The 113,193-nt window shown below is 71.9% G+C and carries 104 protein-coding genes and 4 pseudogenes (2 of these 108 only partly in view); 71 read left to right on the top strand and 37 right to left on the bottom strand.

The features are described from left to right. A pseudogene (locus RKD20_RS04430) lies at positions 1–113 on the top strand (methyltransferase domain-containing protein); its annotated part reaches 456 nt to the left of the window's first position; the annotation flags it as partial. A 132-nt stretch (positions 114–245) separates the two neighbouring features. Here RKD20_RS04430 and RKD20_RS04425 read toward each other — a convergent pair. Next, entirely contained in the window at positions 246–1,379 is a 1,134-nt protein-coding gene (locus tag RKD20_RS04425; RefSeq protein ID WP_424876494.1) for a hypothetical protein, read from the bottom strand. A gap of 264 nt (positions 1,380–1,643) precedes the next feature. Between RKD20_RS04425 and RKD20_RS04420 the strand changes: the two genes are divergently transcribed. The 6 genes from RKD20_RS04420 (at position 1,644) to RKD20_RS04395 (ending at position 7,263) form a co-directional block, all read left to right on the top strand. Next, positions 1,644–2,057, top strand: a complete 414-nt coding sequence (locus tag RKD20_RS04420) for a cytidine deaminase family protein (protein WP_424883143.1) — start codon at positions 1,644–1,646, stop codon at positions 2,055–2,057. 123 nt (positions 2,058–2,180) lie between these two features. After that, positions 2,181–3,179 (top strand): aldo/keto reductase family protein, encoded by a 999-nt coding sequence (locus RKD20_RS04415; protein ID WP_424876493.1) that lies wholly within the window; start codon positions 2,181–2,183, stop codon positions 3,177–3,179. 213 nt (positions 3,180–3,392) lie between these two features. Beyond that, positions 3,393–4,877, top strand: a complete 1,485-nt coding sequence (locus RKD20_RS04410) for a purine-cytosine permease family protein (protein WP_424876492.1) — start codon at positions 3,393–3,395, stop codon at positions 4,875–4,877. Continuing rightward, positions 4,874–5,422 (top strand): cysteine hydrolase family protein, encoded by a 549-nt coding sequence (locus RKD20_RS04405; protein ID WP_424876491.1) that lies wholly within the window; start codon positions 4,874–4,876, stop codon positions 5,420–5,422. Before RKD20_RS04410 ends, RKD20_RS04405 begins: the two co-directional genes overlap by 4 nt. A gap of 100 nt (positions 5,423–5,522) precedes the next feature. After that, positions 5,523–6,764, top strand: a complete 1,242-nt coding sequence (locus RKD20_RS04400) for an acyl-CoA dehydrogenase (protein ID WP_424876490.1) — start codon at positions 5,523–5,525, stop codon at positions 6,762–6,764. Between the two features lie 109 nt (positions 6,765–6,873). After that, the gene (locus RKD20_RS04395; protein WP_020118144.1) at positions 6,874–7,263 is read left to right on the top strand and encodes an SseB family protein; all 390 of its coding nucleotides are present in this window, start codon (positions 6,874–6,876) and stop codon (positions 7,261–7,263) included. A gap of 510 nt (positions 7,264–7,773) precedes the next feature. On the opposite strand, the gene RKD20_RS04390 is transcribed toward RKD20_RS04395, so the two are convergent. Together RKD20_RS04390 and RKD20_RS04385 are read right to left on the bottom strand one after the other, a co-directional pair. Further along, positions 7,774–8,163 carry a MarR family winged helix-turn-helix transcriptional regulator gene (locus RKD20_RS04390; protein ID WP_424876489.1) on the bottom strand — a complete coding sequence of 130 codons (390 nt, stop codon included), beginning with the start codon at positions 8,161–8,163 and terminating at the stop codon, positions 7,774–7,776. Positions 8,164–8,227: 64 nt separating this feature from the next. Then, positions 8,228–8,578 (bottom strand): VOC family protein, encoded by a 351-nt coding sequence (locus tag RKD20_RS04385; protein WP_280855727.1) that lies wholly within the window; start codon positions 8,576–8,578, stop codon positions 8,228–8,230. Positions 8,579–8,822: 244 nt separating this feature from the next. Between RKD20_RS04385 and RKD20_RS04380 the strand changes: the two genes are divergently transcribed. Beyond that, entirely contained in the window at positions 8,823–8,993 is a 171-nt protein-coding gene (locus tag RKD20_RS04380) for a hypothetical protein (protein WP_424876488.1), read from the top strand. 59 nt (positions 8,994–9,052) lie between these two features. Here the strand turns inward: RKD20_RS04380 and RKD20_RS04375 are convergent, their stop codons facing one another. Continuing rightward, positions 9,053–10,084, bottom strand: coding sequence for a LacI family DNA-binding transcriptional regulator (locus tag RKD20_RS04375; RefSeq protein WP_424876487.1), 1,032 nt, complete (start codon positions 10,082–10,084; stop codon positions 9,053–9,055). 199 nt (positions 10,085–10,283) lie between these two features. On the opposite strand from RKD20_RS04375, the gene RKD20_RS04370 reads away from it, so the two are divergent. After that, the gene (locus tag RKD20_RS04370; protein ID WP_424876486.1) at positions 10,284–12,305 is read left to right on the top strand and encodes a beta-galactosidase; all 2,022 of its coding nucleotides are present in this window, start codon (positions 10,284–10,286) and stop codon (positions 12,303–12,305) included. A 49-nt stretch (positions 12,306–12,354) separates the two neighbouring features. Here the strand turns inward: RKD20_RS04370 and RKD20_RS04365 are convergent, their stop codons facing one another. Continuing rightward, positions 12,355–12,477 (bottom strand): hypothetical protein, encoded by a 123-nt coding sequence (locus RKD20_RS04365; protein ID WP_424876485.1) that lies wholly within the window; start codon positions 12,475–12,477, stop codon positions 12,355–12,357. A gap of 77 nt (positions 12,478–12,554) precedes the next feature. Between RKD20_RS04365 and RKD20_RS04360 the strand changes: the two genes are divergently transcribed. The 13 genes from RKD20_RS04360 (at position 12,555) to RKD20_RS04300 (ending at position 25,106) form a co-directional block, all read left to right on the top strand. Beyond that, positions 12,555–12,842 (top strand): ArsR/SmtB family transcription factor, encoded by a 288-nt coding sequence (locus RKD20_RS04360; RefSeq protein ID WP_424876484.1) that lies wholly within the window; start codon positions 12,555–12,557, stop codon positions 12,840–12,842. A gap of 28 nt (positions 12,843–12,870) precedes the next feature. Beyond that, positions 12,871–13,833 carry an SMP-30/gluconolactonase/LRE family protein gene (locus RKD20_RS04355; protein ID WP_424876483.1) on the top strand — a complete coding sequence of 321 codons (963 nt, stop codon included), beginning with the start codon at positions 12,871–12,873 and terminating at the stop codon, positions 13,831–13,833. A gap of 167 nt (positions 13,834–14,000) precedes the next feature. After that, complete coding sequence (gene crcB / locus RKD20_RS04350; RefSeq protein ID WP_424876482.1) at positions 14,001–14,456, top strand: fluoride efflux transporter CrcB; 456 nt, start codon at positions 14,001–14,003, stop codon at positions 14,454–14,456. Between the two features lie 25 nt (positions 14,457–14,481). Continuing rightward, positions 14,482–14,862: a DUF190 domain-containing protein gene (locus RKD20_RS04345; RefSeq protein ID WP_424876481.1), complete on the top strand. Its 381-nt coding sequence runs from the start codon at positions 14,482–14,484 to the stop codon at positions 14,860–14,862. Then, positions 14,859–15,233: a fluoride efflux transporter CrcB gene (gene crcB / locus RKD20_RS04340; RefSeq protein ID WP_424876480.1), complete on the top strand. Its 375-nt coding sequence runs from the start codon at positions 14,859–14,861 to the stop codon at positions 15,231–15,233. The genes RKD20_RS04345 and crcB (RKD20_RS04340) overlap by 4 nt, the downstream gene beginning before the upstream one ends. 93 nt (positions 15,234–15,326) lie before the next feature. Then, positions 15,327–16,163 carry an undecaprenyl-diphosphate phosphatase gene (locus RKD20_RS04335; protein WP_424876479.1) on the top strand — a complete coding sequence of 279 codons (837 nt, stop codon included), beginning with the start codon at positions 15,327–15,329 and terminating at the stop codon, positions 16,161–16,163. Between the two features lie 268 nt (positions 16,164–16,431). Next, the gene (locus RKD20_RS04330) at positions 16,432–17,163 is read left to right on the top strand and encodes a FadR/GntR family transcriptional regulator (RefSeq protein ID WP_424876478.1); all 732 of its coding nucleotides are present in this window, start codon (positions 16,432–16,434) and stop codon (positions 17,161–17,163) included. After that, the gene (locus RKD20_RS04325) at positions 17,160–18,608 is read left to right on the top strand and encodes an amino acid permease (protein ID WP_020118131.1); all 1,449 of its coding nucleotides are present in this window, start codon (positions 17,160–17,162) and stop codon (positions 18,606–18,608) included. The genes RKD20_RS04330 and RKD20_RS04325 overlap by 4 nt, the downstream gene beginning before the upstream one ends. Positions 18,609–18,687: 79 nt before the next feature. Continuing rightward, entirely contained in the window at positions 18,688–19,704 is a 1,017-nt protein-coding gene (locus RKD20_RS04320; protein WP_424876477.1) for an asparaginase, read from the top strand. A 138-nt stretch (positions 19,705–19,842) separates the two neighbouring features. Next, the gene (gene aspA / locus RKD20_RS04315) at positions 19,843–21,255 is read left to right on the top strand and encodes an aspartate ammonia-lyase (protein WP_424876476.1); all 1,413 of its coding nucleotides are present in this window, start codon (positions 19,843–19,845) and stop codon (positions 21,253–21,255) included. Between the two features lie 55 nt (positions 21,256–21,310). Continuing rightward, complete coding sequence (locus RKD20_RS04310; RefSeq protein ID WP_424876475.1) at positions 21,311–22,240, top strand: glutaminase; 930 nt, start codon at positions 21,311–21,313, stop codon at positions 22,238–22,240. Positions 22,241–22,350: 110 nt separating this feature from the next. Then, positions 22,351–23,754, top strand: a complete 1,404-nt coding sequence (gene mptB, locus RKD20_RS04305; protein WP_424876474.1) for a polyprenol phosphomannose-dependent alpha 1,6 mannosyltransferase MptB — start codon at positions 22,351–22,353, stop codon at positions 23,752–23,754. Continuing rightward, a complete protein-coding gene (locus RKD20_RS04300; RefSeq protein ID WP_424876473.1) occupies positions 23,751–25,106 on the top strand; it encodes a glycosyltransferase 87 family protein in 1,356 nt (451 codons plus the stop codon). Before mptB ends, RKD20_RS04300 begins: the two co-directional genes overlap by 4 nt. A gap of 35 nt (positions 25,107–25,141) precedes the next feature. Here RKD20_RS04300 and RKD20_RS04295 read toward each other — a convergent pair. From RKD20_RS04295 to RKD20_RS04285, 3 genes and pseudogenes are all read right to left on the bottom strand, one after another. Then, a pseudogene (locus RKD20_RS04295) lies at positions 25,142–25,975 on the bottom strand (D-alanyl-D-alanine carboxypeptidase family protein); the annotation flags it as partial. A 136-nt stretch (positions 25,976–26,111) separates the two neighbouring features. Continuing rightward, a complete protein-coding gene (gene rho / locus RKD20_RS04290; protein WP_424876472.1) occupies positions 26,112–27,248 on the bottom strand; it encodes a transcription termination factor Rho in 1,137 nt (378 codons plus the stop codon). A gap of 225 nt (positions 27,249–27,473) precedes the next feature. Then, positions 27,474–28,301, bottom strand: coding sequence for a class I SAM-dependent methyltransferase (locus tag RKD20_RS04285; protein ID WP_424876471.1), 828 nt, complete (start codon positions 28,299–28,301; stop codon positions 27,474–27,476). A gap of 108 nt (positions 28,302–28,409) precedes the next feature. Here RKD20_RS04285 and RKD20_RS04280 point away from each other — a divergent pair, with 108 nt between their 5' ends. From RKD20_RS04280 to RKD20_RS04265, 4 genes are read left to right on the top strand one after another with little or no spacing between them, the layout of a single operon-like run. Beyond that, a complete protein-coding gene (locus RKD20_RS04280) occupies positions 28,410–29,087 on the top strand; it encodes a YciI family protein (RefSeq protein ID WP_424876470.1) in 678 nt (225 codons plus the stop codon). After that, entirely contained in the window at positions 29,084–29,425 is a 342-nt protein-coding gene (locus RKD20_RS04275; RefSeq protein ID WP_424876469.1) for a YciI family protein, read from the top strand. The genes RKD20_RS04280 and RKD20_RS04275 overlap by 4 nt, the downstream gene beginning before the upstream one ends. Continuing rightward, positions 29,422–30,651 carry an RNA polymerase sigma factor gene (locus tag RKD20_RS04270; protein WP_424876468.1) on the top strand — a complete coding sequence of 410 codons (1,230 nt, stop codon included), beginning with the start codon at positions 29,422–29,424 and terminating at the stop codon, positions 30,649–30,651. The genes RKD20_RS04275 and RKD20_RS04270 overlap by 4 nt, the downstream gene beginning before the upstream one ends. Positions 30,652–30,702: 51 nt before the next feature. After that, entirely contained in the window at positions 30,703–32,154 is a 1,452-nt protein-coding gene (locus RKD20_RS04265) for an MFS transporter (protein ID WP_424876467.1), read from the top strand. Between the two features lie 148 nt (positions 32,155–32,302). On the opposite strand, the gene RKD20_RS04260 is transcribed toward RKD20_RS04265, so the two are convergent. Next, on the bottom strand, positions 32,303–32,695 hold the full coding sequence (locus RKD20_RS04260; RefSeq protein WP_424876466.1) for a nuclear transport factor 2 family protein: 393 nt from the start codon (positions 32,693–32,695) through the stop codon (positions 32,303–32,305). A 68-nt stretch (positions 32,696–32,763) separates the two neighbouring features. Here RKD20_RS04260 and RKD20_RS04255 point away from each other — a divergent pair, with 68 nt between their 5' ends. The 3 genes from RKD20_RS04255 to RKD20_RS04245 all read left to right on the top strand — a co-directional run bounded on the left by RKD20_RS04255 (position 32,764) and on the right by RKD20_RS04245 (position 34,890). Then, positions 32,764–33,327, top strand: a complete 564-nt coding sequence (locus RKD20_RS04255) for a PadR family transcriptional regulator (RefSeq protein ID WP_424876465.1) — start codon at positions 32,764–32,766, stop codon at positions 33,325–33,327. 5 nt (positions 33,328–33,332) lie between these two features. After that, on the top strand, positions 33,333–34,061 hold the full coding sequence (locus RKD20_RS04250; protein ID WP_424876464.1) for a methyltransferase domain-containing protein: 729 nt from the start codon (positions 33,333–33,335) through the stop codon (positions 34,059–34,061). A gap of 61 nt (positions 34,062–34,122) precedes the next feature. Then, on the top strand, positions 34,123–34,890 hold the full coding sequence (locus RKD20_RS04245) for an acyl-CoA thioesterase (protein ID WP_424876463.1): 768 nt from the start codon (positions 34,123–34,125) through the stop codon (positions 34,888–34,890). A 22-nt stretch (positions 34,891–34,912) separates the two neighbouring features. Here RKD20_RS04245 and RKD20_RS04240 read toward each other — a convergent pair whose 3' ends face one another. The 5 genes from RKD20_RS04240 to RKD20_RS04220 all read right to left on the bottom strand — a co-directional run bounded on the left by RKD20_RS04240 (position 34,913) and on the right by RKD20_RS04220 (position 39,387). Beyond that, the gene (locus tag RKD20_RS04240; protein ID WP_424876462.1) at positions 34,913–36,079 is read right to left on the bottom strand and encodes a serine hydrolase domain-containing protein; all 1,167 of its coding nucleotides are present in this window, start codon (positions 36,077–36,079) and stop codon (positions 34,913–34,915) included. Positions 36,080–36,179: 100 nt separating this feature from the next. After that, a complete protein-coding gene (locus tag RKD20_RS04235) occupies positions 36,180–37,148 on the bottom strand; it encodes an acetylxylan esterase (protein WP_424876461.1) in 969 nt (322 codons plus the stop codon). Between the two features lie 155 nt (positions 37,149–37,303). Then, the gene (locus RKD20_RS04230; protein ID WP_424876460.1) at positions 37,304–37,885 is read right to left on the bottom strand and encodes an Rv1733c family protein; all 582 of its coding nucleotides are present in this window, start codon (positions 37,883–37,885) and stop codon (positions 37,304–37,306) included. Between the two features lie 133 nt (positions 37,886–38,018). Next, positions 38,019–38,789 (bottom strand): ferredoxin reductase, encoded by a 771-nt coding sequence (locus tag RKD20_RS04225; RefSeq protein WP_424876459.1) that lies wholly within the window; start codon positions 38,787–38,789, stop codon positions 38,019–38,021. Next, complete coding sequence (locus tag RKD20_RS04220; RefSeq protein ID WP_424876458.1) at positions 38,782–39,387, bottom strand: sulfite oxidase-like oxidoreductase; 606 nt, start codon at positions 39,385–39,387, stop codon at positions 38,782–38,784. The genes RKD20_RS04225 and RKD20_RS04220 overlap by 8 nt, the downstream gene beginning before the upstream one ends. 167 nt (positions 39,388–39,554) lie before the next feature. On the opposite strand from RKD20_RS04220, the gene RKD20_RS04215 reads away from it, so the two are divergent. Both RKD20_RS04215 and RKD20_RS04210 read left to right on the top strand, forming a co-directional pair. Then, positions 39,555–40,481, top strand: coding sequence for an NADP-dependent oxidoreductase (locus tag RKD20_RS04215; RefSeq protein WP_424876457.1), 927 nt, complete (start codon positions 39,555–39,557; stop codon positions 40,479–40,481). Then, positions 40,478–41,188 carry a GNAT family N-acetyltransferase gene (locus tag RKD20_RS04210; RefSeq protein ID WP_424876456.1) on the top strand — a complete coding sequence of 237 codons (711 nt, stop codon included), beginning with the start codon at positions 40,478–40,480 and terminating at the stop codon, positions 41,186–41,188. The genes RKD20_RS04215 and RKD20_RS04210 overlap by 4 nt, the downstream gene beginning before the upstream one ends. Here RKD20_RS04210 and RKD20_RS04205 read toward each other — a convergent pair. Then, positions 41,185–41,622: a MarR family winged helix-turn-helix transcriptional regulator gene (locus tag RKD20_RS04205; protein WP_424876455.1), complete on the bottom strand. Its 438-nt coding sequence runs from the start codon at positions 41,620–41,622 to the stop codon at positions 41,185–41,187. The genes RKD20_RS04210 and RKD20_RS04205 overlap by 4 nt on opposite strands. A 223-nt stretch (positions 41,623–41,845) precedes the next feature. Between RKD20_RS04205 and RKD20_RS04200 the strand changes: the two genes are divergently transcribed. Further along, positions 41,846–42,637, top strand: a complete 792-nt coding sequence (locus RKD20_RS04200) for a putative protein N(5)-glutamine methyltransferase (protein ID WP_424876454.1) — start codon at positions 41,846–41,848, stop codon at positions 42,635–42,637. On the opposite strand, the gene RKD20_RS04195 is transcribed toward RKD20_RS04200, so the two are convergent. Then, positions 42,634–43,560 (bottom strand): LysR family transcriptional regulator, encoded by a 927-nt coding sequence (locus RKD20_RS04195; protein ID WP_424876453.1) that lies wholly within the window; start codon positions 43,558–43,560, stop codon positions 42,634–42,636. The genes RKD20_RS04200 and RKD20_RS04195 overlap by 4 nt on opposite strands. Positions 43,561–43,692: 132 nt before the next feature. Between RKD20_RS04195 and RKD20_RS04190 the strand changes: the two genes are divergently transcribed. Then, positions 43,693–44,940: an MFS transporter gene (locus tag RKD20_RS04190; protein WP_424876452.1), complete on the top strand. Its 1,248-nt coding sequence runs from the start codon at positions 43,693–43,695 to the stop codon at positions 44,938–44,940. Positions 44,941–45,001: 61 nt separating this feature from the next. On the opposite strand, the gene RKD20_RS04185 is transcribed toward RKD20_RS04190, so the two are convergent. Then, complete coding sequence (locus tag RKD20_RS04185) at positions 45,002–47,083, bottom strand: SpoIIE family protein phosphatase (protein ID WP_424876451.1); 2,082 nt, start codon at positions 47,081–47,083, stop codon at positions 45,002–45,004. A 261-nt stretch (positions 47,084–47,344) separates the two neighbouring features. Here RKD20_RS04185 and RKD20_RS04180 point away from each other — a divergent pair, with 261 nt between their 5' ends. The 4 genes from RKD20_RS04180 to RKD20_RS04165 all read left to right on the top strand — a co-directional run bounded on the left by RKD20_RS04180 (position 47,345) and on the right by RKD20_RS04165 (position 50,401). Next, entirely contained in the window at positions 47,345–48,220 is an 876-nt protein-coding gene (locus RKD20_RS04180; RefSeq protein ID WP_424876450.1) for a hypothetical protein, read from the top strand. A gap of 177 nt (positions 48,221–48,397) precedes the next feature. Next, positions 48,398–49,636 carry a cation:proton antiporter gene (locus RKD20_RS04175; RefSeq protein ID WP_424876449.1) on the top strand — a complete coding sequence of 413 codons (1,239 nt, stop codon included), beginning with the start codon at positions 48,398–48,400 and terminating at the stop codon, positions 49,634–49,636. A gap of 21 nt (positions 49,637–49,657) precedes the next feature. After that, positions 49,658–49,927, top strand: coding sequence for a DUF3040 domain-containing protein (locus RKD20_RS04170; RefSeq protein ID WP_424876448.1), 270 nt, complete (start codon positions 49,658–49,660; stop codon positions 49,925–49,927). A gap of 105 nt (positions 49,928–50,032) precedes the next feature. Then, positions 50,033–50,401 (top strand): hypothetical protein, encoded by a 369-nt coding sequence (locus RKD20_RS04165; RefSeq protein WP_424876447.1) that lies wholly within the window; start codon positions 50,033–50,035, stop codon positions 50,399–50,401. 74 nt (positions 50,402–50,475) lie between these two features. Here the strand turns inward: RKD20_RS04165 and RKD20_RS04160 are convergent, their stop codons facing one another. Beyond that, a complete protein-coding gene (locus tag RKD20_RS04160) occupies positions 50,476–51,243 on the bottom strand; it encodes an SDR family oxidoreductase (protein ID WP_424876446.1) in 768 nt (255 codons plus the stop codon). Positions 51,244–51,371: 128 nt separating this feature from the next. Between RKD20_RS04160 and RKD20_RS04155 the strand changes: the two genes are divergently transcribed. The 3 genes from RKD20_RS04155 to RKD20_RS04145 all read left to right on the top strand — a co-directional run bounded on the left by RKD20_RS04155 (position 51,372) and on the right by RKD20_RS04145 (position 54,924). Further along, positions 51,372–52,238, top strand: a complete 867-nt coding sequence (locus tag RKD20_RS04155; RefSeq protein ID WP_424876445.1) for a helix-turn-helix transcriptional regulator — start codon at positions 51,372–51,374, stop codon at positions 52,236–52,238. A gap of 105 nt (positions 52,239–52,343) precedes the next feature. Beyond that, the gene (locus RKD20_RS04150) at positions 52,344–54,359 is read left to right on the top strand and encodes an FAD-dependent oxidoreductase (protein WP_424876444.1); all 2,016 of its coding nucleotides are present in this window, start codon (positions 52,344–52,346) and stop codon (positions 54,357–54,359) included. A 22-nt stretch (positions 54,360–54,381) separates the two neighbouring features. Then, positions 54,382–54,924, top strand: coding sequence for a PadR family transcriptional regulator (locus RKD20_RS04145; protein WP_424876443.1), 543 nt, complete (start codon positions 54,382–54,384; stop codon positions 54,922–54,924). Between the two features lie 43 nt (positions 54,925–54,967). Here RKD20_RS04145 and RKD20_RS04140 read toward each other — a convergent pair whose 3' ends face one another. Then, complete coding sequence (locus RKD20_RS04140) at positions 54,968–55,519, bottom strand: hypothetical protein (RefSeq protein WP_424876442.1); 552 nt, start codon at positions 55,517–55,519, stop codon at positions 54,968–54,970. Between the two features lie 165 nt (positions 55,520–55,684). Further along, the gene (locus RKD20_RS04135; RefSeq protein ID WP_424876441.1) at positions 55,685–56,665 is read right to left on the bottom strand and encodes a fibronectin type III domain-containing protein; all 981 of its coding nucleotides are present in this window, start codon (positions 56,663–56,665) and stop codon (positions 55,685–55,687) included. Positions 56,666–57,013: 348 nt separating this feature from the next. Here RKD20_RS04135 and RKD20_RS04130 point away from each other — a divergent pair, with 348 nt between their 5' ends. Continuing rightward, positions 57,014–57,712 carry a glycoside hydrolase family 75 protein gene (locus tag RKD20_RS04130; protein WP_424876440.1) on the top strand — a complete coding sequence of 233 codons (699 nt, stop codon included), beginning with the start codon at positions 57,014–57,016 and terminating at the stop codon, positions 57,710–57,712. Positions 57,713–57,764: 52 nt separating this feature from the next. On the opposite strand, the gene RKD20_RS04125 is transcribed toward RKD20_RS04130, so the two are convergent. The 4 genes from RKD20_RS04125 to RKD20_RS04110 all read right to left on the bottom strand — a co-directional run bounded on the left by RKD20_RS04125 (position 57,765) and on the right by RKD20_RS04110 (position 60,350). Beyond that, on the bottom strand, positions 57,765–58,175 hold the full coding sequence (locus tag RKD20_RS04125; RefSeq protein ID WP_020118083.1) for a PTS-dependent dihydroxyacetone kinase phosphotransferase subunit DhaM: 411 nt from the start codon (positions 58,173–58,175) through the stop codon (positions 57,765–57,767). After that, entirely contained in the window at positions 58,168–58,767 is a 600-nt protein-coding gene (dhaL, locus tag RKD20_RS04120) for a dihydroxyacetone kinase subunit DhaL (protein ID WP_424876439.1), read from the bottom strand. Before dhaL ends, RKD20_RS04125 begins: the two co-directional genes overlap by 8 nt. A 37-nt stretch (positions 58,768–58,804) precedes the next feature. After that, entirely contained in the window at positions 58,805–59,797 is a 993-nt protein-coding gene (gene dhaK / locus RKD20_RS04115; RefSeq protein WP_020118081.1) for a dihydroxyacetone kinase subunit DhaK, read from the bottom strand. A gap of 202 nt (positions 59,798–59,999) precedes the next feature. Further along, the gene (locus RKD20_RS04110) at positions 60,000–60,350 is read right to left on the bottom strand and encodes a VOC family protein (RefSeq protein ID WP_424876438.1); all 351 of its coding nucleotides are present in this window, start codon (positions 60,348–60,350) and stop codon (positions 60,000–60,002) included. A 278-nt stretch (positions 60,351–60,628) separates the two neighbouring features. Here RKD20_RS04110 and RKD20_RS04105 point away from each other — a divergent pair. After that, positions 60,629–60,685 (top strand): annotated as a pseudogene (locus RKD20_RS04105) (hypothetical protein); the annotation flags it as partial. Positions 60,686–60,798: 113 nt separating this feature from the next. Beyond that, positions 60,799–61,257, top strand: coding sequence for an acetate uptake transporter (locus RKD20_RS04100; protein ID WP_424883142.1), 459 nt, complete (start codon positions 60,799–60,801; stop codon positions 61,255–61,257). A gap of 122 nt (positions 61,258–61,379) precedes the next feature. Here the strand turns inward: RKD20_RS04100 and RKD20_RS04095 are convergent, their stop codons facing one another. Together RKD20_RS04095 and RKD20_RS04090 are read right to left on the bottom strand one after the other, a co-directional pair. Continuing rightward, positions 61,380–62,771, bottom strand: coding sequence for a Tat pathway signal sequence domain protein (locus RKD20_RS04095; protein ID WP_424876437.1), 1,392 nt, complete (start codon positions 62,769–62,771; stop codon positions 61,380–61,382). 217 nt (positions 62,772–62,988) lie between these two features. Further along, on the bottom strand, positions 62,989–63,984 hold the full coding sequence (locus RKD20_RS04090; RefSeq protein WP_424876436.1) for an Lrp/AsnC family transcriptional regulator: 996 nt from the start codon (positions 63,982–63,984) through the stop codon (positions 62,989–62,991). A 150-nt stretch (positions 63,985–64,134) separates the two neighbouring features. On the opposite strand from RKD20_RS04090, the gene RKD20_RS04085 reads away from it, so the two are divergent. Both RKD20_RS04085 and RKD20_RS04080 read left to right on the top strand, forming a co-directional pair. After that, positions 64,135–65,778: an MFS transporter gene (locus RKD20_RS04085; RefSeq protein ID WP_424876435.1), complete on the top strand. Its 1,644-nt coding sequence runs from the start codon at positions 64,135–64,137 to the stop codon at positions 65,776–65,778. Positions 65,779–65,877: 99 nt separating this feature from the next. Further along, entirely contained in the window at positions 65,878–67,617 is a 1,740-nt protein-coding gene (locus RKD20_RS04080) for a glycoside hydrolase family 15 protein (protein WP_424876434.1), read from the top strand. A gap of 91 nt (positions 67,618–67,708) precedes the next feature. Here RKD20_RS04080 and RKD20_RS04075 read toward each other — a convergent pair whose 3' ends face one another. Then, positions 67,709–68,086 (bottom strand): DUF6479 family protein, encoded by a 378-nt coding sequence (locus RKD20_RS04075; protein WP_424876433.1) that lies wholly within the window; start codon positions 68,084–68,086, stop codon positions 67,709–67,711. A gap of 120 nt (positions 68,087–68,206) precedes the next feature. Here RKD20_RS04075 and RKD20_RS04070 point away from each other — a divergent pair, with 120 nt between their 5' ends. Continuing rightward, the gene (locus RKD20_RS04070) at positions 68,207–68,581 is read left to right on the top strand and encodes a ferredoxin (protein WP_424876432.1); all 375 of its coding nucleotides are present in this window, start codon (positions 68,207–68,209) and stop codon (positions 68,579–68,581) included. Positions 68,582–68,732: 151 nt separating this feature from the next. Further along, entirely contained in the window at positions 68,733–69,911 is a 1,179-nt protein-coding gene (locus RKD20_RS04065; protein WP_424876431.1) for an acyl-CoA dehydrogenase family protein, read from the top strand. Between the two features lie 388 nt (positions 69,912–70,299). On the opposite strand, the gene RKD20_RS04060 is transcribed toward RKD20_RS04065, so the two are convergent. Beyond that, positions 70,300–71,724: an aspartate ammonia-lyase gene (locus RKD20_RS04060; RefSeq protein ID WP_424876430.1), complete on the bottom strand. Its 1,425-nt coding sequence runs from the start codon at positions 71,722–71,724 to the stop codon at positions 70,300–70,302. Positions 71,725–71,860: 136 nt separating this feature from the next. Between RKD20_RS04060 and RKD20_RS04055 the strand changes: the two genes are divergently transcribed. The 6 genes from RKD20_RS04055 (at position 71,861) to RKD20_RS04030 (ending at position 79,894) form a co-directional block, all read left to right on the top strand. Then, positions 71,861–73,201 carry a dicarboxylate/amino acid:cation symporter gene (locus RKD20_RS04055; protein WP_424876429.1) on the top strand — a complete coding sequence of 447 codons (1,341 nt, stop codon included), beginning with the start codon at positions 71,861–71,863 and terminating at the stop codon, positions 73,199–73,201. After that, positions 73,198–73,944 (top strand): aspartate/glutamate racemase family protein, encoded by a 747-nt coding sequence (locus RKD20_RS04050; RefSeq protein WP_424876428.1) that lies wholly within the window; start codon positions 73,198–73,200, stop codon positions 73,942–73,944. The genes RKD20_RS04055 and RKD20_RS04050 overlap by 4 nt, the downstream gene beginning before the upstream one ends. Positions 73,945–73,973: 29 nt before the next feature. After that, positions 73,974–74,660 (top strand): GntR family transcriptional regulator, encoded by a 687-nt coding sequence (locus tag RKD20_RS04045; RefSeq protein WP_424876427.1) that lies wholly within the window; start codon positions 73,974–73,976, stop codon positions 74,658–74,660. A 411-nt stretch (positions 74,661–75,071) separates the two neighbouring features. Then, complete coding sequence (locus RKD20_RS04040) at positions 75,072–75,938, top strand: oxygenase MpaB family protein (RefSeq protein ID WP_424876426.1); 867 nt, start codon at positions 75,072–75,074, stop codon at positions 75,936–75,938. Between the two features lie 61 nt (positions 75,939–75,999). Beyond that, complete coding sequence (locus RKD20_RS04035; RefSeq protein WP_424876425.1) at positions 76,000–78,249, top strand: tetratricopeptide repeat protein; 2,250 nt, start codon at positions 76,000–76,002, stop codon at positions 78,247–78,249. Positions 78,250–78,322: 73 nt separating this feature from the next. Then, positions 78,323–79,894 (top strand): phytoene desaturase family protein, encoded by a 1,572-nt coding sequence (locus tag RKD20_RS04030; protein ID WP_424876424.1) that lies wholly within the window; start codon positions 78,323–78,325, stop codon positions 79,892–79,894. Between the two features lie 21 nt (positions 79,895–79,915). Here the strand turns inward: RKD20_RS04030 and RKD20_RS04025 are convergent, their stop codons facing one another. Next, entirely contained in the window at positions 79,916–80,728 is an 813-nt protein-coding gene (locus tag RKD20_RS04025; protein ID WP_424883141.1) for an SDR family NAD(P)-dependent oxidoreductase, read from the bottom strand. A gap of 54 nt (positions 80,729–80,782) precedes the next feature. On the opposite strand from RKD20_RS04025, the gene RKD20_RS04020 reads away from it, so the two are divergent. The 3 genes from RKD20_RS04020 (at position 80,783) to RKD20_RS04010 (ending at position 84,410) form a co-directional block, all read left to right on the top strand. Beyond that, positions 80,783–81,634: a helix-turn-helix transcriptional regulator gene (locus RKD20_RS04020; protein WP_424876423.1), complete on the top strand. Its 852-nt coding sequence runs from the start codon at positions 80,783–80,785 to the stop codon at positions 81,632–81,634. 116 nt (positions 81,635–81,750) lie between these two features. After that, the gene (locus RKD20_RS04015) at positions 81,751–82,860 is read left to right on the top strand and encodes a nitronate monooxygenase (protein WP_424876422.1); all 1,110 of its coding nucleotides are present in this window, start codon (positions 81,751–81,753) and stop codon (positions 82,858–82,860) included. Next, positions 82,857–84,410 (top strand): acyl-CoA synthetase, encoded by a 1,554-nt coding sequence (locus RKD20_RS04010; protein ID WP_424876421.1) that lies wholly within the window; start codon positions 82,857–82,859, stop codon positions 84,408–84,410. The genes RKD20_RS04015 and RKD20_RS04010 overlap by 4 nt, the downstream gene beginning before the upstream one ends. 3 nt (positions 84,411–84,413) lie before the next feature. Here RKD20_RS04010 and RKD20_RS04005 read toward each other — a convergent pair whose 3' ends face one another. Then, the gene (locus RKD20_RS04005; RefSeq protein WP_424876420.1) at positions 84,414–86,810 is read right to left on the bottom strand and encodes a penicillin acylase family protein; all 2,397 of its coding nucleotides are present in this window, start codon (positions 86,808–86,810) and stop codon (positions 84,414–84,416) included. 63 nt (positions 86,811–86,873) lie between these two features. On the opposite strand from RKD20_RS04005, the gene RKD20_RS04000 reads away from it, so the two are divergent. Next, positions 86,874–88,370, top strand: a complete 1,497-nt coding sequence (locus RKD20_RS04000; RefSeq protein ID WP_424876419.1) for an acyl-CoA synthetase — start codon at positions 86,874–86,876, stop codon at positions 88,368–88,370. A 4-nt stretch (positions 88,371–88,374) separates the two neighbouring features. Here the strand turns inward: RKD20_RS04000 and paaK are convergent, their stop codons facing one another. Beyond that, positions 88,375–89,670, bottom strand: coding sequence for a phenylacetate--CoA ligase PaaK (gene paaK / locus RKD20_RS03995; RefSeq protein WP_424876418.1), 1,296 nt, complete (start codon positions 89,668–89,670; stop codon positions 88,375–88,377). A 209-nt stretch (positions 89,671–89,879) separates the two neighbouring features. Here paaK and RKD20_RS03990 point away from each other — a divergent pair, with 209 nt between their 5' ends. Next, positions 89,880–90,599: an alpha/beta fold hydrolase gene (locus RKD20_RS03990; RefSeq protein WP_424876417.1), complete on the top strand. Its 720-nt coding sequence runs from the start codon at positions 89,880–89,882 to the stop codon at positions 90,597–90,599. Here the strand turns inward: RKD20_RS03990 and RKD20_RS03985 are convergent. Beyond that, on the bottom strand, positions 90,577–92,379 hold the full coding sequence (locus RKD20_RS03985; protein WP_424876416.1) for a sulfatase: 1,803 nt from the start codon (positions 92,377–92,379) through the stop codon (positions 90,577–90,579). The two genes, RKD20_RS03990 and RKD20_RS03985, sit on opposite strands and share 23 nt — an antisense overlap. Before the next feature lie 145 nt (positions 92,380–92,524). Next, on the bottom strand, positions 92,525–94,168 hold the full coding sequence (locus RKD20_RS03980; protein WP_424876415.1) for an acyl-CoA synthetase: 1,644 nt from the start codon (positions 94,166–94,168) through the stop codon (positions 92,525–92,527). A gap of 177 nt (positions 94,169–94,345) precedes the next feature. Between RKD20_RS03980 and RKD20_RS03975 the strand changes: the two genes are divergently transcribed. From RKD20_RS03975 to RKD20_RS03930, 10 genes are all read left to right on the top strand, one after another. After that, entirely contained in the window at positions 94,346–95,146 is an 801-nt protein-coding gene (locus RKD20_RS03975; protein WP_424876414.1) for a crotonase/enoyl-CoA hydratase family protein, read from the top strand. 130 nt (positions 95,147–95,276) lie between these two features. Next, positions 95,277–96,218, top strand: a complete 942-nt coding sequence (locus tag RKD20_RS03970; protein ID WP_424876413.1) for a Zn-ribbon domain-containing OB-fold protein — start codon at positions 95,277–95,279, stop codon at positions 96,216–96,218. Continuing rightward, positions 96,215–97,258: a thiolase domain-containing protein gene (locus RKD20_RS03965; protein ID WP_424876412.1), complete on the top strand. Its 1,044-nt coding sequence runs from the start codon at positions 96,215–96,217 to the stop codon at positions 97,256–97,258. The genes RKD20_RS03970 and RKD20_RS03965 overlap by 4 nt, the downstream gene beginning before the upstream one ends. Beyond that, entirely contained in the window at positions 97,255–98,421 is a 1,167-nt protein-coding gene (locus tag RKD20_RS03960) for a thiolase domain-containing protein (protein WP_424876411.1), read from the top strand. Before RKD20_RS03965 ends, RKD20_RS03960 begins: the two co-directional genes overlap by 4 nt. Positions 98,422–98,516: 95 nt before the next feature. Next, entirely contained in the window at positions 98,517–98,759 is a 243-nt protein-coding gene (locus RKD20_RS03955; RefSeq protein ID WP_028807758.1) for a DUF397 domain-containing protein, read from the top strand. Between the two features lie 154 nt (positions 98,760–98,913). After that, positions 98,914–99,834: a universal stress protein gene (locus tag RKD20_RS03950; protein ID WP_424876410.1), complete on the top strand. Its 921-nt coding sequence runs from the start codon at positions 98,914–98,916 to the stop codon at positions 99,832–99,834. A 44-nt stretch (positions 99,835–99,878) separates the two neighbouring features. Beyond that, positions 99,879–100,358, top strand: a complete 480-nt coding sequence (locus tag RKD20_RS03945) for a hypothetical protein (protein ID WP_424876409.1) — start codon at positions 99,879–99,881, stop codon at positions 100,356–100,358. A 161-nt stretch (positions 100,359–100,519) separates the two neighbouring features. Beyond that, positions 100,520–103,402: a helix-turn-helix transcriptional regulator gene (locus RKD20_RS03940; protein WP_424876408.1), complete on the top strand. Its 2,883-nt coding sequence runs from the start codon at positions 100,520–100,522 to the stop codon at positions 103,400–103,402. Between the two features lie 77 nt (positions 103,403–103,479). Next, positions 103,480–103,977 (top strand): hypothetical protein, encoded by a 498-nt coding sequence (locus RKD20_RS03935; protein WP_424876407.1) that lies wholly within the window; start codon positions 103,480–103,482, stop codon positions 103,975–103,977. Positions 103,978–104,014: 37 nt separating this feature from the next. After that, a complete protein-coding gene (locus RKD20_RS03930) occupies positions 104,015–104,662 on the top strand; it encodes a WD40 repeat domain-containing protein (RefSeq protein ID WP_424876406.1) in 648 nt (215 codons plus the stop codon). On the opposite strand, the gene RKD20_RS03925 is transcribed toward RKD20_RS03930, so the two are convergent. Together RKD20_RS03925 and RKD20_RS03920 are read right to left on the bottom strand one after the other, a co-directional pair. Next, positions 104,638–106,614 carry an N-acetylmuramoyl-L-alanine amidase gene (locus RKD20_RS03925; RefSeq protein WP_424876405.1) on the bottom strand — a complete coding sequence of 659 codons (1,977 nt, stop codon included), beginning with the start codon at positions 106,612–106,614 and terminating at the stop codon, positions 104,638–104,640. The genes RKD20_RS03930 and RKD20_RS03925 overlap by 25 nt on opposite strands. Positions 106,615–106,882: 268 nt before the next feature. Further along, positions 106,883–108,019, bottom strand: a complete 1,137-nt coding sequence (locus tag RKD20_RS03920) for an aminoglycoside phosphotransferase family protein (RefSeq protein WP_424876404.1) — start codon at positions 108,017–108,019, stop codon at positions 106,883–106,885. A 243-nt stretch (positions 108,020–108,262) separates the two neighbouring features. Here RKD20_RS03920 and RKD20_RS03915 point away from each other — a divergent pair, with 243 nt between their 5' ends. Next, on the top strand, positions 108,263–109,756 hold the full coding sequence (locus RKD20_RS03915; RefSeq protein ID WP_424876403.1) for a hypothetical protein: 1,494 nt from the start codon (positions 108,263–108,265) through the stop codon (positions 109,754–109,756). A gap of 5 nt (positions 109,757–109,761) precedes the next feature. On the opposite strand, the gene RKD20_RS03910 is transcribed toward RKD20_RS03915, so the two are convergent. Continuing rightward, on the bottom strand, positions 109,762–111,192 hold the full coding sequence (locus tag RKD20_RS03910; RefSeq protein WP_424876402.1) for a PP2C family protein-serine/threonine phosphatase: 1,431 nt from the start codon (positions 111,190–111,192) through the stop codon (positions 109,762–109,764). A gap of 376 nt (positions 111,193–111,568) precedes the next feature. Here RKD20_RS03910 and RKD20_RS03905 point away from each other — a divergent pair. Then, positions 111,569–111,983, top strand: a pseudogene (locus RKD20_RS03905) (SsgA family sporulation/cell division regulator). Positions 111,984–112,017: 34 nt separating this feature from the next. Here the strand turns inward: RKD20_RS03905 and RKD20_RS03900 are convergent. Continuing rightward, positions 112,018–113,115 carry a chemotaxis protein gene (locus RKD20_RS03900; RefSeq protein WP_424876401.1) on the bottom strand — a complete coding sequence of 366 codons (1,098 nt, stop codon included), beginning with the start codon at positions 113,113–113,115 and terminating at the stop codon, positions 112,018–112,020. A gap of 45 nt (positions 113,116–113,160) precedes the next feature. On the opposite strand from RKD20_RS03900, the gene RKD20_RS03895 reads away from it, so the two are divergent. After that, a protein-coding gene (locus tag RKD20_RS03895) for a MarR family winged helix-turn-helix transcriptional regulator (RefSeq protein ID WP_424876400.1) crosses the window boundary here: on the top strand, positions 113,161–113,193 show its start. 315 nt of this gene lie beyond the right edge of the window; 33 of the gene's 348 nt are visible here — the first part of the coding sequence; it begins with the start codon at positions 113,161–113,163; the stop codon falls past the right edge of the window.

The following is a 113,193-nucleotide window of genomic DNA, read 5'->3' as shown; positions in this document are numbered from 1 at the left end:
GCGTCTCCGACGTCGTCGCCCTCACCGCCGAACAGCGGGCCCAATGCGGCGACCAGGTCGGCTGCATCGCGGGAGCCCTGTCCTTCGCCGAGTACCGCGCGGGCCTGGAAGCCGAGTAGATCTGCGAGTGCGGGCGGGATGCCTGCCGGGCCCGGATCGCGCTCACGACGGACAACAGCGAAATGCCACCGCAGCCGACGTCCAGGTGGTCGCCGAGACACCCCCGTCGGCGATGTCGATACGCATCACGGCATGCTGCCGGAGGGCTCAGGCGGGACCACAGGCGCGGGCTGGGGGTCACGGTCTCCGGCCAACCGCAGTGTCGCGAGGGCCGCGAGTCCTGACATGACACCGAAGGTGAGGGCGGCCGGGACGCCCGTGCCGAGCGCGGAGAACACGTGCACGGGACCCCACACGGCGGCGGTGTCGTCGACCGCCATGTGCAGGACCTGGCTCGCGAGCAGTCCCAGCACGGTCGCGCAGACCGCGCCCAGCACCATCGCCGGCGCGGTCGTCCGGGTGAGCAGGCCGGGCAGCAGGCGCAGCGACCACCACACCACGGCCAACAGGAGCACGTCGGCGGCCCGGTACAGCAGCCAGTGGCCGACGGACATGGACGCCGGTCCGCTCCAGGCGCCGAGCAGGAGCCACTGACGCAGCAGATCACCGGGCTCGGACAGCAGGCCCGCTCCGCTGAACGACGTCTGGATCCAGGCCGCCACGGACTGGTACGACAGAACCACCAGCGACACCGCGACCACCGCCGTTCCGACGCCGGCGGCCGTGCGGGCGGCACGCGGCGGCACACTGCGCCGGGGGAGCGCGTCCGCGCCCCTGGCGGTGACCCGCGCCACGACCACGGTGAGGAGGGCCGTCGCCAGCCCCGCGAACACCGCGACCGGCCCGCTCGACGCGATCACTCCCGCGAGCTGCGGCAGGACCCGGTAGCTGCCGCGTCCCCGGGACGCGATCAGCCAGGGCGCGGAGACCGTCACGGCCAGGGTCGCGGCCACCGGGCTCCAGGCCCACAGCGCGAGCAGCGTGGCCGGCGTACGGCCCTCGGTCGGCGGGATCCTGCGGAGCAGGGGCAGCGCGCCGGCCACGAAGAACGCGAAGAGGGTCACGAACCTGATCTGCATCGCGGTGCGGTACAGAACGGAGTACCGGGTGCCGCCGTCCCCGTCGGTCGGCAGGGCCGTCGAGGGGTCGTACGACCAGGGCGTGAGCCAGCGCAGAAGTTCGTTCACCGAGTCGATGTCGAACACGCTGGTGCTGCCGCGCAGTTGGAGTGCCTGCGCGCTCGCCCCCGCCCACCACAGCAACAACGTGATCAGCAGGCCGCCGACCAGGGCCGGTATCACCGCGCGCCGATATGCCATGTGTGTCTTCCCCCGACTTGACCCGTGCCCGTAAGTGTTTCGAACAGGAGAAGAGAGTAGGGCGTGGTGATCGCGTACGGCAGGTGCGGGTGGGGTCAGCCGTCGTGGAGCGGTACCTCGTCGCGCCGCCGGCCCGCGGCCTCCTGGAGGTGTGGGAAGACCGCTACCGGCGACCGTGGCACCCGGAGTGCCTCGTCCGATATTCGCTTGCATGCGTCCCTCACGCGGGTCAACCTCGCCTGACCCATGACGAAGGCAGAGAAGTTGACCACGCAGCCCCATCCCGTCGACCACGAACTCGTCCAGGCCGCGGCGGATGTCGCCCGCACACGTTGCCGGGGCGACAACCACACCATGGCGGCCGCGGCCAGGGCCCGGAACGGCCGGATCGTCACGGCCGTGAACGCCTACCACTTCACCGGAGGCCCCTGCGCGGAAACGGTCCTCATCGGTGCCGCGGCCGCCCAGGGCGCCCATGAGCTGGACACGATCGTCGCCGTGGGAGACCGCGACCGCGGGGTCGTCCCCCCGTGCGGCCGCTGTCGGCAGGTCCTGCTCGACTACTTCCCCGACCTCAAGGTCATCGTCGGCACGGGCGACCGCACCCGGACCGTGCGCATCACCGACCTGCTGCCCGAGAGCTATGTCTGGGCCGATCACCAGCTCGACGCCGAGTGAAGGAGCGGACCGTATCGATGAGAGCGTGGCATGGTCAGCACTCCGGTGGACAGCAGCGCGGACAGCAGTCTCGTCAGCCCTGCCCCTGAGCCGGCGGCCGGCCCGAAACAAGGAGCGACAACCATGCGGTACCGCACACTCGGCAGCTCGGACCTGAACGTCTCGGAGATCTCGCTCGGATCCTGGCTCACCTACTCCGGCGGCATCGAGGCGGACTCGACCCGCGCCTGTACCGAGGCGGCCTTCGACGCCGGCATCAACTTCTTCGACACCGCCAACGCCTACGGCCGGGGGGCCGCCGAGACGGCCTGGGGCGAGATCCTGTCCGCCCACCCCCGCGACTCCTACCTCCTGGCCACCAAGGTCTACTTCCCGATGTCGGACGACCCGGCCGACCGGGGACTGTCACCCGCCCACATCGCCCAGCAGATCGACGCCTCCCTCACCCGCCTCAGGACCGACCACGTCGACCTGTACCAGGCGCACCGTTTCGACTCCAACGTTCCGATCGAGGACACCGTCGAGGCGTTCCAGAAGGTCGTCGAACAGGGCAAGGCCCGCTACATCGGCTTCAGCGAGTGGACCCCGGAGCAGATGCAGGCGGCGATCGACCTCGCCGGTCCCGATCTGTTCGTCTCCTCCCAGCCGCAGTACTCCATGCTGTGGCAGGCCCCCGAGGCCGAGGTGTTCGGCCTCTGCGCCGCGAACGGCATCTCCCAGATCGTCTGGTCGCCGCTCGCCCAGGGCGTCCTGACCGGCAAGTACAAGCCGGGGCAGCCCGTGCCGGAGGGCAGCCGGTTCGCGTCCGCGGACATGGCGGTCTCCCAGGACCTCGTCTACAGCGAGGCCATCCTGGAGGCGGTCCAGCGTCTCGTTCCGATCGCCGAGCAGGCGGGGATGAGCATGCCCACCCTGGCGCTCGCGTGGGTCCTGCGCCGCACCGAGGTCGCCTCCGCGATCACCGGCGCCTCCCGCCCCGAGCAGGTCCACGCCAACGCGGCTGCCTCCGGCGTGGAACTGTCCGACGACCTCCTCACAGCCGTCGACCAGGCCCTCGGCGACGTCCCCGTCACCGAACCCACGCTCGCCCCCGGCGCCCAGGCCGGAATCAAGCACCGCTGAACTCGTACGGCTGACCGGCCTGGCGGGCACGCAGCGGCGGGGGCCGGCGTCCGCCGGGCCGCCGGCTTCACGCGCACGTGTCCGTCGGCGAACGGCAGGCGCCCTGCGGGGAGTTGGAGCGGCATCTCCAGGGTGACTCCTTCGTCGCGTGATTGACGCCACCGCGCCCCCTGCCTACCGTCGCCCCAACACGTCTGAACAGGCAGGTAGACGATGACGGACTCCTCGGGATCCCCCGACGACAGATCCACCGCCGGCCGATCCACCACCCGGCAACTCCAGGTGGAGACACACGGGTTGGACGTGATCGGCGACGCCGAACGCAAGGGCACACCCAGGACGCTGTTCTGGCCGTGGTTCGGGGCCAACGTCAGTGTCCTCGGTCTGAGTTACGGCGCCTTCGTGCTCGGTTTCGGGATCTCGTTCCGGCAGGCGCTGGTGGCCGGCGTGATCGGGATCGTCTTCTCGTTCCTGCTGTGCGGTTTCGTCGCGGTCGCCGGAAAGCGGGGCTCCGCGCCGACGATGGTGCTCAGCCGCGCCGCCTACGGGGTGCGCGGCAACCGCCTCCCCTCGGTCGTCTCCTGGGTGCTGACCGTCGGCTGGGAGACCGTGCTGTGCGCCCTCGCCACCCTGGCCACGGCGACCGTCTTCGGACGGCTCGGCTGGGGCGGCGGCACCGAGACCAAGGTGATCGCGCTGGTCGTGGTCGCGGGACTCACCGTCGTCGGCGGGGTGATGGGCTTCGACCTGATCATGCGGCTGCAGACCGTGATCACCGTGGTGACGGGCGTACTGACCGTCGTCTACGTCGGCCTCGTCGCCGACCACATCCACTGGAGCACCGTCAGCGCTCTTCCGGCGGGCTCCGCCCAGGAGTTCATCGGCGCGCTGGTCTTCATGATGACCGGCTTCGGCCTCGGCTGGGTCAACGCAGCCGCCGACTACTCCCGCTATCTGCCCCGGACCTCGTCGAGCCGGGGCGTGGTCGGCTGGACCACCTTCGGCGCCTCCGTGGCCCCGCTGCTCCTGCTGGTCTTCGGACTGCTGCTGGCCGGATCGTCCACCAAGCTCAACGCCGCCGTCGCCGCCGACCCGATCGGCGCGCTCACCACCATCCTGCCCACCTGGTTCCTGGTGCCCTTCGCCGTCGTCGCGGTCCTCGGCCTGGTCGGCGGGGCCGTACTCGACATCTACTCCTCGGGCCTCGCCCTGCTCTCGGCGGGCCTCAGGATCCCGCGCCCGCTGGCGGCACTCGTCGACGGCGTCCTGATGATCGCGGGCTCCGTCTACATCGTGTTCTTCGCCGACGACTTCCTCGGCCAGTTCATGGGTTTCCTCACCACCCTCGGCGTCCCCATCGCCGCCTGGTGCGGCATTCTGCTCGCCGACCTCCTGCTGCGCCGCCGCGACTACGACGAGAACGACCTCTACCGCCCGAGCGGCCGCTACGGCGACGTACCGCCCACCTCGCTGATCCTGACGGTCCTCGCCACCGCCCTCGGCTGGGGCCTGGTCACCAACTCGGCCGCGAGCTGGCTGGACTGGCAGGGCTATCTCCTCGGCCCGTTCGGCCTCGGCGGCACGTCCGGCGCCTGGGCGTACGCCAACCTCGGCGTGCTGGCGGCGCTGGCGGTGGGCTTCCTCGGCACCCTGGCCTTCGGCCGCGGACGGGTCCGCGCGCAGGAGGACGCCGTATGACGACGGGGTGGCTCGCGGTCATCGACATGCAGCACGTCTTCGCCGAGCCCGACAGCCCCTGGGCCGCCCCTCGGTACGCCGAGGCGGCGGCAGGCGTACGACGACTGCTGCCGGCCTTCGCCGAACGGGTCACGTTCACCCGCTTCGTCGCCCCCGGCGAACCCACGGGCGCCTGGCGGGCCTACTACGCGCAGTGGCCCTTCGCCCGCCAGTCGCCGGAGGCTCCGCTGTGGCGCCTCACCGCCGAGTTCGCCGACCGGGCACCGCTCGAGCACGTCATGGACGCGACCACCTTCGGCAAGTGGTCCCCCGAACTGGCCGCCCGTGTCGGCCCTGAGGGGCGTCTGGTCCTGGCCGGTGTCAGTACCGACTGCTGCGTCCTGTCCACGGCCCTCGCCGCCGCCGACGCGGGCGTCGAGACCCTGGTGGTGTCCGACGCCTGCGCCGGGGCCGACGACGCCTCGCACATCAGGGCGCTGGACATGATGGAGCTGTACGGCCCGCTGATCCGGATCGTCACCGTGGATCAACTGATCGGAACCTGACGGCACTTGGCGATATCCGGTCGGTGTCGTGCGGCGCCCGGCCGTGTTGAATCGCCGGTAGCGCAGCACGGACGGACGGCCCCACACGTCAGGAGGCATCGTGACAGCGGTTCCCGAACCCGGTCTCACCGAGCGGGAGATCATCGAACGGGCCGCGGCCCTCAGGCCCGCGCTCCTCGCACGCCAGGCGGAGACCGAGCGGCTCACGCACTACTCCGAGGACACCCACGACGACTTCCTGAGCGCCGGTTTCTACCGGATCCTCCAGCCGCGCCGCTACGGCGGCCACGAGTTCGCCCTGCCCGTCTTCTACCGCGTGGTCGTCGAGATCGCCCACGGCTGCCCCTCCACCGGCTGGGCCCTGTCCCTGACCGCCGCCCATGTGCTCCAGGTCTGCACGGTCTTCGACGAGAAGGCCCAGGACGAACTCTTCACCCCCGACGGCGACTTCCGGGCCGCCTCCACGGTCGCCCCCGTCGGCGTCGCACGGCCCGACGGCCCCGACCACATCGCCCTCGACGGCACATGGCCGTACTCCTCGGGCGCCCCCTGGTCCACGCACTACGTCGGCCAGACCCTGCGCGCCCCCGAAAAGCCGGGCGACCCGCCCGGTCCGCCCGTTCTGTTCGTCGCCCCGCGCTCGGAGTGGACGGTCCTCGACGACTGGCGCGGCGCCCTCGGCCTGCGCGGCACCGGATCCAACAGCATCCGCATGGAACAGGCCCGGATCCCCGTCCACTTCATGCGCGAGACCAGCCTGCTGGACCTGCCGGTGGAGGGCGGCAGCGTCGGCTCCAAGCTGCACGGCAACCCGATGTACGCGGGCCGCGCGCCCAGCTTCTTCCACGGCGAGTTGGCCGCCGTCATGATCGGCATCGCCTACGCCGCCGCCGACGAGTACGCCCGGATCGTCGCCGCCCGCCCCCTGCCCCTGGAACCCGACCGCACCCGCGCCGACCTGCACGACTACCAGCGCCACCTCGGCGAGGCCCTCGGCATGATCCACCTGGCCGAGGCGGGCCTCAGGCAGACCGCCGAGGACTGGATGGAAGCCTGTCGCCGTAACGTGAGCGGCAAGGCGCCCTTCACCACGGCCGTGGACAACCGGCTCGCCCTGACGTTCCTCAACGCCGGACGCATGGCCTGGGACGTCCTCCAGGGCATCCTGTTCCGCACGGCCGGCTCCCGCCACGCGCGCGACGGCGAACGGATGCAGCGCTACTTCCGGGACGCGGCCACGTACTGGACCCATGTCGGACCCGGCATGTACGAGCCGCTCCTGCGCCGGGTCGGATGCGACACCCTCGGTCTGCCCTCGGAACACATCGCGCTGATTCCCTGACGTCCCGCACGCATGCTCTCGGCACGCTCGGGTACGCGAGCAGCACCGCGTCCTGGGCGATCATGCCCGCGGGCGAGGCCGCACGACCGCCGCTACCAGGGGATCTGCCATGGACACACCCGCCAACGACCACAACGCCACACCGGCTCAGCGGGCGCTGGACGCGCTGACGCAGAACACCGAGGACACGACGGCGCTGGACACGCTCGCGACCAGTGAGGTGCTCATTCCGGTGCCCGACGACGCCGCGGACGAGGACACGACCGTGGCGCTGCCGGTGCTGGAGCAGCAGGACGGCGCACCCGTGGTGCCCGTCTTCACTTCAGAGACGGAGATGGCCGAACTGCTTCCGTTCGTCTCCCGCTACCGTCTGGTGCCGCTGGGCGCGCTCGCCGCGCAGTGGCCGGACGGCGATCTCTCGCTCTCGATCGACGCCAGCTCCACGCACCCGCTGACGCTCACGTCCGAGGGCGTGCGCACGCTGCTGGCGCGGCCGTAGGGCTGACCGCGGCAGGCCTCACACGGTGGGGCCCGGCCACCACGTGCGACGGAGGGGGAGCGGCCGGGCCCGCAGAGGGTGCGACCTGCTCCCGCTGCCGCACCTTGGTTCTCGCCTGCGAAAACAGAGATGAGCGGCGCCGACCCTGCTCATCCCCGGCGCGCCGTGCGATCGCCGTGACCCGACCATAGGACCGATCCGGCAGGCCGTCGCTCCGGAATCGTGGCGCATGTCCGCAAAGCGCGGCGGATGGGCGGGCAGGACGGCTCACGCGGCGCGCGGTGTCCGCGAGGGCGACTCCCCGAAGCGCTCCCGGTACCGCCGCGCTAACCGGCCCAGACGCCATGGGCGACATGCCGACATGCCTACGGGAGGCTTCCCCGCAGAGTGCGCAGGCGGACCTGGCCGTGCGCCTCTTCCGGCGAGTTCGTCGCGTAACTGCCGAACTCGGCACAGCGCCGTTGCGGGGGCGCTCGCGACCCGGCCGCGCAGCCGCCGCTGGCCGTCCCCCTAGCCGTCGAGCATCTTCGCCAAGACCTCGCGCTGGAGCGGCAGTACCTCGGAGTGCAGGTCACGGCCCTTGCGGGTGAGGGACACCCAGACGCCGCGCCGGTCCTCCACGCACATGGACCGCGCCACGAGACCGTCCTTCTCCAGGCGGCCGATCAGGCGGGACAGGGCGCTCTGGCTGAGATGCACCCGGCCGACGAGGTTCTGCACCCGGCACTGGTCACCCTCCCGGGGCGACTCGGTGGCGAGGATGTCGAGGACCTCGAAATCGCTCGCGCCCAGCCCGTGAGGGTGCAGCACGCGGTCGATCTCGCACATCGTGCGCGCGTGCACCGAGAGGATGTCCCGCCACCGCTCCTCAAGGCCGGTCCCGACCGTGTTCACCGCCATACATGCACGGTAACACCGATCCGGCCATTGTTGCCTGTGCAACTAGTGCGTGTGCAAGCAATGGTCAGGCCTGCGGATCCTGCGTGATCCCCACCAGATTGCCGTCCGCGTCCTTGACGAAGGCGATCAGCTTGCCGCCGCCGACGTCCTGGACGTCCTGCAAGGTCTCCGCCCCGGCCGCCACCAGGGCCGCGAGCGTGGCGCGGATGTCGTCGACGTGCCAGTAGGGCACCGGGCCGGTCATGCCCCTGGCGTGGCCGTTCGGGTCGAGCCCGACGTCCTGCCCCGCGTCCTTGAAGCCGACGTAGTACGGCTCGTCCGCATACGGCTCCACCCCCAGCAGTGCGCTGAACAGGGCCTTCGCCGCGGTCAGGTCCTTGACGGGGTAGATGATCGTCTTGAGGCCGGCAGTCATGGTGTGCTCCTTCGAGTGGTGTCCCCGACGTTCCGTGTCGGTGGTTTCACGCTAGGCCGGGGGAGGGGAGTCGCGCTTCTCCGATCCTGATCGGTCACGGCGACGGGGACGGTCCGCGGGGAGGTGGGACAGGGGGCGTCCGGCTAGGCCCGCCGCACCCGCGGTACCGGCCCGAAGTGCTCAGCGAGAGCCCCGACCGCGTGCCTCGGCTCCGGCGAGCGGGTGATGGCGACGGCACGCGCGCGTGGGAGACGTCGACTTCGTGGGCGTGGACGCCTGCGCGCAGTCTCCGGACCGCTCCGAGCAGGGCTACCGCGCCGACCACGTTTACGAGGGCGGTCCCCGCCGCGCCCGCCGCACCCCGTTGCCCGGCGGCTGCTTGCCCGGCGCCGCTGACCGGACCGCCGAGCAGTGAACGCGCCGCCCTTGACCGGGTGTTCCTAGTGCGGGCCACCGGCCGTCCTGAGACCCGGCTCAGGTCGACTCGCGTCGTACCAGCTCCGTGGGCAGGATCACCGCCGCCGGATCCTCGCCGCCCAGCTGGGCCAGCAGCAGCCGGACCATCTCGGCGCTGATGCGGTCGTATGGCTGGCGGATCGTGGTGAGGGTGGGGGTGGCCTCCGTCGCGGCGATGGAGTCGTCGAAGCCGCCCACGGCCACGTCCTCGGGGATCCGGCGGTCCGCCCGGCGCAGTGCCGTCAGGGCGCCGAGCGCCATGAGGTCGGAGGCGACGAACACGGCGTCCAGGTCGGGGGCCTGGGCCAGCAGCCGTTCGGTGCCCGCCTCTCCGGCGGCCCGGCTGTAGTCGCCGGAGACGACGAGCCGCTCGTCGATCTCGAGACCGGCCTCCGTCAGCACCTCCTTGTACCCGGCGAGACGGTCGACGCCGCCGGGCGAGTCCAGCGGGCCGGTCACGATGCCGATCCGGCGGCGGCCCAGGGACAGCAGATGGCGCACCATGTCACGGGCGCCGTCGCGGTCGTCCGCGGCCACGTAACTCACCTTCGAGCCGGACCTCATGGGCTTGCCGCACTGGACGACGGGCACGCCCGCCTTGTGCAGTTCCTCGGCCACCGGGTCGGCGGAGTGGCTGGTCACCAGCAGGACGCCGTCGAGGTGGCCCGCCGTGATGAACCGCTTGATCCGGCGCCGCTCGTCCTCGGTCCCGGCCAGCATCAGCAGCAGCGGGATGTCGTGCGCGGCCAGCGCCTGGGTGCAGCCGCGCAGCAGCACGTTGAAGTTGGGGTCCTCGAAGAACCGCTCCTGGGGTTCCGTGAGCAGGAAGCCGACCGAGTCGGAGCGGCCGGTGATCAGTGAGCGGGCGTGCCGGTTGACGACGTACCCCGTCTTGCGGATGGCGGCGTTGACCGCCTCCAGGGCGGGAGGGCTGACGTAGTGTCCGCCGTTGAGCACACGCGAGACGGTGCCCCGCGAGACCCCGGCCTCGCGGGCCACGTCGTGGATCGTCGGCGGTCTGCGCCGGGCCCCCGCATTGTTCATGGTCAAGACTCTAAGGCCCTCGGGGGCCGGGAAAGGGTGCTCGTACGGCGGGACGGCCGGCCGGGAAGGCGAACGAGCTGGGATCGTGCACAGAAATGTGTCAGGAAGGGCACTTGGCAAGGGTCACCTCTGTGCGGTTATCTTGGGCCGCACGCTTCTGGAGCTGTGTGTGCACGTTCCCAACGAATCGAAACGGGAGAGACCCATGCCGGAGACCACCCCCAGGGGCCTCACCAGGCTTGCCTTCGGCGGGGACTACAACCCGGAGCAGTGGCCCGAGAGCGTCTGGGACGAGGACGTCCGGCTGATGCGCGAGGCCGGGGTCACGATGGTCAGCGTCGGGATCTTCTCCTGGGCGCTCCTGGAGCCGGAACCGGGCGTGTACGACTTCGGCTGGCTGGACCGGATCCTCGGCCTGCTGCACGAGAACGGCGTCCGCGTCGACCTCGGCACGCCCACGGTCGTCCCGCCCGCCTGGTTCTACCGCGCCCACCCCGACGCGCTGCCCGTGACGGCCGACGGCACCCGTCTCGCCTTCGGCTCGCGCGGCGCCATCTGCCACAGCAACAGCGCCTACCGGGCGGCCGCCGCGAACATCACCACCCGGCTCGCCGAGCGCTACGCCGACCACCCGGCCCTCGCGATGTGGCACGTGCACAACGAGTACGGCGTCCCCGTCTCCGCCTGCTACTGCGACTCCTGCGCCGCCCACTTCCGCCGCTGGCTCCGGTCGACGTACGGCGGTGTCGACGGCGTCAACGAGGCCTGGGGCACCGCCTTCTGGGGTCAGCGCTACACGAGCCTCGAACAGATCGACCCGCCGCGCACCGCGGCCACCGTCGGCAACCCCGGCCAGGCGCTGGCCTACAAGCGGTTCGCCGACGCCACCATGCGCGAGAACTTCCGCATGGAGCGGGACATCCTGCACCGGCTCTCCCCGGGCGTCCCGGTCACCACCAACTTCATGACCGCGCTCAGCCAGTGCGACTCCGTCGACTACTGGGCCTGGGGCCGCGAGGTCGACATCGTCACCAACGACCACTACCTCATCACCGACGGCCGCCGCACCCACGTCAACCTCGCGATGGCCGCCGACCTCACCCGCTCGGTCGCGGGCGGCGCCCCCTGGATCCTGCTGGAGCACTCCACCTCGGGCGTCAACTGGCAGCCCCGCAACCCCGCCAAGACCCCCGGCCAGATGGCCCGCAACTCCCTGGCACACGTGGCCCGCGGCTCCGAGGGCGCCATGTTCTTCCAGTGGCGCCAGTCCCGGCGCGGCGCCGAGAAGTTCCACTCGGCGATGGTCCCGCACGGCGGCACCGACACGCGCGTGTGGCGCGAGGTCGTCGAACTGGGCGCCTGTCTCGACTCGTTGAGCACCGTCCGCGGCACCCGCACCCAGGCGGACGTGGCCGTCCTGTGGGACTGGCACTCGTGGTGGGCGCAGAACCTCGACTGGCGTCCCAGCCAGGACCATGACGCGCGCGAGCGCGCCGACGCCTTCTACGAGGCCCTCTACGACCGCCACCTCACGGTCGACTTCGCCCGTCCGGAAGCCGACTTGTCGGCTTATCCCCTTGTCGTCGTGCCCGCGCTGTACCTGATGACGGCGGCCGCGGGGACCAACCTCAAGGAGTACGTCCAGCAGGGCGGCACCCTCGTCGTGTCGTACTTCTCGGGCATCGTCGACGAACACGACGCCGTCCACGCGGGCGCTTACCCGGGCGCCCTCAGGGATGTCCTCGGCCTGACCGTGGAGGAGTTCTCGCCACTGCTGCCGGGCCAGTCGGTCCGTATCACCGGCCCCGACGGCTCCGAGCTCACCGGTGACGTGTGGACCGAGTTCGTGGTGCCGCGCGATGCCGAGACCGTGTGGACGTACGCCGACGGCCTGGCCGCCGGCCACCCCGCCGTCACGCGGAACCGCCACGGCGAGGGCACCGCCTGGTACGTCTCCACGCGCCTGGCCGCCCAGGGCCTCGACGCGCTGCTCGGCTGGGCCGCCGAGGACGCCCAGCTCCCCTCGCGCGCCGACCTGCCCCACGACGTCGAGGTGGTCCGACGCAACGGAGACTCCGGTTCCTACGTCTTCATGGTCAACCACACCGCGTCGGAGGCCAAGGTGCCCCTGGACGCGGCGGGCACCGAACTGCTGACCGGCGAACGTGCCGCGGGACGGCTCGCCGTCCCGGCCGGCGCCGTCCGGGTCGTACGACTCGACGGCTGAACCGACTCCCCTCCGCCCGCGAGACCACGAGCCGCGGGCGGAGGGGGCCTCACTCCCACACCGTCTTCACGACCTCCCGCCCGGCCCCGAACCCGCGGGGAGGGCGCGCCCCCTCCTGGCCGCCGCGCGCGCCGAACGGCCCTTCGCCGCCGAGGAGTTCCATCTCGGACAAGCTCAAGGACTCCGGGACACGGCGGCTTCCCCTGCGGGACAGTGGACACACGCAGAAGGAGGGGCGGAGGGGACGAGATGCTGAGGACTCCGGCCAACCAGACGCGCCTGGACATCCTGGAGTGGCTGAAGGACCCGGCCGCGCACTTCCCGTCGCAGCGCCACGGCGACCCCGGCCGGGACGGAGTCACCGCCCGCGCGGTCGCGGTCAAGCTGGGCGTGCCCCGCTCGGTCGCGGAGACCCACTTGGGCCTCCTCGTGGACATCGGCCTGCTGCGCACCAGGAGAGTCCGGTGGCGCACGTACTACCGTCGCGACGAGATGCGCATCGCCGAGGTGGCGCGCATGTTCGAAAAGGGCTGGTAGCGACCCGCACCGGAAGGGCAGACACCCGATGGACCGTCCCACCGCACTGATTCCCCGCCATTACGTCGCGATCGGCGGCCACGGTCCCGAGGACGTCGTCGCCGACGCCCGCGGCCGGGTTCTCGCCGGCGTGGCGGACGGCCGCATCCTGCGCATCGACGGACTGACCCGACCCCGTGCCGCCCGTGTAGAGGTGCTCGCCGAGACCGGCGGCAGGCCGCTCGGCCTCGAACTCCTCCCGGACGGCGCCCTGTTGGTGTGCGACGCGGAACGCGGACTGCTGGGCGTCGACCTCGCCGACGGCACCGTACGCGTGGTCGCCGACGAGGTCGAGGGGGAGCGGCTGCGGTTCACCAGCAACGTGGTCGCGCTGTCCGACGGCAGCGTGTACTTCACCGTGTCCAGCCGCCGTTACCCCCTCGACCAGTGGATCGGCGACATCGTCGAACACACCGGCACCGGCCGCCTGCTGCGCCTGGCACCCGGCGACGACACCCCCGAAGTCCTCCTGGAGGGGCTCCAGTTCGCCAACGGCGTGGCCGCGAGCGGCGACGAGTCCTTCCTGGTCGTCGCCGAGACCGGGGCTCGCCGGCTCACCCGCTACTGGCTCGACGGACCACTGGCCGGACGCGCCGAGCACTTCGCCGAGAACCTCCCCGGCATGCCCGACAACATCTGGCGCGGCGGACCCGACGGCCCGATCTGGGTCTCCCTCGCCGGACCCCGCGTGCCCCCGCTCGACCTGCTGCACCGCGCCGCACCGCCCGTACGCCGGGCCGCCGCCCGCGTCGCCGTGCACGCCCCCTACCGCCCCACGGGAGGCATCGGCGTCCTCGCCGTGGACGACACGGGCGAGGTCGTCCACCACCTCGCCCGCACCCGGTCCCGCTTCCGCATGGTCACCAGCGTCTGCGAGGCCTCCGGCCACCTGGTCCTCGGCAGCCTCTGGGAGCGCGGTATCGCGCTGTGCGAGCCGCCCGCCGCGAAGTGACCCCGGCGACGCCCCGGCGTTAGGCTGGTCCTCGGTCGCGATCATCCTCGCGGCACGGCGGTGGGGCCCGCCGTACCCGAACCGCGGCGAAGGCGCCGCCAACGGTCCCTACTTGCGATGGAGCGCGCCCGTGTGCCCGGGCCCCGGCGAGTAGGAGAGACACGACCATGACAGCCCCGGAGAGCCTGCGCGCCCCCGCCGTACCCGCACGTCAGTCCCTCTGGCAGGGCCAGGCGCCCGTGGTCGCGGTGGTCGCGCTCGGCGGCGCCCTGGGCGCGACGGCCCGGTACGCGCTCTCCCTCCACTGGCCCACCCCGCCCGGCGGATTCCCCTGGGCGACCTTCTGGACCAACGTCGTCGGCTGTGCCGTCATCGGTGTGTTCATGGTCGTCATCACCGACGTGTGGGCCGCCCACCGCCTGGTCCGCCCCTTCTTCGGCACCGGCGTCCTCGGCGGCTTCACCACCTTCTCGACCTACGCCGTCGACATCCAGAAACTCGTCGACCACGGCCGGCCCGCCACGGGCCTGGCCTATCTCGCCGCGACCCTGCTCGCGGCCCTCACGGCGGTGTGGCTCGCGTCCACGGCGGCCCGCCGCGTCCTGAAGTGGAGGCAGCCATGACGCGCGTCCTGAAGCGGAGGCGGCCATGACGAGGCTGACCGGCAGCGCCCTGCGCGTGACCGTCTACATCGGTGAGAACGACACCTGGCACCACAAGCCCCTCTACGCGGAGATCGTGCACCGCGCCCACGCCGCCGGTCTCGCCGGGGCCAGCGTCTTCCGGGGCATCGAGGGCTTCGGCGCCTCCTCCCTGATCCACACCTCCCGGCTGCTGTCCCTCAGTGAGGATCTGCCGGTGGCCGTCGTCATCGTCGACACCGAGACGCGCGTACGGGAGTTCCTGCCGCAGCTCGACGAACTCGTCACCGAGGGCCTGGTGACCCTCGACCACTGCGAGGTCATCCGGTACGTCGGCCGCCACGCGAACCAGGGCATAGCGGGCACGAAGGGTAAGAAGTCGTTGTGAACTGGATGCTGGTCGTTCTGGGGGCCATGGTCGGTGCCCCGCTCCGCTATCTCACCGACCGCGCGGTGCAGTCCCGGCACGACTCGGTGTTCCCCTGGGGCACCTTCGCCGTCAATGTCACGGGCTGTCTGATCCTCGGGCTGCTCACCGGCGCCGTGGCCGCGGGGGCCGCCGGGCCTCACCTCCAACTCCTCCTGGGCACCGGCCTGTGCGGGGCCCTCACGACGTACTCGACCTTCTCCTACGAGACCCTCCGGCTCACCGAGACCGGGGCACGCCTGTACGGCGTGGCCAACGTGGCCGCGAGCGTGGTGGCCGGTCTCGGGGCCGCCTTCGCGGGGGTGGCGCTGGCGCAGGCCGTCTGGACGTAGGCGTATCGGCGGGAGCCGCGCGACAGGCCCTTGTCCGCGTGTAGTAAGACTGTGCCCTCCGCACCTGCGTTCCCCTGAGAAGAACTGGATCCCATGAGCGTCATCAGCGTCGGTCAGGCCGTCGTCCTCGGAGCCGTCGAGGGAGTGACCGAGTTCCTTCCCGTCTCCTCCACCGGCCATCTGAAGATCGTCGAGGGGCTGATGAACATCCCCGTCGACGACGACGCCGTCGTCGGGTTCTCGGCCGTCATCCAGGTCGGCGCGATCGCGGCCGTGCTCGTGTACTTCTTCAAGGACATCGTGCGCATCGTCTCCGCGTGGGGGAGGGGGCTGGTCAACAAGGAGGAGCGCTACCACCACGACTACAAGTTCGCGTGGTGGGTGATCGCGGCGACCGTCCCGATCGTCGTCGTCGGCCTCGCCGCCAAGCCGCTCATCGAGGGGCCGCTCGCCTCCCTGTGGGTGGTCGCGGGCTCCCTGATCGCCGGCAGCGGTGTGATGTGGGCGGCGGACCAGATGGGCCGGCACAAGCGCGGGGAGGACGACACCACGTTCAAGGACGCGATGCTGGTCGGCAGCTCGCAGATCCTCGCGCTGCTCTTCCCCGGCTTCTCCCGCTCCGGCGCGACCATGTCCACGGCCCTGATGCTTGACCTCGACCGCGTGGCAGCCACCCGCCTCTCCTTCTTCCTCGGCATCCCCGCCCTCACCGGGGCCGGAATCTACGAGCTCAAGGACGCCCTGGGCGCGGGCGTGGGCGCGGCCCCGCTCGCCGTCGGCACGGCCGTCTCCTTCGTCGTCGCCTACGCCTCCATCGCCTGGCTGCTGAAGTTCGTGGCCAAGCACTCCTTCAACGCCTTCGTGATCTACCGAATCATCGTGGGCCTACTGCTCTTCGGCCTGCTGGCCACGGGGACGCTGGACAGCTGACGGGTACGGGGCTGCGGGGCGGCTCACGTCTCAGGGGTGAGGGGCAGCCGACTGTCGTGAGGGCGTGGGGGCGGTCTAGGTCGTAGGGGTTGCGAGACGACTGACCGCCAGTGGCGTGCATGGTGGCCCACACGGCAGGGGCCGCGGCCCAGCCACCACGCGGGCGCGAGACGGCCCACCGCCCCGGAGGTGCGAGGCGTTCGGCGTCCCGCGCCCCCTGCCCCCGCCCCCTTGACAGCACCCTCCCGCCGCCCGGAGTATCACTCCCGTGAACCTGTCAGACAGCCGGACAGCCAGTCAGCCTCCGCGGCGCATCAGCGCAATGGAGGCGGTGCTGGCGCATCTGCGTGACGCCATCGAGCGCGGGGAGTACGCCATCGGCGACAAGCTTCCCTCCGAGGCGGAGCTCTGCCGCACCCTGGAGATCAGCCGGCCCGTGCTGCGCGAGGCCCTCAGGGCCCTGCAGACCATGGGCCTGACCGTCTCCAAGACCGGCAAGGGCACCTTCGTCGTGGCCAACGCGGTGGAGGACCCCACCTTCGGCGACTACGCGGCCAGCGACCTCCTGGAGGTGCGCCGCCATGTCGAGATCCCGGTCGCCGGGTACGCGGCCCTGCGCCGCACCCCGGAGAACCTCGACCACCTGGCCCACCTCCTGGACCGGATGGAACGGGAGACCGACACCACGGCGTGGGTCGCGATGGACACCCTCTTCCACCTCGCGGTGGCCGAGGCCGCCCAGAACCCGGTCTTCCGCCGGGTCATCGAGGAGATCCGGGACGCACTGGCGCGTCAGTCGGCCTTCCTCAACGAGCTGGGCGGCCGCCGGGAGCAGTCCAACCGCGAGCACCGCGCGATCGTCGAGGCGCTGATCGACGGTTCCGAGCACGACGCGGTGGAGGCCATGTCCCACCATCTCGACCGCGTCGAGACCACCCTCACCGACATCGTGCGCTCCCCGCGCACGGACAGTCCCACGGAAGGCGGATCAGAGGCGTGAGCGAGCAGTCCCTGCACGACGATGTGCAGAAACGTTCCGGCCATGTCGACGCCGGAGACGAGGGCTACAGCAAGTCCCTCAAGTCACGGCACGTCAACATGATCGCCATCGGCGGCGCGATCGGCACCGGCCTCTTCCTCGGCGCCGGCGGCCGCCTCGCCGACGCCGGCCCCTCCCTGTTCATCGCCTACGCGGTATGCGGAGTCTTCGCCTTCCTCGTCGTCCGCGCCCTCGGCGAACTCGTCCTGTACCGGCCGTCCTCCGGCGCCTTCGTGTCGTACGCCCGGGAGTTCCTCGGCGAGAAGGGCGCCTACGTCGCCGGCTGGATGTACTTCCTGAACTGGGCCACCACCGGCATCGCCGACATCACCGCCGTCGCCCTCTACACCCACTACTGGGGCATGTTCTCCGACATCCCGCAGTGGGTGATCGCGCTCATCGCACTCGCGGTCGTCCTCACCGTCAACCTCATCTCGGTGAGGATGTTCGGCGAGCTGGAGTTCTGGTTCGCCATCATCAAGGTGGGCGCGCTCGTGGCGTTCCTGCTGATCGGCATCTTCCTGCTGGCCACCCAGCACCCGATCGACGGCCACCACCCCGGCCCGGCCCTGATCACCGACAACGGCGGCGTCTTCCCGAACGGTCTGCTGCCCATGCTGCTGATCATCCAGGGCGTGGTCTTCGCCTACGCCTCCGTCGAACTGGTGGGCGTCGCCGCGGGCGAGACCGAGAACCCCGAGAAGATCATGCCCAAGGCGATCAACTCGATCATGTGGCGGGTCGGCCTCTTCTATGTCGGCTCGGTCCTCCTGCTGTCGATGCTGCTGCCCTGGAACAAGTACACGGGCGGCGAGAGCCCCTTCGTGACCGTCCTGTCCAACATCGGCATCCCGGCCGCCGGCGGCGTGATGAACCTCGTCGTCCTCACCGCGGCCATGTCCTCGCTCAACTCCGGCCTGTACAGCACCGGCCGCATCCTGCGCTCGATGGCGATGTCCGGCTCCGCCCCGAAGTTCACCGGCGTGATGAGCCGCAGCCAGGTCCCCTACGGCGGCATCCTGCTCACCAGCGGTGTCTGCGTCCTCGGCGTCGGCCTCAACTACGTGGTCCCCGCCGACGCGTTCGAGATCGTGCTGAACTTCGCCGCCATCGGCATCCTCGCCACCTGGGGCATGATCATGGTCTGCCACCTGCTCTTCTGGCAGAAGACCGAGAAGGGCGACCTGACCCGCCCCGGCTACCGACTGCCGGGATCCCCCTGGACCGAACTCGTGACGCTGGCCTTCCTCGCCTCCGTCCTGGTCCTCATGTACGCCGACGGCGGCGCGGGGCGCACCACCGTGCTGTGCCTCCCGCTGATCGTCGCGGCCCTGGTCGCCGGCTGGTTCGCCGTCCGGGGCAGGGTCTCCCGCACCTCCACCGAGACCGAATCCACCGGCGCGTGATCGCTCGCGCGCACACCCAGCCCCAACCCACTGGCACGCACGCGTGATCCGCGTGGCGTTCCCGGAGAAGCAGGAAGTGATGTACAGCAGTTCCGTCGCGGCCGCACCCCTGGTCCGTGAGCCCCTCCACGCCCCGGTCGCCCACCTCATCCGCGGTGGGCTGATCGAGGGCACGCACTACGGTTCCGTCGTCGTCCTCGACGGCGACGGAACCGTTCGCTTCCAACTCGGTGACATCGAGGCCGCGTTCTATCCGCGGTCGGCGCTCAAGCCGGTCCAGGCCGTCGCCATGGTCCGGGCCGGGCTGCCGCTCGACGGCGAGCTCCTCTCGCTCGCCGCGGCCAGCCACTCCGGTGAGGAACGCCATCTCGCCGGGGCCCGGCGGATCCTGGAGCTGGCGGGTGTCTCCGAGGACGCCCTGTGCAACGTCCCGGACATGCCGTTCGACCCGGCCGTCCGGGACACGTGGATCCGGGAGGGCCGCGGCCCGTCCCGGCTCGCACAGAACTGCTCGGGCAAGCACGCGGCGATGCTGTACACCTGCGTGCTCAACGACTGGCCCCTCGACGGCTACCTCGACCCCGCGCACCCGCTCCAGCAGGCGATCGCCGAGATCGTCGAGGACCTGACGGGACAGCGGATCGCGCGGGTGACCGTCGACGGCTGCGGTGCGCCCCTGTTCTCCGTCTCGCTGCACGGTCTCGCCCGGGCCGCCGCACGCATCACCTCGGCGGTTCCCGGTACGCCCGAGGCCCGGGTCGCCGACGCGATGCGGGAGCACGCCGAGATGGCGTCCGGGGCGGGGCGGGACGTGGCCGCGCTGATGAAGGCCGTGCCCGGCCTCCTCGCCAAGGACGGATTCGAGGGCGTCCAGGTCGCCGCGCTGCCCGACGGGCGGTCGATCGCCGTGAAGATCTCCGACGGGGCGAACCGGGCGCGCGTGCCGGTCGCCGCGGCGGCGCTCGCGTGGGCCGGGGTCTCGCCGGATCTGCTCACGGAGTTCCAGGGCGAGGCGCTTCTCGGGGGCGGCCGGGAGGTCGGCTGTGTGCGGCCCGTTCGTTCCCTTGAGCCTGTTGCTGCGTCTGCCTGCGCCTGAGAGCCCGGTCGTCGATGTCGGTTCGCGCGTGCGGGTCCGTCGTGGCTCGTCGCGCCCACGCGGCGGAGCCGCATATCAGCACAGCCCCGCGCCCCTAAAAGCACTTGCCTGAGCCCCATTCAGAAGAAGGACACCTTGATGACCGCCGCCGTCAGCCGCCGTGAGCACGATCTGCTCGGCGACCGGGACGTACCCGCCGACGCCTACTGGGGTGTGCACACCCTGCGGGCCACCGAGAACTTCCCCATCACCGGGACCCGGATCTCCGCCTATCCCCACCTGATCGACGCTCTCGCGGCCGTCAAGGAGGCCGCCGCGCTGGCCAACGAGGAGCTCGGGCTGCTGGAGCCCAGGAAGGCCGCCGCGATCGTCGAGGCCTGCCGGGAGATCCGGGAGGGCAAGCTGCACGACCAGTTCGTGGTCGACGTGATCCAGGGCGGGGCCGGCACCTCCACCAACATGAACGCCAACGAGGTCATCGCCAACCGGGCGTTGGAGCTGCTGGGGCACGAGAAGGGGCAGTACTCGTTCCTGCACCCCAACGAGGACGTCAACCTGGGGCAGTCGACCAACGACGTCTACCCGACCGCCGTCAAGATCGCGACGGTCTTCGCGGTCCGTGGACTGCTCAAGGCGATGGCCGTACTGCAGGACGCGTTCGCCCGCAAGGCCGTCGAGTTCCGCGATGTGCTCAAGATGGGCCGTACACAGTTGCAGGACGCGGTGCCCATGACGCTGGGGCAGGAGTTCTCGGCGTACGCCGTCATGATGGGCGAGGACCGGTCACGTCTTGACGAGGCCGTCGAGTTGATCCATGAGATCAACCTGGGGGCCACGGCCATCGGGACAGGACTCAATGCTCCCGCGGGATACGCCGAGTCGGCCCGGCGCCACCTCGCCGAGATCACCGGGCTCCCGCTGGTCACCGCGGCCAACCTGGTCGAGGCGACCCAGGACTGCGGGGCGTTCGTGCAGATGTCCGGTGTCCTCAAGCGGATCGCGGTCAAGCTCAGCAAGAGCTGCAACGACCTGCGGCTGCTGTCCTCCGGACCGCGCGCCGGGCTCGGGGAGATCAACCTGCCGCCCGTGCAGGCCGGTTCGTCGATCATGCCCGGCAAGGTCAACCCGGTGATCCCGGAGGTCGTCAACCAGGTCGCCTTCGAGGTGATCGGCAACGACGTCACGATCACCATGGCCGCCGAGGCCGGGCAGCTCCAGCTCAACGCCTTCGAGCCGATCATCCTGCACTCCCTGTCGGAGTCGATCACCCACCTGAGTGCCGCCTGCCGCACCTTGGCCGAGCGCTGCGTGGACGGCATCACCGCCAACACCGAGGCACTGCGCCGGACGGTCGAGAACTCCATCGGCCTGGTGACCGCCCTCAACCCGCACATCGGCTACACGGCCGCCACCGACATCGCCAAGGAGGCCCTCGTCACCGGCCGCGGGGTGGCCGAACTGGTCCTGGAGAAGGGCCTGTTGCCCGCCGAGACGCTCGCCGAGCTGCTGCGCCCCGAGGTCCTGGCGAACAGCGGTTCCCCCCTGGCCTGACGGCCCCACCTGTGGAGACACGCACCAGGACCGGCCCGGAGGCACAATAGTGATCATGACAACGACGTCGGCGTTCACCTTCCAGCCGGTCCTGGAGCGCATCGCCGAGGAGATCGAGCGGACCCCGGGCCGGGGCGCGCCCGCCGACTACATCCCGGCACTCGCCGCCTGCGACCCGCGCAGCTTCGGCATGGCCGTCGCGGAGCTGGACGGCACGGTGTACGGCGTCGGGGACTGGCGCGAGCCGTTCTCGACGCAGTCCATCACCAAGGTCTTCACCCTCGCGCTCGACCTGGCCCGTGAGGGCGACGAGCTCTGGGAGCACGTGGGCCGTGAACCCTCCGGCAACCCCTTCAACTCCCTGGTGCAGCTGGAGTACGAGAACGGCATCCCGCGCAATCCGTTCATCAACGCGGGCGCCCTCGTCGTCACCGACCGCCTCCACAGCCGTACCGGAGACGCGGCGGGCGAGTTGCTGACGTTCCTCCGCGAGGAGAGCGGCAACCCGGCCCTGGACTTCGACGACGAAGTGGCCGCCTCCGAGGCCGCCCACGGCGACCGCAACGCGGCCCTGGCCCACTTCATGGCCGCGTACGGCAACATCGACAACGACATCCCGGCCCTGCTCGACCAGTACTTCCGCCAGTGCTCGATCAGGGCGTCCTGCGCCGACCTGGCCCTCGCCACCACCTTCCTGGCCCGCCACGGCATCCGCGCCGACGACACCCGCCTGCTCACCCTCAGCCAGGCCAAGCAGATCAACGCGATCATGCTGACCTGCGGCACGTACGACGCGGCCGGCGACTTCGCCTACCGGGTGGGCCTGCCCGGCAAGAGCGGGGTGGGCGGCGGCATCATCGCGGTGGTCCCGGGCCGCTGCACGCTGTGCGTATGGAGCCCGGGTCTGGACGAGCGCGGCAACTCGGTGGCGGGGGTGGCGGCCCTGGACAGGTTCACGACGCTGACGGGCCTCTCTGTCTTCTGAGCCGGGGTGAGCGCGTCCCGGACCCGCATCCCGGACCCGACCATGTACCGGTCACACCCCGGTCGCCGCCTCGTCGCCCGTCAGCCACCCACGACTGACACGCTGCTCGCGTGTTGGCCAACATTCCCGTCGATCTCCGCCGCTGCCAGGTCCTCGGTCTGGTCGGCACCGCCTTCCTCGCCGCGGGCGGGGAGAGCGCGGGAGCCCTGCCCGTCCGGGAACTCCTCACCCCGGCCTCGCCCCAGGCGGCCCTGGGGCTGGTCGGTGCCTACTTCGGTGTCGTCCTGCTGATAGCGGCCTGGCTCCTCCTCGGCCGCCTGGTGCGCAGCCCCGACCGGCGGCCCGGCACGCGCGAGCTCATGGCCGTCCTCGTCGTCTGGTCGATTCCGCTGCTGCTCGCCCCGCCCCTGTTCAGCCGGGACGTCTACAGCTACCTCGCCCAAGGCGCCATGGCCGACGCCCACATGGACGTCTACGCCCACGGCCCCGCCCTGCTCGGCGGTCCCCTCGCGGACGAGGTCGCCCCCATGTGGCGCGACACGGGCGCCCCGTACGGCCCCGTGTTCCTCGGCCTGGCCTCCGCGCTGGCCAAGATGTCCCGCGGTGAACTCCCCGCCGGTCTGCTCGGGTTGCGGCTGGTCGCCCTGCTCGGCGTGGCCCTGATGGCCGCCGTCCTGCCCCGCCTGGCCCGCCACAGCGGCGCCGACCCGGCCGCGGCGCTCTGGCTCGGCGCCCTCAACCCGCTCGTGCTGCTGCACCTGGTCGCCGGTGCCCACAACGACGCCGTCATGCTCGGACTGCTCGGCCTCGGCCTGGTCGCCGCCCTCGGCCGGTGGCCGATCCTGGGAGCCGTACTCGTGACTCTCGCCGCCCTGGTCAAGGCCCCCGCCGTCCTCGGGCTCGCCGCGATCGTCGTGCTGCGCGTCCGGGCCGGCGACCGTCCGGCGAAAGCCGTGGTGACGGCCGTCGTCTCGGCAGCCGCCACCACCGTCGCCGCGACGGCCGTCGCGGGCACCGGCTACGGCTGGATCGGCGCCCTCAACACCCCTGTGTCGTCCGGGAACTGGGCCCTCACCAGCCTCCTCGGCCGCGCCACCGCGGCCCTGCTGGAACGGTTCGGCAGCGATCTGGCCCCGCTGGCCGTCCCGTTCTGGCACGCGCTCGGCATCGTCACGGCCGTCGCCGTCATCGGCCACACCTGGCTGCGCCTGCGTCCGCGACCCGTCTACGCCCTCGGCCTGAGCCTGGCCACCCTCGCCGCCCTCGGCCCGGCGATCCGGCCCTGGTACGCGCTGTGGGGGCTGTTCCTCATAGCGGCCGCCGCGCCCAGCGCCTCGGTACGGCACCGGGTGGCGGCCGTGACGGGTGTGCTCGCGCTCGCCACCCTCCCGAGCGGCGGCCCGGCCGACACCGGGCAGCTCGTCCTCGCCGTCTCCGGAGGCGTCCTCGCCCTGGTCGTGCTGGTCCAGGCCCACCAGACGGCCCAGGTCCCGGCCACCGGACACACGGCATGAGGGCGCCGGCCACGGATCGCGGCCGACTGCTGCTCGTCCTCGCCGCCGGCACCGCCGTCACCGTCTTCACGGCGACCGTGCCGCTCCTGCGCGACTGGTTCGACCTGCGCGTCTACCACGGAGCCGTCGACACCTGGGTCCACCACGGCGGACGGCTCTACGACTACCGGGTGCCGGGGACGACGTACGGCTTCACCTACCCGCCGTTCGCGGCCGTCGCCATGCTCCCGATGGCCCTGCTCGACCTGCGCGCCGCGATCGCGGTGGGCCTGCTGCTCAACCTGGCGGCGCTGGCCGTGGTCGTACGCCTGCTCACCGGCCCGTCCTGGCGGCGCCACGGCTGGTACGGCTGCGCCCTGGGCGTCTGCGCGCTCGCGCTGTTCGAACCGCTGCGCGACACCTTCAGCTTCGGCCAGGTCAACCTCCTGCTGCTGGCGCTCGTCCTCGTCGACGCGTGGCTGCTCGCCACCGGCCGGGAGCGCTGGGCCGGTATGGGGATCGGGCTGGCCGCCGCGGTGAAGCTCACACCGGCCCTCTTCATCGGCCTGCTCCTGCTCGCCCGGCGCGGGCGCGCGGCGGCGGTCGCCACCGTCGTTGCCCTGACCGCGACGGGGTTCGCGGCCCTGGTGGCGCCGGACGCCTCGCGCTTCTACTGGACCGACGCGATGTGGGACACGACCAGGGTGGGACGGCTGGACTACGTCTCCAACCAGTCGTTGCAGGGCATTCTGGCCAGGCTCGGCGAGACGGACCGCGTGGTCTGGGCGGTGGCCGTGCTGCTGACGCTGGGCGTGTGGGCCGTACGGGCCCGGCGGGCGGTGGCGGCGGGGGACTGGGCGGCCGCGTTCGCGCTGACCGGGCTGACCGCCTGCCTGGTCAGCCCGATCACCTGGGTGCACCACCTGGTGTGGCTGCTGCCGTCCTTCGCCGTCCTCGTGCGTACGGGGCACCCGCGGATCGCGGGCGCCCTGTACGCCGTGCTGTGCACCAGTGTGGTGTGGCTGTGGTTCGACGACGCGTCGGGCATCGACGGCTTCCTCGGCAGCAACCTCTACACCTGGATCACCCTCGGCCTGCTGCTGCGGCTGCCGGCGGGTCAGTCGGCCGTCGGCGGCCCGAACCGGGCCCGCAGCGCCAACGCCATCGAGCCCGCGCCGAGTCCGGCGGCGCCCAGGATGGCCCAGGTCGCCAGCCAGCCGGGGCCGGAGGTCCTTGGGGAGACCGCGGCAGCGACCGGCACCGCCTCGGGCCCGGGCTGCGGCTTCACCCTGAGCGCGTCCAGCGAGCCCACAGGATCCACCCGCCCGGCCGCGCCGAACCCCCAGTCGAGCAGTGCGCGCGCCTCCTCGTAGACCGTGAAGCCGCCGCCCGCCTGGGGATTCATCACCGTCACGACGAGCGTTCGGTCGCCCCGGCGGGCGGCGGCCACGAGCGTGTTGCCGGCGTGGCTGGTGTAGCCGTTCTTGATCCCGATCAGCCCGTCGTAGGGAGCCACCCCGTCGGCACCGGTCAGCAGCCGGTTGGTGTTCCGGATGCCGTACCACCAGCCGCCCCGGCCGGGGAACCGCGCCTCGGCCGTGCCGCAGTACCGCGCGAAGTCCGCGTTGCGCAGCCCCGCCCGGCCGAAGACCGCGAGGTCGTACGCCGAGGAGACCTGGCCCGGCGTGTCGTAGCCGTCGGGGGAGCGGACGTGGGTGTCCCGGGCGCCCAGGGCCAGCGCCTTGGCCTGCATCCGGGCGGCCGTCGTACGCCAGCCGCCGCTGAGTCCGGCCAGGACGTGCACGGCGTCGTTGCCGGAGTTGAGGAAGACCCCGCGCCACAGGTCGGCCACCTGGTATGTCTGTCCCTCGGCGACCCCGACGAGACTGCTGCCGGGCCCGATGTCCGCGAGCTCGTTCGCGCCGACCGTGTGCCTGAGGCCGCCGGGCAGCAACGGCAGGACGGTCAGGGCGAACAGGGTCTTGAGGGTACTGGCCGGCGGCAGCCTGCGGTGGGCGTCGTGCGCCGCGAGGACCTCCCCGCTGTCGGCGTCGGCCACCACCCACGACAGCGCGGACACGTCCGGGACCCGGGGCACGCCCCGGTGCGGCCGGACCTGGACACCGGGGCGGTACAGCACGGCGGGTGACGCGGCCGCGGGCGGTGGTGCGCCGGGCGCGCCGGGGTCGGAGCCCGTGTGCGCGGCTGCCGTCGCGGGGGCGAACACCAGCAGTCCCGTCATGCACAGGGCGCAGGTCGAGACGGCAACCCGGGAGGGAAATCCGATAGTCATACTGCAAAGCTAGGAACGGACCGGCCGTACACCGCGCTGCCCGGGCCGAGCGGGGCGCGTGAGCACCCGGACGGGGGATGGCCCGTCAGCCGGCGGGCAGGGTGGGCTGGATCCGGCGCAGGAAGGTCGCGTTGTCCGGCGCCTCGCGCATCCGCTGCAGGAGCGTCTCCAGGTTGCCCTGGCCGTCGCCGTTCTGGAGAACCCTGCGCAGACCTCGTACGGCGGTCAACTCCGCCGGAGTCAGCAGGCGTTCCTCGCGGCGGGTGCCCGAGGGGTTGACCGCGACGGCCGGGAAGACACGGCGGGAGGCGAGTTCGCGGTCCAGGCGCAGCTCCATGTTGCCGGTGCTCTTGAGTTCCTCGAAGTAGAAGTCGTCGGCGCGCGAACCGGTCTCCACCAGAGCGGTGGCGAGGATGGTGAGCGAGCCGCCCTCCTCGGCGAGCCGGGCGGCGCCGAAGAACTTCTTCGGCCCGATCAGCGCGGTCGCGTCGACACCGCCGCTGAGGGTGCGGCCGTTGCCGGGAGCCGCGTTGTTGTGGGCCCGGCACAGCCGGGTCAGGGAGTCGAGCAGGATCACGACGTCCTCGCCGGCCTCGACGAGCCGCTTGGCCCGTTCGATGACCAGCTCCGCGAGCGCGATGTGCTGCTTGGGCGTGCGGTCGAACGTCGAGGCGTACACCTCGCCGCGCACGGAGCGCCGCATGTCGGTGACCTCCTCGGGGCGTTCGTCGAGCAGCACCACCATCAGGCGGCACTCGGGGTGGTTGCCGGCGACGGCGGCCGCGATCTGCTGGAGCAGCACGGTCTTGCCGGTCTTGGGCGGGGCCACGATCAGCCCGCGCTGGCCCTTGCCGACGGGCGCGATCAGATCGGCGAGCCGCCCGGTCAGTCCGGACGCCGGGTGTTCGAGACGGATCCGCTCGCGCGGGTGCAGGGGTGTGAGGTCGTGGAAGGTGCGACGGTTCCGGCCGGGTTCGTGGCCGTTGACGAGGGCGACCTCGGTGAGGGCGCGCTGGGTGCCGCGCACCCCGTCGACGACGTCCCCCTTGCGCAGGCCGAACCGGCGGATCAGCGCGGGGGAGACCTGGAGGTCGGAGGGCGAGGGCAGCAGGCTCGCGGCGCGGAGGTGACCCTTCCCGCCCGCGTCGATGTCGAGGACGCCGGTGACGGCGCGGACCGGGGGCTGCTGCTGTACTGGGGGGCTTTCGAGAGTGGTGGTCATGATGGTCTGTCCTTTCGAGGACGGAAGGCATGGGACATGCGGAAGGAGGGGGGAAGCCGCGAGAGGGAAGGCGGACAACGCCTTCGGGCGGCGGAAGACAGCACCCACAAGACCTGCGAGGTACTGAGGAGAAGCCGGTGCAACGACCGACGGGAGGAGAGAGAACTGGCACCGGCGCCCCGAAACGGGCGTACACAAGTGCTAGGAGGACCATACCACGACGGCTCAGCGCGTGGCGAGAAGTCCGTACAACAGTGGGATCCGCGGCTCGGGAAGCCGCCACCAGCCGGACGCCGTGCGGGTCATCCGCGACCAGCGCGGCCAGGGCAGCTCATCGCTCTCGCGCAGGCTCCGGACACTCAGTCCCGCTCCCGTCAACGCGGTGACGACCTCTCCTATTCCGTGCGTCCACTCGTAGCTCGCCGTGGCGCCCTCGACGGCCGGACCGTCGGTGTAGGTGCGGGTCGCGTCCCGGTGCACGGGTCCGTCGCCGCCCAGGTAGTCGTGGCGCAGGAGGAGTTCCGGCCCCTCGTCCGGAGCGGGCTTGGGGCCCAGCGAGTTGAGCAGCGGATGGAACTCGACCACGTACAACAGGCCACCCGGACGCAGCAGTCGGGCGATCACGTCCGCCCACCGTGCCAGGTCGGGCAGGTAGCACAGCGCGCCCTTCCCGGTGTACACGACGTCGAACCGCCGTCCTCCCAGCGCCTCGACGGCGTCGTACACGTTCGCCCGCACGTACTCGACGTCCACGCCCGACCGCGCCGCGATCCCCTGAGCGGCCGTGACGGAGGCCGCCGAGAAGTCCAGGCCCACCGCCCGGGCCCCACGGCGGGCGAGGGCCACCGTCTCCGTGCCGAGATGACACTGGAGGTGGAGCACGTCACGGCCGGTGAGCTCGCCGAGGTCCTCCCACTCGAAGGCGGCGAACCAGCGCTCCGGATCGAGGTCCTGGTCGAGACCGTAGAACCGGCTGGCGAGGTGGACGGGGGTGCGGGCGTCCCAGTTGGCCTGGTTGACCCGCATCAGCCGCGCGTGCTCGTCGGACGTCATGAGGCCATCCAACCGCGAACCGGTCCCTTTTTTCGCGCGCCGGTGTCGATTCCGGCCGGTCCCGTTCGTCGGCGGGGTGTAGGAAGCACATGAGGACCGGGAGGAACCATGAAGTACATGCTGCTCGTCTGCGGCGACGACACCAACGACGCCTCGGGCATGGCCCCCGTCGAACCCTGGGTCGAGGAGCTCGGCGACCGTGGCGTACGGCTCCACGGGCACCGGCTCGCGCTGCCCGCCGACGCGGTCACCGTGCGGGTGCGCGGCGGCGAAGTGCTGCGCACCGACGGCCCGTTCGCGGAGACCAAGGAGTACGTCGCCGGCTTCGACGTCCTGGAGTGCGACACCCTGGAGGAGGCGGTCGAGGCGGCCGCCAAGCACCCCGTGGCGACGGTCGGCGCCCTGGAGGTGCGGCCGTTCTGGGAGGACGAGGACGCCGAGGGGCAGATCCGCCGCCTCGACGCCGAGCTGACGGAGGCGGCGCGCGCGGGGGACGTCGAGCGGATGCTCGCCTGCTTCGCGCAGGACGCGGAGGTCGTGGTGGAGGGTCGTCACCACAGGGGTGTCGAGGCGCTCCGCAAGGCCTTCGCGGAGACGTCCAGCGGGCCGGGCACCCGCGAGGTCCTGGAATTCCGGGTCCGTGTCGACGAGAGCATCGCCTTCGCCCACGCCCTCATCCGTACCGGCGACGGGCTGCAGCGCGTCACCACCGGTTACCGCGACATCGGGCCCCGCTGGCTGATCGCGCACGAGCACATCTCCCGCACCACCGAGGAGCGGTCATGAAGTACGTCCTGCTGATCTGCACCCCCGTCGGCGGCGAGGAACTCAGCCCCGCCGAGATCGCCGACGACCCCCGCTTCATCTCCTACATCGAGGAGGTCCGCAGCCGCGACCTCGTCAAGGGCGGCGCACGTCTGCGCCCCGCCTCCGACGCCACCACCGTGCGCGTCCAGGGCGACGAGGTCCTGCTCACCGACGGGCCGTTCATCGAGTCCAAGGAGTACATCGCCGGCATCGACATCATCGAGGTCGCCGACCTGGACGAGGCGATCTCCCTCGCCTCCCGGCACCCGGCGGCGCTCAGGGGCGGCTCCGTGGAAGTGCGGCCCGTGTGGGAGTGAGCGCACAGGAGGCCGTCGCCGCCGCCTTCCGGGAGGAGTGGGGCCAGGTCGTCGCCACCCTGATCCGGGTGACCGGCGACTGGGACCTCGCCGAGGAGTGCGCGCAGGACGCCTTCGCCCAGGCCCTCGACCGGTGGCGGCGCGACGGCGTCCCGCGCCGCCCCGGCGCCTGGCTCACCACAACCGCCCGCCACCGGGCCATGGACGTCCTGCGCCGGGAGGCGGTCGGCGAGCGGAAGATACGGGAGGCGGCCATGCTCACGGCACCCGAGGAGCCGTACGACGACAGCGGTGTCCAGGACGACCGGCTCCGGCTGATCTTCACCTGCTGCCACCCGGCGCTGCACATCGAGGCCCGCGTCGCCCTGACCCTGCGCACTCTCGCCGGACTGACCACGCCGGAGATCGCCCGCGCCTTCCTCGTCCCCGAGGCGACCATGGCGCAGCGCCTGGTGCGGGCCAAGAAGAAGATCCGCAACGCCGGCATCCCCTACCGGGTGCCGCCCGCCCACCTGCTGCCCGAGCGCACGACGGGCGTGCTCGGCGTGATCTACCTGCTGTTCAACGAGGGGTACGCGGCCACCTCGGGCGCCGATCTCGTACGACGGAACCTGTGCGCGGAGGCGATCCGGCTGGCCCGTGTCCTGGCCCGGCTCATGCCCGACGAGCCCGAGGCCCTCGGCCTGCTCGCGCTGCTCCTCCTGCACGACGCCCGCCGCGAGACCCGCGTGGACGCGGCCGGCGAACTGGTGACCCTGGAGGACCAGGACCGCACCGCATGGGACCGCGCGGAGGTCGACGAGGGCGCGGCCCTGCTGGAGACCGCGCTGCGTCGCGGCCGGCCCGGGCCGTACCAGATCCAGGCCGCCATCGCCGCCTGCCACACGACCGCCGCCACGGCCGCGGACACCGACTGGGCCGACATCGCCGCCCTGTACGGCGAACTGCTCCGCTTCGTGCCCTCGGCCGTGGTCCGCCTCAACCGCGCGGTGGCCGTCGGCATGGCCCAGGAACCCGACGCGGGGCTCGCCCTGGTCGCGGAACTGGAGCGGGAGGGCGAGCTGAGCGGCTACCACCTGCTCCCCGCGACGCGCGCCGACCTGCTGCGCCGCAGCGGCCGTACGACCGAGGCGGCCCGGGCGTACGAGCGGGCTCTGGAGCTGGTGGAGAACGACGCCGAGCGGCACTTCCTCGAAAAGCGGCTCGCGGAGTGTCGATCCGCTTAAGGAGGCGTTCGTCGGTGGGGTGAAGGCAACCCCGAGACACCGGAGGTCCCCATGACCGCCACCGACGCCCGCCGCTGGTACGCCCTCTGTCTGCTCTGCGTCGCCGGGTTCATGGTGATCCTGGACGCGCAGATCGTCGTCCTGGCCCTGCCGTCGATCGCCGACGGCCTCGGCTTCTCCCCGAGCGGCGCCCAATGGGTGATGAGTGCGTATCTGCTCAGCTTCGGGGGCCTGCTGCTGCTCGGCGGCCGGATCGCCGACCTGCTGGGCCGCCGCCGCGTCTTCGTGACGGGCACCCTGCTGTTCGGGCTCTCCTCGCTGTGGTGCGGGTTCGCCGGCACGGCCGCCGTACTGATCGCCGCCCGAGCGGTCCAGGGCGTCTCGGCCGCCGTCATGGCGCCCACCGCCCTGTCGATCCTGCTGAACACCTTCGAGGAGGGCCCCGACCGCAACAAGGCGCTCGCCCTCTGGTCCGGCAGCGGCGGCTTCGGCGCGACCGCCGCCCTGCTGATCGGCGGACCCCTCACGGACGTCCTCGGCTGGCGGTGGGTCTTCTTCCTCAACGTGCCCGTCGCCCTGGTCCTGCTGGCACTGAGCCCGGTGCTGCTGCGCGAGAGCCGCACCGAGGCACGCACCCGCTCCTTCGACCCGGTCGGCGCCCTCACCGCCACTTGCGCCCTGGTCGCCTGCGTGTACGCCGTCGTCGAGGCACCCCGCGCCGGCTGGCTGTCGGCGCGGACGACCGGCCTGCTGGCCCTCGCGGTGGTGCTCGCCCTCGTCTTCCTGCGCACCGAGTCCCGGGCGAAGGCCCCGCTCGTGCCGCTGCGTCTGCTGCGTTCCCGGACGGTGAGCGGCGCCAACCTCGTCGTCTTCCTGCTCGGCGCCACCGCCTTCGGGATGTCGTACACGCTGTCCCAGTACGGCCAGGGCGTCCTCGGCTGGTCGCCGCTGCGCTTCGGCCTCGCCAACGTCGTGATGCCGCTGGGCGCGGTCGTCGGGTCGTACGCCGGACAGGCCCTGGTCACCAGGACCGGCGCCCGGGCGGTCGCCGTGGGCGGTCTGGCGCTGTCCGCCCTCGCCGCCCTGCTGCTGACCGGAGTGCCCGTGCACGGCGGCTTCGTCCGCGACCTGCTGCCCGCCCTGCTGCTCTTCGGGCCCGGTGTCGGGGCCTGCGCGGTCGCCGGGTCCATCGCCGCCCTGACCGGGGTCGGCGAACGGGACTCGGGCGTCGCCTCCGGAGTCCAGACGGCCGCGTTCCAGATCGGCGGGGCCTTCGGCGTCGCCGTCGTCACCTCCGCGACCGTGTCGCACACGGTCGGCACCGGGCGGCTCGCGGCTGTGACGGCGGGCTACCAGGCCGCGTTCACCGCGTGTGCCGTGCTCGCGGTGACCGGCATCGGCTGCGCGCTCGTGCTGCTGCGCCCGGCGACCCGGCGGACGGCGCGCACCTCGGGGCCCGCTCCGGACGAGGCCCGGCCCATGCCGGGCGAGCGGGTCGGCTGAAGCGGACTTTCAGGCGTCGATTGCGTTCGTGATCGCCTTCGCCGGGTCCGATGTCGACGAGGGGGCGCACCGGGCCCCGACCGGGCCGGTGAGGGGCCTGCGCAGGGCACACGACTTCGCCTCCTGCCGGCGGGATGACCGCCCCGGCCTAGCGAAGGGCCGCCTCCTTCGCGATCTCCTCGAACCGCGCCCCCATGGCCGTCGCGAGGGCCTGCGCGCCCGACAGGGGTCGGACCATCACCATGAAGCGGTCGATCAGGCCGTTCTCGTCGACATGGATGAAGTCGCAGCCGTCCAGGGCTCGTTCGCCGACCCGGGTAGCGAAGACCAGCGCGTGGTCGCGGCCGTCCTCGCTGCTCAGCTCGCTCACATAGCGGAAGTCCTCGAAGACCTTGACGACCGCGCTCAGGATCGCCGCCGTGATGGCCTTGCCCTCGTAGGGCTTGAAGACCACCGGACTCGTGAAGACCACGTTGTCGGCCAGCAACGCCTCCACCGCGCCGAGGTCCCCTGCTTCGACCGCTTCTCGGAACGCTCGCATCACGTCTCCATAGTCAATTTGTTGAGTAGGTGTGGAGTAGATTAATCACCTGCTGCTAGCGTGTCCACATGTCGCTCAAGTACGCCGTCCTGGCCGCTCTGCTGGAGGGCGAGGCCTCGGGCTACGAACTGTCCAAGGTCTTCGACGTCTCGCTGGCGAACTTCTGGCCCGCGACCCCTCAGCAGCTCTACCGCGAGCTGGAGCGCCTCGCCGAGGACGGACTGATCGAGGCGCGGGTGGTGCGGCAGGAGCGCAGGCCGAACAAGCGGTTGTTCACCCTCACCGAGACCGGCCGGCGCGAACTGAGCGCGTTCGCCGCCGAACCGCCCCGCAGACCGGCCGCCCTCCGCGACGAGTTCCTGATCAAGATCCAGGCCATGGACGGCGTCGACCCCGAGGTCACCCGGGCGCTGTTCGAGGAGCGCCTGTCCTGGGCGCGCGGCAAACTCGCCCGCTACGAGCGGGTCCGGGACCGGTTCCTCGACGGCCGCACCGAGGAGCGGTACCTCGCGGAGGCCGACCGGATCGGCCCCTATCTCACGCTCCTGGGCGGAATCGCCCTGGAAACGGAGACCGTCCGCTGGTGCGAGCGCGCGCTGGTCATCCTGAAACGCCGTGCTCCCCTAAGCTGACGCGGATGTTCAGCCCAGAAGGCCCCAGCCTCCGTGAACTCGCCGTCCAGGCGCTGTCGTCCGTCGAGCGCGGCTACGACCTGCTCGCCCCCAAGTTCGACCACACCCCCTTCCGCACGCCCGACTCGGTGCTGGACGCCGTCGCGTCCGCGCTGCGCCGGACAGGCCCCTTCGACGCCGGGCTCGACCTGTGCTGCGGCACCGGCGCCGGTGCCCGGGTGCTGACGCGGGTCTGCCGGGAGAGCGTGACCGGCGTCGACTTCAGCGCCGGGATGCTCGACGTGGCGCGCAGGCGGACCTGGTCGAGCGGGCCGCGCCTGTCCTGGGTGCGGGGAGATGCGCGCGCCCTCCCGTTCGCCCCCGCCTCCTTCGACCTCGTCGTGAGCTTCGGGGCCTTCGGCCACTTCCTGCCCCGTGAGCTGCCCGGCCTGTTCGCCCAGGCCCGCGAGGTGCTGCGACCGGGCGGCTGCTTCGCCTTCCCGATCGTCGCCCCGCCTCGGCCGTCGTCGCCCGCCTACTGGATGCTCCATGGCTTCGACGCCGTGATGCGGGTGCGCAACGCCCTGTGGCGACCGCCGTTCGTCATGTACTACCGGGCCTTCCGGCTCGGGGACGTGCGACGGGAACTGGAATGGGCGGGCCTTCGGGTGGAGCTGCAGCCCCTGCCCGAGTTCGGTGTCCGCCGGGACGGCAGTCCGCGGGTCCGGATGGTCGTGGCGAGGCGTCCGGTCTAGTCGGTCCGGATTTCCAACTTATCCGTTTGATTTTCCAACTCGCCAGGTTATGGTGAGGCGCGTGACCACATCCACCGAGTACGAGACGCGCATCGACCCCCTGTGGCGGTCCTGGGAGGGGGCGCACGGCGGTCATGTCGCCGCCGTCGCCCTGGCGGCCGTACGCGAGCAGTTCGCCGGCGGAGTCCACCCGGTGCGCACGCTGACCACCCACTTCCTGGCCCCGGCCGCCGCCGGTCCGTTGCATGTCTCGGGCACCGCGCCCGCCTCCGGGCGCCGCACCGCCGCCTGCGTCTTCTCCGGCCACCAGGACGGCCTTCCGGTCGTCGTCGGATCGGCCCTGTTCGGCTCCGGGCGCTCGGGGACGTCGTACGACGGGCAGCCTGCGCCGGACGTGCCGGGCCCGGAGGACTGCCGGGCCGTCCGGCTGCCTGGCCATCTGGCGCCCTTCGCCCGGCAGTTGGAGATACGGCCCGCCACCGCCGATCTCCCGCTGGCCGGCGGGGACCGGGCGGAACTGCTGGCCTGGGTGCGGTTCACGGACGGGCGTGGCCTCGACGCCGGGGCCGTGGTCACGCTCACCGATGTGCTCCCGCCCGCGCTGTACGCCGTCTGGCGCAGCCCGCGCCCCGTGCCCAGCGCGGAACTCACCGTCCACTTCACCGACGCCCTCGACGAGAGCGCCGGTGACGGCTGGACCCTCGTACGGATCAGGACCGATCACGCGGGCGCCGGCTGGGCCGTCGACGACAGCGCCGTCTGGGCTGCGGACGGCCGTCTGCTGGCGCTGGGCCGCCAGTCCCGCGTGGTGCGCGGCGAGCGTCCCTGAGGCCGGTGGCGGCCCCCCGCGGTCACAGGGCGCCGTACAGGGCGTCGATCAGCGCCATCTTGCGCGGGTCGTCGGCGATATGCGGCCCCATCCGGTTCATCACATAGCCCAGCGCGATCCCCGCCTCCGGATCGGCCAGTCCGCACGACCCGCCGAAGCCGTCGTGGCCGAAGGCCCGCGGATTGGGCCCGTACGAGCCGTTCGGCCCGCTGAGCCACAGGCCGAGCCCGAGCTCCGTCTCACTGTCGAGCCCCGCGCCGAGCACCAGGTCGCGGCACCTGCCCTGGCTCTCGCGGACCCGCTCGGCGGCCTCGGGGGACAGGACGTGATGGCCGTCGTGGGAACCGCGGCCCGCGAAGACGCCGTACAGCGCGGTGACGGCCCGGGCGGTGCCGTGGCCGTTCGCGGCGGGGATCTCGGCGGCCCGCCACTCGGGCGTGTTGGCCTCCGCGGCGCCCACCACGGGGTTGGTCAGGGCGGCGATCGCGGCGGGTGCCAACTGGGCGAAGATCGCGGCCTGTTCGCTGGTCGACACGGCCGGCGGATGCACCAGCTCGGCGGCCCGCCCGGCCTCCTTCTCCGGCAGGCCGATGGTGAAGTCGATGCCGAGCGGCCCGGTCACCTCCCGCTCCAGGAAGGCGCCCGGCAGCAGCCCCGAGACCCGCCGGACGACCTCGCCGACCAGGAAGCCGTACGTGAACGCGTGGTACCCGGACACCGTGCCCGGCTCCCACCAGGGCTCCGTCGCCGCGAGCCGCCGTGTCGTCAGCTCCCAGTCGAAGAGCTCGGCGAGGGTGTGCGGCTCGCGCAGCCCGGACAGCCCGGCCCGGTGCGACAGCAGGTGCCGTACCAGGACCTTCTCCTTGCCCGCCGCGGCGAACTCCGGCCAGTAGGCGGCCACCGGGGCGTCGAGGTCGAGCAGGCCACGGTCGGCGAGGATGTGGGCGCACAGGGCGGTCGGGCCCTTCGTCGTCGACCACACGTTGACCAGTGTGTCGCGCTCCCAGGGGCGGGTGCGGGCCGCGTCGGCCCAGCCGCCCCACAGGTCCACGACCGTCTCGCCGTCGACCGTGACGCTCACCGCGGCGCCCAGCTCGGCACGGTCCCGGAAGTTCTCCTCGAACGCCGTCCGCACGGCCGCGAAGCGCTCGTCGCAGTGGCCGTGCACATCAGGCCGGTACTCGGACATGGGCCCTCCGTCGTCGCCGGAAGCCCGGACCGCGACACTGCGATCCGGGTCCCGTGAACATACCGACTGGTCGGGCTGGAGGGAAGGTTCCCGGCGGGACTCAGGCGTACGAGCGCAGCCAGCGCAGCTTCGCCGCCTGCTGGTAGGGGCCGCCGCCCTCGTGGTCGTTGAATTCGTAGACCTCGATCGCCTTGTCGGCGTGGTTCCAGGCGTTGAAGGCCGCGAACACCGTGGAGGGCGGGCAGGTCTGGTCCTCCAGGGCCGCCGAGAAGAGCGCCGGGGTGCGGCCGCGGCTCGCGAAGTGCACGCCGTCGAAGTAGGCGAGGGTGCCGAGGACGTCCGCGGAGCGGCCGCGGTGCGTCTTGAGATAGAGGCCGATCTCCCGGTACGGGTGACGGTCCGTCATGGTCGCCGCGCGCGGGAAGTCGCACAGGAACGGCACGTCCGGGGCGACCGCCGCCAGGTCCGGCACCAGACCGCCGACCGCGATCGAGATGCCCCCGCCCTGGCTGCCGCCGAGGACGACCGTGCGCGCCGGGTCGGTCAGCGGGTGCGAACGGGCCGCCTCCACCGCACGCACGCCGTCGGTGAACACCCGGCGGTAGTAGTAGTTCTCGGGGGCGTCGATGCCCCGGGTCATGAACCCGGGGTAGGCGGGCGCGCCGGCCACCGGGTCGGCGGTGCCACCGCCGCCGCCCCAGGCGCTGCCCTGACCGCGGGTGTCCATCACGAAGTGCGCCCGGCCCGTCGACGCCCACAGCAGATGCTCGTGGGGCAGGCCGCGGCCGCCGCCGTACCCGATGAACTCCACGACCACCGGTATGGGGGCGGAGACCTCGGCGGGGATCGTGAACCAGCCCTTGACCGGGTGGCCGCCGAACCCGGCGAACGTCACGTCGTACACCTTCACCGTGGACAGACCCGTGTCGACGAACTCGAAGCGGGCGTCCAGGTCGTGCTCGCGGGCCTCCTGAAGGGTCTTGGACCAGAACGCGTCGAAGTCCTCGGGCTCCGTGGACTCGCTGCGGTACTCGCGCAACTCGTCGATGGGGAGGTCGAACAGGGCCATGCAGGACCACCTTTGCGAAGGAGCAGTGCCGGATGATCACACCGTACGTGCGTGGTGGGACGAATCGCCAGGCCTCGTGGACGGAGGGCTGGAGAGCGCCTGTGGTCGGCCGGCCGTCGCGAACGGCCGGGTCGCGTTCCCCCGGGCCGACGTCGTCAGGCCCGGCGGCGGGTCCACTGCGGTTCGGTGAGCGCCCAGTCCCGTTCCCACTCGGCGAGCCGGTGGCGGCCGGCCGCACCGCGGACGAGCGAGTGGCCGAGGAGGATCACGGCGATCGTGGCGCCCGCGCCACAGGCGCCCATCACCAGGGTGTGCTGCCAGATCGCGGTCTCGTCCGGCGGCGGGGCCACGCTCCGGCCCCGGGAGTCGAACCACACGTCGACCTTCTCGCCCTGTTCGGTACCCGCCGGGACCCGGGCCGTGGCGGTCTTCGTCGCCCCGGCGTCCGTCCAGCGCACGGTCACCCGGTAGGAGCGCTCCCGGCCGCCCTGGACCGCGGGCGGCGAGTCCGGGACCCTGCCGACGACCTCCGCGCGGACCCGGTGGCGTTCCGAGCGCTGCTCGGCCGCCACCGCACGGGCGTCGTCATGCGCCCACCAGCCCACGACCGCGCCGATCAGCGGGGCCCCCAGCAGCATCAGCACGGCGACGGCCAGCACCGTCCACGCCTCGACGACGTCCGACCGGCGCCTGAGCGGATTGCGCCGCCAGCGCCAGCCGCGCACCCGGGTTCCCATGTCGACCTCCGCACCGCGCATCCCCGCGAGTGGTCATACAGATGTAGTACCCCTCCATCAGCGTCGTTCACTTGCGGGGCGCGCGCAGACGCGGCCGGCGCGCATACGCCGCCGGCGCGCGGGCGCACGAGCGTCAGCCGAAGCGTTCGATCCGGATACGGTCCACCGGCTGTCCGGCCTCCACCAGCAGCCGCGAGGCATGCTCGGCGAAGGCGTTGGAACCGCACACATAGGCCTCCCACCCACCCTCGGGCTGCTCGGCCAGGAGCGGCGCCACATGTGCGGCCGACATACGTCCGACGGACACCCCGTCCGGGGCGCTCCGCGTGAACACGGGGGTCGTCTCGGCGCCGAACTCTCGCGCGTAGATCAGCTCCTCGGGGCTGCGCGCCGACACCAGCAGCCGCAGCGGCACGGACAGCCCGCGCGCCCGGTGGTGGCGCACCATCGACATCAGCGGTACGACCCCGGAACCGGCCCCGATCAGCAGCGCGGGCCGGTCGCCCGGCCAGGCGAAGAAACCGCTCAGCGGCCCCCGCACCTCGATCTGGTCACCGGGTTCGGCCACCGTGTGGAACCAGCCCGAGACCTCACCGCCCTCGACATGATCCAGGGTCAGCTCGATGTGCCCCGAGTCCTCCGGCGGCGAGGCGATCGAGTAGTGGCGCTGGGCGGTGTAACCGTCCTCGGCGGTCAGCCGCAGCATCAGATGCTGGCCGGGCACGTGCCCCTGCCAGGCGGGCACCGCGAAGCGGAACGTGGACACGTACGGGGTCTCGCGGCGGACCTCGGTGAGCGTGGCGGTCTGCCACACGGAGGCGACGCCGTCGCCGACGGCGATGCGCCCCGGCACCGCGAACCGCGTGACGGGAGCGAAGGCGGGGGAGGAGAGCGCCTCAGTCACCGGAGTACCTCTGCTCCTCCCACGGGTTGCCCCGCGCGTGATAGCCGTTCCGCTCCCAGAAACCCGGCTCGTCGTGGTCGAGCAGGGTCAGTCCCGCGACCCACTTGGCGCTCTTCCAGAAGTACAGGTGCGGCACCAGCAGCCGCGCCGGACCACCGTGTTCGGCGGGCAGCGGCTTTCCGTCGTACTCCCACGCGATCCAGGCCCGTCCGCCGGTCAGGTCGGCGAGCGGCAGGTTCGTGGTGTAGCCGGTGTGCGAGTAGGCGACGGCATGGGTGGCGGACCCATGTGGCCGCGCCACAGCCAGAAACGCGTCCAAGGACACCCCCGCAAACCGCACCCCGAACTTCGACCAGCTCGTCACGCAGTGGATGTCACCCTCGTAGGCCGACGGGGGCAGCGTGTGCGCCTCGTCCCAGTCCCAGGTGCGCGGCTGTTCGACCAGCCCGTCCACCCGGAACGTCCAGTCGGCCGGCGACAGGTCCGGCGTGACCTCCGCGGACAGGACGGGCCAGTCGTCGCCCGCGTCGTACTGGCCCGGTGGCAGTCCGGTGTTGTTCACACGGGGGCGCCCGGTGAAGCCTCGGGTGACGTTCATGCTTCCACCGTACGGGGTCTTCGCGCGTGCTCCGTCCCAGGTCAGTGCCCCGATCATTGCGGCCGTATGAACACCGCACGGCACCGGGAATAGCCGGAGCGCGCCGCTCATTGGCGCTGGAGTGCCGGGCCGGTGCCCGGTGAAGTGCGAGGAGAGCGAGGAAGCAGATGCCCAAGGCGTACGTCTTCACGCGGTACGGCGGACCGGAGACCGAGGCGTTCGTGGACGTGGACCGGCCGAGTCCCGGACCGGGCCAACTCCTGGTGGCCGTCCGCGCGGCGGGCGTGAACCCCGTCGACTGGAAGCAGCGCACGGGCTTCCGGCGCCCCGGCGAGCACGAGGAGCCGGTCTTCCCCGTCGTGTTCGGCAACGAGGTCTCCGGTGTCGTCGAGGAGATCGGGGACGGCGTCGAGGGGTTCGCCGTCGGGGACGAGGTCTTCGGTACCGCGCTGGCCGGCGGCTACACCGAGTACACCCTGGTGCCGGCCGCCATCGCCGCGCACAAGCCGGTGGGGCTGCCCCACACGGTGGCCGCCACCCTGCCCGTCGCCGCCGCTACCGCGTACGACGGCATCCGCCAGCTCGGCCTGCCCTCGGGCGCCACGCTGCTGGTGACCGGTGCGGGCGGGGGAGTCGGCGCGGCGGCCGTACAGATCGCCCGCGCCTTCGGCCTTCACGTGATCGGCATCGCGAGCGAGGGCAAGAAGGACCTCGTCGAGTCGCTCGGCGCCGTCCACGTCGCCTCCGGTCCCGGCTGGGCCGAGCGGGCCCGGACGGCCGCGCCGGACGGCATCGACGGGGTGTACGACCTCGTCGGCGGCGAAGTGCTCGCCGCGTCCGCCGAGTTGCTCACCGACCGGACCAAGCTGATCACCGCCGGGGCCGCCGAGGAGGACGTGCGGCGGCTGGGCGGCGCCCGCGTGACGCGGGCCCGCAACGCGGCCGTACTGGAGGAGGTGGCGCGGCTCGTGCTCGACGGGAACCTGGACCCGCACATCACCGAGACGTTTCCCCTCGACCGGGCGGGCGACGCGCTGCGCACGGTCGAGGAGGGCCACGCCCGCGGCAAGACGGTCATCGAGGTCGCCCGATGACCGCCGGCGCACGGCACGTCCTCGACAACCCGGCCCTCGCGTCCCTGACCGGCCCGCACGCCCACTTCGCCGAGAAGCGCGGCAGGGTCCTGCGCTACCCCGTCGACGTGTCTCCGTGGCTGGCCCTGCCCGACGAGCCCGACGCCGCCGACTGGGCCGACGTCGCGGCGCTCGCGGGGGCCGGTGCGGAGGTGCCGCTGGCGGGTTACGCGGGCCGGCTGCCCGCGGGCTGGGAGATCACCTTCCACGTCGAGGGCGTGCAGTTCGTGGACGACGGTCTCGCCGCCGCGCCCGACCCGGAGGCGGTCCGCCTCGGCCCCGCCGACGTGCCCGAGATCCTCGAACTGGTCGCCCGCACCCAACCCGGGCCCTTCCTGCCCCGCACCATCGAGATGGGCACCTACCTGGGCATACGCCGGGAAGGAGCCCTCGTCGCGATGGCGGGGGAGCGGCTGCACCCGCCGGGGTGGACCGAGATCAGCGCGGTCTGCACCGACCCCGCCGTCCGCGGCCAGGGCCTCGCGACCCGGCTGGTCCTCGCCGTCGCCCACGGCATCCGGCAGCGTGGTGAGACGCCGTTCCTGCACACCGCGGCCCGGAACACCCATGCCATCCGGCTCTACGAGTCCCTCGGCTTCCGGCTCCGGCGCACCACCGCGTTCCTCGGCGCCCGGGTACCCGAACGGTTGCCGGAGGGGGTCTTCTAGGCGTCCTCGGCCGGACCGGGCCAGGCGTTGTAGCGCACGAGGTACCCGGCGAACCGCTCCAGGTCCTCCTGCGACCACTGCGAGAGCCGTTCGCCGACGGCCGCGCGGCGGCTCACGGTGACCTGGCCCAGGATGCGCCGGCCGGCCGCGGTCAGATGCAGCACCTGGACCCGGTGGTCCTCCGGGTCCTGGCGCCGCTCGACGAGACCGGCCCGTTCCAGAGCGGTGACCTGGCGGCTCACCGTGGACTTGTCCAGGGCGTAGTGGGCGGCCAGGTCGGTGGCGCGGCAGCCGTCGCGCTCCTCCAGATGCCCGAGGAGCGTGTACGACACCAGCGACAGCTCGGGATGCAGGCGGCCCGCCGAGGCCCGGGCCCGTCGCGCGAAGACCGTCATCTCGCGCTGGATCGTCTCCACGGCCGTCGCTGCTTCCACCGGACCTCCCTCGCCGTACTGGTTGCAGAGTACAACTCGCGGCGTCCTGCGGTAGGGTGGCCGTCCGGCTGAGGGCAGTCCCAGCCGTGACAGACCGAGGAGGTGAGACCCATCAACGCTGTGTCAGATCGGGTGCTCTCTCCTCGAACCGGCGCGGATCACCGCTCGTAGGCCCAGGTGACCGCGGGAGCGCCCTTCGGCTCTCGAAAGGCTCTCGGCTTCCATGCCTTCCCTCTCTCCCCGCTTCACCTCTCCCGACTCCGTCGTCGCCGCCCTGCGCACCGCGGGCTGTGTCTTCGCCGAGGACGAGGCCCGGCTGATCCTCGCAGCCGCCCGTACCCCGGACGAACTGGCCGACATGGTCGACCGCAGGGTCGTCGGCCACCCCCTCGAACTCATCGTCGGCTGGGCCGAGTTCCGGGGGCTGCGGGTCACCGTGGCTCCCGGCGTCTTCGTGCCGCGCCGGCGCACCGAGTTCCTCGTCGAGCAGGCCCTCGCCCTGGTGCCGGGCGCCTCCGTCGTCGTGGACCTGTGCTGCGGCTCGGGTGCCGTCGGGGCCGCGCTCGCCGCCGCGCTGGGCCCGGTCGAGCTGCACTCCGCCGACATCGACCCGGCCGCGGTGGACTGCGCCCGCCGCAACACCGCCGACGCGGGCGGCCAGGTCCATACCGGCGACCTCTTCGAGGCCCTCCCCGCCGGCCTGCGCGGGCGTGTCGACATCCTCGCGGCCAACGTCCCCTACGTGCCCACCGAAGAGGTCGCCTTCCTGCCCACCGAGGCCCGCGACCACGAGCCCCTGGTCGCCCTCGACGGCGGCACGGACGGCCTGGACGTCCTGCGCCGGGTCGCGGCCGGGGCCTCGCAGTGGCTCGCCCCGGGCGGCCACCTCCTCGTCGAGACCAGCGAACGCCAGGCCCCCGCCGCCGTCGACGCCTTCACCCGCAGCGGCCTGACCTCCCACCTGGCGGTCTCGGAGGAGCTGTACGCCCATGTCGTGATCGGCACCAGCGCCTAGGCCCAGCCCGGAGCCCATGTCCCCGCGCCCGGCGCTTCGGGCCGGGTGGCGTGCAGGTGGGACCGGAGGGCGGCGAGGGTCGGGTGGGAGTTGTCGGAGCGCCAGATCAGGGAGTGGGGGTAGACCGGAGTGGGCCCGTGGACCGGGATGCGGCGCAGGTCCTGGTCGGACGGCCAGACCAGACGGGTGAGCTCGCCGACGAGGGTAGCCAGGGACGCGGAGTCGGCGATGGTGTCGAGGAGGGGGTCGGTGCCGAAGTCGGGTCCGGTGACCTCGATGGTGAGACCGAAGGCGGCCGCGAGGTCGTCGTAGTACGTGCCCCACTCGGTCCCGGTGACCAGGCCGGGCATCCAGATGCGGTGCCCGGCCAGTTCGGACGGCGCCACCGTGCGTGCTCCCGCGAGCGCGTGGCCGGGGCCGGTGAGCAGTTGGACCGGCTCGTCGTAGACCCGCACGGACTCGATGTCGTCGGCCGACGGCCCCGCGGAGTGCGGGACGGCACGGAAGGAGGCGTCGATCGTGCCGGACCGGAGGGCGGCGAGGGCCGCGTCGGCGTCGAAGAGGGTGACCACGTCGAGCTCGACGCCGGGGTGCGTGCGGTGGAAGGCGCGCAGGAGTTCCGCGGGGGCGAGCCGGCGGCCGATCACGTCGACGCGCAGCGCCCGGCTGTCCGGCCGGACCGAGGCGGCCGCCCGTTCCGCGGCCCGGAGGAGTTCACGGGCGTGCGGCAGGAACGCCTGTCCGTCGATGGTCAGCCGCGCGCCGCGCGGCGCCCGGGTGAAAAGCCGCGCCCCGAGGTCCCTCTCCAGTGCGGCCACCCGCTTCGACACGGCCTGCTGGGTGACCGCCAGCCGATGGGCGGCCTCCTGGAACCGCCCCGCGTCCGCCACGGCGACGAAGGTGCGTACGGCGTCGAGATCCATGCGGGAACCCTAGGCCGTCCGGTCACAACCCCGGGTTGTGACCGGTCGGTCCCGTGGTTGTTTGATCTGCGGGCCCGGCACTGGGTTGGATGGCGTCGGTCACCGTGGGGTTGTCGGCGAGGGGGTTCGGGCGTGGACGGGAGACGGTCGCTGGGGCGGCGGTTCGGGTGGCTGTGGGCGGCCTACGCGGTCAGCGCGTTCGGCACCTCGCTGTCGTTCGGCGCCTTCCCGCTGATCGCCGTCCTGGTGCTGCACGCCGGCCCCGCCGCGGTGTCCGCGCTGGCGGCCGCGGGGCTCGCGGTCGGGGCGGCGGTGGCGGTGCCGCTCGGGCCCTGGGTGGAGTTCCGCCGTAAGCGACCGGTGATGGTCGCGATGGACCTCGTCCGGTTCGCCGCCCTGCTGAGCGTCCCCGCCGCCTACGCGCTCGGTGTGCTCACCTTCGCCCAGCTCCTGGCCGTGTCGGTGGTCGTCGCCGCGGCCGACATCACCTTCTCCGCCGCCTCCGGGGCCTTCCTCAAGTCCCTCGTCGACCGGGACGACCTGCTGGTCGCCAACGGGCGGTTCGAGGCGACGAACTGGACCGCCATCGTGATCGGACCTCCCCTCGGCGGGGCCGCCATCGGGGTCTTCGGTCCCGCGACGACCCTGCTGGCCGACGCCGTCAGCTATCTGCTGTCGGCGCTGGGGATCCGCGCGATCGGCGGCGGCGAAGCACGGCCCGAGCCCGCCGCGGCGGCGAAGGGGTCCCTCCTGGAGGGCTGGCGCCACATCCTGGCCAGTCCCGCCCTGCGCCCCCTGTTCTTCAACACGGTCCTCGTCAACGCCCTGATCATGGTGCCGGTACCGCTGCTGACCGTCCTCATGCTGGGTCCGCTGGGCTTCGCACCCTGGCAGTACGCCCTCGCCTTCTCGGTGCCCTGCCTCGGCGGTCTCCTCGGCTCACGGATCGCGCGCCCCCTGGTCGCCCGGTACGGACAGCACCGCGTGCTGATCACCTCGGGTGCCCTGCGCGCGTGCTGGCCCCTCGGCCTGGCCTTCGTCGGCCCCGGAACGGCCGGACTGCTGCTCGTCATGACCGTCGAACTCGGGGTGATCACCTCCTGCGCCGTCTTCAACCCGGTGTTCTCCACCCACCGGCTGCAGATGACGCCGTCGGACCGGGTGGTCCGCACCCTCTCCGCCTGGTCGGTGACCGGCAAGCTGATCACCGCGGCCCTGACCGCCCTGTGGGGCCTCCTGGCCACCCTCACCGGAACCCGCGCGGCGATCGCGCTCGCCGGGCTCCTGCTGCTGGCCACCCCGCTCCTGCTGCCCCGCCGGGCCGCCGCCGGATCCGACGTGAGCCGGGACGCCCTGCCTTCCTCCGCCGGGTCCCCGTGACGCCCCTCCTGTGGTCCGGGGCCGGCCTGTCGATCTCCCTGGGGCGAGAGGCGTCCGTCCCTCAGGTCGCGGGCGACTGCACCCGCGCGATGAGCAGTGCCACGTCGTCGGAGTTGTCCGGCTGGTGCAGGGTGCGCAGCAGCAGGTCGCAGATCTCCTCCAGCGGCCCGTCGGGGGTGTCGAGCAGGTCGAGGAGCGCGTCCAGGCGCTCGTCGAGCGGATGCTGGCGGGTCTCGACGAGTCCGTCCGTGTACAGGACGAGACGGTCACCGGGTGCGAGGTCGACGGTGGTGGTGGAGAAGGCGACACCGCCCACGCCCAGCGGCGCCCCCGTGGGCAGTTCGAGCAGTTCGGGGGGACGGCCGGGGCGCAGCCGCACCGGAGGCAGATGCCCGGCGTTGGCGATCCGGCACTGCCCGAGCCCCGGATCGTGCACGGCGTACACGCAGGTGGCGATGGAGTGGTCCAGGTCCTCGGTGATCCGGTCGAGGTGTTCGAGCAGCTTGGCCGGGTCGAGGTCGAGGGAGGCCAGGGTAGTGGTCGCGGTGCGCAGCCGGCCCATGGTCGCGGCGGCGTTGATGCCGCTGCCCATCACATCGCCCACGACCAGCGCGGTCTTGCCCTCGCCGAGCGGGATGACGTCGAACCAGTCGCCGCCGACCTCGGCGGTGGCGCCCGCGGGCTGGTAACGGGAGGCGACCTCCAGGCCGCCCGTCACGGCCGGGTGGCTGGGCAGCAGGCTGCGCTGGAGGGTGAGAGCGGTGTTGCGGGCGTCCTGGTACCAGCGGGCGTTGTCGATCTGCACCGCCGCCCGGGCCGCCAGCTCCCGCGCGAGCAGCAGGTCGTCCTCGCCGAAGGGCTCCGGATTGTGCACGCGCTTGAGGTCGAGGGCGCCGAGCACCTCGCCGCGCGCGATCAGCGGCACGGCGAGATAGGAGTGCACACCGGCCCTGGCCAGCAGTGCGGCCGCCTCCGGTGAGCGGGCGATGCGGTCCAGGTCCTCGCGGCCGACCTGCGCCACCAGGACCGGGCTCCCCGTGCGCACGCACTCGGTGATCAGGCGCTCGGGGGCGTACCGGGCGACCTGCCCGGGCGGATCGGCCGCGCCCAGTGCGTCCGGGGCACCGGCCGCCTCGACGGCCAGGGGACGCATCACGGCCGGCTCGGTGGGCCGCAGGGTGCTCGGCCTGCCCTGCACCACCGCCTCCAGCAGGTCCACGGCCGCCACGTCCGCGAGCTCCGGCACCGCCACGTCGGCCAGCTCGCGCGCGGTGCGGTCCAGGTCGAGGGTGGTGCCGATGCGGGCGGAGGCGTCGGCGACGAGTGCGAGGCGGCTCCGTGCCGTCTCGGCCTCCACCGTCGCCAGATGGTGCTCGGTGACGTCCAGCACCGAACCTGCCACCCCCAGGACGGTGCCCAGAGCGTCCTCCAGGCGGTACAGCGACACCGACCAGGCGTGGTCGGTGTCGGGATCCGCGGGCGTACGGCAGACCGCGTGCTGGTCGACCAGCGGCTTGCCGGTGCGCAGCACCTCACGGGCGGCGGTCTCGAAGGCGGCCACGTCGAGATGCGGCAGCACCTCGCCGATCTTCCGCCCGACGTGCTCCTCGGCCGGCACGCCGTTCAGCAGTTCCAGGGCCGGGTTCACCGAGACGTACCGCAGCTCGGTGTCCAGTACGGCCAGCCCGATCGGGGACTGGGAGATCATCCGGGTCGACAGCGCCACGTCACGCTCCAGGCGGCGCACGGTCGACTGGTCGGCGCACAACCCGAGCGCGTAGACGTCGCCGCGGTCGTCCAGCAGCCGCATGTTGCGGAACTCCACCAGCTTGGTGCCCCCGTCCTTGCGCCGGACGGGGAAGGCGCCGGCCCAGCTCTGGCCGGTCTCCATGACGTCCGCGAACAGCTTGACGACCAGGTCGGCATGCTGCTCGTGGATCATCAGGTGGGCCGCGTACTGCCCCAGCGCCTCCTGCGCGCCGTAGCCGAACAGCTCCTCGGCCTGCGGGCTCCACAGCACGATGCGGCCCTTGGCGTCCAGTACCACCGAGGCCATGCCCAACTCGTCGAGCAGCCCGCTCGGCCGTCCCGCCTCGCGCGGGGGCTCTCCGCCCTCCGACGTGGGTATTCCGGCTGCACCCATTGCACGAACCGCCTTAGACCGTCCTCGCGGCACGCCGTACCCCCGTGCCGACTCCCCTTGTTCTACCGCGTTCAACCGCCTCCGTGACCGCGCGGTCGTGTTCTTCCACCATCCCTCAACACGAGGGGGCGCGTCCGGTGAAATGCGCCGGGGTGACGAAGGCCGCTTGTTCATTCGATTGGCCTGTACATGACCGCCGTAGGGGCGCCAGACTGTCGGCCGACCACCTCACCCCCGCTCCAGGAGCCTCAGGAGTCATCCATGCCCCTGCGCGCCAGACAGCGTTGTCACGCGCTGCTCGCCGCCCTCGTCACCCTCACCGCGACGGCCCTCCTGGCCGCCGCACCGCCGGCCTCCGCCGCCGACACCTGGACCGAGGCCGGTTCCGATCGCGCCGACCCGCTCACCGAGAGCCAGGGCCTCACCTCGGTCGAGGTCCCCGCCGGCGCCGCCAACCGGTACACCGGCATCGGCACCATCCCCATCGGCGTCTCCACCCGCGGCTGGAACCACGTGGGCGACCCCGACGCCACCTACGACGGCCACTACATCGAGCCCTACCAGGCGGACTCAGGCACCGCGAAGATGTACCGCGTGCAGGCGCCGAACGGGACCTGGTCCGAGTACGTCCACACGCTCAGCCCGGGCGAGGCCCTCAACAACTCCTGGGTCGCCGTCTCGCCCGACGGACAGTGGATGCTCTCCGGCGAGTGGGGCACCATGAACCGCTTCCTGGTCTTCCCCACGCCCGGCGTCAACGCGAGCACCTCGCCCTCGGCGAACCTTCCGCAGGCGGCCACCGTCACCCTCGACCACGCCGTCCGGGACGTACAGGGCTGCGACTTCCTGAGCGCCACCCAGCTGCTGTGCTCCTCGGACGACCCGGCGGGCACGCTCTTCGGATACACCAAGCCGCTCCTCCAGATCGACCTGACCGCCGCCCCGACCGGCTCGGCGAACGTCACCGGGCATGTCACGGCCCTGCGTCAACTGCCCCTCAGGAGCGGGTGCTCCGGCACGTTCGAGGCGGAGGGCATCGACTACGACCGCCGTACCGGAACCCTGCGGGTGATCGTCGTCTCACCCGGCTTCTGTGTCCTGACGGACAGCAAGACGTACCGCTTCACCAGGAGTTGAGCCCCTGACGGGCGGGTGCCGGCCCTTCGCGAAATGAGGGTCGGCACCGATGGCGGGGTCCCGGGGCCGGATGCGACGGTGGCACGAACGCCCCACGACACCAAGGGAGATCTCGCATCCACCCCCGTGAAACACAGCCCGTACGACGTCCTGCCGCACCCCCGGGCGAGGTGACCCGTGGGACACGCTGACACCCTGCTCGCCATGGGCGGCGCCTTCCTGGCCGCCGCGTTCCTCGCCCGCCTCGGCGGCCGGATCGGACTGCCGACCATCCCGCTGTTCATGCTCGCCGGCATCCTGCTCGGGCCGCACACGCCCGGCCTGGTCCTGGTCGAGGACGCGCACGACTTCGAGATGCTCTCCGCGCTCGGCCTGGTGCTGCTGCTGTTCTACCTGGGGCTGGAGTTCCACGTCGACGACCTGCGCACCGGCGGCAGGCGCCTGCTCGCGGCGGGCGGCATCTACCTCCTGGCGAACGTCGGCGCCGGGCTCGGCTTCGGGTTCGCGCTGGGCTGGGGAACCCGGGAGGCGCTGGTGCTCGCCGGGGTCCTCGGCATCTCCTCGTCCGCGATCGTCACCAAGATCCTCATCGACCTGGGGCGGATCGGGCGCCCCGAGACCCGGCTGATCCTCGGCGTGATCGTGGTGGAGGACATCTTCCTCGCGCTCTACCTCGCGGCGCTCCAGCCGGTGATCAGCGGCGCGCGCGGTCCGGTGGAGGTGCTCCTCCAGGCGGGCAAGGCCTTCGGGTTCCTGCTGGTGCTGGCCGCCGTCGCCCGGTACGGCACGCGCTGGATCGGCCGGCTGGTCCGGGTCCGGGACGACGAACTCCTGGTCATCAGCTTCCTCGGCGCCGCGGTTCTCGTCGCCGGGATCTCCGAGGTGCTCGGCGTCGCCGACGCCATCGGCGCCTTCATGGTGGGCCTGATGCTGGCCGGCACGCCCTCCGGACCACGCATCCGCCGACTGGTGCACCCGCTGCGCGACGCCTTCGCCGCGATCTTCTTCTTCGCCTTCGGACTGTCCATCGACCCCGGCGTCGTCACGTCCGTCGCCGGACCCGTCGCCGCGGCCGCGGCCGTGACCGTGGTGATGAACATCGTCGCCGGTCTGCTCGTCGCGCGGCTCTACGGCTACGGCGCCCAGCCCGCCGCCGACATCGCGACCACCCTCGTGGCCCGCGGCGAATTCGCCCTGATTCTCGGCGCGATGGCGGCGAGTGCGGGGCTGGACGCACGTCTGGCGCCGTTCATCGCCGGGTATGTCCTTGTCCTGGCCGTACTCGGCCCCGTGGCCGCGGGGCGGGCCCATCTGCTGGCCCGGGCCCTTGGGTCCCGTCGTCGTCCCCGCACGCCCGGGGACGACACCGCACCGGCGCCGGTCTCCGTCGCGGTGGGGGCGGACGCCGAACGGTAGGGGCCGTGCGAAGGAGGAGTCATGCGCCAGCCCGACGACGAACACCTGGTCGATCTCGTGGCACGGCTGGAGCGTGACGACCCTCGGTTCGCCCGCGCGCTGGGTTCGGGCCGCCCGGCCCGGCCCCGCGAGTACCGGCGCACCGGCGCCTGGGGGACCCTGGCCGTCGCCCTGGCCCTCCTCGCCACGGGCATGGCACTGCCCGAGGGTCTGCTCGTGGCTCTGGGCCTGGTGCTCGCCGGAATCGCCGTACCCCTGTTCGACCCGCACCGGGACGGTCCGCTGCGCTGACCCCTCGCCGGTAGTGCTCCGGGAAAGGTGGTGCTTTTCTGGGGGTGTGGTGCGGCTCGCGGGGAACCCGGCGGTCCGGTCATCGCCACGAGAGGAGCGACCACGATGGATCGTGAGCAAGCGCACGAGGAGTCCGTCTCCCTGGAGATCAGCGGATGCAGCGTGGAGGACGCGCGGATCGTCTTCGACACGCTGAGCACCTGCTTCGAGTCGGACCGGGGTGCCGACGAGGTGCCGCAGCAGTTGCACGAGTCGCGGCCGATGGTGTGGCTGGGGACCTTCGAAGTGACCGAGGCGCGGTCGTGTCCGCCGCCCGCGCGGCTGTCGTCCTCCGTGGAGGCCGATGCGCAGGGTGGGTACTGGGCCATCGAGAGGCTTCGTGAGACCTTGGACTCCATGTTCACGGTGCGGGATCTCTCGTCCGCGTCGGGGGACCAGGAGCGGGAACTGCATGTGAGGCTGGAGAGTCGTTGACGGTCCGCGGCGCCGTCGTGGCCGGTCGCGCCGTTCCCCGCGCACGTGCGGAGGCGCGACCGGCCAGCCGGTGATCAGCCCTGCCGCACCGGGACCACCACCATCTCGGCGACGTTGACGTTCGGCGGAGCGCCCACCGCGAAGGCGATGGCTTCCGCGATGTCCGTCGCGGCCAGGGGTGTCAGGTCGGTGCGCATCCGGGACAGGGACTCCCGGGTCTCGGCGTCCCGCATGTCGGCGCCCAGCTCGGTGGTGGTGACCCCGGGCTCGATGTTCTTCACGCGGACGCCGCGCGGACCGAGCTCGGCGCGCAGATTGCGCGTGAGGTGGGCGACGGCCGCCTTGGTGGCGCAGTAGACGGACCAGTCGGGAAAGAGGAGATGCCCGCCCACGGAACCGACGTGGACGAGGTCGGCCGGGCCGCCGCGGGAGGCCGCCGCGAGGAGATCGTCGGTGAAGGCGCGGGACGTGTGCAGCAGACCGCGCAGGTTGACGTCGATCATGCGATCCCACTCGTCGGTCTCGGCGCGCTCGAAGGGGGCGCCCAGCATGACGCCGGCGTTGGCCACGACCAGGTCGACGGTGCCGAGCGCCCCGGTGACGGCGGTGGCCGCCCGCGTGAGGGCCGAGGCGTCGGCCAGGTCCACGGCGACGGGCAGGACCGTCCCGGTGGCGAAGGAGTGCAGGTCGTCCGCCAGCGTCTTGAGACGGTCCTCGCGGCGGCCCAGCAGCGCGACGCTCGCTCCGCCGGCGGCGAGGAGCCGGGCCGTCGCCGCGCCGATCCCGCTGGTGGCACCGGTGACGACCGCGACGCGGTGTGTGAGGTTCCAGGTGTGTGTCATGCCCTCAACGGTGGGACCGGCCCCGGCCGGTGACCAGGCCGTATCACCCCGAGGAGAGCCGATCGTAGGAGTACCGCGGCCACCTTGCGGACTCCCGCGGGCCCGCGGCGCGTCCTAGGGTCGAGGCCATGGACAGTGACAACCGGCTCGGTCTCTTCCTGCGCGCCCGCCGTGCCCTCGTCCGGCCCGCGGACGCGGGTCTTCCGGCCGGGAGCCGGCGCCGGGTGGCGGGCCTGCGCCGTGAGGAGGTCGCGGTGCTGGCCGGGGTCAGCACCGACTACTACGTGCGCCTGGAGCAGGGCCGCGAGCGGAACCCCTCGGCGCAGGTGGTCGACGCTCTGGCACGGGTCCTGGGCCTGGAGGAGGACGCCGTCGACCATCTGCACGGGCTGGCCCGTCCGGTGAGCGACCGGTCCCGGGGCGGTCTGCGGCCCGAGGCGGTGAGCCCGGCGCTGCTGCGGATGATGGAGGGCTGGCACCGCACGCCGGCGGTGGTCCTTGACCGTTGCCTGACCGTGCTGGCCCACAACGTCCTCGGCGGCGCGCTGTTCGCCGGCCACACCCACAGCGGGGATCTGCTGCGGCTGGTCTTCCTCGATCCGGACGCGCGCGCGTTCTACCCGGACTGGGAGCCCGTGGCGGTGAACACCGTGGCCGCGCTGCGCGCCGCCGCCGGGACCGGTCACGAGGATCCGCGGCTGGTCGCCGCGGTCGGCGAACTCTCGCTGCGCAGCGCGGAGTTCGGTCGGCTCTGGGGCCGCTACGACATCCGCCGCAAGACCCGCGAGAGCAAACGCTTCCGGCATCCGCTGGTCGGCGAACTGACCCTGGATTACGAGTCGTTGACCGTCAACAGCGCCCCGGGCCAGCAGCTGGTCGTCTATCAGGCCGAGCCCGGCAGCCCGTCCGAGCAGGCCCTCGCCCTGCTGGGGAGCCTGGCCGCGGCCGAGACCGAGAAGTCCGGCGGGACGAGCGGCAGGGACGCCCGCACCTGAAGCCGTCACGTGGCCCGGATCACCCCTCCCGATTGTGCAACTAGTTGCATAAAGGCGTCGCGGTCCTCTACAACAGAGACCACGAGACCGCGACGGAGGGGCCCGATGAGCCGTTACCCGCACCTGCTGAACCCGCTCGACCTGGGCTTCACCACCCTGCCCAACCGCGTGCTGATGGGCTCCATGCACGTCGGCCTGGAGGAGGCCGAGCGCGGCTTCGAGCGCATGGCCGCCTTCTACGCGGAGCGGGCACGCGGGGGAGTGGGCCTGATCGTCACCGGCGGCATCGCACCCAACGAGGAGGGGCGGCCCGCCGAGGGCGGCGCCAAGCTCACCACGGACGCGGAGGCCGAGCAGCACCGGACCATCACCGAGGCCGTGCACCGCGAGGGCGGCCGGATCGCGATGCAGATCCTGCACTTCGGCCGGTACGCCTACCACCGGGACCTCGTCGCCCCGAGCCCCCTCCAGGCGCCGATCAGCCCCTTCGTGCCCCGCGAGCTCACCGACGCCGAGGTCGAGCGGACCATCGACGACTACGCCCGCACCGCCCGCCTCGCCCGGCAGGCCGGCTACGACGGTGTGGAGATCATGGGCTCCGAGGGCTACCTCATCAACGAGTTCATCGCCGCGCAGACCAACCACCGCACCGACCGCTGGGGCGGCTCGTACGAGAACCGCATGCGCCTGCCCGTGGAGATCGTGCGGCGGGTGCGCGAGGCCGTCGGCGAGGACTTCATCATCGTCTACCGGCTGTCCATGCTGGACCTCGTCCCGGGCGGCTCCACGCTCGACGAGGTGATCACCCTCGCCAGGGCCGTCGAAGCGGCCGGGGCCACGATCATCAACACCGGCATCGGCTGGCACGAGGCCCGCATCCCCACCATCGCGACCTCGGTCCCGCGCGGGGCCTACACCTGGGTGACGAAGCGGCTCATGGGCGAGGTGTCGATCCCGCTCGTGACCACCAACCGCATCAACACCCCCGAACTGGCCGAGGAGTTGCTCGCCGACGGGTACGCGGACATGGTCTCGATGGCCCGCCCGATGCTCGCCGACCCGGAGTTCGTGAACAAGGCCGCGGCCGGTACGCCCGAGGCGATCAACACCTGCATCGGCTGCAACCAGGCCTGCCTCGACCACACCTTCGGCGGGAAGATCACCTCCTGCCTGGTCAACCCGCGCGCCTGCCACGAGACCGAACTGGTGCTGGCGCCCACGCGGTTGAGGAAGCGGGTCGCGGTCGTCGGTGCGGGACCGGCCGGACTCGCCTGTGCCGTGAGCGCCGCCGAACGCGGCCACGAGGTCACCCTGTTCGACGCCGCGAGCGAGATCGGCGGCCAGCTCAACGTCGCCCGCCGGGTCCCCGGCAAGCAGGAGTTCGACGAGACGATCCGCTACTTCCGCCACCAGCTCGACGCCCACGGAGTGGACGTACGGCTCGACACCCCGGTGTCCTGCGCCGACCTGGACGCCTACGACGAGGTCGTGGTCGCCACCGGCGTTTCCCCGCGCACCCCGGAGATCCCGGGCGTCGACCACCCCAGCGTGGTCGGCTACCTCGACGTCCTGCGCGACAACGTCCCTGTCGGCGACCGGGTCGCGATCCTCGGCGCGGGCGGCATCGGCTTCGACGTCGCCGAGTTCCTCACCGACGGCGGCGACAAGGCGCACGAGAACCCCGAGACGTACTTCCGCCAGTGGGGCGTCGACATGGACTACACGGCACCCGGCGGACTCGCGGCCCCCGAACGCCCCGCCCCGCCCCGCACCGTGCACCTCCTCCAGCGCAAGACCAGCAAGGTCGGCGCCGGGCTCGGCAAGACCACCGGCTGGATCCACCGCACCGAGCTCAAGCACCGGGGCGTCACCATGGTCCCCGGGGTGCGCTACGACCGTATCGACGACGCCGGACTGCATGTCACCGTCGGCGAGGAGAGCACGGTCCTGGAGGTCGACACCATCGTGCTGTGCACCGGGCAGGAACCGCGCCGGGACCTGTACGAGGAGCTCGTCGCCGCGGGCCGCAGCGCGCACCTGATCGGCGGTGCCGACGTGGCCGCCGAGCTGGACGCCAAGCGGGCCGTCAAGCAGGGCACCGAGGTCGCGGCCGCCCTCTAGGGGGCGTCCCTAGGATGAGCCCATGTCACTCCCGCACGCGATCCTCACCGCACTGCTCGAAAGGCCGTCGGCGGGGCTGGACCTGACCCGCCGGTTCGACAGGTCGATCGGCTACTTCTGGTCGGCCTCGCACCAGCAGATCTATCGCGAGCTGGGAAAACTGGAGGCCGAGGGCCACATCCGCGCCCTTGCGGAGGACCGGCCGAGCCGCGGGCAGAAGAAGAGCTACGAGGTCCTGCCCGCGGGCCGCGCCGAACTCGAACGCTGGACGGCCGCGGCGCAGGACCCCAAGCCGCACCGGGACACCCTGCTGCTGCGGCTGCGCGCGGCGGCCGTCGTCGGCACGGCGGGCCTCGAGGCAGACCTTCGCCGCCATCTCGACCTGCACCTACGGCAGTTGGCCGAGTACGAGGAGATCGAGAAGCGCGACTTCCCACCCGACAACGACAGCGCGCAGGCCAGGCTTCAGCACCTGGTCCTGCGCGCGGGCATCGAGCTGGAGACCTTCTGGACGCAGTGGCTCACCGAGGCACTGCTGGAGCTCGCCGAACTCCCCGACAGCTGAAGGCTTTTCACGGACCTACGGCCGCCATTGGTGGGCGAGGGCTTCAGAGGCGGTACGGCCGCGAGCGGCGGCGCAGGAACCATCCCGCGGCCACCGCGCCGACCGCCACCAGGCCGCCGCCGACCGCCAGCGTCAGGGTGCCGTAGTCCTTGGTGGCACCGCCGAGACCGCCCATGACACCGCGGGACGGGGAGGCCGAGGCCGTCGCCGAGATCGTGGGCGTGGCGGACCCCGAGACGATGATCGACTGGGTGCCCGCCGTGCTGTTGTCGAAGGCGCACTTCACGATGACGGTGTACGTCCCGGGGCTCACACTCGACCAGGCCGCGGACTGCAGCGAGGTGGTCCCGGACAGGGCCACCTGGCGGCCCTGACTGAAGTTGGCCTGGCTGCTGGTGAGGAGCGAGGCGGTGCCCCAGCCGCCGGTCGGCGCGGTACGGGAGCAGGCCGTCGTCGTGACGGAGACCGTCGATCCGGAGGTGCTCACGGAGATGCTCGATGCCGCGGCGGCCGGCCCGGCGGTCAGGGCGAGCGGCAGCGCGGCGACGGCCGCGACGGTCAGGCCGGAGCGGAGAAGTAGCTTTTCAGTGCGCATGGACTGCCCTCCGGCGGCACGGTCGGCGGTACATCCGTGGCGCCGCCGAGGTGGGGGAAGCCCGTGCTGCCTCGGGGACAGCCAATGGGTCCGGGGGCCGTCCCGCACGCGGAGCGCCGCCGGACAGGTGACGGGCTGCTCCGTCCGGCGCAGGGTGAGTGGCCGTCAGGGGGCAGTGCGCGCGCCCGTCGTCACCGACCGCTCCGCCGACAGCCCGCCCCAGGTGCCGTCGGGCAGCCGCGGCCGGATCCGCACCCGGTGCCTCTCCCCGGCCTCCCGTCCCAGATAGAAGCTGTACGTCGTCCTCCCGCGCGGAGGCGCCCCGCCGAACACCAGCGAGGTGGCCGCCCTGCCGTCGAGGTGGACCTGGTACTCCGTGACGACACCGTCCGTCCGGGGTGGCATCCAGGACAGGTCGAGGTAGTACGCGCCGTCGGCCGCGCGCCGGGTGCTCGCACGGAAGTCCGTCGGTGCCGTGTCCCGGCCGTCGTCGCCGCCCGGAGTGGTGAGGCGGACGGTGCGTCCGGCCGGCGAGAGGTTGTCGGCGGCGTCCCGGGCCCGGACGGTGAAGGAGTAGCGGGTGCCCGGACGCAGCCCGGTGACCACGGCCGCCGTCTGGTCCCCGCCCACACTGTGGATCTTCGTGCCGCCCTGATAGATGTCGTACGACACCACGTCCCGGTCGTCCGCCGAGGCGGCCCAGCTCAGCTGCACGGCCCGGCTGCCCGCCGTCCGGCCCCGCAGCTCACCGGGACGGGTCGGGGCCGAGCGGTCCGCCGCCGCGGCCGCCGGAGTCGTCGCCCGTACCTCCCGGCTGGGCGGGCCCAGGCGCCCCTCGGTGTCACGGGCGCGCACGGTGAAGACATACGGGGTGGTGGGCTTGAGCCTGGTGACATCCACCATGTGCTGTGAACCCGGCACATCCTCGACCTCGGTGGTGCCGCGATATACCTCGTAGCGTTCGATTCCCGTGCCCACGGCGTTCCACATCACGTGCACACTGGTCGCGCTGCCCGCGACGGCGGTGACGCCCACGGGGGCGGCGGGCAGCCGGCCGCTCTCGCCGTCGTCCGGTCCGCCCCATCCGCAGGCGCCGACGAGGACGAGCGCGGCGCACAGGCACAGGGGGACGGGAACGCCTCGCACGTCTCTGCCTCCCGGGAGAACACCAGGGCAATGGTCCGGACCAATATGGCGCCGGTCGGAGGCCCGCGGCAAGGGGGCGGACCGTGTGGGTCGGGCTCGCGAGGGTTACGTATGCTGAAGACCTTCTCGGCCGAACTCTCCACGTGAGAAACGGAGTTCGTGCCGGTGGCGCGGACCGCTGTCGTCGCTGTCCTCGCGCCGTCGGGTGGCCGGGAGGCCGGAGTTCGTCGAGAACTCGGGCCCCCGGCCCCTGCCCCGTCCGGCCCCTCTGCGGTGGCCGCCCCAGCTGAAGCGGCATCAGATTGGGCTGAGTGCCCGTCAATGCCCCCGACGAGAGGGACCCTTATCGTGCGTGTCCGGTCGCTGACGCTGGCCGCGGCAAGTGCCGCTCTGCTCGCCCCGACGACGCCCCCCGCCCTGGAGCACGCCACCGCCCGGACGGAGCCGGTGGTGCGGCGCGAGGGGAAGGTCGCGGCCGCCGACCTCCTGGCCAGGGTGCGCAACTGCGAGCCCGTCTCACACGGCCGCTACCGCAGTGACGACGGCACGGCCGCGAACGTCCCCGTCTGCGGCACCCCGAGCGCGGTCTTCTGGAAAGCCGACATGGACATCGACTGCGACGGCCGGGCCGGCCCCCGCTGCAACCGCCGCACCGACCCGCTGTTCTCCGACGCCACCGCCTCCCAGCAGTCCGACGGCCGCTACCTGAGCGCCGAACGCCTGCCGTACATCGCGGTGCCGGCCCCGAGCAAAATCTGGGACCACCGCCGGCACGGGGTGCGCGGCGGCGCGGTCGCGGCCGTCGTGTACCAGGACCGGGTGCAGTACGCCGTGGTCGGGGACGTGGGCCCGGGCCACATCATCGGCGAGGCGTCCTACGCCACCGCCAAGGCCCTCGGCATCCGTCCCGATCCGCGCGGGGGCGGCACGCCCTCCGGCGTCACCTACATCGTCTTCCGGAACACGCAGGTGAAGCCGATCGAGGACCATGCCGCCGCCGTCGAGACGGGGGAGCGGCTGGCGGGACGGTTCGTACGGGAGAAATGACCCCGCCAGGATCCGCCGCACCGCCGACCACCCGCCGTCGTCGTGGAGGCCGTCACACCTTCCGGTAGTCGTACGCCTCCGCGGCCGCCGCCTCCACCGCCGCGAGGTCCGCTCCGGTCGCCGCCGTGACGACCGCGGCGACCGCTCCCTCGACGAACGGGGCGTCCACCAGCCGTGTGCCCTCGGGGAGTTCGTCCCCCTCCGCCAGCAATGCCTTGACGGTGAGCACCGCACTGCCGAGGTCGGTCAGGACGGCGATCCCGGCTCCCTGGTCCACGGCAGCGGCCGCGCCGGCGATCAACTCCGCGCTCGTACCGAATCCGCCGCCCTCGGTGCCCCCGGCCGCGGCGACGGGCACCTGAGTGCCACCGCCCGCGAGCCCCTTCGCCAGTTCCGCCACGGACGCGGCGACCTCGGCGCTGTGCGACACCAGCACGATCCCGACCAGCTTCTTGTCACTCACCTGCGACCTCCGCGAGCGCGGCGATCAGCAGGGCCGAAGAGGTCGCGCCCGGGTCCTGGTGCCCGATGCTGCGTTCGCCGAGATAACTCGCCCTGCCCTTGCGGGCCAGCAACGGCGTGGTGGCCAGGGCCCCTTCCTCGGCGGCCGTCCGGGCCGCCGCGAAGCCGGCACCCAGCGCGTCGACGGCCGGGACCAGCGTGTCGATCATGGTCTTGTCGCCCGGGGCGGCCCCGCCCAGCGTCATGACCGCCTCCACGCCCGCCCGCAGCGCCTCGGCGAGCTGTGCGGCACTGACCTCACCGGCGTCCCCGAGCGCCTTGCCGGTCCGCCGCAGCAGGGTCCCGTACAGGGGTCCCGAGGCACCCCCGACCGTCGAGATGAGCCGGCGTCCGGCGAGGGTGAGGACCGCGCCCGGGGTGTCCGGGGCCTCCTTCTCCAGGGTCGTGACCACCTCCGTGAAGCCGCGCTGAAGGTTGCTGCCGTGGTCGGCGTCCCCGATGGGGGAGTCGAGGGCGGTGAGTCGTTCCGCCTCACGGTCGACGGAGGCGGCCGTCGCCATCATCCAACGGCGGAAGAAGTCGGCGTCGAGCACTGGGTCTCCTTGCGTGGTCGGTACGTTGATCGCTTGCTCACACTCCCCAGCGCAGCCCCGGTGTCCGCACCGGCGCGTCCCACAGACGCAGCAGCTCCTCGTCCACCTGGCACAGGGTGACCGAGGCGCCGGCCATGTCGAGCGAGGTGACGTAGTTGCCGACCAGGGTGCGGGCGACGGCTACCCCGCGGTCGGCGAGCACCCGCTGCACCTCGGCGTTGAAGCCGTACAGCTCCAGGAGCGGGGTGGCTCCCATGCCGTTGACCAGCACGAGCACGGGGTTGCGCGGGCTCATGTCGTCCAGGATCGCGTGCACCGAGAAGTCGGCGATCTCCCGGGAGGTCATCATCGCGCGCCGCTCCCGGCCGGGCTCGCCGTGGATGCCGACCCCCAGTTCCAGCTCGCCGGCCGGCAGGTCGAAGGTCGGGCTGCCCTTGGCGGGCGTGGTGCACGCGCTCAGTGCGACGCCGAAACTCCGGGAGTTCTCGTTGACCTGGCGGGCGATCGCCTCCACCCGCTCCAGTGACTGCCCCTCCTCCGCCGCGGCCCCCGCGATCTTCTCCACGAACAGGGTGGCGCCGGTGCCGCGCCGGCCGGCCGTGTAAAGGCTGTCGGTCACCGCCACGTCGTCGTTGACCAGGACCTTCGCGACCTGGATGCCCTCGTCCTCGGCGAGTTCGGCCGCCATGTCGAAGTTGAGCACGTCGCCCGTGTAGTTCTTCACGATGAACAGCACACCCGCCCCACTGTCCACGGCGGCCGCCGCCCGCACCATCTGGTCGGGCACCGGAGACGTGAAGACTTCGCCCGGGCAGGCCGCGGAGAGCATGCCGGGTCCGACGAATCCGCCGTGCAGCGGCTCGTGCCCCGAGCCGCCGCCGGAGATCAGGGCGACCTTCCCGGCCACGGGGGCGTCCCGCCGTACGATCACCCGGTTCTCGACATCCACGGTCAGCTCCGGATGGGCGGCCGCCATGCCGCGCAGGGCGTCCGCGACCACGGTTTCCGGGACGTTGATCAGCATCCTCATGGGTATCTCCTGGTGGGTATTGGATCTTGACGGTCCGCGGCGGTGCGTGGCGGCCCGTCAGATCTCCATCGGTGGTCGGCGGCGGACGGCGTTGACCCTGCTCTCCGCAGTATCGACCTTGCGGCAGCGAAGGTCACGCGGGCGGATGCTCCTGGGCGTGCCCGGGGGCCCGGGGCCGGTGACTGCCGCGCGGCGATCGACGTCACAGGCCGTGGGCGAGGGGATGCAGCGGTTCGTACAGGGGAAGTTCGGCGCCGCTGGGTAGACGGATCGCGGTCAGTCTGCCCCAGCGCTGTTCGCTGACCGGGCGGATGATCTCGACGCCCTTGGCGCGGAACTCGCCGAGCTGGGAATCAAGGTCGTCGCACATCAGGTAGAGCTCGTGCTGCGGCGGACCGTCGGTCGGGTGCACGGCGACTTCGGCCGGGGGCAGCTTGAAGAGGAGCCAGCCGCCGCCCGCGTCGACGCCGGGAAACCCGAGGACGTCACGGAGGAAGGCACGGTCCGCCTCGGCGTCCTGGCTGTAGAGGATGACATGTGCACCGCTGATCATGGCTGGCTCCTGCCGTCGACGTCCTGACCGGGTGGATGCAGGGTCTCGCAGCGAGTGCCCCAGCACGAGCTCTTGATCTGCCACGTTCCGTCGTGTCTCGCGCCCTGCGCAGGCGTCGCATACCACCATCTTGCTGCCGTCCCCGGGGGTCCGCGACCGTCCCGTCGCCCAGTCGGACACCGTTCCCGACGCCGGCCGCCGGCAAGGCGTCTTGTCCGTAGGTGGTGCCTGCAATGGATCCGAAAGTCCTGTGATCTGAATCACAGGGGGTGGCGCACATGGGCACCCCGACCACCGAAAGCATCGCGGACCCCGGCCCGCTCGGCCTCGCCGCCTTCGCCGCGACGACCTTCGTTCTCAGCACCTTCAACGCCAACCTGATCACCGACAAAACCTCGTCGCCGTCGTCCTTCCGCTCGCTCTCTTCTACGGCGGACTCGCCCAACTCCTGGCCGGCATGTGGGAGTTCCGCAAGGGCAACACCTTCGGGGTCACCGCCTTCTGCTCCTTCGGCGCCTTCTGGCTGTCGTACGCCGCCTACGCGAAGTTCGTCGCGGGCGACCTGCCGGCGTCCGCCGCGCACCAGGCCAGCGGGCTGTTCCCGCTGGTGTGGGCGGTCTTCACGGTCTGCATGACCGTCGCCGCGACCCGCACGACCGGGGCGATCCTCGCCGTGTTCGTCACCCTGTCCGCGACCTTCATCGTCCTGTGCGTCGCCGACTTCGCACAGTCCTCGAACACCGTCAAGGCCGGCGGCTGGCTGGGGCTGGTCACGGCCGTGTGCGCCTGGTACGCCTCCTTCGCCGGCGTCACCAACTCCACCTACCACCGCTCGGTCATGCCGGTCTTCCCGAAGATCGGCGAGCACCTGGGGGCCCGTCGTACGCACCACCGGGGTCGCTTCTGAGCCCACGCAGCACGAGGCCGAGGCGTTCGACAGCGAACACCCGCTGTACATCATGTACAAGATCCCGAGGTGTTCAACGCCATGGAGTGCGACTTCGACGCCGACGGTGTGCTGACCGGGAGTCAGCCCCGCAGCGGATTGGCGCGGGCCGTGGCCAGGAGGTACCAGGCCGTGGCGCCGGTGTGCCGGTAGGGGTAGTAGCCGAACCCGAAACCGGTGTCGAGCGGGCTGCTCGCCGAGACCACCCCGCAGCGCGTCGGGAGGGCCCTGCCGCCGACCGTCTGGGCATCGCCGAGGAGGTCCTGCGCGCGCTCGATCGAGCCGAGCAGGCGGCGGGCGCGCTTCTCGTCGCCGGCGTGTCCCCGGTGGCGCAGCGCGAGCGCGAGGTGGGCGGTGCCCTCGAACCAGACGCCGTTGCGGTCGGGCCTGGGCTGGCCGTCGGCGATGGGGGCGGACTCGTTCGCCAGCAGGCTCGCGGAGCTGAAGGTGACGCCCTCGTAGGACTGGCCGGAGGGAACCGTGCTGTTGGGGCGGTCGGCCGTGTCCCGTACGGCCAGTTCGGTCGCGGCCCAGTCGAGGGAGCGGGAGTGGCTCCTGGGGCCGAGGGCGAGGTGGGTCCAGGTCTGGGTGTCCTCCGGGACCGGCGACTTGTTGATCGTCACGCCGTCGTTGGTGCCGGTGTAGAAGAAGCCTCCCGACGGTTCCCACATCTTCTCGACGAAGGCCCTGGCACGCTCGCGGCGCTCGCGCCACACCTTGTCCCCGGTCAGCCGGGCGAGCCGCCCGAACAGACCGACCAGGTCGGTGTTGTGCTCGGTCGAGGTGAACGGCAGTCGCGTGTCGGCCCCGTCGACGCCGAACTTGTAGCCGCCCAGCGGCTCGTCGGTCCGCCCCACCCGCTCGATCCACTCGCCGATCCGCACCGCGCCGGTGAGGAAGCGCCGCCCACCGGTGCGCCCGGCGAGCGTGGCGAGCGCGATACCGGCCCACGCCATGTCGCCCACGGCGGTGCCGGTGAAGCCGAACTGCGTGCCCACGTTGGCCGTGCCGTCCGCTTTGACGAAACCGTCCGGCTGCGGGGAGCCGTCGTAGAAGGTGTACGGCCCGACGTTGTAGGCCTGCCGCAGTCGGCCGTCGTCGTGCACCGGGTCGTGGGCCTGGGCGTACAGCAGCGCGTCACCGAGGGCCACGGCCCGCGACTCGCCCGCGGGGTATGTGAGATGGGCCAGGATCGCGAGGGCGTTGTCGTAGGTGAAGGCCGTGCTGAACAGTCCCGCCTGGTCCGGGTAGCTCTGGGTGAGCCGGATCGCGCCGTGGTCCGGATAGGCGTCCATGGCGGCGGCCAGGAAGGCCCGCGCACGGCGGGGCGCGGACGCCGCGGACGTGCCCTGGGCCGCCTGAGACGACTGAGCCGCCTGGGCGGTGCCGGTGCCGGTCGCGGCGAGGGCCGCGGCTCCGAGGCCGGTTCCGATGAGCGTGCGGCGGCTGAGGGGCGGGCGGGGGCTGCCGGTCATGGGTCTCCTCGGGAGGTGCGGGGCCGGTGTCTGAGAGCGCTCTCAAAAGGCGGGATCATTCTGCTGTCGCACCGGAGGCCGGTCAACGTCTGTGCGGCGAAGAGAAGTTGAGTTCCTCACGGTGAGGCGGTCCATGACGGCGGGGTGATCATCGGGTGATCAAGAGAATCGATCAGCAGTCGGCGCCGGCGGCGGACGCCGACCCCCGGGGCCGCCTTCATGCCGGGCCCGCAGGGAGCAGCCGGCCGTGGGCGATGAGGGACGCGGCCTGTTTGAGGCGGCGGATGTGGATGCTGACGCTGTAGGCGTCGACGCCGGGGACGGCCGCCACGCGGGTCGTGAGGTAGCGGTAGAAGTCCTCCGCGTCACGGCAGTAGACGACGACCATGATGTTGTGGTCGCCGCTCATGGCGCCCGCGAATGCCACCTCGTCGTGGTCGGCCAACTCCTCGCCGACCCGTTGGAGATGGGCGGGGGCCACCCGCAGCCACAGGGTGGCGTTGAGGTGGTGGCCCAGCCGCTCGGGGAGCAGGTCGACGTCGTAGGAGAGGGAACCCGAGGATTCCAGGGCGGCGAGCCGTCGGGCGACGCGCGCCTTGGACCAGCCGGTGAGTTCGGCCAGCCGGGTGTGGGTCGTACGGCCGTCCTCGGCGAGGGCGTCGAGCAGCGGGGTGTCCTCGGCGGTGGGCGGCTGGAAGGGGCCGGTGGCGGCGGGCGGACGGTCCGCGGTGAGCCGGGCCACCTGGTCGGGGGTGAGCCGGCTGCCGTATCCGGACCATTCGGAGAGGCCGACCGTGCCGAAGGGGTGGATCAGCAGGTCGATGCTGACGTCCAGTACGGAGGCCGCCTTGGGCAGCTGCCGGAGCAGGACGTCGTCGCGGGGGGCGTCGACCGGTGAGTTGATCACGCAGATGATCTCCGAGCCGCCTGAGGCGAGACCGACGTAGGCGATGTCGGATCGGCGGGTGAGGGCGTCCGCGAGCGGGGCCACGCGGTCGGGGCGGCAGCGGATGCGGGTGATCCAGCGGGCCAGGCCGTGCACCTCCGGGTTGATCAGGCCCACCACGCGCATGACGCCCTCGCGGCGCAGGGCCTGGTAACGGCGGGCCGCGGTCTGCTCCGACACCCCGGCGACCTCGCCGATGAGCCGGAAGGAGGCGCGGGGGTGGTGGTGCAGGGAGCGGAGGATTTTTCTGTCGATCTCGTCAATCATGAGGGGAGTATGACGCTAGCTGGCCTCTGTGTGGATGTTTGTGCTCACTTCCGGCCGATGCGTTGGGGATCCGGTTCGCGGTCGCGGATGCTGGGGCGACCGAGAAGCAGTGAACGACCGCGGCGTGCGTCGCCGTAGAGGAGAGTCCCCGTGAATGTCACGATCCCGGCGAGCGGGCCGGCGGACCGGCGGGCGGCCACGCTCGTCATGGCCTGCCTCGGCGTCTTCGTCGCCTATCTGCCGGTCACCACGGTCGCCGTGAGTCTGCCCGCCGTCCAGTCGGCGCTGGGCGCGACGACCGCCCAACTGTCCTGGGTCCAGGACGCGTTCGTTCTGCCCATGGCCGCGTTCATCCTGACCGCCGGTGTCGTCGGCGACGTCCACGGGCGCAAGAAGGTGTTCCAGGCCGGGCTGCTGTTCTCCGCGGCCGGTGCCGCCGTCGCGCTCGCCGCGCAGTCGGTGCAGGTGCTGTGGGCCGGACAGGCCCTCGCCGGACTCGGCGCGGCCACGCTGCTGCCCACCACGCTGGCGCTGATCAGCCACGCGGTGCCCGACCACCGGGAGCGCGGCAAGTTCATCGGCCTGTGGGCCACCTCGCTCATGGCGGCGCTGGCCGTCGGTCCGATCGTCGCCGGAGTGATCCTCGACCACTTCGCCTGGCGCTGGATCTACCTCCTGGCGATCCCCGTCTCGCTGCTCGCGACCGTCTTCGCGGCGCGGCTGCTGACCGACTCGCGGGCGCCCTACGAACGGCGGCTGGACTGGCCCGGTCAGATCACCGCCACGGTGGCGGTCACCGCCTTGGTCTACGGCGTCATCGAGGGCGGAGCCGACTCCTTCACCGCGCCGAAGGTGCTGACGGCTCTCGCGGTGGCCGTCGTCAGCGGGGTGGCCTTCGTACTCGCCGAGCGGCGCAGCGACAGTCCGATGCTCGACCTCGCGCTGTTCCGCAGCCCGGCCTTCACCGCCACCACGCTGGTCGCGATGATCACCTTCCTCGGGCTGATCGGCTTCTTCTTCCTGCTCAGCCTCTACTTCGGGCTGGTGCAGCAGCTCGACACCCTGCAGGCGGCCTGGCGGATGCTGGTGGTGACCGCCTGCGCCATCCTGGTCGGCGGGCCCGTCGGACGGCTCATGCACCGGGTCTCCGCCCGCGTGCTGATCACGGGCGGTCTGCTGGTCGTCTCCGCCTCCCTGTTCTCGCTGGTCGGTGCCGACGCGCACACCTCCTTCGTCGGCCTGGCCTGGCGACTGGCGCCACTGGGGCTGGGACTGGGGGCCGTCATGACCCCGATGACCGCGACGGCCGTGGCCTCCGTGCCGCACCACCTGGCCGGCATGGCCGCGGCGGGCAACAACGCCTTCCGTCAACTCGGCGGGGCACTCGGCCCGGCCGTCCTGGGCGCGCTGCTGACCACCCGGGCGCTGGACAGCTTCCCCGGTCACCTGGCCGACGCCGGGCTGACCGGGGCGGCGCAGGAGCGGATCGTCTCGGCGGCGGATCACGGAGGACTCGGCGCGGTCGCCGGGCTCGGCCTCGGAGCGGACACGGGCCGGGCCATGGGCGCCGTGGGGGAGGCCTTCCTGGACGGGCTGCGGCTCTGCCTGACGGTCGCGGGGTCGCTCACGCTGCTGGCGGCGGTGGTTGCCTTTGTCCTGCTGCGCCGTCCCCGTGGCATGGGATCGGGTCACACGCAGGTTGCCGCGTCGGGTCCGACGAGGGGCACGGCACCCGGCGAGGTGGCTGCGGCGGTGTCGGAGACCCGCGGCAGTGAGGGGCGCGGAGAGGTGTGACGAGGCAGGGGGAAGAGCTGGAGTCGGATGTGTTCCAGCAGGTCAGCCGCCGGAAAGCCCTGCTCGTTGACCATCCCGCCCCCTGGGTACCCGTACGCCATGAGCACGCCCTTCCCGCCCCATGCCCTGCACGACTACGCGCTGCTTGCCGACGGTGAGCGCGGGGCGCTCATCGGGCCCGACGGCGCCATCGGGTGGCTGTGCGCGCCCACGTGGCACGACGAGGCGGTCTTCGCCTCACTGATCGGCGGGCGGGGCGCGTACGCCGTCACTCCTGCCGGGCGGTACGTCTTCGGCGGCTACTACGAAGAGGGCACGCTCATCTGGCGCAGCCGCTGGGTCACCGACGACGGGATCGTGGAGTGCCGCGAGGCGCTGGCCTTCCCCGGTGCCCCGGACCGGCTCGTCCTGCTGCGGCAGCTGCGGGCGGTGGACGGGCCGGCCCGCGTCTCCGTCGTCCTCGACCCGCGCAGCGGGTACGGCGCGACACCGATCGACCCGGGCTCGGTCCGCCGTAGCGACGACGGGGTGTGGGAGCTGCGCACCGGCCGGCACCGGCTGCGCTGGCAGGGAGCCCCGCAGGCCGTCCCGGGGGAGCGCGGTCTGACCGCGGACATCGAGCTGAAGCCCGGCGAGCGGCACGAACTGGTCCTGGAGTGCGCCGTGTCCCCCCTGCCGGCCGAGCCGCCCGAGCCGGCGCGGACCTGGGCCGCCACCGAAGCCGCCTGGCACGAGACGGTCCCCGCGCTCGACAACACCGTCGCCCCCCGTGACGCGCGCCGGGCGTACGCGGTACTGCGCGGCCTCACCGCACAGGGCGGGGGCATGGTCGCGGCGGCCACGACCAGCCTGCCCGAGCGCGCCGAGGAGGGCCGGAACTACGACTACCGGTACGTGTGGATCCGAGACCAGAGCTACGCCGGACAGGCCGCTGCCGCCGTCGGTGCCCACGACCTCCTCGACGCCGCCGTCGGCTTCGTCACCGCGCGCCTGCACGCGGACGGGCCCCGCCTGGTACCGGCCTACACCGTGCACGGCGACCCCGTTCCCGGGCAGCGCGCACTCGACCTGCCCGGCTACCCCGGCGGCTTCGACCGCGTCGGGAACCAGGTCGGCGAGCAGTTCCAGCTCGACGGCTTCGGCGAGGCCCTCCTGCTGCTCGCGGCCGCCGAACGCCACGGGCGCCTGGACGAGGGGCACTGGAAGGCCGTGGAGATCGCCGTGCGGGCCATCTCCGACCGGTGGCGGCAACCCGACGCGGGGATCTGGGAGCTGGGCGACCGGATGTGGACCCACAGCAGGCTCATCTGCGTCGCCGGGCTGCGGGCCGTGGCCGCGGTGGCTCCCCGCCATCCGCTCGCCGACACCTGCACCGCCCTGGCCGACACCCTCCTCGACACCGCCGAACGCACCTGCCTCCACCCCGACGGCCACTGGCAGCGCACCCCCGACGACCCGTCCGTGGACGCCGCCCTGCTGCTGCCCGGCGTACGCGGTGCCCTGCCCGCCGCCGACCCGCGTACCCGGGCCACCCTCGCCGCGTGCCGTCGTGAGCTGGCCGACGACCACTACCTCTACCGCTTCCGCCACGACGACCGCCCCCTGGAGGAGGCCGAGGGCGCCTTCCTGCTGTGCGGGTTCGTCATGGCGCTCGCCGAGCACCAGCAGGGCCGGACCGTCGAGGCGTACCGCTGGTTCGAGCGCAACCGCGGCGCCTGCGGGGCCTCGGGGCTGTACGCCGAGGAGTTCGACATCGCCCAGCGTCAGCTGCGCGGCAATCTCCCGCAGGCGTTCGTCCACGCACTGCTGCTGGAGGCGGCCGCCCGGCTCGGTGAGTGACCGGGCGCCCGCCTCCAGCAGTCCCAGAGCTGTTCCGGAGGGTTACCGCAAGGCCTGCCGCGCGACAGCGTCCGCGACATGGCCGTGGACGTCAGCCGCCTCCCGGGCCGCCGCTGCCGAACGAGCCGCTGCTGCCCTCGTCCCAGCGGGGCCCTTCGGTCGCCGGACCCGTCCGGGTCGGAGCGTTGCCGTGGTTGGGCAGTTCGTGCGGGGTCAGTCGGGTGTCGCTCCTGGGCACCTCGTCGGGCTCCCGGTGCTCCCTGACCTCACGGACCGGCCCGCCCTCGGGCAGCCTCGGCTGTTCCTCGGGAGTGGGTGGGGGCGACTCGCGGCGCCTGACGCGGGAGCCCAGGAAGAAGGCGCCGATCAGCACCCCCACGACCACCACACCCGCGGCGATCACTCCGGCCGCGAGGCCGCCCCGGCCCGCGGCCAGGTCCATCCATTCGCTGTTCAGGGCTTGGTTCATGCCACGCGGGTACCCCGCGACCCCCGCGTGAACCGACCCGCCCCGGCGCCCCGCCCCGGAGTGCCGCAGACCCCCGGGAACTCCGGGTTTGACGGCTCGGACCCCGGCTACCCGCACCCTGTGACGACTTCGACTTCTCAGCAGGAGCTCTTCCAGTTCCTGGAGGATCGCTTCGCGTGTGCCCAGGCGTGCACCGAGTGCGCACGGGCCTGTGCGCTGCGTGCGAGCCTGGTCGATCCGGACGGGACGGAGGAACAGGAACTGCTGCGGCGCAAGGGCATCATGTGCGCGGAGGTGTGCGACGCGACCTGCCGGGTGCTGTCCGAGGAGAGCCATCTCGACGAGGCCGGCATCCGGGTCCAGCTGGAATGGTGCAGGTCGGTCTGCCTGGAGTGCGCGCAGGTCCTCGACCGGCACGCCGGCGCCGAGGACGCCGCCAAGGCGTGCCGTGAGTGCGCGCAGGCGTGCACGGACTTCATGGAGACCCTTCGCTGAAACCTCCGCGCCGGCGGACGCTCCACCGACCCACTCCACGGACCTGCCTCACAGACCCGCCTCACGGACCCTCTCCCGGCCGTTCCCAATTTCTGGAACACGTTCTACGGTGTGCGCCGTCAGGACCGGTCCCGGGGAGCCTGGAGGCGCCGTGCATCTCGACCACACACCCGAGCAGCAGCGGCTGCGCACCGAACTGCGCACCTACTTCGCCGAGCTGGTCCCGGACAACGCGCACGCCCGCTTCACCGACCGGGACGCCCAGAAACGCTTCTACCGCGACACCATCCGGCGCCTGGGCGCGGACGGCTGGCTCGGTGTCGGCTGGCCCGAGGAGTACGGCGGCCGCGGTCTGACCGCGATGGAACAGTTCATCTTCTTCGACGAGGCCGCCCAGGCCGGCGTACCGCTCCCGCTGATGGCCCTCAACACCGTCGGCCCGACGATCATGCGGTACGGCACCGAGGAGCAGAAGTCCTGGTTCCTGCCGCGCATCCTCTCCGGTGAGATCGACTTCGCGATCGGCTACAGCGAGCCCGGCGCGGGCACCGACCTGGCCTCCCTGAAGACCCGCGCGGTGCGCGACGGCGACGCGTACGTCGTCAACGGCCACAAGATCTGGACCACCAACGGCGACACCGCCGACTGGGTCTGGCTCGCCGTGCGCACCGACCCCGACGCCCCGCCGCACAAGGGCATCACCATGCTCCTGATGCCGACCACCGACCCCGGCTACTCGTGCACCGTCATCAACACCCTCGCCTCGCACGACACGACGGCCAGCTACTACGAGAACGTCCGCGTCCCCGTCTCGCACCGGGTCGGCGAGGAGAACCAGGGCTGGCGGCTGATCACCAACCAGCTCAACCACGAGCGCGTCACCCTCGCCGCCCACGGCACCATGGCGATCCGGGCCCTGCAGAACGTGCAGCGCTGGGCCATGGAGACCAAGCTCGCCGACGGCCGCCGCGTCATCGACCTGCCGTGGGTGCGCCGCCTCCTCGCCCGGACCCACACCCGGCTCGACGCCCTCAAACTCCTCAACTGGCGGATGGTGAACGCCGTCCAGGACGGCACCCTCACCCCGCAGGACGCCTCCGCGGTCAAGGTCTACGGCTCCGAGGCCCGCCGGGACGCCTACGCGTGGCTCATGGAGATCGTCGCGGCGGCCGGCGCGCTCAAGGAGGGCTCGGCGGGCGAGGTCCTCCACGGCGAACTGGAACGCGGCTACCGCTCGGCGGTGATCTTCACCTTCGGCGGCGGCAACAATGAGATCCAGCGGGAGATCATCTCGTGGATCGGTCTGGGTATGCCGCGGGTACGGCGCTAGCCTGCTGTGACATCGGTGCGGCTTCTCAGAGACGACGGCGCAGTGATGGGCGGCTGCTGCCAGGCGGGACTCATCTGGGCCCCTGCTTCCGCGCGTGCTGCAGCCACGAGGGTGGCACCCCAGCGCGCACAGCCCGTCGTGGATCGTGTCGGTGAGCTGTGGGACCTCTTCGTCGGTCACTGATCTGCTTGCCTCGGCCCAGAAGCACGGGCACCGGATCGCTGCGGCCACCGCCCACCACGTCGCTCGAGCGGCCGCTTTCCTGGACACCGGCCGGGGCATCGTCGAAGACGAAGACCGGCGCTCAGATCTCGTATGCCGCGAAATCCCGGCGGCCTGACGAGCTGTCATGCCGTGTTCTGGCCCGAGGGGCGCAGGGCACCGCCGATCAGGGGGTCGCTGTCGCCGATGACCGGATGGAGTACCCAGTGAGGTTCTCCGGCCGCAGGATCGTGTCCAGTTGATCGGTGGTGAGCATGCCGGCCTCGGCGGCGAGGTCCTTGACGGTGCGCCCGGTGGCCAAGGCCTGGCGGGCCAGGGTGGTGCCGGCGGCGTAGCCGATGTGCGGGGCGAGGGCGGTGACCAGTCCGACGGAGCGGTGGACGCTGTCGTGGAGGTGCTCGCGGTTGGCGGTGATCCCGGGGACGCAGCGGATGGCCAGGGTGTCGCAGGCGGCGCGCAGATGGCTCAGGGAGCGCAACAGGCTGTAAGCAATGACAGGTTCGAAGGCGTTGAGCTGGAGTTGTCCGGCTTCAGCGGCCATGGTGACGGTCAGGTCGTTGCCGATGACCTCGTAGGCGACCTGGTTGACGACTTCGGGGATCACCGGGTTGACCTTGCCGGGCATGATCGACGAACCCGCCTGCACCGGCGGCAGATTGATCTCGCCGAGTCCGGTGGTGGGGCCGGAGGAGGTCAGGCGCAGATCGTTGCAGGTCTTGGAGAGTTTGACGGCGACGCGCTTGAGGACGCCGGAGAGCTGGACGAACGCGCCGCAGTCCTGGGTGGCCTCAATGAAGTCGCCTGCGGGCCTGACGGGTTCGCCGCTGATCTCGGCGAGGTACCCGCAGGCGAGTTCGGCGTAGCGGGGGTGACCGTTGATGCCGGTGCCGATGGCCGTGCCGCCGAGGTTGGACTCCAGGAGCAGCGCGGCGGCCTCGGCGAGGCGCTGTCGGTCCTCCTCGATCATGACGGCGTAGGTGGTGAACTCCTGGCCCAGTGTCATGGGGACGGCGTCCTGGAGTTGTGTACGGCCCATTTTCAGCACGTCGCCGAACTCCGCCGCCTTCTCTGTGAACGCCGTCGCCAGCGCGCCCAGTGCATCGACGAGCCGACGCAGTGAGATGACCAGGGCCAGGCGTACGGCGGTGGGGTAGACGTCGTTGGTGCTCTGACCGAGGTTGACGTGGTCGAGCGGGTGGATCACGTCGTAGAGCCCGCGGGGGTGGCCCAGGTGCTCCAGGGCCCGGTTGGCGATGACCTCGTTGGCGTTCATGTTCGTGGAGGTGCCGGCGCCTCCCTGAATCGGGTCGACGACGAACTGCTCGTGCAACAGGCCGCAGCGGATCTCCACGCACGCGTCGGTGATCGCTTGGGCGATGTCCGATGGCAGCAGCCCCAGGTCACGGTTGGCTCGTGCGGCCGCCTGCTTGACGGCGGCCAGCGCGGTGATCAGGTCGGGGAACTGGGCGATGGTCGCTCCGGTGATGGCGAAGTTCTCCACCGCCCGCACCGTGTGCACGCCGTAATAGGCGTCGGCGGGCACCTCCTTGTCTCCGACCAGGTCGTGCTCGATGCGTGTGGCCTGCGCCATCTGCTGCTCCTCGTCGCTGCCGCCGGACGTAAGCCGGGGATGCCTGTCGCGGGACCCCTTGACAGGCCGCCGCCTCCGGGCTCAGTGTTACCGACCAACACGCAGAACGCAATATATTGCATATGGCAGGAGTCTCATGGCTACCGCACTCACCCCTCCCACCAGCGCGGACACCCCACCGAACCGGCCCTCGGGCTTCCTGCGGCGATGTCTGAAGATGCCGATCGGCATCCAGTCGATCATCGCCGTAGGCCTCGGAGCGCTCATCGGAACCGTCGCCCCGTCCGCGGGCGAGCAGATGAAGATCCTCGGGGACGTGTTCCTGAACCTGGTGCAGGTCGTCGTCCTGCCCCTGGTCTTCCCGCTCATCGTGCTGGGCATCGCCCGCATGGAGTCGGTCAAGAAGGTAGGCCGGATCGCCGGAAAGGCCATCCTCTACTTCGAACTCGTCACCACCGTGATCCTGCTGATCGCGGTAGGCCTGGCGAAACTTACGGGCATCGGCAAGGGCGCCCCCGTCCACGGTGCCGACGCCAAAGACCTCGACGGTCTGAGCCAGGGCATCGACTTCCACGAACTGGTCCTGCACGCCGTACCGAAGAACATCTTCGCCGCGTTCGGTGAGGGCAACCTGCTCGGCGCGATCGTCTTCGCCCTCCTCGTCGGCGTCGCCATGGCCGCGATCGGGGAGAAGTCCGAACCCTTCACCGCCGTGCTGGAGTCCGTCGCCGCGGTGATGTTCAAGGTCGTCGGCTACGTCATCCGCGTCGCGCCACTGGGCGTACTGGGCTTCATCTCCTACGACGTGGCGTACTACGGCTTCGGCAACCTGCGCAGCCTGCTGGGCTTCATCGCCGTCGTCTACGCGGGCCTGGCCGTCGTCATCGGCGTGCTCTTCCCGCTCATCGCCGCGATCTACCGCATCCGCTACGTCGAACTGCTGAGGTCGATCGCCGGGCTCGCCGGGATCGCCTTCGTCACCCGCAGCTCCGAGTCCGTACTGGCACCCCTCATGGGCAAGTTGGAGGCATTCGGCGTCAGCCGGTCCACGACCTCGTTCGTCGTCCCCCTCGGCTACTCCTTCAACACCGACGGCTCGGTCCTCTACCAGGCCGCCGCACTGGTCTTCCTCGCCAACGCCTATGGTGCCGACACGTCCCTGCCGGCTCTGCTGCTCATGGTCGGTGTGCTGGTGATCCTGTCCAAGGGCATGGCCGGGGTCGCCTCCGCCTCGATCGTCGTCCTCATCGCCGCCGGCAATTCCGTCGGACTGCCCGCCGAAGGCATCGCGCTGCTCCTGGGCGTCGACTTCATCGTCGACATGGCCCGCACCGGTGTGAACGTCATCGGCAACTCGCTGGCGGCAGCGGTCGTGGACAGCTCCGAGAAGCGGCGTGAAGCCAAGCGCGGCAGCCGCGACACCGTCCAACCTGACGCGCCTGATGTCACGGTTCTGGAGAGGGAAACCGCGCAGTGAGCAGTCCCGCACGTTCGACCGCGGTCATCGGCATCCTGGGCGGCATGGGCCCGGCGGCCACCGCAGACTTCTACACCAAGCTCGTCGCGACCACCCCGGGCTCCAGCGACCAGGACCACCTTCGCACGGTCATCTGGTCCGACCCCACCATCCCCGACCGCACCGAGGCCCTGCTGGGCGACGGCCCCGACCCCACCCCCTGGCTTCTCAACGGCGGCCGCGTCCTGCGCGAGGCCGGCGCCACCGTGATCGCCATCCCCTGCAACACCGCCCACGCCTTCGTCCCGCGCATCGCCGACCATGTAGGCCTGCCCATCGTCCATATGATCGGCGAAGTCGCCCGGCACCTGGGCACCATGAGCCCACGCATCCACACCGCCGGACTGCTCGCCACCACCGGAACCGTCCGCGCCGGCCTGTACCAGGAGTGGCTCGGCCGCTTCGGGATCCGCCTGGTCCTGCCCGACGACGTCGGCCAGAGTCGATACGTCATGACCGCCATCCGAGCGGTGAAAGCCGGCGCCCGCGACGATGCGACGACGACCGCACTGCTGGCCCGCGCCGCACAGGGCCTGACCGAGCAGGGCGCGCAGGCGGTGATCGCCGGCTGCACCGAGATCCCCCTGGGGCTTCCCGCAGAGGTGGTGGACGTTCCCCTCGTCGACCCGTCGCTCATACTGGCCCATGCCCTGGTCCGCCGGGCGACAACCGAGGGCTTGGCCGGACAGGCCGAGAAGGGATAGGCGAGGGACAGCGATGTACTGTACGCAATATGTCACTCGACAGTCCCGTTTCCCGCCGTCTTCTCAGCGATGAGGTCTTCCATCGTCTGCGCGACTCCATCGTGCGCGGCGAACTGGTCCCCGGCGAGAAGGTCAAGGACGGTGAGCTCGCCGAGCGCCTCGGCCTCAGCCGCACCCCGGTGCGTGAGGCACTGGCCCGGCTCGCCGACATCGGCCTGGTGGAGGCCAAGCCCGGCGTCTATACGCGCATCACCACGCTCAACCGCCGTGACGTCGAAAAGACCCTCGCGGTCCTGCGATCCCTCGATCAGTTGGCCGTTGAGACGGCTGTGCCAGTCATGGCAGAGCAGGATTTCCATGTTATGCGCGAGGCCAACCGCGCCTTCGAACTGGCCGTCGCCGCCAATGACACTGCCGCCGCGCTCGCGGCCGACGATCGCTTCCACGCTGTGCCGATCGCGGCCGCGGACAACCCCGTACTGAGCCGGATCGTCGAGCAGCTCCACCCGCAGATCCACCGCATCCTCTACCGGAAGTTCTCCACACTCCTCGGTGGCCGCAACACCATTGAGCACCACGACCAGCTCGTGGAGGTCTGCGCCACCGGTGATGCCCGTGCCGCTGCCGAGTTGTCCGGACGGCACTGGTCCGAACTCGGCGGACAGATCAACGACCTGTTCGACGCCAATCAGTTCGCCGAGGTGGCCGCAGGATAGGCGGCCATTCTCTGCGAGGTATGGCGAGGCCGATGAGGGTGGTGCGGCCGGTGGATGAGGTGCGATGCGCCTGGAGACCGATCTGCTCACGGTCACGACCGGGTGAAGGCCCAAGCCCGTCCACGGTCGTGCAGCAGCATCTGCATGCCTGAGGCAGTGCGGCCGGTGGTCGATCCAGTATCTGATGTAAAGGGATGTCGCCTCTTTCCACACGGCAGTACCCGCTCCGCCCTGGACGGACGTCGCCGATCGTGCGGGCGATTGGAGTACTGGTTGACGTCGACTCCATAGGCCGAAGGCTCGGAGTCTCCGAACAGGGTGGCCATCGGCACTGTGCCGGTGCAGCTCGGCGATGACCATGGTCATGAACGTCCCGTTGTGCCAACCACCGATCCTGGTCACACTGCGCGTATGGCGGACACGGCGAGCTTCGAGGCGGGCGATCCCGGGCTGTTCACCCCGGACTCGGTGACCTGGCAGCTGCACGGCGACCCGATGATGTGGGTCGCCGGCATCCGCGCGCTCTACCTCCAGGCCCTGCACCCGCGGGCGGTACGCGGCGTCATGCAGAACTCCGACTTCCGGCGCGACGCCTGGGGCCGGCTGATGCGCACCGCGAACTTCGTCGGCACCACGACCTACGGCACCACCGAGGCCGCGGAGAAGGCCGGCGCCCGGGTCCGGAAGATCCACAGCATGCTCGGGGCGACCGACCCCGCCACCGGCGAACGCTACGGCGTCGACGAACCCGAGCTCCTGCTGTGGGTGCACTGCGCCGAGATCGACTCCTACCTCCAGGTCGCCCGCCGCTCCGGCTTCCGCCTCACCGACGAGCAGGCGGACCGCTACATAGCTGAACACCGGATCAGCGCCCGTCTGGTGGGCCTGGACCCCGACGCCGTACCGGCGAACCAGGCGGAGATGACCGCGTACTTCGAGAAAATCCGCCCCGAACTGGCCGCTACGCCCGAGGCCCGCGAGGTGGACGACTTCCTGCTCCGCCCGCCGACGCACCCCCTTCTCGTCCCGGCGCGTGAGGTGCTGTGGCGGCGCGTGGCGCAGCTGGCGTACGCCGCCCTGCCGCCGTACGCCCACGAGTTGTACGGCAGGAAAGCCCCCGAACCCACCACCGTCACCCGACAGTTGCGCGCCACCGGCACCCTGCTGCGCTGCGTTCCCGCACGTCTGCGCTGGCAACTCCCGCCCAAACACATCCTCCGCGCCATGGCACGGCTCGGCCCCGGCTCCCGTCCCGCCCCGTACAAACTCGGACGATAGGTCGCCATACTGGACGAGCCATCGGAGGGCGGGGCGAACTTTACGGGGGCGGTCGCAGGAGATGGGGGACAGCAGGCTCATCCAGGGGCGGTACCGGTTGCTCGATCTGATCGGGCGCGGCGGCATGGGCGAGGTGTGGCGGGCCCGCGACGAGTCGCTGGGCCGCCAGGTCGCCGTGAAGTGCCTCAAGCCGCTGGGCGGGCAGCACGACCAGACCTTCACCCGGGTCCTGCGGGAGCGGTTCCGGAGGGAGGCCCGGGTGGCCGCCGCGCTCAGCCATCGCGGAGTCACCGTCGTCCACGACTTCGGCGAGTCCGACGGAGTCCTCTACCTGGTGATGGAACTCCTGGAGGGGCGCAACCTCAGCCAGCTCCTGGAGGACAACAAACAGCACCCCCTGCCCGTCTCCGACGTCGTCGAGATCGCCGACCAGGTCGCCGCCGCCCTCGCCTACACCCACCAGCAGGGCATCGTGCACCGGGACCTGAAGCCCGCGAACATCGTCCGGCTGACCGACGGCACCGTGAAGATCTGCGACTTCGGCATAGCCCGTCTCGGCCACGACGTCGACTTCACCTCCCGGCTGACCGGCACCGGCATCGCCATGGGCACCCCGCACTACATGTCGCCGGAGCAGATAGGGGGTTCCGAGGTCGACCAGCGCAGCGACCTGTACTCCCTGGGGTGCGTGCTGTACGAGATCGCCACCGGGGCGCCGCCGTTCGACCTGGAGGACGCGTGGGCGATCCTCGTCGGCCACCGCGACACCCCGCCCCGGCCGCCGCGCAGCCACCGCGCCGAACTCCCCGAGTACCTCGACCAGGTCATCCTCGACCTGCTGGCCAAACGACCGGAGCAACGCCCGCACGACGCACGTGAGCTGGGCCGCCGGATCACACTGGGGCGCACCACACCGGCGTACGTGCCCACCGTGGTGACCCCGCGGCCCGACTTCCGGCCGCCGGTGTCGCCCGAACCCGCCCGCCCCCGCGAGAACCGGCTGCCGTCCTGGACCCGGGGCATCACCACCGGCCACAAGGCCACCGGCGCCGGACTCGTCACCACGCCCCCGGACCCCGGGGCCGGTCTGACCGGCGAGTGGATCGCCCGCCCCGCCACCGGCCGCGTCGAGGAGCCCGTGCCGGACGAGCCGCCCGCGCCCTCGGCGCAGGCCCTGACAGCCCTCGCCGGGCGGCACAACGCGGGGCTCAGCCTCGGGCGCCTGGGCCGCTGGGACGAGGCCGGCGAGGTGCACCGCGCGGTCGCCGCCGAACGCGAGCACCTGCTCGGCCCCGACCACCCCGACACCCTCGCCAGCCACTACGAGGTCGCCTTCACCCTCAGCCGCACCGGCCGCGCCGCGGACGCCCTGCGCGCGTACAAGCACGTGGCCGCGACCAGAACCCGCACCCTGGGCGCCGACCACCCCGACACCCTCGCCGCCCGCCAGGAGATGGCGTACGTCCTCGGCCAGCTGGGCCGCCACTTCGACGCCCACCAGGTCTACAACTCGGTGCTCGCCGCCCGCGAGCGCGGGATGGGCGCGGACCACCCCGACACCCTCCGCTGCCGCCACAACCTCGCCTTCAACCTCAGCAGGCTCGGCCGCCTGGAGGACTCCTACCGCATGGCCTGCGAGGTGGCCGCCGCGCGCGCCCGGGTGCTCGGCCCCCACCACCCCGACACGCTCGTCACCCGTTACGAAGTCGCCTATGCGCTGGGCCAGTTGGGTCACTGGGCGGAAGCCCTGCAGACCTACCACGAGGTCGCCGAGGCCCGCGCCCGGGCCCTCGGCCCCGATCACCACGACACCCTCGCCGCCCGCTACGAGGTCGGCATCAGTCTGGGCCGCCTCGGCCGCAGCGCGGACGCGCTCCGGCTCTACCGTGACCTGATCGAGGACCGCACCCGCATCCACGGCCCCGCCCACCCCGAGACCCTGCGCGCCCGCCACGGCCTCGGCGTCAACCTCGGCCGCCTCGGCCGCTGGGAGGAGGCCCTTGCCGAGTCCCGGGACGTGTGCGCGATCCGCGAGCGCGTCCTCGGCCCCGACCATCCGGACACCCTGATCAGCCGCCGCGAGGTCGCCGTGGGTCTAGGCTGGCTCGGCCGCTGGACGGACGCCCTCACCGAGTACCGCACCGTGGCCGGCGCCCGCGAGCGCGTCCTCGGTGCCGACCACCCCGACACCCTCGCCAGCCGCAACGACGAGGCCCACTGCCTGGAACAACTCGGCCGGGGCGCGGAGGCGGCCGAGCTCTATCGCAGAGTGGTGGTGCTGCGCCGGCAGCGGGCGCCGGGAGCACCGTGACCCGGGACCAGGGGTGTGGGCCGGGTGCGCTCCACCTCTGGCCGACCTAGATCGCCACGTGTTACGAAGAACCATGCCTGCACACGAGGGACTCCACCGCCGCTACGACGCCGTCATCGTCGGCGGAGGGCACAACGGACTGGTCGCCGCCGCCTACCTGGCCCGGGCCGGACGGTCCGTACTCGTCCTTGAGCGGCTCGGGACCACCGGGGGAGCCGCGGTGTCCACGCGGCCGTTCGCCGGGGTGGACGCCCGGCTGTCGCGGTACTCGTACCTGGTCAGCCTGCTGCCCAAGAAGATCGTCCGGGATCTCGGCCTGGACTTCCGCGTCCGCACCCGCAATGTCTCGTCGTACACCCCCGTGGAACGCGACGGGAGGCCCACCGGACTGCTGGTCGGCGGCGGCGAGCGCCGCACCAGGGATGCCTTCGCCCGGCTCACCGGCGGCGAACAGGAGTACCGGGCCTGGCAGCGGTTCTACGACATGACGGGCCGGGTGGCCAAGCGGGTGTTCCCCACGCTCACCGAGCCGCTGCCCAGCCGGGACGAACTGCGCCTGCGGGTGGACGACGAGGAGGCGTGGCGGGTCCTGTTCGAGGAGCCGATCGGTGTGGCGGTGGAGGACCGTTTCGCCGATGACCTGGTCCGGGGCGTGGTCCTGACCGACGCGCTCATCGGCACCTTCGCCGACGCCCACGACCCCTCCCTCAAGCAGAACCGCTGCTTCCTCTACCACGTGATCGGCGGCGGGACCGGCGCCTGGGACGTACCCGTCGGCGGCATGGGAGCCCTCACCGACGCCCTGGCCGGCGCGGCACGGCAGGCCGGCGCGGTCCTCGCCACCGGACACGAGGTCGTCGGGATCTCCACGGACGGCGGCTCGGCCGAGGTCACGTACCGCACCGCCGAGGGCGAGGGCACCGTCACGGCCCGGCACGTCCTGGTCAACGCCTCCCCGCGGGAACTCGCCGCGCTCACCGGCGACCAGCCCCCCACGCCCGCCGAGGGCGCCCAGCTCAAGGTCAACATCCTCCTCAAGCGCCTCCCGCGGCTGCGCGACAGCGAGGTCGATCCCCGTGAGGCGTTCGCCGGCACCTTCCACATCGCCGAGGGGTACCAGCAGCTGGCCACCGCCCACGCCGAGGCCGCCGCCGGCCGTCTCCCCACCGCCCCGCCCTCCGAGATCTACTGCCACTCCCTCACCGACCCGACGATCCTCGGCCCGGACCTCGTCGAGCAGGGCTACCAGACCCTCACCCTGTTCGGCCTGCACACCCCGGCCCGGCTCTTCGACCGGGACAACGACGCCGTACGGGAGGAACTCCTCAAGTCCACCCTCGCCCAGCTCGACGCCCACCTCGCGGAGCCGCTGACCGACTGCGTGGCCACGGACGCGGACGGCCGGCCCTGCATCGAGGCGAAGACCCCGCTCGACCTTGAGCGGGACCTGCGGCTGCCCGGCGGCAACATCTTCCACCGCGAACTGTCCTGGCCGTACTCCGAGGAGGGCACCGGGCGGTGGGGCGTGGAGACGCGGCACGCGAACGTGCTGCTGTGCGGGGCGGGCGCGGTGCGGGGCGGCGGGGTGAGCGGGGTGCCGGGGCACAACGCGGCGATGGCCGTGCTGGAGGAGCTCGGCGGCTGAAGGCCCCGCCCGTCCGCACCCTCAGGCCCGGCTTCCGCCGTCGACCTGGAGCACCACCCCTGTGACGTACGAGGCCCGGTCGCTCAGGAGCCAGGCCGCGGCCTCGGCGATCTCGGCCGGGTCGGCGCCGCGGCCCAGCGGGGTCTGCGCGACGAGCTGCTCGACGATGCCCGGGGTGGCGGCCTCCCAGTCGTCGATCATCTTGGTCAGCGTCCCACCGGGGGCGACGGCGTTGACCCGGATGCCCTCCGGGCCGTACGTGGCGGCGGCCGACGCGGTCAGGCTGTTGACCGCCCGCTTGGCGGCGCCGTACGCGGGCAGCCAGGGGTTGGCCATCAGGCTGCCGATACTGGAGTTGTTGACGATCGCGCCGGTCCCGGCGGTGGCCCGGATCGCGGCGATCTCGGCGTTCATCGCCAGCCAGGGGCCCTTGAGGTTGACGGAGATGACGTGGTCGAACTCGGCCTCGGACAGCTGGTCCATCGGCCCGGGCTGCTGGATCGTCGCCCCGTTGTTGAAGGCGACGTCGAGCCTGCCGTACAGCTCGACGGCCCGGTCCACGGCGGCGCGGACGCTCGCCGGGTCGGCCAGATCGCACCGGACGTACTCGGCGGTGCCGCCCGCGGCACGGATCTCCTCGGTCACCGCCTTGAGCTGGGCCTCCGTGCGGGCCGCGAGGACAACGCGGGCGCCTTCGCGGGCGAACAGCCGGGCGGCCGCCGCGCCGATGCCGCGTCCGGCGCCGGTGACGAAGGCGACCTTGTCGGCGAGCAGAGCAGGGGTGGTCATGGTGTGGGTCATGCCGACGAGCCTGCTGCCGGCGGCCGGGCTCATCCAGGCACCGGCGGTACCTGGCTGGGCCTTCTCGGCACCCCGCACACTGGGAGCGTGGACCGACGAGAACTGGCCGACTTCCTGCGCAGCCGGCGCGAGCGCATCACCCCCGCGGACGTGGGGCTGCCCGCCGGAGCGCGCCGCCGCACCCCGGGTCTGCGCCGCGAGGAGGTGGCGCAACTGGCGTACATCTCCACCGAGTACTACACCCGGCTGGAGCAGGCCCGCGGACCCCGTCCGTCCCTGGAGGTCCTGGCCCAGGTCGCCCGCGCCCTGCGCCTGTCGGACGCCGAACGCGACCACCTCCACCATCTCGCCGGCACCCCACCCGGCCCGCCCCCAGGCCCCTCCCGCGAGGTGCGCCAGAGCATCGTCGACCTGCTGCACCGGCTGCCGCAGGCCGCCGCGATCGTCATCTCGGCCGCCCACGAGGTCATCGCCTGGAACGACCTGGCCGCGGCCCTCATGGAGGACTTCTCCGCCCTGTCCCGCCGCGACCGCAACCTCGTCCGGCGCGTCTTCCTCGGCCCGCACCCGCACGGCCGGCGCCTGTACGGGGTGTCGGACGGGGAGGAGTTCGCGATCTCCTCGGTCCAGCACCTGCGTGCCGCCTCCGCCCGCTATCCCGGCGATGCCGAGCTGACCGGCCTGGTGACCGAACTCCTCGACGGCAGCGAGGAGTTCGCCACGCTGTGGGCCGCCCACGACGTCACGGCCAGTCCCACCCTGTGCAAGACCTTCGACCACCCTGTGGTCGGCCGGGTCGTGGTCAACTGCGACGTCCTGGACATCGCCGACCGCGACCAGCGGGTCGTGATCTACACCGCCGCTCCCGGCTCCCCCTCCGAGGAGGCGCTGCGGCTGCTGTCGGTCATCGGCACCCAGCGCCTGGATGTCCCCGGCTGAGCCGTCGGTCATCGTGGAACAGTATCCGGCGACCCGGAACCGGCGACCCGACCTGAATCTGACGGAGCATCAGAAAACCTCTTCCGTCGTCCGGAGGTCTGCGGCATCCTGCGGCCATGCAGACGGAGCTGAGCAAGAAACTGGGAGTCGAGCACGCCGTCTTCGGCTTCACGCCGTTCCCCGCCGTCGCCGCGGCCATCAGCCGGGCCGGCGGCTTCGGAGTGCTCGGTGCGGTCCGCTACACGGCCCCCGACGAACTCAAACGCGACCTCGACTGGATCGAGGCCCACGTCGACGGCAGGCCGTACGGCCTGGACGTCGTCATGCCCGCCAAGAAGGTCGAAGGGGTGACCGAGGCGGATGTCGAGGCGATGATCCCCGAGGGGCACCGGCAGTTCGTCAGGGACACCCTCGCCAAGTACGGCGTGCCCGAACTCGCCGAGGGCGAGGCGTCGGGGTGGCGCATCACGGGCTGGATGGAGCAGGTCGCCCGCAACCAGCTGGACGTCGCCTTCGACTATCCCATCCGGCTGCTCGCCAACGCCCTGGGCTCCCCGCCCGCCGACGTGGTGGCCCGCGCACACGAGCAGAACGTCCTCGTGGCGGCGCTCGCGGGCAGCGCCCGGCACGCCGTGAAGCACAAGGAGGGCGGCATCGACATCGTGGTCGCCCAGGGCTACGAGGCCGGCGGCCACACCGGTGACATCGCCTCCATGGTCCTCACCCCCGACGTCGTCGACGCCGTGGACCCGCTGCCCGTGCTGGCGGCGGGAGGCATCGGCAGCGGTCAGCAGGTGGCGGCCGCACTGGCACTCGGCGCCCAGGGTGTGTGGCTGGGCTCCATATGGCTGACCACCACCGAGGCCGAACTGCCCTCGCCCAAGCTGATCGAGAAGCTGTTCGCGGCCGGCTCCGGCGACACCGTCCGCTCCCGCGCGCTGACCGGGAAGCCCGCCCGCCAGCTCCGTACGGAATGGACCGACGCCTGGGACTCCGCCGACGGGCCCGGCACCCTGCCCATGCCCCTCCAGGGCTTGCTGGTCGCCGACGCCGTCTCGCGGATCCAGAAGTACGAGGTGGAACCCCTGCTGGGCACACCCGTCGGCCAGATCGTCGGCCGGATGACCAGCGAACGCAGCGTCCAGGCCGTCTTCGACGACCTCACCCGCGGCTTCGAGGAAGCCGTCGATCGCATCAACCGCATCGCCGGAAGGAGCGGCCAGTGACGAGCACACCTCCCGCGGGCTTCTGGGCCCAGGCCGCGCAGGACCCCTCCCGCACGGTCCTCGTCGCCCCCGACGGCTCGTCCTGGACCGCGGGGCGCCTCCTGGCGGCCGCCAACCAGCTCGTGCACGGCCTGCGGGCCGCCGGCCTCGAACGCGGCGACGCCTTCGCCGTCGTCCTGCCCAACAGCGCGGAGTTCTTCACCGCCCACCTCGCCGCCAGCCAGGCCGGTCTCTACCTGGTCCCGATCAACCACCACTTCGTCGCCCCCGAGATCGCCTGGATCGTCGCCGACTCCGGCGCCAAGGTGCTCCTCGCCCACGAACGCTTCGCCGACGCGGCCCGGCAGGCGGCCGACGAGGCGGGCCTTGCCGCGACCCACCGGTACGCCGTCGGCGAGATCGAGGGCTTCCGGCCGTACGCCGAACTCCTCGACGGGCAACCGGAGTCGACGCCCGCGGACCGTGAACTCGGCTGGGTCATGAACTACACCTCGGGGACGACGGGCCGCCCGCGCGGCATTCGGCGGCCCCTGCCCGGCAAGCGGCCGGAGGAGGCGTACCTCGGCGGCTTCCTCGGCATCTTCGGGATCCGGCCCTTCGAGGACAACGTCCACCTCGTCTGCTCGCCGCTCTACCACACCGCCGTCCTGCAGTTCGCGGCCGCGTCCCTGCACATCGGCCACCCGCTGGTCCTGATGGACAAGTGGACGCCGGAGGAGATGCTGCGGCTGATCGACGCCCACGGGTGCACCCACACGCACATGGTCCCGACCCAGTTCCACCGTCTGCTGGCCCTGCCCGAGGAGGTCCGGGCACGCTACGACGTCTCGTCCATGCGGCACGCCATCCACGGCGCCGCCCCCTGCCCCGACCATGTGAAGCGGGCGATGCTCGACTGGTGGGGGCCCTGCGTGGAGGAGTACTACGCGGCCAGCGAGGGCGGCGGAGCCTTCGCGACGGCCGAGGACTGGCTGAAGAAGCCGGGGACGGTCGGGAAGGCCTGGCCCATCAGCGAGCTCGCGATCTTCGACGACGACGGCAACCGGCTGCCGCCCGGCGAACTCGGCACCGTGTACCTGAAGATGAACACGGGCGGCTTCGCGTACCACAAGGACGAGGCCAAGACGAAGAAGAACCGCATCGGCGACTTCTTCACCGTCGGCGACCTCGGCCTCCTCGACGAGGACGGTTACCTCTTCCTGCGCGACCGCAAGATCGACATGATCATCTCCGGCGGGGTCAACATCTACCCCGCCGAGATCGAGTCCGTCCTGCTCCAGCACCCGGCCGTCGCCGACGCCGCCGCCTTCGGCATCCCGCACGACGACTGGGGCGAGGAGGTCAAGGCCGTGGTGGAACCGGCCCCGGGTCACACCCCCGGGCCGGACCTGGCCGGCGACATCCTCGCCCACTGCGCCGCGCAACTCGCGGGCTACAAGCGCCCGAAGAGCGTCGACTTCATCACCGAGATGCCCCGCGATCCCAACGGCAAGCTGTACAAGCGACGCCTGCGGGACCCGTACTGGGAGGGGCGCTCCCGGCCGGTGTGAGCCTCAGGAACGGACCCGGACGATCCGCAGCGCGGGCGACGACTGGATGTCCTTCTCGCAGAACCGGGACGTCACCCACTTCTTTGCCGAGAACAGCCGGGTCTGGTCGCTGAAGTGCGGAGAGCCCGGGTTCGAGGACTGGGAGTACGTCAGCAGGGTCCGGGCCACCGGGCAGCGGCCGCCGTCCCAGCCGACCGCCTGGATGTAGCTGGACCCGGTGGTCACCTCCGTGTATCCGCCGCCCGCCGGGTCCCACACCGGCTCGACCTTGTTCCACACCCCCAGCGACTCGGTGCCGCCCGGAACGGCGATGTGCTTCCCGTTCCGTACGACGAACTGGTGCTCGCCGAGCCGGGAGTTCAAGGTGATGCCCGCCGCCCTGAGCTCGGTGACCGTGTCCGCGAGGGCCGTCGCGAACGCGGGTGAGCCGGTGTTGAGGGTGTTCGGGGTGTTCACCGGATCGGCCGTCGAGAACGGCACCTTCCACAGCTGGGGCACGGGCAGCCTCCGCCACAACCGGTCGAAGAGCAGCGCGCCCCGGCTGCCGGTGTCGGCGGTGCGGTCCCAGGCCGCGAGCACCCCGCAGGCCTCGGTGACGTCAACGGCCTTGCCGTCGCTGCCCGTCGCCGTGCCACCGGGCAGGTCCGCACAGGCCTTCGCCGCGTCCGCCGCCACGAGGTCGCCCGCGGGCACGTGGTTGGCGAACTGCTGCTTCTGAAGATCGAGCACGGTCAGCCGACCCCGCGCGGCCATCGTGGAAACGTCCTGCAGAGCGCCCCGCGTGCGCAGGGAACGCTGCGTCCCCAGCGTGCCGAAGACCCGCTCGTAACCCGTCAGCGGACGCTCGGCGTTGGCCAGCCAGGCGCTGTCGTTGGAGTTCTCCGCGTACGGCGCGTCCTTGAGCACCGGCATCTTCGCGGGCCCGAAGATGCCCGGCTGCACGGCGTCCGGGTCGCTGCCGAGGGCGCAGTCGCCGCGCGAGCCGTCCAGGACCGCCACCCCCGAGGCGGGGTAGGTGGCCCTGCCCAAGGGGGTGGAGCAGCGCTGCGCCAGCTCGTCGGTGATCCGGGGGAGCACCTGGGACTGCGTGAACAGCGTGTGCCCCCGCGAGTCGGCGGCGATCGTGTTGACCCAGGGCAGCCCCTGTGTGCGCCTCAACGCGCCCAGCACGTCGCTCGTACCGCGGGCCTTGCTGAAGCCGAGGGCCGTGTCGGAGGCGCGCAGGTTGGTGGCGTTCGGGTCGTTGAGGGCGTACGCCGTCGTGGTCGTCCAGGGCAGCGGCAGCGCGGTTCCGAGCGAGGTGACGACGGGGCCGTACCGCGTCCACCACTGGGTCCTTGTCACCGGTGCGCCGCCCTGGACGGCGACGGTCACCTCGCGCCTGGTCATCCGTTCCGGCCTGCCGTCCACGAGGTACGTGGTCGGGTCGGCCTGGTCCAGGGTGAGCTGGTGCAGGTTGAAGGGGACGCCGGTGGCCACGGTGTGGCTCCAGGCCACCTGGGCGTTGTGGCCGATGGACATCGTCGCCGAGCCGAGCAGCGAGCCGCCCGCGATGTTCAGTTCGCCGGGGATGGTCTGCTGCGACTGCCAGAAGCGGCGGCCGCCCTGCCACGGGTAGTGCGGGTTGCCGAGGAGGAGCCCGCGGCCGTTCGCCGTCGTGGCCCCGCTGAAGGCGACGGCGTTGGAGCCCATGTCGGCGGAGTCGGCCGCGAGGAGTTCACGAGCCGCGCGTGCGGTGTCCTGAGCGTCCGGCGCGCCGGTCGTCGGGGTGGTGGACGAGGGCGGCTGCGCGGCGGTGATGCCGTCCACGGCCCGGCCCTGACCGCCGAGCACGGCCAGCGCGAAGCTGCGCGCGGCCACGTCCTGGACCGACACGGGACGCACCCAGTCGGCGCCCTTGCACGCGGGGTCGGTGATCCGGTTCTTCTTCAGCCAAGTGTTGTAGCCCGCGGCGAAGCCCCGTATCAGGTCCTTCACCTCGCGGCTCGGTCCACGCGGCGCCGGCTCGGCCATCAGTTTCTCCACCGTCCCCGCCTCCCGCACTCCGCGGAAGTACAGGTCGCCGGCGAGGTTCTTCGTGGCCGAGGAGAGCGCGGAGTCGGAGGCCGCGTCGGCCCCGAAGTACCGCGAACGCTCGCCGCGCACGGTCACGAACCCGTCGGCGAGCGTGCACACCTGGTCGGCGGCCTGCGCCCACCCGGTGCCGAAGCCGAGGTCCGCGTAGTTCTTCGCGAGGATGTGCGGGATGCCGTACTCGGTGTAGCGGATGGTGGCGGACAGACCGCCGTGCGAGGGATGTTCCTGTCTGTGCTGGTCCTGCGCGGCTGCGGCCGGCAGGGTGCCGACGGCGGCGAACAGGGCGACGGCCGTGACGACGAAGCGTCTGGGGCGGGTGCGCATCGTGCCTCCCAACGTCATTGAGGGAAGGAGCGGTTGAGCGTACCAACCGGTAGGTTGTCCCGTATGACGCCTGGACACGGCAGTACGGTTGACGGGGTGCTGAGGCGCAGCGCCCGGCGCACCCCGGCGCGCGTCGCGGTGGAGTACGGCGAGCGCTCGTGGACGTACGAGGAACTCGACGACGCCGTCTCCCGAGCGGCGCGCCTGCTCCTCGACCAGGGCCTCGACCGCGGTGACCGGGTCGGCGCCTACGGCCACAACTCGGACGCGTACCTGATCGCCTTCCTCGCCTGCGCCCGCGCGGGGCTGGTGCATGTGCCGGTCAACCAGAACCTCACCGGCGACGATCTGGCGTACATCGTCGGCCAGTCGGGCAGCACCCTCGTCCTCGCCGACCCCGGCCTCGCGGGACGGCTGCCGGACGGCGTGCGCACGATGGCCCTGCGGGACTCCGCCGACTCGCTGCTGGCACGCCTCGACGCGACGCCGCCGTACGACGGCCCCGAAGCGCGCAGCGAGGACCTGGTCCAGCTGCTGTACACCTCGGGGACGACGGCCCTGCCGAAGGGCGCGATGATGACCCACCGCGCCCTGGTCCACGAGTACCTGAGCGCGATCACCGCCTGCGACCTGAGCGCCGGCGACCGGCCCGTGCACTCGCTGCCGCTGTACCACTCGGCCCAGATGCACGTCTTCCTGCTGCCGTACCTCGCGGTCGGCGCGACGAACATCATCCTCGACGCGCCCGACGGCGACCGGCTCTTCGACCTGATCGAACAGGGCCGCGCGGACAGCCTGTTCGCCCCGCCCACGGTGTGGATCGCCCTGGCCAACCGCCCCGACTTCGCCACCCGTGACCTCGGCGGGCTGCGGAAGGCGTACTACGGCGCCTCGATCATGCCGGTGCCCGTCCTGGAACGGCTCCGCGAGCGCCTGCCGAAGCTGGCCTTCTACAACTGCTTCGGCCAGAGCGAGATCGGCCCGCTGGCCACCGTCCTCGCGCCCGACGAGCACAAGGGGCGGATGGACTCCTGCGGCCGCACCGTCCTGTTCGTCGACGCGCGGGTCGTGGACGAGGACGGCAAGGACGTGCCGGACGGCACGCCCGGCGAGATCGTCTACAAGTCACCGCAGCTGTGCGAGGGCTACTGGGACAAGCCCGAGGAGACCGAAGCGGCCTTCCGGGACGGCTGGTTCCACTCCGGCGACCTCGCGGTGCGGGACGCGCACGGCTACTTCACGATCGTCGACCGGGTGAAGGACGTCATCAACTCCGGTGGGGTGCTGGTCGCCTCACGCCAGGTCGAGGACGCGCTCTACACGCACGACGCCGTCGCCGAGGCCGCTGTGATCGGCCTGCCCGACGAACGGTGGATCGAGGCCGTCACCGCGGTCGTGGTCCCGCGCGGCGAGGTCACCGAGGCCGAGCTGATCGACCACGCGCGCGAGAAGCTCGCCCACTTCAAGGCGCCCAAGCGGGTGCTGTTCGTGGACGAGCTGCCGCGGAACGCCAGCGGGAAGATCCTCAAGCGGGAGCTGCGGGACCGGTTCTCGTCGTGAAGGACTAGCGGGGGCGCAGGTCGACGATCCGGCGGATCTTCCCCACCGACCGCTCCAGGGACTCCGGTTCGACGATCTCGACGCCGACCGACACCCCGATGCCGTCCTTGACGGCCGCCGCGATGGATCGCGCGGCGGCGTCGCGGGCCTCGGGCGTGGCACCGGGCCGGGCCTCCGCGCGCACGGTCAGGGCGTCCAGGCGGCCCTCGCGGGTGAGCCGGAGCTGGAAGTGGGGCGCCACGCCGGGGGTGCGCAGGACGATCTCCTCGACCTGGGTCGGGAAGAGGTTCACCCCGCGCAGGATCACCATGTCGTCGCTGCGGCCGGTGACCTTCTCCATCCGCCGGAACACCCGGGCCGTGCCCGGCAGCAGCCGGGTCAGATCCCGGGTCCGGTAGCGGATGACGGGCATGGCCTCCTTCGTGAGCGAGGTGAACACCAGCTCACCCCTCTCTCCGTCCGGCAGGACCTCCCCGGTGATCGGGTCGACGATCTCGGGGAAGAAGTGGTCCTCCCACACATGGAGGCCGTCCTTGGTCTCCACGCACTCCTGCGCGACGCCCGGGCCGATCACCTCCGACAGCCCGTATATGTCCACGGCGTCGATCGCGAACCGCTCCTCGATCTCCCGGCGCATCTCCTCCGTCCAGGGCTCGGCACCGAAGACGCCCACGCGCAGGGAGGTGCTCCGCGGATCGACGCCCTGCCGCTCGAACTCGTCCAGAAGCGTGAGCATGTACGACGGGGTCACCATGATGACCGCGGGTTCCAGGTCCTGGATGAGCTGGACCTGGCGTGCCGTCATGCCGCCGGACGCGGGGACGACCGTACAGCCGAGCCGTTCGGCGCCGTAGTGCGCGCCGAGCCCGCCGGTGAACAGCCCGTAGCCGTACGCCACATGCACCACGTCCCCGGGCCGGGCACCGGCCGCCCGGAGGGAACGCGCCACCACGTCGGCCCACAGGGAGAGATCGTTCTCGGTGTAGCCGACAATCGTGGGGCGCCCGGTGGTGCCGCTGGAGGCATGGATGCGGCGCACATGGTCCCGGGGCACGGCGAACATCCCGTACGGATAGTTCTCGCGCAGGTCGGCCTTGGTGGTGAACGGGAACCTGGCCAGATCGCTCAGGGACCGGCAGTCGTCCGGCCGGACACCCGCCTTGTCGAAGGACTCCCGGTAGAACGGCACATGCTCGTACGCGTGCCGCAACGAGGCCCGCATCCGTTCCAGCTGCAACGCCCGCAACGCCCCGGCATCCAGCCGTTCCCCCGAGTCCAGCAGCTCCGCCGCATCCGCCATCGGAACGTCCCTTTCGCCCACCAGATCACTACGGTCGACCGATCATTCGGTCGTGGTCCTGAGGATCAGTAATCCAGGCGAGCGGGGCCGAGGCAAGAGGCCGCGCGGATTCGGGCGCCCGCCGACCGGCTGCCGCTCTTCGAGTCGGCATTTCTGCCCCGGGCAGAGCAGGACCGCAGCCGATCATCCCTCCGGATACGCTCGCCGGCATGGACTTCGTCAAGGCCAACGGCATCACTCTCGCGTACCGGTCCTGGGGGCCCGAGGACGCGCCGCCCGTACTGCTGTTGCACTGCCGTGGTGCGGACGGGGCCGACTGGAGCAGGATCGCCGAGCGGCTGGCCGGGGGAGCGCGTCCGCGGCGGGTGTACGCGCCCGATCTGCGGGGGCACGGGCGGAGCGACTGGCCGGGAGCGTACGCGTACGAGGCGATGCGAGACGACATGCTCGGCTTCCTGGCCGCGCTGGGTGTCGAGCGTGCCGACATGGTGGGCCATTCGCTCGGTGGAGCCGTCGCCTACCTCGTCGCGCAGCACGCGCCCCGTGTCGTACGACGCCTGGTCCTGGAGGACGTCCCCGCGCCGATGCCCCTCGACCCGCCTCGACCGCCCGCCCCCGCCCCGGAGACCGCCCCGCCCTTCGACTGGGCCATGCTGCGGGCAACCGACGCCCAGCGCAACGCCCCGGACCCTGTGTGGTGGGACCACATGGAGCGGATCACCATGCCCACGCTGCTCATCGCGGGCGGTCCCACCAGTCCTATCCCGCAGGAGCAGATCGCCCTGCTGGCCTCATTGATACCCACCGCCCGGCTGGTGACCGTCGGCGGTGGTCATCTCGTGCATGAGGCCAGGCCGGAGGAGTTCCTGGCAGGCGTCGTGCCCTTCCTGGACGCGCCGCCGGACCTCACTTCGCGAACGCCGTCATGAAGCGGTCGCGGAACTTGTCCATGCCCCACTCGGGCGCGTTGTCGGCGGGCTTGAGGCCGTCGGTCCAGTTCCAGTCGTCGACCCGGTCGAGCACCTTCGGGTCCTTGGCGACGATCGTGACCGGCACGTCCCTGCTGGTGGAGCCCTTGGTGACGGTCGGGACGGGCTGGTGGTCGCCGAGGAAGACCAGGACCGTGTTCTTGTCGCCGTAGCGCTGCATCCACTGGGTCAGACTGTCCACGGAGTACTGGATGGCCTTGCGGTACTCGGTGCGCACCCGCTCCTGGCTCTTCCAGACCTCTGTCGGGTTCGTGCCCTCCTTCTTGATCTGCTCGAAGATCGACCCGTCCCCGAGGTCGTTCCAGTCGATCGTGTGGGCGATCGGCGACCAGGGGTTGTGGCTGGAGGCCAGGATGATCTCCGCCATGATCGGGTCGCGGTTCTTCTTGCCGTGCTCCAGCTTCTGGAAGGCCTCCAGGCTGAACTGGTCCGGCACGGGCGTCCAGCTGAAGTAGGGGCCCTTGTAGCCGAGGTGGGTGGAGTCGTAGATGTGGTCGAGACCGAAGTACCTGCCCTCGGGCCAGGACTTGCGGACACCGGGGACGATGCCCACCGTGCGCCAGTCACCGGTCTTCTGGAAGTAGCTGGTGAGGGTGGCGCGTTTGCTGGAGGTGAGGTTCAGGTACCGCTGCTGGTTCTTGACCCACAGCCCGGACAGGAACGTCGAGTGGGCCATCCAGCTGCCGGCGCCCGTCACGGGGGACCTCAGCCAGCCGCTGCGCGACGCGAACCCGGCCGACTTGAGCGTCGCGTCGCCCTTCTTGAGCGTCGCGTCCATCTCCGGTGCCATCGCCGGGTCGTCGATCGCCACCCGGCCGTAGCTCTCGATGAACGTGAACAGGACGTCCTTGCCGCGCAGCCCGGTCAGGAGCTGGTCCGGAGGGGTGGCGGCGAAGGCGTCGACGGCGGACTCCTTCTCGAAGACCTTGGCGTCACCCAGTCCGTTGCGCACGTGCTGCACCCGGTTGGCGAGGAACTCGGTGTTGCCCTTGGTGGCGAACGAGACCCCGCCGAACTGCACGCCCACGGTGAAGCAGGTGACCCACACCGTGCCGAGGACGAGGGTGGTGCCGACGGCCTGGGGGCGGTGCCGGGACATCACGTTCGTCAGCCGTATGGTCGCCCACGTGCTCAGCGCGAGCAGGGCGATGAACAGGACGATCACCCCCGTCACCGCGAGCACCTCGCCGGTGCGGCCGAACGACTCCCTGAGCCAGTCCGTCGCGTTGCCCAGCATGATCCAGTCGAAGACCAGGTCGAACGGCCGGGCCAGGGTCTGGTAGAAGCCCATGTCGAGGAACTTCAGGACCGTGAACAGTCCGAGGAACACCCCGAAGGCGACCGCCGCGATCCGCCGTGCCCTCGGCGGCAGCACCAGGAGGACGGCCGCGATGACGATCGCCTCGACGGGGAGCCGGAAGAACGACCGGAGGTTCATGTGGTCGAGCCGGTTGGGGAAGAGCAGCACGAGCAGCACCAGAAGACCGGCCAGCACGCTCGTCCCCACGGACACACCCCTGGCCGTACGGGGGTAGCGGCGGCGCCAGCCGAACCAGCCGGGGCGAGGGGAGTCGGGTACGTCCGTGGGGAGGGCTGCGTCCGCGGGGAGGGCTGCGTCCGTGGGGAGGTGCTCATCCCCGTCCTCGACCGGCGGAGTCTCCTCCACGGCCTCCTCCGTCACCGTGTCCGGCAGTTGACGAGAGCGAGTGAAGAGCGACACCCGGTGGTCCTTCCGTGCGGTCTTGCTATGGCGTGCGGTCCTGCCACGACGGCATGACGAACAGGGCCCGCTCACCGAGCCTGCCACCACCAGTACGTTCGCACGTCACGTTCGGTTCAATCGCACGGGGGCCGGAACGGGACCGTCACCCGTCGGCCGGCGCCGCCGCCACGGCTGCCACCTTCTGCGCCCACCGGTAGTCCGCCTTGCCGCTCGGCGACCGGCGGATGGACTCCGTGATCACCAGCTGGCGCGGCACCTTGTAGCCCGCGAGCCGCGCCCGGCAGTGTGTCTGGAGGTCGTCCAGGGACATCCGCACCGCCCCCGCGCGCAACTGCACGACGGCCGCCACATGGTGCCCCCACTTCACGTCCGGCACCCCGGCCACGAGCGCGTCGTACACATCGGGATGCGCCTTGAGCGCCTGCTCGACCTCCTCGGGGTACACTTTCTCGCCGCCCGTGTTGATGCACTGCGAGCCCCGCCCGAGGACGGTGACGACCCCGTCCTCGTCGACGGTGGCCATGTCGCCGAGCAGCACCCACCGCTCGCCGTCCTTCTCGAAGAAGGTCTCGGCGGTCTTGCGGGGGTCGTTGTAGTAGCCGAGCGGCACATGGCCGCACTGCGCGACCCGGCCCACCTCGCCCACCGCGACGGGCTCGTGGGTCGCGGGATCGACCACCTGGGTACGGGAGTTGACCCGGACCCGGAAGCCGCGTTCGGGGCCGGAGTCCTCCGTGGCCGTGCCGTTGAAGCCGGATTCGGAGGAGCCGAAGTTGTTGAGCAGCATGGCGTTCGGGACGAGTGCCCGGAACTGCCGGCTCACCGTGTCCGACATGATCGCGCCCGACGAGGACACGCTGAACACCGATGACATGTCGATGCCCTTCATCGGGCCCTCCAGCGCGTCGATGAGCGGCCGCAGCATCGCGTCGCCCACCAGCGACATGGCGTTGACCTTCTCCCGCTCGACGGTCCGCAGCACCTCCTCGGGCACGAACTTGCGGTGCAGTACGACCCGTTGGCCGAAGTTGAAGCCGATGAGGGAGGTCAGTGTCGAGGTGCCGTGCATCAGCGGTGGTGTGGGGAAGAAGGTGATCCCCGCCCCGCCCGCGGCGACCCGCTCGGCCAGTTCCTCGGGTCGCTTCACCGGCTCCCCGGTCGGAGCGCCGCCGCCCAACCCGGAGAAGAACAGGTCCTCCTGACGCCACATCACACCCTTGGGCATCCCGGTGGTGCCGCCGGTGTAGATGATGAACTGGTCGTCGGCCGAACGGGCCGGGAACCCCCGCTGGGGCGACCCTGAAGCCTCGGCGTCGGCGAAGTCCACCGCCGACAGTCCGCTCGCCTCCGCCTCCGCCTCCGCCTCCGCGTCCCCGACCCGCACCAGCTGCCGCAGCCGTTCCGTGTGCGGCAGCGCTGCCGCCACCCGGTCCGTGAACTCGACGTCGAAGACCAGCCCCACCAGGTCCGCGTCCCGGTAGAGATAGACCAACTCCTCCTCGACGTAGCGGTAGTTGACGTTGACCGGCACGATCCGGGCCTTCAGGCAACCCAGCAGAGTCTGCACGTACTCGACCCCGTTGTAGAGGTGCAGTCCGACGTGCTCACCGGCGCGTACTCCGCTGTCGAGCAGATGGTGTCCGATGCGGTTGGCCGCGGCGTCCAGTTCCGCGTACGTCAGCCGGCGCTCCGCACCCGTACCGGGAATGTCGAGGTACGCGAGTGCCTCGCGGTCCGGCACCACGTCGACGACCGACTCGAACAGGTCGGCAAGGTTGTACTCCACCGTTCCTCCTGAACTGGTCCCGGCCCGGCGCTGTGACGGCTCGCCGGTCATCAGAGCAAAGGGCGGCGTGACTGTGAAGGGTTCGCGCGAAGAAATCTGACTGTCTGTCAGAAAACCCTTGAAGTGCATCGGCGCCTCCTGCAACCTGTTCTCGTTCCGGCAGAGGGGAGACGGTCGATGGGTGGGACGGAACACCTCGACATCCAGCGCGAGGGCGCCACACTGGTGCTCACGCTCAACAGGCCGGAGGCGAAGAACGCGCTCTCGTTGCCGATGCTGGTCGGCCTGTACGACGGCTGGGTGGAGGCGGACGCGGACGACTCGATCCGCTCAGTCGTCTTCACCGGCGCGGGCGACTCGTTCTGCGCCGGCATGGACCTCAAGGCCCTCGCCGGCAAGGACACCGGTGGCGAGCGGTACCGGGACCGGTTGACCGCCGACCCCGACCTGCACTGGAAGGCGATGCTGCGCCATCACCGCCCCCGCAAACCGGTGATCGCGGCCGTCGAGGGGTACTGCGTGGCGGGCGGCACGGAGATGCTCCAGGGCACCGACATCCGGGTCGCCGGCGAGTCCGCGACCTTCGGCCTCTTCGAGGTGAAACGCGGCCTGTTCCCGATCGGCGGCTCCACGGTCCGGCTGCAACGCCAGATCCCGCGCACCCACGCGCTGGAGATGCTGCTCACCGGACGCCCGTACACCGCACACGAGGCCGCCGGCATCGGCCTGATCGGGCACGTCGTCCCCGACGGCACGGCACGCGCCAAGGCCCTGGAGATCGCCGAACTGATCAATGCCTGCGGTCCATTGGCGGTCGAGGCGGTCAAGGCCTCGGTCTACGAGACCGCCGAGATGACCGAGACCGACGGGCTGGCCGCCGAGCTGAAGCGGGGGTGGCCGATCTTCGACACGGCCGATGCGAAGGAGGGTGCGCGCGCGTTCGCGGAGAAGCGGTCGCCGGAATACAAGCGAGCGTAGTGCTGAACCGGCCCGGTGGCCGCGGGCCGTCCGTGGCTGGTCGCGCCCACGCGGCGGAGCCGCACATGTCACCGCCCCGCGCCCCCAAGGCCCGTCCACCGCACCGACCTCCCAAGGAGGCACGCCCTTCATGCCTGACGTACTCAAAGCTCCCCTGGTCGTCGAGTTTCCCTTCACCCGCTCTCTCGGGCCCGTTCAGAGTGCCTTCCTGACGGGGCTGCGGGAGCGGGTGATCCTCGGGGTGAAAACCCGCGACGGCCGCACCCTGGTTCCGCCCGTCGAGTACGACCCCGTCACCGCCGAGGAGATACGCGACCTCGTCCACGTCGGTGTCACCGGCACCGTGACCACCTGGGCCTGGAACCACGAGCCGCGCCGCGGTCAGCCGCTGGACAGGCCGTTCGCCTGGGTCCTGGTGAAGCTCGACGGTGCCGACACCGCGCTGCTGCACGCGCTCGACGCCCCCGGCCCCGACGCCGTCCGCACCGGCATGCGTGTCCGCGTACGGTGGGCCGAGGAGCGCACCGGCGCCATCACCGACATCGCCTGCTTCGAGCCGTACGACGGGGACGACTCCGAAGTCACCGTTCACGCGGGCGAGTTCGAGGACCCGGTCCACGGGGTCGTCGCCCAGGCCCGTCTCGACTACACCTACTCGCCGGGCCGCGCCCAGACCGCCTACATCAACGCGCTCGCCGAACGCCGGGCCGTCGGCGAGCGCTGCCCGTCCTGCCGCAAGGTGTACGTGCCGCCGAGGGGTGCCTGCCCCACCTGCGGTGTCGCCACGGCGGAGCAGGTGGAAGTGGGCCCGAGCGGCACGGTCACGACCTTCTGCATCGTCAACATCAAGGCGAAGAACCTCGACATCGAAGTGCCGTACGTCTACGCCCACATCGCCCTGGACGGCGCCGACCTCGCGCTGCACGGCCGGATCGGCGGCATCCCGTACGACCAGGTGCGCATGGGCCTCAGGGTCGAGCCGGTATGGACCGAGGGCGGCGGTTATCCGGACCACTACCGGCCGACCGGTGAACCCGACGCGGAGTACGACACCTACAAGGAGCTGCTGTGACCCGTGACATCGCGGTCGTCGCCTTCGCCCAGTCCGACACCCTGCGCTCCTCCGAGGAAGTGTCCGAGGTGGAGATGCTCATGCCGGTCCTGCACGACGTCCTCGCGCAGACCGGCCTGAAGACCGCCGACATCGGCTTCACCTGCTCAGGTTCCTGCGACTACCTCGCCGGGCGTGCCTTCTCCTTCACCCTCGCCCTCGACGGCGTGGGCGCCTGGCCGCCCATCTCCGAGTCGCACGTCGAGACGGACGGGGCGTGGGCGCTGTACGAGGCGTGGACCAAGCTGCTGTCCGGCGACGCCGACACCGCGCTGGTGTACTCCTACGGCAAGTCCTCGCCGGGCTCCCTCCGGGACGTGCTCACGCGGCAGCTCGACCCGTACTACGTCGCCCCGCTGTGGCCCGACTCCGTCGCGCTGGCCGCCCTCCAGGCCCAGGCGCTCATCGACGCGGGTGACACCGACGAGCGCGAGCTGGCGGCGATCGGCGCCCGCAGCCGCGCCACCGACAACCCGCGCGCACAGCTCAAAGGCCCGGTACCGCAAGGGGATTACGTCGTACGACCGCTCCGCACCGGGGACTGCCCGCCCATCGGTGACGGGGCCGCCGCGGTGGTCCTCGCGGCGGGGGAGCGGGCCAGGGATCTGTGCGAGCGTCCGGCGTGGATCCGCGGCATCGACCACCGCATCGAGGCGCACTCGCTCGGCGTCCGCGACCTGACCGACTCGCCCTCCGCGCGCCTGGCCGCCGAGCGGGCCGGCGCCTTCGAACGGCCTGTGGACACCGCCGAGTTGCACGCGCCGTTCAGCTCGCAGGAGGTCGTCCTGCGCAAGGCCCTGCGGCTCGACGACGCCACGCGGGTCAACCCCTCCGGGGGCGCCCTCGCCGCCAACCCGATGATGGCCGCCGGACTCGCCCGCATCGGCGAGGCCGCCGCCGGGATCCACCGGGGGGAGTCCGACCGGGCCCTCGCCCACGCCACCTCCGGGCCATGTCTGCAGCAGAACCTGGTCGCCGTACTCGAAGGGGATCCCCGATGAGCAAGGAGCCCGTGGCCGTCGTAGGCATCGGCCAGACCAAGCACGTCGCGGCCCGCCGGGACGTGTCGATCGCCGGGCTCGTCCGCGAGGCGGCCGTGCGGGCGCTCGACGACGCCGAGTTGACCTGGGCCGATGTCGACGCCGTGGTGATCGGCAAGGCGCCCGACTTCTTCGAGGGCGTCATGATGCCGGAGCTGTACCTGGCCGACGCCCTCGGCGCGGTGGGCAAGCCGATGCTGCGGGTCCACACGGCGGGCAGCGTCGGCGGCTCCACGGCGCTGGTCGCCGCGAACCTGGTCGCGGCCCGGGTGCACTCCACCGTCCTCACCCTCGCCTTCGAGAAGCAGTCCGAGTCCAACGCCATGTGGGGCCTGTCCCTGCCGATCCCCTTCCAGCAGCCCCTGCTGGCCGGGGCCGGCGGCTTCTTCGCGCCGCACGTGCGCGCGTACATGCGGCGCACCGGCGCGCCCGACACGGTCGGCTCCCTGGTGGCGTACAAGGACCGCCGCAACGCGCTCAAGAACCCGTACGCGCATCTGCACGAGCACGACATCACCCTGGAGAAGGTCCAGGCCTCGCCGATGCTCTGGGACCCGATCCGCTACTCGGAGACCTGCCCCTCCTCCGACGGAGCCTGCGCGATGGTGCTCACCGACCGGGCCGGAGCCGCGCGGGCGCCCCGGCCGCCGGCCTGGATGCTGGGTGGCGCCATGCGCAGCGAGCCCACGCTGTTCGCGGGCAAGGACGCCGTGTCGCCGCAGGCGGGCAAGGACTGCGCGGCTGACGTGTACCGGCAGGCCGGGATCGCCGACCCGCGCCGGGACATCGACGCCGTCGAGATGTACGTGCCGTTCTCCTGGTACGAGCCCATGTGGCTGGAGAACCTCGGCTTCGCCGAGGAGGGCGAGGGCTGGAAGCTCACCGAGGCCGGGGTCACCGAGCTGGACGGGGACCTGCCCGTCAACATGTCGGGCGGGGTGCTGTCCACCAATCCGATCGGCGCCTCCGGCATGATCCGCTTCGCCGAGGCCGCCCTCCAGGCCCGTGGACAGGCCGGGGAACACCAGGTGGAGGGCGCCCGCAGGGTGCTCGGGCACGCCTACGGCGGCGGATCCCAGTTCTTCTCCATGTGGCTGGTGGGGTCCGAGCCCCCTGATGCGTGAATCGACTCCCGAAAGGTCCCCCTCACGTGGCCTGTCGGCGGTCGGGGTCGATCGCTAGGCTGGCCGCGGACGACGCAATCGGGAGGAGCACGGACGTGGCCGAGACCACCATCCAGCAGCAGCCGCTCATGGGCTGGGAGAAGCCGGAGCTGGACCTGAGCAACGCCGACTGGCACTCGAGCAGCCGCGGTCGGGGGGATGTCCAGATCGCCTTCGTCGAGGGGTTCATCGCGATGCGCAACAGCGGCCGCCCGGAGAGCCCTTCCTTGATCTTCACCCCCGCGGAGTGGGGCGCGTTCGTGTCAGGGGCGCGGGAAGGAGAGTTCGACCTCACCTGAGGGTGAGCACAGAGGGGGGCGTGAACCGACGGGCCGATCCAGCGGTGTTCCTTCCGTTTTTCCGGACACGCGACCTTGAGCACCTTCCCGGGGCCGACGCCTGAGCGAGGCTGACCCCAGGAAGGCGAGGGTCGTTTCCGGAAGTGAGGAACACATGAGCACCCTGCCGGTGATCGCCGCGGTGGACGGCTCGGACGACAGCCTGCGCGCTCTGGACTGGGCGCTCGACGCGGCCCGCCGGCGTGAGGCGCCGCTGCGCGTGGTGCATGTACGGCAGTACGCCGTCTGGGCGCAGCCCGACGTCCTGGTCGCCGGTGCCCCCGACTCGGACGACGATCCGGTCCTCGACCGGGTACGGACGTATCTGGAAGACCTGCCCGACCCGCCGCGGACGGAGTACCTCGGTGTCGAGGGCGCGCCCGCTGCCGAGCTGCCCGAACTGGGCTCCACGGCCCAGCTCCTGGTGCTCGGCTCCCGGGGCCGGGGCGGGTTCGCCAGTCTGCTGCTCGGCTCCAACGGCATGGCCGCCGCCCGTGACACCGAGTGCCCCGTGGTCGTGGTGCCCCGCTCCGGGCGCGAGGTCGACGGTGAGGCGCCTGCCGGACCCGGCCCGCGCGTGGTCGTCGGCCTGCACGTCGACAGCCCCGACGACGCCACCCTCGACTTCGCCTTCACCGAGGCCGCCCTGCGCGGCGCCCGCCTCCAGGTGGTCGCCACCTACCAGTGGCCTCTGCAGAGCTGGGCGGTACCGGCCGAGCTGGTCCCCCCGATCATCGACCAGGACGCCGTGGCGAACGAGACCCGCGCCCTCGCCGAGGGCTTCCTGGCCCCGCACGGCGCCCGTCACCCCGGGGTCGTGGCCGAGCCGTACGTGCCTGCGGGCGACGCGGCCGGGCATCTGGTCGCGGCCTCCAAGGACGCCGACCTGGTCGTCGTCGGCCGGCACCGGCGCCGCCTGCCGGCGCCGGCCCGCATCCTGGGTTCCGTCACACAGGCCGTCCTGCTGCACGCGGCGAGCCCGGTGGCGGTGGTACCGCCCGGCGCGGTGGAGCCCCAGGACCTCCCGGAGGACTGAGGCCCGCCGGGGCCCGGCCGGTGGATCGGACGGTCGCGACGGCAGTGCGCCCGGGTGACGGATGCCCCGACGCCTGGCATCAGCCGCAGCAGGACACGACCCACAGCGACAACCGTCTCGCCCTCGACCTGGCCCTCACCGTCCGGCACGGCGGACACGGCGGCGTCGCCGACGACCTGAGCGACCTCGCCCGTCCCACCGCCTGGGTCCGGGGGCACGCCGAGCCGTTGCCGGGCGCCTCGGAGCTCGTCGTCGACAAGACGACGACCCGGGCTGCGGTGGTGACCTGCGGGCCGCCGTCCGCGTCCTGTTCGCCCGCGCCGTGCGCCCCGGCGCGCCCAGCCCCGCCGACGCGGCCCGCCGCCTGCCGGTGCCCGAGGCCGTCGCCGCCCAGGACCGACCTCACGGCCGTCCTCGCGCAGGCCGCGATCGCGTTCCTCTCCGGAGCCGACCGGCGACGGCCGCGGGCCTGCCCCGCCCCGCGCTGCGTACGGTCCTTCCACAAACAAGGGGACAGACCGTGACGTCGAAGAGCGTGACGTCGCACGAACAGGTCTTCCAGTCAGGCACGGAGTAGGCCGACACGGGCCCGCCCGGCACCCCCGAGGCGTACGCTGAGGTGCCTGTAGGTCACGGTGTGCGCCCGCTCCCCGCGCGGGTGTGCCGCCGTGACGGGGGGTGCGCCATGATGCAGCGCGGTGTTCGGAGCCGAAGGACTCTCCTGGAGCGGGAGAGTGAACTCGCCACCGTCGACGAGGCGTTGGGTGAGCTCACCGGGCTGCGTCCGGACGGTGCCGAACCGCTCGAGCGCCCCCGCGGAGCGTTGCTCGCCGTCGCCGGACGCCCCGGCATCGGCAAGACCACCCTGCTCACCGAGGTCCGCCGCCGCGCCGCCGCCCGGGGCTGCACCGTCCTGGCCGCCCGCGGCGGCGACCAGGAACAGCGCGTCGCCTTCCACGTCGCCCGGCAACTCCTCCAGCCGCAGTTCGCCGGCGCGGGCGAAGTCGATCTCCGTGCCCAACTGGGCAGTTGGTACGACATCGTCGGCCCCGCACTCGGCCTGTGCGCCCCGACCGACGGAGCGCCGCCCGACCCGCAGGGCCTGCGCGACGGACTCGACTGGGTCCTCACCCACCTCGCCGTCCTGCGCGCCCCGATGGTGCTGGTGCTCGACGACGCCCACTGGGCCGACCCCGAGTCCCTGGGCTGGCTGTCCGCGTTCGCACCCCGGGCCGAGGAACTCCCGATGCTGGTCGTCGTCGCCTACCGGCCCGACGAACTCCCCGAGCACGCCGAGTCGTTCAGGGCATTGCCCGGCCGGGCCGGCGGACGTCCGCTCGACCTGGAACCGCTCAGCGCCGTCGCCGTCGCCCGCCTCGTACGGGAGACGCTCGGCGCCCACGCCGACGACGCGTTCTGCCGGGAGTGCTGGGCCGTCACCGCCGGCAACCCCTTCGAGACGGTCGAACTGACCGCCAAGGTGCACGACCGCGGGGTCGCCCCCACCGAGGACGCCGCCCACCTTCTCCGCGACCTCGCCGCCGCCGTCAAGGGCAGCGGCCTGGTCGCCCGCCTCGAACGCCTCGGTGCCTCGACCGTCCGCTTCGCCTGGGCCTGCGCGGTCCTCGGCACCGAGATCCATCCCCACCTCGCTGCGGCCGTCGCCGGACTCGGCCACGAGGAGGCCGCCGACGCGGCCGACGACCTGCGCGGCGCCCGCATCCTCACCGGCGTCGAATCCCTGGAGTTCGTCCACCCGCTCATCGCCACCGCCGTCTACCGGGCCATCCCGGCCGGCTTCCGCGTCGCGCTGCACGGTCAGGCCGCCTGGTGCGTCGTCGACGGCGGACGGGGACCCGCCGCGGCCGCCCGCCACCTCCTGGAGACCCACCCCGACGGCGACCCCTGGGTCGTGCAGCAACTGCGCGCCGCCGCCGCCGAGACCCTGCGCTCCGGCGCCCCCGACGCGGCCCGCAGCTATCTCGCCCGCGCCCTGCGCGAACCCCCGCCCTTCGAGGACCGCGCCGCCGTCCTGTACGAACTGGGCAGCGCCTCCCTGCTCACCGAACCGGGCACCACGGTCAACCACCTGCGCGCCGCCCTCGAAGAACCCGTCACCGACTCCGCTCTGCGGCACCGCATCGTCTACCGGCTCTCCCAGGTCCTCGCCCACAGCGACCGCCTCGCCGAGGCCTCCGACACCCTCGCCCGCGAGATCGAGGTCACCGGCGACGCCCGCGTCAAGCTGCGCATGGTCGCCGAACAGTTCATGTGGGACGCCTTCCGCGCCGACGAACCCGACCACCCCTCCCGCTCCCGCCGCATGGCGAGGCTCGCAGACCGTCTCACCGGCCGCGACCTCACCGAGCGGTACATCATCGGCCTGCGTACCTGGGACGCCGTCCTGCGGGGCGAACCCGCCCCCACCGCCCTCCACCACGCCGAGCGTGCCCTCGCCGGCGGCCTCGGCTGGGCCGATCCCGACCGCGGCTTCGAGGTGCCCGTCCTGGTCGCCCTCGCCTTCACCTACGCCGACCGGCCCGGCCGCACCGAGGAGCTCTTCGCCGCCGGGATCGCCGACTTCGAACGCCAGGGCTGGCGCGGCGCCCATCTCTCCTTCGCCTACACCCTGCTCGCCTACGTCCGCTTCCGCCGCGGCCGCCTCGCCGAGGCCGAGGACTTCGTCCGCGCCGGGCTGCGGCTGGCCGAGCGCGTCGGTCCGGGCACCCCGGCCCACTGGTACGCCGTGGGCATCCTGATCGAGGTCCTGCTGGCCCGCGGCCGGGTCGAGGAGGCCGCGCAGATCGCCGATGACTACTCCTTCGGGGCCCCCTATCCGGCCGTCGTGGTCTTCCCCGACGCCCAGACCGTGCGCGGCGAGCTGCTGCTGGCCCGCGGCCTGGCGAAGGACGCGGCCGCCGAACTCGCCGCCGCCGGCCGTCGTCTGGAACCGCGCGGCATGCGCAACCCCGCGTGGTGCCCCTGGCAGCTCCACCTGGCCCGCGCCCAGAGCCACGACGCCCCCGAACGGGCGGTCACCACGGCCCTCGAAGCAGTGGCACGGGCCCGGCAGTTCGGGGCCCCGTCCGCCGTGGGCCAGGCACTCCGGCTGGCCGCCGAGGTCTCGCCGGGCTCGGCCCGGGTGAAGCTCCTGGAGGAGTCGGTCACCCATCTGGAACGTTCTCCCGCCGCCTACGAGCTCGCCTGCGCGCTGGTGGCACTGGGCTCGGAACTCCGTCGCGCGGGTCGCGCCCGGGAGGCCGCGGACAACCTCTACCGGGGCCTCGAGACAGCCGTCCAGTGCGGCGCCGACGGCCTGATCGAGACCGCCCGCGACGAACTGATCGCCGCGGGCCTGCGCCCCCGCCGCCTGCACAGCACCGAGACGGACACGCTCACGGCACGCGAACGCACGGCGGCGAGCCTGGCGGCGCGGGGGCACACGGACGGGGAGATCGCGAAGGAACTCGACGCCGACGGCCAGACGGTGACACGCCTGCTGTCGGCCGTCTGCCGCAAGCTCGGAACGGACAGCACCGGCCTTCGAACGCTGAGTGACCGCCCCTAGAGGGCGGCTGGAAAGTGCGACCAGCAGCCACGCACCTGTACCCGCACGACCACGTGAGAGCCCATTACGATGGGCGCATGTCGTTCCTCCGCCGCCGCAGCGCAACCCCCGCCGGTCCAGACTTCGACGTACTGGCCATGGACCCGGGCGACTGGCCCGGCAACCTCGGCGCGGGGCTCCTGCCCGCCCCCGACGGCACCTGCCAGGGCGTTTTTCTGCGCTACGACCTCTTCGGCGGCCGCGGCCCCGCGATGATCATCGGCAACCTCCCCGAGAGCTCCCCGGCCCGAGACGTCCCCGAGGGCCAGGTCCCCTTCGAGGTGGCCCAGCTGCTGATCGCCCTGGAGAACGACGAGGAGGTGACCGTCACCGACACCGAGGACGTGCCGGTGATGCAGGGCGACAACCTCCTGATCGTGCGCCGCCTCAAGCTCTCCGAGAGCCGGATCTCCTGCGTCCAGTTCGACCGCAGCGACAACGTCCTGGTGACCATCGCCGCCTGGGACCGCCCGATCACGGACGACCTGTACGCCCTCCTCAAGCCCCTGCCCGCGGAGCTCTTCCAGCAGGGCTGAACCCTCTTCGACAGCTCCTTGAAGACCCCGGAAGGCCATGTCCCCCGACTCATGGCCTTCCTGGGTGTGGGACCTGGGCAGACGCCGGACCGCCGCCGTCCTGAGGGACACCTCCGGGAACGCGGTCGTGCACCGCGACGGCGACCTCGCCGTCACCACCGGCGGAGAGGCCTACCGGCTCCCCTCCGGCACCCGGCTTCCCGCCACCCGTTTCACCGGTGGCGGCACCGCCCTGGCCTTCAGTCCCGACGGCGGCTACCTGGCCGTCGGTGAGGGTTCCGGCCGGGTCGTGCTGTGGGACGGCCGGCTCAAGCGCCGGCTCGGCGTCCTCGCCGACCCCGAGACCACCACCTACCAGTACGTCTCGGCCCTGGCCTTCGCTCCCGACGCCCGCACCCTCGCCGTCGCCGGCGACGAGGGCACGCTGCAGCTGTGGGACGTCGACTCCCGCCGCCGTGTCGGATCACCGCTGCCGACACCGGGGGACACCGTCCAGGCCCTGACGTTCGGCCCGGACGGGAGCACCCTGCGCGCGGCGGGCCGGCACGCCCCGCCGCAGACCTACCGGATCGGGTCGGCCGACGCCGCCGACACCGTCTGCCGCCGGGCCGGCGGCGGCCTCACCCCCGAGGAGTGGAGCCGTTACCTCCCGGACGTCCCCTACCGGCGCACCTGCCCCGGCTGATGCTGCACCGAGGGCTTCACATCGACGTCAGCGGCCCGCACGAACTCCACCCGGTGGCCGTACTGGATCTCGTAGTACAGATCCTTGCCGACCACGACCTTGTGCGAGTCCGTCGTGAAGGTGACCGCGTAGTAGTACTCACCGGGCACCCGGTCACCGATCACGTACCTCTGGCCCTTGAGCACCTTGTACGGCAGCGGCGACACCGCCTGCGCGGGAACCCCCGTCGGATAGGCGGAGGCCTCGGGGTAGGCCCGGCCGTACACCGGGACGCTGTCGAGGCCCTCCTTCGGCGTCACCACGAGACCGGCGGCGTTCACCGCGGTCGGGTCGCTCGCGGGGTTCCTGAACCAGGCCTTCTGGCCCAGGTACCAGATCGCCGTCCAGTCGCCGTCGCGCCCGGCGACCGCGTACTGCTGGCCCGTGGAGACCCGCGACGACAGGTCGTTGACGTCGATCGTCGGAGCCCTGCCGCCCAGCCCGATGTCCGTGATGAGAGCGGAGCTCTCGTCGGGCGCCGAGTAGAGCCGCACCTCGCTCGAACCGTGGGACGCGCAGGGCTCGCCCTTGGTGACGCAGCCCGTGTACTGCGGCTGGTTGGCGGCGTAGTCGGGCCGGATCGTCACCAGGCCGCCCCACTTGGGGGCGGTGGCTCTGAACGGGTGTCCCAGCAGCTCGAAGTAGTGCCGCCAGTCCCAGTACGGGCCGGGGTCGGTGTGCATGCCGGCGACGGTCGAGGTGGTCGGGCCCGGCACGTTCTCGTGGCCGAGGACGTGCTGCCGGTCCAGCGGGATGCCGTACTTCGCGGAGAGGTACCTCACGAGCCGCGCCGAGGACCGGTACATCGCCTCCGTGTACCAGGCGTCCGGACTGGCCAGGAAGCCCTCGTGCTCCAGGCCGATCGACTTGGCGTTGATGTACCAGTTGCCCGCGTGCCAGGCCACGTCCTTCGCCTTCACATGCTGGGCGATGTGACCGTCGGTCGAGCGCAGGGTGTAGTTCCACGACACATAGGTCGGATCCTGCACCAGGTTGAGGACCCCCTCCCAGGAACCCTCCGTGTCATGGATGACGATGTACTTGATGCTCTGCGAGGCCGGACGGTCGCCCAGGTCGTGGTTGCCGTAGTCGTTGTCCCCGAACTCCGCGTACGGCGCCGGGATCCACTCGCAGGACACCGTCTTCGGGCACTCGGTGTCGCCGGCGCCGAGCTTCCTGAGGCCCGTCCGGGCGAGTTGCGCGGTGTCGGGGGCGAGGTTCGGCCGACCGGCCAGGGCGACCTGCTGACCGGCGTCCGTGGTGCGTTCCTCGCCGGTGCGCAGCACGTCGAAGACGTCGTTCGCGTACGCCGCCGCGGTCGCGCTGTCGTCCGCCCCGGAGAAGCGGGCCACCGCGCCGTACCAGTCCGCGGGGTCCTGGCTCAGCGGCTCACCCAGCTCCTGCTGGGCGGCGGCCAGCAGCGCGGCGCCGCCGGCGACGTTCGCCGCGGGGTCGGTGCGCAGGTCCCGTGCGCTCAGGCCGGTCAGCTCGGCGGCCTTCGGCAGGGTTTCCAGGCGGGCCGGGAGCCCGGCGGGCTGCGGGATCCTCGTGTCGGGCAGCAGGGCGGTGCGGGCGCTGTCGCCGCGCGCGTCCTCCGTGCCCTCGCTGTGGTGCGGCGCCGAGGCGAGGGCGGTGCGGGCGTCGGTCAGGTGCATCGGGCCGTAGCCCCCGGTCACGCTCGGCGCGCCGGCGTGCGTGTCCCAGCGGGACTGGAGGTACGAGACGCCCAGCAGGACACTCTGCGGCACGTGGTACTCGGCGGCCGCGGTGGCGAAGGCGCGCTGGAGACCGGCCGAGGAGTCCTCGGCCGCCGACGGGGCCGCGCCGAGCAGGGGCAGCAGCAGGGCGGTGCCGGCCAACGTGCCGACCACCCGCCGGGTGGCTCTGTTGGGGTCGGTGGCGGATCCTCGCAATGCAGCCTCCAGAGACGATCGGGCGCGATGAGCCGAGCGGGGCCGGACGTGCGTCAGTGCTACCGGCTTGTCGACGATCCGTCAATCATGCCCAGAGGCAGGGGATTTCCCATGTCAATGCGGGGTTACGGGAGTTTCGTGGCGCACGCCCGCGGGCCTGCGGGGCGTCAGTGGGCTACACCATTGACCGGCACCCACGAAGGTGCCGCGGACATACGAAGGTCCGCGGCACGCCGCTCCACAGGGCGCACCGCGGACCTCCGTCCCCTCAGCGAGTGCCGACCGCCGCGCGTACGGCCCGACGGGCCAGCTGGCAGTCGTCGTGCAGCCGCCTCAGCAGCAGCCGCTGTTCCTCGCCGGACGGCGCAGCACCCGGGTGGGCAGCGCCCGGTGCCGCCGGGGTCGAGTCGTGCATCGAACGCTGCACGGCCGTTTCATAGGTGCGGATCTCGCGGGTCAGCACGAGCATCAGGTTCACCAGGAAGGCGTCCCGCGAGGCCGGGCCCGCCGACTGGGCGATCTGGCTGATCTGACGGCGCGCCACGGGGGCGTCACCGAGGACCGACCACAGCGTCGCCAGGTCGTAGCCCGGCAGATACCAGCCCGCGTGCTCCCAGTCCACCAGCACTGGACCGGCCGGTGAGAGCAGGATGTTCGAGAGCAGTGCGTCGCCGTGGCAGAACTGGCCCATGCCCTGCCGGCCCGCGGAGTGCGCGATGCCGTGCAGCAGCTTCTGGAGGTCGCCCATGTCCCGGTCGGTCAGCAGCCCCAGCTCGTGGTAGCGGGAGATGCGGGCCGCGTAGTCGAGCGGGGCGTCGAAGGTGCCCGCCGGAGGCCGCCAGGCGTTGAGCCGGCACACCGCGCCCAGCGCCGCCCTGATGTCCGCGCGCGGCGGGGCCTCCGCCGGATGCCGGTGCAGCGCCGCGACCCGGCCGGGCATCCGCTCGATGACCAGGGTGCAGTTGTCCGGGTCCGCCGCGATCAGCCGCGGCACGCGCACCGGGGGCCGGTGCCGGACGAACGAGCGGTAGGCGGCTATTTCGTGCCGGATCCGCTCGGCCCATACAGGGGAGTGGTCGAGTAAACACTTGGCGACGGCCGTGCTGCGTCCCGTCGTACCGACCAGGAGCACGGAGCGTCCGCTGCGGCGCAGCACCTGCACCGGGGCGAACTCCGGGCAGATCCGGTGCACCGACGCGATCGCCGTGCGCAGCTGGGCGCCCTGGGGGCCGGACAAGTCGAGTCTCCCGCTGAGCGGTTGGGTGCCGAGCCCCGGAACGCGCCGTGCCCTGCCCGTACCCGGTACGGGGGCCGTCGGCCGCGCGGGGTCGAGGTAGGGGCCACCGCCCGGGCGGAGACGCGGCGACCGGGGCGGGGCGGACACGGAGGACGATGCTGCGTACATGGGCGAGACAGATCCCTTCGTGTGCCTGCTGTGCCTGGAGAAGCAGTGCGCCGCCCGACCCGGATCACCGGGTGCACCCTGGGGAATGTCCCTGTGCGGTCCGGGTCGGGGTGGCGCGTTCCTACCTCAGCGCATATGCCCCGTGGCACACCATCTGGCGCACCCTGGCGAACCCTGGCGAATAGTCCCGGAGCAACTGACACGGGGCTACTGTCAACTCAGCCGAGAACCTGGGGGCTTGACGTGAGCGGACAACCCAACGCCCGACTTTCGGACCTGTTCGGCCTGGCCGGCTGGTCCAAGGGTGAACTCGCGAGGCTGGTCAACCGGCAGGCGGCGGCCATGGGCCATCCCCAGCTGTCGACCGACACCTCCCGGGTGCGGCGCTGGATCGACATGGGAGAGATCCCGCGCGATCCCGTGCCGCGGGTGCTGGCAGCTCTGTTCACCGAGCGTCTCGGCCGTGTCGTGACCATCGAGGACCTCGGTCTGGTCCGGCACGGGCGTACGGGAAAACGGCAGGGCGACGGGAGCGCGGAACATCCCGACGGCATGCCGTGGGCGCCCGACCGAACCGCTGCGGTCCTCACCGAATTCACGGGAATGGACCTCATGCTCAACCGACGCGGCTTGGTGGGCGCGGGTGCCGCGCTCACCGCGGGATCCGTACTCAGCAGCGCCATGCACGACTGGCTGCACACCGATCCGGCCCTCACCGCCGATGCCCCCCAGTTCGACGACCCCCTGCACGCCGACCCCGCTGGGTTCGACCGTTACGAGGCCGCCCCCATCGGGTCGCAGGAGATCGAGGAACTGGAGCGCTCGGTCGAGGTGTTCCGGGCCTGGGACGCGGCCCGCGGGGGCGGGCTGCAGCGCAAGGCGGTGGTGGGCCAGCTCAACGAGGTGGGCGGCATGCTCGCCTACCGCCACCCCGACCATCTCCAGCGGCGCCTGTGGGGCGTCGCCGCCAACCTGGCCGTCCTCGCGGGCTGGATGTCCCACGACGTAGGCCTCGAACCCACGGCCCAGAAGTACTTCGTGATCGCCGCCCACGCGGCCCGGGAGGGCGGTGACCGGCCCCGCGCCGGCGAGGCGCTCTCCCGGGCGGCCCGCCAGATGGTGCACCTGGGCCGGCCCGACGACGCGCTCGACCTGATGAAGCTCGCCCGGTCCGGCTCGGGCGAACAGGTGCTGCCCCGCACCCGGGCGATGCTCTACACCATCGAGGCCTGGGCACAGGCGTCCATGGGCAAGGGCCAGGCGATGCGCCGCACCCTCGGTCAGGCGGAGGACCTCTTCGTCTCCGACAAGAGCGACGTGCCGTCACCGAGCTGGATGCAGACCTTCAAGGAGGAGGACCTGTACGGCATGCAGGCCCTGGCCTACCGCACGCTGGCGGAGCACGATCCGAGTGCGGCCGCGCACGCCCAGCACTACGCGGAGAAGGCCCTCGCCCTGCGGGTCGACGGACGTCAGCGGTCGAAGATCTTCGACTTCCTGTCCATGGCCTCGGCCTGCTTCATCGCCGACGACCCCGAACAGGCGGACCGCTACGCGCGGTTGGCGCTGGTCTCGATGGGCTCCAACTCCTCCCACCGCACCTGGGACCGGCTGCGTCAGATGTACCGGCTCACCGCCGAGTACTCCGGTTACCCGAAGATCAACGAACTGCGCGAGGAGATCAGGCTGGCGCTGCCGAAGCCGAAGGGAAGGGGTGGCAACAGCACACGGGCGTGAGGTTGTTATGACGTCACCTTGGCGATGAGCACGCAGGCGTGGTCCTCGCGCTCGGTCTCGCCGAACTCCTCCACGACCGTCCGCACACAGTCCTGCGCGGTGCGCGCCCCCTCGAACCGGGGGGCCAGGTCCAGGAGACGGTTCACGGCAGCCGCGTTGTCACGCCCGGGCACCAGCCCGTCGGTGTGCAGCAGGAGGAGGTCGCCCGGTTCGAGGGTCTCCTCGGCCTGCGCGTAGACGGCTCCGGAGGTCGCGCCGAGGAGCACGCCGTCGGGGGAGTGCAGTCGGCGCCCCGTCCCGCCCCGGAACAGCAGCGGGGCGGGGTGCCCGGCCTGCGCCCAGACGAGGGTGCGGGTCTTCGGCCGGTAGCGGCAGCAGACCGCGCTGCCGAGGGCCGGCTGCACGGTGGCGTCGAGCAACTGGTTGAGCAGGGACATCAGTTGGCCGGGCTGGGTGCCCGCCATCGCCATGCCGCGCACGGCGCCCAGGAGGGTCGCCATGCCGGAGGCCACGGCGACTCCGTGGCCGGTGAGGTCGCCGACGCTGAGGAGGGTCTCGCCGTCGGCCAGTTCGAGTGCGTCGTACCAGTCGCCGCCGATCAGGGCGCTCGACGACGACGGCAGACAGTGGGCGGCCAGGTCCAGGGTCTCGGCACCCTGGTGCGGGAGCCGCAGGGAGCCACGCCACGGCGGCAGCACGGCCTCCTGCAGTTCGACCGCGAGCCGGTGCTCGCTCTGGGCGCGCTGCCGGTGGCGTTGTAACGAGTCACGGGTCTCGCTCACCGCCCGTTCGCTGCGGCGCAGTTCGCTGACGTCCCGCAGCACGGCCCACATCGAGGCGGTGCTGCCGTCGGCGGCGAGCACGGGCTCGCCCATCATGTGGACGGTGCGCACCTCGCCGTCCGGGCGCACGACACGGAACTCGCCGTCGATGCGCTGGGCGTCGACCAGACAGTCCGTGACCATGACCGTCAGCTTCGGCTTGTCCTCGTCGAGGACCAGGGAAGGGAGCTCGTCGAGGGTGAGCGGGGGAGCGGTGCGGTCGCGGCCCAGGATCTCGTACAGCTCCCCCGACCAACTGGCCTCGTCCGTCAGCAGGTTCCACTCGGCGCTGCCGACCCGGCTGAGCAGCGAGCCGCGCCGGGGAGCGGGCGGCGCGGTTCGCGCGGCCGGGTCCGCCCCGGCTGCCGAGGGCACGGGCGGTGGGCCGTCCCGCAGTTGGGCCAAGTGTGCGTCCAGGTCGCTGAGTTGGTGCAGTGCGAGGTCGTACAGCGCGCGCTGCCAGCGCTCCTGGGGGTCCGCGTCGTCGCTGGGGGCGTCCCGTCGTACGGCGTCCACGTCACCCTTGAGCCGCCGCGTCTGCGATATGAGCGCGTCGACCGAGCCGCGTCCTGGCGGTTGGGCGGCGGGGCGGTCCGCGGAGAGGTGGGACGGCATGACGCACTCCGATGCGGGGACGGTTCGGCCAAGGCGGGACGGAGAGGGACCGTTACGACTGTGGCACAGGCCGCGACGCGCTGTAAGGGATTTGGCAACACACGATACGGTGGTGCTTCTGGCATATGCCACAGTCTTCGCAGAGTGGTCGTACCGGGCTTGCCGTCTACCCTGTTCGATCCCTCAAGTCGTAGGTGACGTACGTGACTTGGTGGGTCTCTTGGGTCGTCGGCCCCGTGTTCATTTATGTGTTCGACGGTCCTGTGTTCCAAGGAGTGTGGCACAGGCCGATCGGGGGGGACGAGTGTGATGCAGGTCACATAATTCACCCTCGTTCTGGCGTAATGCGAAGGGGGTCTGCGAGCTCCTTAAGAACATGGACACGACCTTCGAGCAGCCCGCCCCGCGCCCGCCTGATCACCGCGGAGAACCAGGAACTGCCCGTCCCCGCCACCCTGCGCTACCGCGCCACCGACCCGCTTGCGGTGTGCGTCGACTTTCCGTCCGAGGTCTCCCTGGACGGGCAGGGGGTGACCTGGACCTTCGCCCGTGCCTTGCTGGAGGAGGGGTTGCGCGGGCCGGCCGGCGGCGGGGACGTGCACATCTGGCCGTGCGGCCGGGACACCACGGTCGTGGAGTTCCACTCGCCGTACGGCCTCGCCCTCCTCCAGTTCCCCACACCCACCCTGCGCGGCTTCCTGCTGCGGACCTACCTGCTGGTCGGCGCCGGACAGGAGGACCTCGACGAGACCGTCGAGCGGGGGCTCAGCGCCCTGTTCGGGAGCGTATGAGCGGTGTACGGCGGCTCGGTGACCGCTCTCCCGCTCAGTACCGCAGTACCCCGGCGATCCCGTCGACGCCGCCCAGCGTGCCGTCCGGCACGAAGCGGACGTCGGCGCCGGTCTCCAGGCACTGTTCGACGATCTCGTCCACGATGTCCTCGCGGGCGTCGAGGTCGCCGCTCCCGGCCGGGACCAGATGGTCGCCGCCCTCGTCGCGGACGGTCACCCGGTAGTTCTCCTCGACGGCCAGCAGTCGTACCCGGCCTTCCCTGGCGCTCTGCCAGATCTCGTCGACGCCGGCCGCGAACGCCCGCCGTCCGCGCGCCGATTCGAGTTCGCGGGTCACCGCGTCGGTGCTCTTGCGGGCCTCCGCGGCGACCAGCGGGCCGACCGCCTGCCACACCGCGTCCGGGGTGCCGTGGGCGAGACCGCCGTGCGGGACGTGCACCGCGCCCTTGGTGACGCTGCCGACGTCGTCCAGCGCGGACAGCGCCGCGGTCTCGCCGGTGATGTACAGCGGCCGCGGTTCCTCACGCAGAAGCTTGGCCACCGCGGTGTCCGTGTCCCGCAGGAAGTGCCGGGTGTCCTCGTCCCGGAAGGTGCTCGGCATGTCGCCGATCCGCTCCAGGCGTTCGGCGTCGAAGTTCTGACGGGTCCTGGTCAGCGGGAAGCCGCCGCCGCGGTGCTCGGTGACCCGGTCGACGCCGCCGTTCCACAGGGTGGCGCGGTCGGCGGAGACCGACAGCACCCAGAACGGCCGCTCGGAGGCCTGTGCGGAGACGAGGTTGCGGGTCAGGAAGGTGTCCGACAGCACCACGCGCTCGGGAACGGGACGGGCCAGGGACCACACCTGGTGCTCGCCCGGCGCGGCGAAGATCACCAGTCCGTCCTCGGTGTGCGCCAGATCGATCTCGGCGAGGGCCTGGTCGAGCTGTCGGGCGACGTCGATGCGCCGCTCCCGGGGGACCGCCGGGTCGGTCTCCAGCTGCTTCTTGGCCTCGGCCACCACATTGCGCAGCCGGACCGGATCCTGGGCGTTCTCGGGTTCGCGGCGGTGGGTCGGCGTCAGCACGGACACCGCCGGATAGGTGCGCGGGCGGCGCAGTTCGGAGAGGGTCGCAGGGCTCAGTGCGTGCTCCATAACAGCACCATAGGGCCGATCGGCCGATCAGGCATTTGGGGCAACTTGATCGGTCATTCAGGGTATTTCATTGCTGAC

This window comes from Streptomyces sp. SLBN-8D4, assembly GCF_049739545.1.
Classification (GTDB): domain Bacteria; phylum Actinomycetota; class Actinomycetes; order Streptomycetales; family Streptomycetaceae; genus Streptomyces; species Streptomyces canus_C.
The sequence above is the reverse complement of the archived record's forward strand: the minus strand, read 5'-3'. Positions and strand labels throughout refer to the sequence as shown.

What these genes read in the sequence shown, in the direction of transcription:
- RKD20_RS04410 (WP_424876492.1), top strand. Translation starts at nt 3,393, where the DNA reads ATGACGGACTCCTCGGGATCCCCCGACGACAGATCCACCGCCGGCCGA.
- RKD20_RS04045 (WP_424876427.1), top strand. Translation starts at nt 73,974, where the DNA reads ATGTCACTCGACAGTCCCGTTTCCCGCCGTCTTCTCAGCGATGAGGTC.
- RKD20_RS04040 (WP_424876426.1), top strand. Translation starts at nt 75,072, where the DNA reads ATGGCGGACACGGCGAGCTTCGAGGCGGGCGATCCCGGGCTGTTCACC.
- RKD20_RS04250 (WP_424876464.1), top strand. Translation starts at nt 33,333, where the DNA reads ATGTTCAGCCCAGAAGGCCCCAGCCTCCGTGAACTCGCCGTCCAGGCG.
- RKD20_RS04345 (WP_424876481.1), top strand. Translation starts at nt 14,482, where the DNA reads ATGACGAGGCTGACCGGCAGCGCCCTGCGCGTGACCGTCTACATCGGT.
- RKD20_RS04360 (WP_424876484.1), top strand. Translation starts at nt 12,555, where the DNA reads ATGCTGAGGACTCCGGCCAACCAGACGCGCCTGGACATCCTGGAGTGG.
- RKD20_RS04280 (WP_424876470.1), top strand. Translation starts at nt 28,410, where the DNA reads ATGAAGTACATGCTGCTCGTCTGCGGCGACGACACCAACGACGCCTCG.
- RKD20_RS04165 (WP_424876447.1), top strand. Translation starts at nt 50,033, where the DNA reads ATGGATCGTGAGCAAGCGCACGAGGAGTCCGTCTCCCTGGAGATCAGC.
- rho (WP_424876472.1), bottom strand. Translation starts at nt 27,248, where the DNA reads ATGACCACCACTCTCGAAAGCCCCCCAGTACAGCAGCAGCCCCCGGTC.
- RKD20_RS04320 (WP_424876477.1), top strand. Translation starts at nt 18,688, where the DNA reads ATGTACAGCAGTTCCGTCGCGGCCGCACCCCTGGTCCGTGAGCCCCTC.
- RKD20_RS04170 (WP_424876448.1), top strand. Translation starts at nt 49,658, where the DNA reads ATGCGCCAGCCCGACGACGAACACCTGGTCGATCTCGTGGCACGGCTG.
- RKD20_RS04080 (WP_424876434.1), top strand. Translation starts at nt 65,878, where the DNA reads ATGAGCACGCCCTTCCCGCCCCATGCCCTGCACGACTACGCGCTGCTT.
- RKD20_RS03975 (WP_424876414.1), top strand. Translation starts at nt 94,346, where the DNA reads ATGGGTGGGACGGAACACCTCGACATCCAGCGCGAGGGCGCCACACTG.
- RKD20_RS04275 (WP_424876469.1), top strand. Translation starts at nt 29,084, where the DNA reads ATGAAGTACGTCCTGCTGATCTGCACCCCCGTCGGCGGCGAGGAACTC.
- dhaK (WP_020118081.1), bottom strand. Translation starts at nt 59,797, where the DNA reads ATGAGGATGCTGATCAACGTCCCGGAAACCGTGGTCGCGGACGCCCTG.
- RKD20_RS04025 (WP_424883141.1), bottom strand. Translation starts at nt 80,728, where the DNA reads ATGAGCCCGGCCGCCGGCAGCAGGCTCGTCGGCATGACCCACACCATG.
- RKD20_RS03940 (WP_424876408.1), top strand. Translation starts at nt 100,520, where the DNA reads ATGATGCAGCGCGGTGTTCGGAGCCGAAGGACTCTCCTGGAGCGGGAG.
- RKD20_RS04055 (WP_424876429.1), top strand. Translation starts at nt 71,861, where the DNA reads ATGGCTACCGCACTCACCCCTCCCACCAGCGCGGACACCCCACCGAAC.
- RKD20_RS04110 (WP_424876438.1), bottom strand. Translation starts at nt 60,350, where the DNA reads ATGATCAGCGGTGCACATGTCATCCTCTACAGCCAGGACGCCGAGGCG.
- aspA (WP_424876476.1), top strand. Translation starts at nt 19,843, where the DNA reads ATGACCGCCGCCGTCAGCCGCCGTGAGCACGATCTGCTCGGCGACCGG.
- RKD20_RS04075 (WP_424876433.1), bottom strand. Translation starts at nt 68,086, where the DNA reads ATGAACCAAGCCCTGAACAGCGAATGGATGGACCTGGCCGCGGGCCGG.
- RKD20_RS04210 (WP_424876456.1), top strand. Translation starts at nt 40,478, where the DNA reads ATGACCGCCGGCGCACGGCACGTCCTCGACAACCCGGCCCTCGCGTCC.
- RKD20_RS04035 (WP_424876425.1), top strand. Translation starts at nt 76,000, where the DNA reads ATGGGGGACAGCAGGCTCATCCAGGGGCGGTACCGGTTGCTCGATCTG.
- RKD20_RS04095 (WP_424876437.1), bottom strand. Translation starts at nt 62,771, where the DNA reads ATGACCGGCAGCCCCCGCCCGCCCCTCAGCCGCCGCACGCTCATCGGA.
- RKD20_RS04300 (WP_424876473.1), top strand. Translation starts at nt 23,751, where the DNA reads ATGAGGGCGCCGGCCACGGATCGCGGCCGACTGCTGCTCGTCCTCGCC.
- RKD20_RS03935 (WP_424876407.1), top strand. Translation starts at nt 103,480, where the DNA reads ATGTCGTTCCTCCGCCGCCGCAGCGCAACCCCCGCCGGTCCAGACTTC.
- RKD20_RS04415 (WP_424876493.1), top strand. Translation starts at nt 2,181, where the DNA reads ATGCGGTACCGCACACTCGGCAGCTCGGACCTGAACGTCTCGGAGATC.
- RKD20_RS03990 (WP_424876417.1), top strand. Translation starts at nt 89,880, where the DNA reads ATGGACTTCGTCAAGGCCAACGGCATCACTCTCGCGTACCGGTCCTGG.
- RKD20_RS04195 (WP_424876453.1), bottom strand. Translation starts at nt 43,560, where the DNA reads ATGGATCTCGACGCCGTACGCACCTTCGTCGCCGTGGCGGACGCGGGG.
- RKD20_RS04370 (WP_424876486.1), top strand. Translation starts at nt 10,284, where the DNA reads ATGCCGGAGACCACCCCCAGGGGCCTCACCAGGCTTGCCTTCGGCGGG.
- RKD20_RS04220 (WP_424876458.1), bottom strand. Translation starts at nt 39,387, where the DNA reads ATGAACGTCACCCGAGGCTTCACCGGGCGCCCCCGTGTGAACAACACC.
- RKD20_RS04335 (WP_424876479.1), top strand. Translation starts at nt 15,327, where the DNA reads ATGAGCGTCATCAGCGTCGGTCAGGCCGTCGTCCTCGGAGCCGTCGAG.
- RKD20_RS04255 (WP_424876465.1), top strand. Translation starts at nt 32,764, where the DNA reads ATGTCGCTCAAGTACGCCGTCCTGGCCGCTCTGCTGGAGGGCGAGGCC.
- RKD20_RS03970 (WP_424876413.1), top strand. Translation starts at nt 95,277, where the DNA reads ATGCCTGACGTACTCAAAGCTCCCCTGGTCGTCGAGTTTCCCTTCACC.
- RKD20_RS04310 (WP_424876475.1), top strand. Translation starts at nt 21,311, where the DNA reads ATGACAACGACGTCGGCGTTCACCTTCCAGCCGGTCCTGGAGCGCATC.
- RKD20_RS03920 (WP_424876404.1), bottom strand. Translation starts at nt 108,019, where the DNA reads ATGTACGCAGCATCGTCCTCCGTGTCCGCCCCGCCCCGGTCGCCGCGT.
- RKD20_RS04145 (WP_424876443.1), top strand. Translation starts at nt 54,382, where the DNA reads ATGTCACTCCCGCACGCGATCCTCACCGCACTGCTCGAAAGGCCGTCG.
- RKD20_RS04150 (WP_424876444.1), top strand. Translation starts at nt 52,344, where the DNA reads ATGAGCCGTTACCCGCACCTGCTGAACCCGCTCGACCTGGGCTTCACC.
- RKD20_RS04180 (WP_424876450.1), top strand. Translation starts at nt 47,345, where the DNA reads ATGCCCCTGCGCGCCAGACAGCGTTGTCACGCGCTGCTCGCCGCCCTC.
- RKD20_RS04285 (WP_424876471.1), bottom strand. Translation starts at nt 28,301, where the DNA reads ATGACGTCCGACGAGCACGCGCGGCTGATGCGGGTCAACCAGGCCAAC.
- RKD20_RS04395 (WP_020118144.1), top strand. Translation starts at nt 6,874, where the DNA reads ATGGACACACCCGCCAACGACCACAACGCCACACCGGCTCAGCGGGCG.
- RKD20_RS03960 (WP_424876411.1), top strand. Translation starts at nt 97,255, where the DNA reads ATGAGCAAGGAGCCCGTGGCCGTCGTAGGCATCGGCCAGACCAAGCAC.
- crcB (WP_424876482.1), top strand. Translation starts at nt 14,001, where the DNA reads ATGACAGCCCCGGAGAGCCTGCGCGCCCCCGCCGTACCCGCACGTCAG.
- RKD20_RS04405 (WP_424876491.1), top strand. Translation starts at nt 4,874, where the DNA reads ATGACGACGGGGTGGCTCGCGGTCATCGACATGCAGCACGTCTTCGCC.
- RKD20_RS04000 (WP_424876419.1), top strand. Translation starts at nt 86,874, where the DNA reads ATGACGCCTGGACACGGCAGTACGGTTGACGGGGTGCTGAGGCGCAGC.
- RKD20_RS04265 (WP_424876467.1), top strand. Translation starts at nt 30,703, where the DNA reads ATGACCGCCACCGACGCCCGCCGCTGGTACGCCCTCTGTCTGCTCTGC.
- RKD20_RS04230 (WP_424876460.1), bottom strand. Translation starts at nt 37,885, where the DNA reads ATGGGAACCCGGGTGCGCGGCTGGCGCTGGCGGCGCAATCCGCTCAGG.
- RKD20_RS04215 (WP_424876457.1), top strand. Translation starts at nt 39,555, where the DNA reads ATGCCCAAGGCGTACGTCTTCACGCGGTACGGCGGACCGGAGACCGAG.
- RKD20_RS04155 (WP_424876445.1), top strand. Translation starts at nt 51,372, where the DNA reads ATGGACAGTGACAACCGGCTCGGTCTCTTCCTGCGCGCCCGCCGTGCC.
- RKD20_RS03930 (WP_424876406.1), top strand. Translation starts at nt 104,015, where the DNA reads ATGTCCCCCGACTCATGGCCTTCCTGGGTGTGGGACCTGGGCAGACGC.
- RKD20_RS04355 (WP_424876483.1), top strand. Translation starts at nt 12,871, where the DNA reads ATGGACCGTCCCACCGCACTGATTCCCCGCCATTACGTCGCGATCGGC.
- RKD20_RS04005 (WP_424876420.1), bottom strand. Translation starts at nt 86,810, where the DNA reads ATGCGCACCCGCCCCAGACGCTTCGTCGTCACGGCCGTCGCCCTGTTC.
- RKD20_RS04385 (WP_280855727.1), bottom strand. Translation starts at nt 8,578, where the DNA reads ATGACTGCCGGCCTCAAGACGATCATCTACCCCGTCAAGGACCTGACC.
- RKD20_RS04260 (WP_424876466.1), bottom strand. Translation starts at nt 32,695, where the DNA reads ATGCGAGCGTTCCGAGAAGCGGTCGAAGCAGGGGACCTCGGCGCGGTG.
- RKD20_RS04140 (WP_424876442.1), bottom strand. Translation starts at nt 55,519, where the DNA reads ATGCGCACTGAAAAGCTACTTCTCCGCTCCGGCCTGACCGTCGCGGCC.
- RKD20_RS04060 (WP_424876430.1), bottom strand. Translation starts at nt 71,724, where the DNA reads ATGGCGCAGGCCACACGCATCGAGCACGACCTGGTCGGAGACAAGGAG.
- RKD20_RS04030 (WP_424876424.1), top strand. Translation starts at nt 78,323, where the DNA reads ATGCCTGCACACGAGGGACTCCACCGCCGCTACGACGCCGTCATCGTC.
- RKD20_RS04160 (WP_424876446.1), bottom strand. Translation starts at nt 51,243, where the DNA reads ATGACACACACCTGGAACCTCACACACCGCGTCGCGGTCGTCACCGGT.
- RKD20_RS03910 (WP_424876402.1), bottom strand. Translation starts at nt 111,192, where the DNA reads ATGCCGTCCCACCTCTCCGCGGACCGCCCCGCCGCCCAACCGCCAGGA.
- RKD20_RS04235 (WP_424876461.1), bottom strand. Translation starts at nt 37,148, where the DNA reads ATGGCCCTGTTCGACCTCCCCATCGACGAGTTGCGCGAGTACCGCAGC.
- RKD20_RS03900 (WP_424876401.1), bottom strand. Translation starts at nt 113,115, where the DNA reads ATGGAGCACGCACTGAGCCCTGCGACCCTCTCCGAACTGCGCCGCCCG.
- RKD20_RS04015 (WP_424876422.1), top strand. Translation starts at nt 81,751, where the DNA reads ATGCAGACGGAGCTGAGCAAGAAACTGGGAGTCGAGCACGCCGTCTTC.
- RKD20_RS04090 (WP_424876436.1), bottom strand. Translation starts at nt 63,984, where the DNA reads ATGATTGACGAGATCGACAGAAAAATCCTCCGCTCCCTGCACCACCAC.
- RKD20_RS04185 (WP_424876451.1), bottom strand. Translation starts at nt 47,083, where the DNA reads ATGGGTGCAGCCGGAATACCCACGTCGGAGGGCGGAGAGCCCCCGCGC.
- RKD20_RS04425 (WP_424876494.1), bottom strand. Translation starts at nt 1,379, where the DNA reads ATGGCATATCGGCGCGCGGTGATACCGGCCCTGGTCGGCGGCCTGCTG.
- paaK (WP_424876418.1), bottom strand. Translation starts at nt 89,670, where the DNA reads ATGGCGGATGCGGCGGAGCTGCTGGACTCGGGGGAACGGCTGGATGCC.
- RKD20_RS03950 (WP_424876410.1), top strand. Translation starts at nt 98,914, where the DNA reads ATGAGCACCCTGCCGGTGATCGCCGCGGTGGACGGCTCGGACGACAGC.
- RKD20_RS04390 (WP_424876489.1), bottom strand. Translation starts at nt 8,163, where the DNA reads ATGGCGGTGAACACGGTCGGGACCGGCCTTGAGGAGCGGTGGCGGGAC.
- RKD20_RS04240 (WP_424876462.1), bottom strand. Translation starts at nt 36,079, where the DNA reads ATGTCCGAGTACCGGCCTGATGTGCACGGCCACTGCGACGAGCGCTTC.
- RKD20_RS04200 (WP_424876454.1), top strand. Translation starts at nt 41,846, where the DNA reads ATGCCTTCCCTCTCTCCCCGCTTCACCTCTCCCGACTCCGTCGTCGCC.